Source organism: Micromonospora marincola (assembly GCF_056150385.1).
The window spans coordinates 1-114,576 of sequence record NZ_JAXCFT010000001.1 but is presented as its reverse complement, the minus strand read 5'-3'; the positions used below and the strand labels follow the sequence as shown (position 1 = coordinate 114,576).

Below are 114,576 nucleotides of genomic sequence, written 5' to 3'. Positions count from 1 at the left end.
GGGCACCGGCCGGTTCGCGGTCGCGCCGAAGCGGTCCGCCGACTACCGCCGGGGCTACCTCCACGCGCTGGTCCGCGACGCCGGCCGTCTCGACCGCCGGCGGTTCCCCCTCGACGACGCCGATGCCGCCGACCTGCGCCTCCGCTTCCGACTGGCCACCAACGAGCCGGAGGCGCTGGAGCGCGCCGAGCGCTTCCTCACCGATGCCGGCGTCACCGTCGAGTGGATGGCCGGCCGGATGACCCGCCGGTCCACCACGGCTCGCGCGACCGGGCCGGCCGCCGTCGAGGGCGTCGCCGTGCTGGCCCGCCCGCCGCACGAGCCGACCGACGACTGGCAACTCGGCTTCCTGGCCGGCATGTTCGACATGGCCGGCAGCTGCCGGCGGGGCGTGTTCCGGATCGGCGTCGCCGACGACGAGAGCCGGCGACGCGCCGCCGCCGCCCTCGACCGGTTCTCCTTCCGGTGGGCGCTCGACGAGCCGGGCAACCGCAACGGGGCACGCCAGCTCCGGCTGACCGGCGGCCTACCGGAGCGGCTGCGCTTCTTCCACCTGACCGATCCGGCCGTCACCGGCAGGCGCTCGATCCAGGGCACGGCGCTCAAGTGCGCGGCACGGCTCCAGGTGACCGCCGTCGAGGATCTCGGTCTGGAACTGCCGCTGTGGGACATCACCACCGGCACCGGCGACTTCATCGCCAACGGAGTGGTCAGCCACAACTGCTTCGCCCGCAACACCCACACCTACCTCGACCTCGACGCCGGGGCGGACTTCGACCGCAAGGTGATCGTCAAGGTCAACGCCGGCGAGCTGGTCCGGCGCGAGCTGGCCGCCCCCCGCTGGCGCGGCGCGCACGTCGCCATGGGCACCAACGTGGACTGCTACCAACGGGCCGAGGGGCGCTACCGCCTCATGCCGCCGATCCTCGCCGCGCTGCGCGACTTCGCCAACCCGTTCTCGATCCTCACCAAGGGCACCCTGCTGCTGCGTGACCTGCCGCTGCTGCGACAGGCCGCCGAGGTGACCCGGGTCGGGCTGTCCTACTCGGTCGGCTTCGTGGACGAGACGCTCTGGCGGCTGGCCGAGCCGGGCACACCGAGCCCGCGCCGCCGGCTCGACGCGGTTCGCCGGCTCACCGACGCCGGCTTCCCGGTCGGGGTGCTGATGGCCCCGGTCCTGCCCGGGCTCAGCGACGACGAGGAGTCGATCGACGCCACCGTGGGGGCGATCGCCGCCTCCGGGGCCACCCACGTCACCGCGTTGCCGCTGCACCTGCGCCCCGGCGCCCGGGAGTGGTATGCGCGCTGGCTGGCCCGCGAGTTTCCGCACCTGGTGCCCCGCTACCGACAGCTCTACCAGGCCGGTGCGTACGCGCCGCACGCCTACCAGCGGGAGGTGACCGCCCGGGTGCGGATGGCGGCGCGCCGGCACGGCCTGCACCGGGGCGAGGTCGGCGACAACCGCCGGCTGCCCGACACCTCGCCTGCCACCCCGGCCACCGAGCAGCTCTCCCTCCTATAGAGCCTGGGTCGGCGCGGTGCGCGTTAGGCTCGGGTGATGCGTTCCACCCAGCAGCTTCTCGCCGAGTCCGCCGTGATCGCCGTCGTCGGGGCCTCCCGTGACCCGGGCAAGGCCGCCCACCGCGTGCCGCTGGAGATGCAGCGACACGGGTGGCGGATCATCCCGGTGAACCCGACCGTGGACGAGCTTTTCGGCGAGAAGTCATACCCGACGCTCGCCGACATCCCGCACCCGGTCGACCTGGTGAACGTCTTCCGCCCGGCGCGGGACGCGGTCGAGGTGGTCCGGCAGGCGGTGGCGGTCGGCGCCCCGGCGGTCTGGTTGCAGCTCGGGATCGTCTCCGACGAGGCCCGCCGGATCGCCGAGGAGGCCGGCGTCGACTATGTCGAGGACCGGTGCCTCATCGTCGAGCGGGCCGCCGCCGGCCTGACCCGGCACGGCTGACCGCACTCTGCTGCGGCTCGGAGCCGAAGAGCAGGTCGAGCTGGCTGTCGAGCGCGGCCAGCGCGGTCTCCGGCGTGTAGTGCCCGCCGAGCAGGTGGATGGCGAGCCCTTCCATCACCGCGAGCAGACCGACCACGGCCCGTTCCGGGTCCACCCGCCCGTCGGTGGCGAGCGGTGATCCGGCGGCGATCTGGCCGGCCGCGAAGGCCCGCAAGGCGGCCGTGTCGTCGTGCAGCGCGGCGGCCATGTTCGGCCGGACCGCGGTGTACGCGAGGAAGGCCAGCGCCGCCGCGCTTGTCGCCGCGCGCCGGCGCCCTGCCGCCGACCGGCGTTCCGGGCGTTAAAAGGGGGCCCCGCCTATACCGGAAACGTTAAGAAGGGCCCCCGCCTTACAGCTTGTACTGCTTGAGAAGGCCGCGGGAGATGATCGTCTTCTGGATCTCCGAGGTGCCCTCGCCGATCAGCAGGAACGGCGCCTCGCGCATCAGGCGCTCGATCTCGTATTCCTTCGAGTAGCCGTAACCGCCGTGGATGCGGAACGCCTCCTGGACCACCTCGGCGCAGTATTCCGAGGCGAGCAGCTTGGCCATGCCGGCCTCGACGTCGTTGCGCTGGCCGGCGTCCTTGAGCCGGGCCGCGTTGACCATGAGGGAGTGCGCGGCCTCGATCTTCGTGCCCATCTCGGCGAGCTTGAACGCGATCGCCTGGTGCCGGGCCAGCGGCTGGCCGAACGTCTTACGCTGCTGGGCGTACGCGACGGCCAGCTCGAACGCCCGGATCGAGATGCCGCAGGCGCGGGCCGCGACGTTGACGCGGCCCACCTCGATGCCGTCCATCATCTGGTAGAAGCCGCGGCCGACCTTGTGCTCGCCGCCGAGCACCGCGGTGGCGGGGACGGTGACGCCGTCGAGCACCATCTCGGTGGTCTCGACGCCCTTGTAGCCCATCTTGTCGATCTTGCCGGGGATGGTCAGCCCGGGCGCGGTCTCGCCGAAGCCGGGCTCCTTCTCCAGCAGGAACGTGCTCATGTTGCCGTAGACCGAGTCGGCCCCGGTGTCGGTCCTGACCAGGGTGGCCACCACCGAGGAGTACGCCCCGTTGGTAAGCCACATCTTCTGGCCGTCGAGGACGTAGTTGTCGCCCTGACGGACGGCCCTGGACTTGATCGCCGACACGTCGGATCCGCACTCCGGTTCCGACATGGAGAACGCGCCGCGCACCTCGCCGGTGGCCATCCGGGGCAGCAGCCGGGCCTTCTGCTCGGCGGAGCCGTGCTGCGAGATCAGGTACGCCACGATGAAGTGCGTGTTGACGATGCCGGAGATCGACATCCAGCCGCGGGACAGCTCCTCGACCACGAGCGCGTAGGTGAGCAGCGACTCGCCCAGGCCGCCGTGTTCCTCGTCGATGGTGAGGCCGAACAGCCCCATCTCGCGCATCCCGTCGAGGATGTCGGTGGGGTACTCGTCGGCGTGCTCCAGCCGCTGGGCGTGCGGGATAATCTCCTTGTCGGCGAACTCCCGCACGGTCTCCAGAATCGACCGCTGCACGTCGGTCAGGCCGGGTGTCTGGGCGAGTCGGGCCATCTCAGCCTCCAGGTCGGCGCATTACTCGTGGGTAACTGAACGCTCGGTAAGTATCGGCCCCGGGGCCGGTCGCGCCAAGGTGACCAGTCCACACAACCGCTGTGAAAAGGTTCACCGCTGCCTGTAGCGTCCGCAAGAGAGAGGGCGGTTGACCTGCGATCGAGAGGGCGCGAGCGTGACCGACGAGCAGCCACCGTCGCCCTACGAGCCGCCATCACACGGCCAGCCGTACGGGCAACCGCAGTACGGGCAGCAGCACCCGCAGTGGGGCCAACAGCCGCCGTACGCCCCGCAGCCGCCCTACGGCCAGTACGGCCCGCCCGGCGAGGGGCCCCGACCGCGCGGCGGCCCGAACGTGCTCGCCATCCTGTCGCTCGTCTTCGCGTTCGTCTTCGCACCCGCCGGCATCGTCTGCGGCCACCTGGCCAAGCGGCAGATCCGGCAGACCGGCGAGGAGGGCGACCAGCTCGCCACCTGGGGTCTGATCCTCAGCTACGTCTTCACCGCGCTCGGCCTGCTGGTCTGCTGCGGCTGGATCGGCCTGGCGTTCTGGGCCAACGCGGACAACAACGGTTGGTGACCCTCAGCGGAACTGCGCCTCCCGCACGCTGTTCCCGCCGTCGACCACGAGCATCTGCCCGGTGATGTACGACGCGGCCGGCGAGCACAGGAACGCGATCGCGGCGGCCACCTCGTCCGGCGTGCCGGGGCGTCCCACGGGTGTGCCGAGGCCCTGCTTGATCTCGACCATGGTGGACGCCGCGGTGTGGATGATGCCCGGCGCCACCGCGTTCACGGTCACCCCGTCGGCGATCATCTCCATCGCCAGCGCCCGGGTCAGCCCGACCACGCCGGCCTTCGCCGCCGCGTAGGCGGCCTCGGTGGGCAGCGCGTTCACCGGCCCGGCGGTGGCGGCCAGGTTGACGATCCGCCCCCAGCCCCGCTCGGACATGCCGTTGATGAACGCACGGCTGGACAGGAACGCGGTGGTCAGGTTGCGGTCGATCTCGCCGCGCCACTCGTCGTACGTCAACTGGGCCACCGGCCGCAGCACCTCGGGGCTGGCGCGGCTGGCCAGGCCCGCGTTGTTGACAAGCACCTCGACGTCGCCGAGCTGCTCGGCCACCGCGTCGGCGAGCGCGCCCACCTCGGACTCGTCGGTGAGGTCGGCGACGAAGCCGGTCACCCCCAGCTCGCCGGCGCGGTCGTGGATCCGCCTGGTGGTCGACACGATCGCCACCCGGGCGCCCAGGTCGGCCAGCCGGCGCGCGGTCGCGTACCCGATGCCGTCCGCGCTGCCCGCGCCGGTGACCAGGGCGACCCGGCCGTCCAGCCGCATGGTGGCGGTCTCCGGGAGCGGTTCGGCCCGGTCCTGGTCGGCGGCGACCGCCGGCTCCCCGGCGCGCGGGCGGCGAACCGACCCCGGCCGGCTCGTGTCCCGTCGCGACCGACCCCCACGTGCGTCAAGTGCCATGCCGAGGATCCTGCCCGCTGTGGACCTTCCGGGCAATGCGGCACCCGGAACTCCGGTCCTCCGGGTTACGCGGCGATGGCTACCCTGACCGGACCACGCCTCTGGAGATGAATCTGATGACCTATCCCCCACCACCCGGTGGTTGGCAGGACCCCGCGGCGGCCGGCCCGCACTCGACCCCGCCGGCCGACCCCTACGCGCCACCGGACCCGTACGCGGTCGCGAATTCGCCCTACGCGCCGCCCGGATACCCGCCGCCCGGCGGCGACCCGTACGCGGCGCCGGCCGGATATCCGCCGCCGGGCGCGTACCCGCCGCCGTACCCCGGCTACGCGCCGCCGAGCCGGACGAACACGCTTGCCATCGTGGCTCTGGTGCTCTCGCTCGTCGGGTTGACCTCCTGCATCACCGCGCCGATCGGCGCGATCATGGGCCACGTCGCGCGCAGGCAGATCCGGGAGACCGGTGAGCAGGGCGAGGGCATGGCGACGGCGGCCATCATCGTGGGCTGGATCCTCACCGGCCTGCTGGTCGCCCTGATCATCTTCTACATCGTGATGATCGTGATCGCGGTCAACTCGGGCAGCTCCAGCAGCTACTGACGCGACCGGGCCGCCCCCGCGCGGGGGCGGCCCGGCGCACGGTCACCGCGCGGGCGGGGTGAACGAGGAGGTACGCGTCATCCCGGCCGCACGCCCCTTGGCCGCGATCACAAGCGCCATCTTGCGGGACGCCTCGTCGATCATCTCGTCGCCGAGCATCACCGCGCCGAGCTTCCCGCCCGCCTCCGACGTGGCGTGGTCGTACGCGTCGAGGATCAGCTCGGCGTGGTCGTAGTCGGCCTGCGCCGGCGAGTAGACCTCGTTCGCCGCGTCGATCTGGCCGGGGTGCAGCACCCACTTGCCGTCGAAGCCCAGCGCCGCCGAGCGCTTGGCCACCTCGCGGAACGCGTCGACGTCGCGGATCTGCAGGAACGGACCGTCGACGGCCTGCTTGTCGTGCATCCGGGCGGCCATCAGGATCCGCATCAGGATGTAGTGGTAGGGGTCGCCCGGGTAGTCCGGGATCAGCGCGCCGACCACGAGCGACCTCATGTTGATCGAGGCCATGAAGTCGGCCGGACCGAAGATGATCGTTTCGATCCGGGGCGAGGCGGCGGCGATGGCGTCCACGTTCACCAGCCCGGCGGCGTTCTCGATCTGCGCCTCGATGCCGATCCGGCCCACCTCCAGGCCCAGCGTCTTCTCGATCTGGGTGAGCAGCAGGTCCAGCCAGTGCACCTGCTCGGCGTTCTGCACCTTCGGCAGCATGATGCAGTCCAGGTTCGTCCCGGCGCCCTCGACCACCTCGATCACGTCCCGGTACGTCCACGGCGTGGTCAGGTCGTTCACCCGGACCACGCGGGTCTTGCCGGCCCAGTCCCCCTCGTTCAGCGCCGCCACGATGTTCTTGCGCGCGTCCGGCTTGGCCAGCGGGGCGACCGCGTCCTCCAGGTCCAGGAAGACCTGGTCGGCGGGGAGTCCCTGGGCCTTGCCGAGCATCTTGACGCTGGAGCCGGGTACCGCGAGGCAGGACCGGCGGGGACGACCGACAGCGGTCATGGATGCGCTCCTTCCCGCGTCCGGCGGCAACACGCCGACGCGGCGGTGGATGTCGAGAACTTAACGATCCCAAAGGACGGGGCTACGCCACGGTAACCTCGTGCCGTGACCGGGGTGAATGGACCTGTGGAAGATCTCACTGAGCGACGGATCGTGGTGCTCACCGGCGCCAGCTCGGGCATCGGGCTGGCCGCCGCGGTGGAGCTGGCACGCCGAGGTGACCAGGTGGTGCTGGTCGGCCGGGACCCGGCGCGGCTACGGGCCGCCGGGGAGAAGGTACGCGAGTCCTGCGGCGAGCAGCCGGAGTTGTTCCGGGCCGACTTCGCCGTCCTCGACGACGTACGCGGGCTCGCCGAACGACTGCGCGCCAGCTACGACCGGATCGACGTGCTCGCGAACAACGCCGGTGCGATCGTGCTCGAACCGATCACCACGGTCGACGGCTTCGAGCTGAGCATGCAGGCCAACCACCTCGCCCCGTTCCTGCTCAGCAACCTGCTGGCCGACCGGGTCCGCCGGATGGTGGTGACCGCCTCCGACGCGCACCGCAGCGGCGTGCTCGACCCGGCCGACCTGAACGCCTCGCTGCGCCGCTACCGGCCGTTCCGCGCCTACGGCACCAGCAAGCAGGCGAACATCCTGTTCGCCGCCGAGGCGGCCCGGCGCTGGCCGCGGGTGCCGGCGTACGCGTTCCACCCCGGCGTGGTGAGCACCCGGTTCGGCAACGAGAGCCACCTGGTGGCGCTCGGCATGCGGCTGCTGCCGTTCCGCACCCCGGAGAAGGGCGCCGAGACGCTTGTGTGGCTCGCCTGCCAGGACCCGTCCCGACTGGTCGACGGCGGCTACTACGCCGACCGCAAGCCGCACCGGCCGCGTCCCAGGGCGGCCGACCCGGCGCTCGCCGCCCGGCTCTGGACCGCGAGCGCGAAGGCCGTCGGCGTCGAGGGCTGAGGGGCACCACGACGGCCGGTCGGCTGGGACACTCGACGCCATGACGACGGGGAACGAGGTCCTGCTGGTCGCGCTTGTCGACCTGAGCGCCGACGCCGAGGCCGGCCGGCGGTACGAGGACGCCGTGCTGGCGCTGCTCGACCGGCACGGCGGGGGGCTGGAACGGCGGCTGCGGACCGGGGACGGGGAGACCGAGGTGCACGTGATCCGGTTCGCCGCGCGGGCCGGGCTCGACGGGTTCCTGGCCGACCCGGACCGCGCCGCGCTCCGCGCCGGCCTGGGCGACGCCGCGCCGACCACCCAAGTGCTCGAGGTCCACGACGTCTGACGTGTCACTGGGCGACGTGCACCGGGACGCTCGTGACCACCACGCCGGGCAACGCCCGCAACGCGGCCCGCAGCCGCTGCTCGGCGCGGCTGTGCAGCAGCCGGTGCCGACGCCGGCGCAGCACCACCTCCGGCACGATCACGGTGAGCGTCAACTCCGGACGGGCGGCGTGCAACGCCTCCAGATAGTGCGCCAGCGGCCCGATCACCGAGCGGTACGGCGACACGATCGTCTCCAGCCGCAGGTGGTCGCCCCAGGCCCGCCACTGCTCCCGGAACCGGTCCGCCTCGGCGTCCTCCGGCGCGATGTGCACGGCCAGTGCCGGCCGGCCCAGTGACGCGGCGTACGCCAGGGCGCGCAGCGAGGCCCGGTTGAGCCGGGCCACCGGCACGACCACCAGGTGGCGAACCTGCTGGGGCAGTTCCTCCCCCTCGGCGGGCCCGGCCGGGCCGGGTGCCGCGGCGGGCGGCGGCGGGTGCAGCGCGAGCGCGCGGTGCAGCCTGGCGTAGTGCCTGTGGATCCGCCGGAAGAGCAGCACCAGCAGCGGCACCGCGACCACCACCACCCAGGCGCCCTCGGTGAACTTGGCGACCGCGGCGGTCAGCAGCACCAACCCGGAGAGCGTCGCGCCTACCGCGTTCACCACGAGACGCCGGCGCCAGCCGCGCCCCCGCCGTCGTCGCCAGTGCACCACCATCCCGGTCTGCGACAACGTGAAGGCGAGGAAGACGCCTACCGCGTAGAGCGGGATCAGCCGCTGGGTGTACCCGCCGAAGGCGACGAAGACCACCGCGGCGGCGAGCGCCAGCGCGATCAGGCCGTTGCTGAACGCCAGCCGGTCACCCATGTGCAGGAAGCGGCGCGGCGCGTGGCCGTCCCGGGCCATGAAGAACAGCAGCCGGGGGAAGTCGTTGAACGCGGTGTTCGCCGCCAACAGCAGGATCAGCGCGGTGGTGGCCTGGAGGATCGCGTACCACGGGCCGGTCGGGAAGGTGACCCGGCCGAGCTGGGACAGCACGGTCTCGCCCGCCCGTGGCACCAGGCCGTCGAGGTGGATCAGCCCGACCAGGCCGGCGAAGAGCGTGACGAGCATGGCGACCATCCAGCCCAGCGTGGTGCGGGCGTTACGCCACTCCGTCGGGCGGAACGCCGGCACCGCGTTGGAGACCGCCTCGATGCCGGTCATCGACACCGCGCCGGAGGAGAACGCGCGCAGCACCAGCAGCAGGCCCAACCCCTCCGTGGCGGGCACCGCCGGCGGCGGCGTCGGCGCGAACCCCCGCGCCGCGGCCTTCGCGTAGCCGACCACAAGCACCGCGAGAACCACCGCCACGAAGGCGTACGTGGGCAGCACGAAGATGTTGCCGGCGGCGCGTACGCCACGCAGGTTGCCGGCGAGCAGCACGACGATCACCAGCACCCCGAGCGGCACGGCCCACCTGGTGAGCCCGGGCAGCGCCGAGGTGACCGCGTGCACTCCGGCGGCCACCGACACCGACACGGTTAGCACGTAGTCGAGCATCAGCCCGGCCGCGGCGGCCAGTCCCGGCGTACGCCCGAGGTTGTCCCCGGCGACGATGTACGACCCGGCGCCGTGCGGATAGGCCGGGATGGTCTGCCGGTAGGAGATCCCGACCGCGACCATCAGCACCGCCAGCAGGGCGGCCAGCGGCAGGGCGAGCCCGAGCGCGGCACCACCGGCCAGCACCAGCACGGCGAGCATCGCCTCCGGCCCGTACGCGACGGAGCTGAGCAGGTCCGACGAGAGCACCGGCAGCGCGACCAGCTTGCGCATCCGCTCGTAGAGGACGGAGCTGCTGGCGAGCGGCGGGCCGACAAGCGCCCGGCGCAGCCGGGTGACCATCCGGCCGGCCCGGCCGCCGGGCAGGTGCGCCGGCCCGGTGGCGACCAGTTCGTCCGGCTGCGCCACGGTGAACAGGTCGATCGGGGCGAGCCGGCCGAACCGGGTCGGCCGGGGGCGGTGGTCGTGTCGACCAAGCGTCGGGTCGACGGGCAGATCGTCCGGGCGGCGCGGGCCGCGCCAGCGTGCGCCGATCCGGCCGAGCGCGGCCCGCTCCGCGGCGTCAAGCGGCGGGAACTCGGCCGAGGGCGTGACGACGGTCCCCCGCTCCTCCGCGTCGTCCCGGCCTGCCTCCACCCTCCGCACTTTCGTGCAGACCGACCCGTCCGGTGAGCGGAATCAGCCGACGGTGACCGGATCGAGCAGGTCGAGCACACCGGTGAGTGAGGTGAGCACCGGCCCGTCCCATCCGTGGTCGGCGTTGAAGACCAGGTGATCGGCGAGGTCCGGCGCGGCCAGCCGGACGGCGCGCAGGCCCACCCGCTCCGCGCCGGTGAGTTCCTGGCTGCCGCCGTCCCCGACGTAGAGGCAGTCGGCCGGGGCGCGGCCGAGCCGCCGACAGGCGGTCAGGAAGAGCGCCGGATCCGGCTTGCAGCGGCCGACCCGCACCGAGAAGACCCGAGTGTCGAGCAGCGGCGCGACGGCGAGTTGGGGCAGGAACGCGGGCAACTCGTGCGTGCAGTCGCTTACCAGCCCGGTCCGTACGCCCCGGTGGCGCAGCGCGGCCAGCACGGGCACCGCTTCCGCGCGCAACCGGGTGTCGGCCCGCACCGCCCGGTGGCGGGAGGCGACGGCGGCACGCACCGCCGCGTCGGAGGGGCGTACGCCGATCTGGGCGCAGACCCACCGCATGGTCGACTCGGCGTCGCCGAAGAACCCGCTGGCACGTTCGTAGTAGCTGCGGTCGAGCACCTCGACAAGCGCCTCGGTCGAGCAGCCGAGCTGCTCCGCGATGGCGCGGTGGGCACCTCCGCGCCGGACGCCGTGGGTGAGCGTGCCGAAGAAGTCGAAAAGCACCGCGTGGAACCTGGGCATGGGGAGATGCCTCCGGTCGTCGGGCGGATCGCCGGAACGCGCATGATCGTAACGTGTCCATCACTCCCGGTCGCCCCCCGCGCGACGCGCTGACCCTCGGCGCGCTCGCGCTCGCGGTCGCCGCCGTCTCGTCCTCCGCGCCGCTCGTGGCGTTCGCCGCCGCACCGGCCCTGGCCATCGCCTTCTGGCGCAACGTGCTGTCGGTGGCGGTGCTCGGCCCGGTCGCGGTGACCCGCCGACGGGCCGAACTCCGCGCGCTCACCGTCGGGCCGGGTCGCCGGGAGGGGCTCTACTGCGTACTCTCCGGGGTCGCGCTTGCCGCCCACTTCGCCACGTGGATGCCGAGCGCGAAGCTCACCTCGGTCGCGGCGGCGACCGCGCTTGGCGCCACCCAGCCGGTGTGGCAGGGGCTGATCGCCCGCGGGCAGGGGCGGCGGCTGCCCGCCGCGGTCTGGGCCGGCATCGCGGTGGCGGTGCTCGGCGCGGCGCTCGCCACCGGCGCCGACGTCGCGGTCTCCGGCCGCGCGTTCACCGGCGACCTGCTGGCCGTGGCCGGCGGCATGTTCGCGGCCGTCTACACCGCGTTCGGCGAACGCGCCCGGGCCAGCGTCAGCACCGTCACCTACACCACCTTCTGCTACGGCGTCTGCGCGGTGATCCTGCTTGTGGTCTGCCTGGTCGGCGGGGTGCGGCTGCACGGTTACGACGGCGGGACGTGGCTGGCCATCCTCGGTCTGGTGGCGGGCGCCCAACTGCTCGGCCACTCGATGTTCAACTACGCCCTGCACCGGGTCTCCGCGACCACGGTCAGCGTGCTGATCCTGCTGGAGGCGCCGGGCGCAGCCCTGATCGGCTGGGCCTGGCTGGGCCAGTTGCCCCGGCCGCTCGCCCTGCCGGGGCTGGCGTTGCTGCTGGCCGGCGTCGCCGTGGTCGTGCTCGGCGGGGCGCGCGCCGGGCGCTGCCCCGAGCCGGCCGCCGTGCCCGCCGACGCCGCGCCGCCGCGCGGCTGACCGCCACGCCGTTGTGTGACTGACCGCCACGCCGTTGTGTGACTGACCGCCACGCCGTTGTGTGACCGGCCGCCGCGCCGCCGCGCGGGGTGGCCTCGCGGCGGTCAGCGGCGGCGGACCCGGTGCAGGCGGAACGGCTTGCGGACGGCCCGGACCACAGGCGCCGGCCGGGGCTGCTCGGCAAGCGCGCCGGCCGGCAGGTCCGCGCCGGTCACCGCCGTGCCGGCCGGGGTCAGCCGACTGAGCGCGCAACCCTCGGCCGCCCAGCGCGCCACCAGGTCGGTGGCGGAGCCGGAGGCGTTCAGCCGCTTCGCCGCGACAAGCGGCGCGGCGGTGTCCCACTCCTCGGTGCCGGGCCGCAGCCGGGTCACCCGGGCCGGCCAGGAGACGATCCGGCCGCCGTGGTCGCCGCGCAACGTCACCTCGGCCGCATCGCTGTCGGCCAGCCCGGGGGCGGCCTGTTCGCCGGGGCCGGTCACCACAAGCAGCGCGCCGTCCAGCGGCAGGCACCACAGCGCGTACGCCGGGCCGCCGCCGACGCTGACCCAGCACACGGCGGCCTTCTTCACCGCCTCGTCCACGAGCGGCGGCGTCACCCGCTCGTCCACCTCGTCACTCACCCGCCCATCCTCCCGCATCCCCCGCCTGTTCGACCGCCGGACGGACCGCCGTTCGGTTCGCCGTTCTGCGGCCTCCGGACCGCCGGCCTGACCGGGCTGGCCCGGCTCGCCCGGCTGGCCCGGCTGGCCCGGCTGGCCCGGCTGGCCCGGCTGCGGGAGGCTCCGCTTCGGAGGCTAGGAACTTGATGACGTCGACGAGTCACCGCCCGGGCTCCCGGAGCGACGCCGGCGCGTGACATGTCGGCGCGCGGAACAGCGGCCCGGCGACTCATTCTCGTCATCAGGTTTCTAGATCCTGTGACAAGGGGGCGTCGAGCCGAGGCGGAGGCCGGACGGCGATCCGGCAAGGCGCAGTGACGGCAGGTACCGGTTGGGCGGGTACCGGTGTCGTGTCCGGGCGGAACCGCAACGCCGCCGGTCGTCGTCCGGGCCCCGCAGGCCGGCCAACGCGCTGAGGACAGCCAGCGCACGGGGAGCAACCAGGCGACTGGCGGGAGCGGCGGCTCAGCCGACGAAGGGTGGGACGGCGATCTCGCCGCGGGCGACCGGCATCACCTGCCCGGCGACGGTCGCGCCGACCGCCGAACCGCCCGCCGCGGTCACGGTGCAGAACAGCGACGACGGCCGGTTGATCTCGATGCCCTGGCGCACCGCGTACGGCGTCCGCCCCTCGCCGGGCAGCAGCCCGCTTGCGACCAACCAGACCCCCAGGCCCAGGGCGGCCGAGCCGGTGGCCGGGTCCTCCGGCACACCCAACCCGGGCACGAAGACCCGGGCGTGCGCGGTTTGCGAGTCGGCGTCCCAGGAGAAGAGGCTGACGTGCTCCACGCCGTACCGCTCCGCCGCCACCGTGTTCAGCCTGGCCCGGGCCACCGCGTCCGGGCGTACCGGAAGGTAGGGGAACTCCAGGCCGCAACCGGCCACCCGCGGCGGCGGGCCGGCGTGGTCGGCCGCGGTGAGGCCGGCGATCTCCAGCAGCGGCTCCGGGTCGAGTTCCGGGCCGAGAGTCGGCGAGCCCCCGGTCAGCGTCGCGCTGGTCGCGGTCACCTCGATGGGCAGTACGCCGGCGCCGCACTCCTGGGTGACCCTGCCCACACCGAACACGCCGCGCCTGCTCGCGGTGACCGCGGCGCCGACGCTCGGATGCCCGGCGAACGGCAGCTCGGCGGCCGGAGTGAAGATCCGGGCCCGGTAGGTCGCGCCGGCCTGCGTGGGCGTCAGCACGAAAACCGTCTCGGACAGGTTGAACTCCAGCGCGAGCGCCTGCATCTGCTCGGTGGCCAGCCCTTCCGCGCCGAACACCACGGCCAGCGGGTTGCCGGTGAACGGGCGGTCGGTGAAGACGTCCACGATCTCGTAGGCCAAGGTCGACATGTTGTTAGAGAGTAGGCCCTTAGGCTGGTGCCCGTGAGCACGCCGAACCGGGTCTACATCGCTCGACTCGCCGGAGTCGCCGTCTTCGACCCGAACGGCGACCAGGTCGGCCGGGTCCGGGACGCGGTCGCCCGGATGCGCGCGACCCAGCGACCGCCGGAGGTGGTGGGGCTGGTCGCCGAGATGCCGATGCGGCGACGCATCTTCCTCTCCATCAACCGGATCACCTCGATCGACCCGGACGCCGTCGTGCTCGGCAGTGGCACCCTCAACCTGCGCCGCTTCTCCAAGCGGCCGAATGAGCTGCTGGTCCTCCAGGAACTGCTCGACCGGCGGGTCCAGCTCGACACCGGGCCGGCCGGCTCCGTGGTGGACGTGGCCATGGAGTGCAGCCGCGGCCGTGAGTGGGCGTTGACCCGGGTCGCCGTCCGCGAGCAGACCAACCGACTCACCCGCCGCGGCCACCTGCACCAGGTCGAGTGGGACCGGGTCCGCGGTCTCGGCACGGTCGGCGACAACCGGGGTACGGCGAACCTGCTCGCCGTGCTGGAGGACATGCGCCCGGCCGACCTGGCCAACGCCCTCCAGGACCTGCCGGACGCCCGGCGCAACGAGATGGCCGCCGCGCTCGACGACGAGCGCCTGGCCGACGTGCTAAGTGAGCTGCCCGAACGCGACCAGGTGGAGATCCTGGCCGCGCTGGACCGGGAACGGGCCGCCGACGTGCTGGAGGAGATGGACCCGGACGACGCCGCCGACCTGCTCAACGAGCTGCCCCCACCCGAGCAGGACGTGCTGCTCGACCTGATGGAGCCGGACGAGGCCGACCCGGTACGCCAACTGCTGCGCTACGCCTCGGGCACCGCCGGCAGCGTGATGACCTCCGAGCCGGTGATCCTGCCGCCGGACGCCACCGTGGCCGAGGCCCTGGCCCGGATCCGGGAGCCGCAGCTCCCGCCCGCCGTGGCCGCGCAGGTCTTCGTGACCCGCGCCCCGCTGACCACGCCGACCGGGCGCTACCTGGGTATGGTGCACTTCCAGCGGTTGCTCCGCGAGCCGCCCGCCGACCTGCTCGGCGGGATCGTGCTCAACGACATCGACCCGCTCCGCACGTCGACCCCGCTGACCGAGATCACCCGCCGGATGGCCACCTACGACATGGTGGGCATGCCCGTGGTGGACCGGAACAACCGGCTGGTCGGCGCGGTGACCGTGGACGACGTGCTTGACCATTCCCTGCCGCGCGACTGGCGGGACCGGGACGCGGCACCGACCCCGTCCGCCACCGACGACGGGACCGTGGACGATGAGTGAGCAGCGACGCGGCGAGCGGCTGGACCAGCCGCGCGCCCCCCGGGGCCTGCACCTGCCCCGGATCGACGCGGATTCGTTCGGCCGCTGGGCCGAGGGCATCGCCCGGGGCATGGGCACGGCGAACTTCCTCGTCTACATGACCCTGATCCTCGCCGCCTGGTTCCTGTGGAACACGCTGGCCCCGGCGCACCTGCGGTTCGACCCGTACACCTTCACGTTCCTGACGCTTGTGCTCTCCCTCCAGGCTTCCTACGCGGCCCCGCTGATCCTGCTCGCGCAGAACCGGCAGGCGGACCGGGACCGGGTCTCGCTCGACGAGGACCGGCGGCGGGCCACCATGCAGAAGGCGGACACGGAATACCTGGCCCGGGAGATCGCGGCGCTGCGGATCGCGATGGGGGACGTGGCGACACGTGACTTCCTCCGCTCCGAGCTGGCCCGGCTGGCCGAGGAACTGGACGAGGCGGCCGAGCGGCGGCGCAAGCTGGAGCGGCGCCAGCAGGAGCGGGAGACCCGGCGACCGGCCGGCGGCGACCGGCTCGACGAGCCCCGCGACGAGCTCGACGGTGACTACGCCCACGAGGGCCGCTACGAGAGCTGACCATCGACGCGACGTAGCATTGCGGACATGTCAGCACCCGTCAGCACCATCTCCGACGCGATCCAGGCCGCGCTGGCCACCGTCAACGACCCGGAGATCCGTCGTCCGATCACCGAGCTCGGCATGGTCCGCTCCGCCGAGCGGGACGACGACGGCTTGGTCCGGGTGGAGCTGCTGCTCACCGTGGCCGGCTGCCCGCTGAAGGACAAGCTGCGCAACGACATCACCGCCGCCGTCGGCGCGGTGCCCGGGGTCAGCCGCGTCGAGATCATCTTCGACGTGATGAGCCCGGAGCAGCGCCAGGAGTTGCAGTCGAAGCTGCGCGGTGGCGGCACCGCCGAGCCGGTGATCCCGTTCGCCCAGCCCGGCTCCCGGACCCGCGTCTACGCGGTCGCCAGCGGCAAGGGCGGCGTCGGCAAGTCGAGCGTCACGGTCAACCTGGCCGCCGCGCTGGCCGACCGCGGCCTGTCGGTCGGCGTGGTGGACGCCGACATCTACGGCCACTCGGTGCCCCGGATGCTCGGCGCCGAGGGCGCGCCGACCCGCGTCGAAGACATGATCATGCCGCCGCAGTCGCACGGTGTGAAGGTCATCTCGATCGGCATGTTCACCCCCGGCAACGCGGCGGTCGTATGGCGCGGCCCGATGCTGCACCGGGCGTTGCAGCAGTTCCTGGCCGACGTCTACTGGGGCGACCTGGACGTCCTCCTGCTCGACCTGCCCCCGGGCACCGGCGACATCGCGATCTCGGTGGCCCAACTGCTGCCGAACGCGGAGATCCTGGTCGTCACCACCCCGCAGACGGCCGCCGCCGAGGTGGCCGAGCGGGCCGGCGCCATCTCGCTGCAGACCCACCAGCGGGTGGTCGGTGTGATCGAGAACATGTCCTGGCTGGAGCTGCCGGACGGCTCCCGGATGGAGGTCTTCGGCGCCGGCGGCGGTGCGGCGGTGGCCGAGTCACTGACCCGGACCATCGGCGCGCAGGTGCCGGTGTTGGGGCAGATCCCGATGGACACCCGGGTCCGTGAGGGCGGCGACGCGGGCCGGCCGATCGTGCTGGCCCAGCCGGACGCGCCGGCCGCGAAGGCGATGGTCGAGATCGCCGACCGGCTCGCGGTGCGCCGGGAGTCGCTGCTCGGCAAGCCGCTCGGCCTCAAGCCCGCCGGCCGCTGACCCACCCCGCTCCCCCTCCCCGTCCCGCTGTGGGGTGGGTCAGGTGGCGTCGTCGTAGGACGGGCGGGGGGCGGGCGGGGTGTGGGTGGGGGCGGCGGGGGTCGCCACCGCCGGGCGAGGGGCGGGGGTCCGCAGGTCGGCCGCCTTGGCCACGTCCTTCAGCTCGTCGTGCACGCCTGCGACGTCGGAGCGCAGGTTGTCGTACATGCTCTGGAGTGGCTTCCGGATCGCCTGCTCGTCGTCCTCGCTGAGCAGGTGCTTGCGGATGAACGCTTTGGGATGCAGGTCCTCCAACTGGATGTCGGTGCCCAGCTCACGACTCAGGTCGCCGGTGGCGTTGCGCGCCATGTTCCGCAGGTTGCGGACCATCCGGAGGCCGTCGCTGATCACGTTGGGTAGCCGGTCCCCGAAGATCAGCAACGCCAGGAGCAGCAGGACGCCGACCTCCCACATGTTCAGGTTCTCGAACACTCCGGCCTCCTCGTCCGTGTCAGGGCAAGACTACGCACGTGAGGTGGCCCTCGGGGAGGGGGTGACCGGTCCTCACTTCGCGTCCGCGGCGAGCGTCACCGACGCGTTCTGCCGGGACGACCCGCGCCGGTACTCCACCGTCACCACCGCGCCCGGCGCGTACTTGCGCACCAGCGCCACCAGGTCGGTCGGGTCGGTCATCGGGTGGCCGTCCAGCCGGAGCACCACGTCCCCGGTCCGCATCCCCGCCGCCGCCGCCGGCCCGGCCGGCTCGACGGCGTTGAGGCGGACCCCGCCGCCGGTGGCGCCGGTGCCGCCGACCGAGGCGCCGATCACGGTACGCCGGGCCTTGCCGGTGCCGATGATCTCCTCGGTGACCCGTTTCGCCTGGTTGATCGGGATGGCGAAGGCGAGCCCGATGTTGCCGGCCTCCTGCCCGTCGGCCACAAGCGACTTGATTGTCGAGTTCACGCCGACCACCCGGCCGGCGCCGTCCACGAGCGGGCCGCCGGAGTTGCCGTGGTTGACCGCGGCGTCGGTCTGGATGGCCGCGTAGTAACGGGTCGGCCCGCCCGGCTCGCCTGCCTGCATGGTGCGGTCAAGCGCGCTGACGATGCCCGCGGTGACGGTGTTGGCGAGCGACAGCGGGGAGCCCATGGCGAGCACCGGATCGCCCACCGCGAGCGCGTCCGAGTCGCCGAACTGCACAGGCGTCAGCCCGCTGCGGGTCACCTTGATGACCGCGATGTCCGACTCCGGGTCCTGCCCGACCACGGTGCCGGCGGCGGTGCTGCCGTCGTTGAACAGCACGGTGGCCTTGCCCGGGCCGTCCGCGACCACGTGGTCGTTGGTGATGATGTGCCCGTCGGTGCTCACCACGAAGCCGGAGCCCTCGCTGGTCCCGCCGAAGCTTGCCACCCGGATGGTGACCACGCTGGGCAGCACCCGCTCGGCGACCCCGGCCAGTGACTCGGGCTTGCGCTGGGCGAGCGCCGGCGCCTGGCCGGCCTGCGCGCCGAGCGTCGGCACGTCCCCGCCGCGCAGGAGCGCGTAGGTCAGGGCGCTGCCGAGCGAACCGGCAAGCAGCGCGGTGAGCAACGAGATCAGCACCACCTGGCGCAGCCCCGGCCGGGTCGGCTGATTCGGGTCGGTGACCGGCTCCGGCTCACCGGACCCGGCGGGCGCGGCGGCCGGCACCACCACGGCTGCGGGCGCGTACGGATCCCGCCACGGGTCGGCAAGCGCGTCGGACCACCAGGGCGACGTCGTTCCACCCCCGGCGCTCTGCGGCGGCTGCCCGGGCGACGGGCCTCCCCCCGGCGCCCCGGCCCCGCCGGGCTGGCGCCAGTCCCAGCCGTCGGTCACGTCCGTGCCTCCCACTTTCGTCCCGCACGCCCCGCGCCGGGCGCCGGCGGAGCCGGACGACCGAGACGCGCGGGACCCATCCAGGATTGCACGAATGCCCCGGGTGCAGTCAGGGGTTGCCGCCCGTGATCGTCCGACGGCCGACTCGCGGCTGCGCGGCTACCGGCCCGGCTCTACGCTCACAGTGCCCACCCGACCCCTCGCACCAGCCCCGCACCCGGAGGTGTCCCATCGCCACGGTCGCCGGTCACGGCAGTTCGACGGCCCAGGCGCTGCAGTTCGCCGAGTCGTACGTCACCGAGGACATCGTGCTGCGCACGGCCCGCGCCCTCGCCCACGAGGTGGGCGTGGAGGCGGTGACGCCCGGCGCCGGCGCCGCGCTGCGGCTGCTCGCCGCCGCCGGCAACGCCCGGGCGGTGGTCGAGATCGGCACCGGCACCGGGGTCAGCGGCGTCTGGTTGCTGCGGGGCATGCGCCCCGACGGCGTGCTCACCACGATCGACGTGGAGGTCGAATACCAGCGCATCGCCAGGCGGCTGTTCCAGGAGGCGGGCTTCCCGTCGGGGCGTACCCGGATCATCACGGGCCGGGCGCTCGACGTGCTGCCGCGCCTCGCGGACGGCGTCTACGACCTGGTCTTCGCGGACGCGGCGGCGACCGGCTTCGCGGCATACGTGGACGCCGCCCTGCGGCTGCTGCGCCCCGGCGGGGTGCTCGCGCTCAACGGCGCGCTTGCCGCCGGCCGGATCGGCGATCCGGCCGCCCGGGACGTGGCGACGGTCACCGTGCGGGAGACCATCAAGGCGATCCGCGAGTCGGAGCACTGGGTGCCCGCGCTGCTGCCGGTCGGCCAGGGCCTGCTCGCCGCCGTGAAGAGCTGAGTCAGGCCAGCGTCGCCAGCCAGCGCAGCAACCCGCGTACGCCCCAGCCGGTGGCGCCCTTGACCAGTTCCTCGTGCGCGTCGTCGGACCACGAGGGGGCCGACATGTCCAGGTGCGCCCAGCGGTCCCGCAGGTCGCCGGTGAACTCGCGGAGGAAGAGCGCCGCCACCACCGAGCCGGCGCCCTGGGCCGGGGAGCTGTGCAGGTCGGCCACGTCGCTGGCGAGATATTCCAGGTAGTCGTCGGTGAGCGGCATCCGCCAGGCGCCCTCGCCGGCCGCGGTGATCGCGGCCAACAGGTCGGTCGCCAGGTCGTCGTTGTCGCTGTAGAGCGCCGCGTGCCGCTTTCCCAGGGCAACCGCGTTCGCCCCGGTAAGCGTGGCCAGGTCGACGAGCAGGTCGGGCTTCAGCTCCCGGACCGCGTACGCCAGCGCGTCGGCGAGCACCAGCCGGCCCTCGGCGTCGGAGTTGGTGCTCTCGCTCGTCACCCCGCCGTAGTGCCGGATGACGTCGCCCGGTCGGAACGCGGAGCCGCTGACCATGTTCTCGGCGAGCGGGGCCAGCGTGGTGACCCGTACCGGCAGGCGCAGCTCGGCCGCGCCGAGCGTCGCGGCGACCACCGCGGCGGCGCCGGCCATGTCCTTGCGCATCAGCTTCATCGCCGGCACCGGCTTGATCGAGATCCCGCCGGTGTCGAACGTGATGCCCTTGCCCACGAGCACCACGTGGGTGCGCGCGTCGGCCGGTCGCCAGTCCAGCTCGACCAGGCGCGGGCTCCGGGCGGACCCGGCCCCGACGGCCAGGACGCCACCGAAGCCCTCCGCCGCCAGTTCCTCCGGGCCGCGGACCCGCAGGTGCAGGTCGGGCCGGCCGGACGCGGCGGCGGCCACCTGGTCGGCGAACCACTCCGGGTGCTTCGTCGACGACGGGGTGTTGGTGAGGTCGCGGGCCAGCCGGGTCATCGCGGCGGTGGCCCGGGCGGCGGCGAGCGTGCCGGCGAGCGCTTCCGGGTCGGCCACCAGCACGTCGACCCGTGCCAGGGCGGCGGGCCGGGCGCCGGCCTCGGTGAGGCGGAAGCGGTAGGAGCCCAGCAGCAGCCCTTCGGCCAGGCCGCGCAGCGCCTCCTCGGGCTGCGCCGCCTCGGCCCGGCCGGGCAGCGCGATGGTGATCTGCGTCTCACCCTTGGCCGCGCGGGCCAGCGCGGCGCCCGCGGACCGCCAGGCCCGCTCGTCGCCGTCGCCGACGCCGAGCAGCCAGAGGCGGCCCGGTGTGCCGCCGGGACGCAGGTGCTCGCGTACCTCACCGGCGGCGCCGGTGTGGCGGGCGACGGGCAGCAGCGCGGCCACCTCGGACCGGATGTCCTCGCCGGGCGTGACGGCGGTCGGCACCACCTCGGGCGGGGCGTCCGGCACGCCGGGACGAACGGGCAGGACGAGGGCGTCGGGTCCCGTGGACCCGCTCACCAGACGAATGGCCAGCACGCTGGACCGTACCTCCGCAAATGCTCTAAGCCGGACAGATTGCCGCTCACCGGCCGATGAAGGCCCTGAGCCACCGGCCAAGCCGGTGGCTCAGGGTAGGACGAACCGCCCGCACGACTGGACGTCGTGCGGGCCGCTCCTCGCATCAGCCGGCAGCCGCCTTCAGCGCGTCACCGAGCGCGGTGGCCTCGTCGGGAGTCATCTCGACGACGAGCCGGCCACCACCCTCCAGCGGGACCCGCATGACGATGCCCCGGCCCTCCTTGGTGACTTCCAGCGGACCGTCGCCCGTCCGCGGCTTCATCGCCGCCATGTTGTCTCCCCTCAGACCTACACCAGGGTCGGTGGGTTGCCCCACAGCCACATTCGCCATCGCCAGCCGCAACGGTCGCGGAGGCGTCAACAAACGATTTTCCCTGATGAACACCGCCGGACCCAAACCGAAGCAGCATTGATGTAACAGCACCTAGCTTATCTTGGATAGGCCTGTCACAATGTGCGGTCATGCAGGCACGGTCGGCACTCTTCGACCTCTACGGCGACCACCTCCGCGCCAGGGGTGGCCGCGCGCCCGTTGCTGCCCTGGTCAAGCTGCTGGCGCCGCTCGGGATAGCCCCACCGGCCGTGCGCACCGCGGTCTCCCGGATGGTGCGTCAGGGCTGGCTGGAACCGCTCCGGCTCGCCTCCGGACCCGGATATTCGATCACCCCGAAAGCCGGCCGTCGACTGGACGAGGCCGCCTCCCGGATCTACCGGACGGGTCGACACAGTTGGGACGGACGGTTCGATCTTCTCGTCCTCACCGCGCCCGCGTCGCGCCGGGACCGGCAGCGACTCGCCGCCAACCTCAGCTTCCTCGGGTACGGCACCCTCGACGACTGCACCTGGGTGGCCACCCGTCCGGGTGAGGACGTCGACCTGCTGCTCGCCGAGGCGGGTGTGCGCTTCGAGCGGTTCACCGCCGCCCACGCCGCCGGCACCCCCGGCGCCATGGGCGTGGTCCGTCGGGCCTGGGACCTGGCCGAGATCGGCCGGGCGTACGAGCGCTTCGTCGCCGAACAGAAACCGCTGCTGCACGGCGTCACGGTACGCAGCAGCGACGAGGAGGCGTACGCGGCCCGGTTCCGGCTCGTGCACGCGTGGCGTACCTTCCTGTTCCGGGACCCGCAGCTCCCTCCGGCGCTGCTCCCCGAGCGCTGGCCGGGCACCAGCGCCGCCGGGTTCTTCGACCGGCACGCGGCCCGGCTCCGGCCCGCCGCCGACCGGTACGTCGAGCAGTGCCTCGACGCCGGCAACCGCCTCGCCCGACAGAAGGGTCGTTAGAAACGTGACCGAGCCGTTGCTCGTCGACCGCACCGACGCCGTCGTCACCCTGACGCTGAACCGCCCGACGGCGATGAACTCGCTCGACGTGGCGCTCAAGGAGGCGCTCCGGGACACCCTGGCCGAGCTGGAGAGCGACCGCTCCTGCCGGGCGGTGGTGCTGGCCGGCGCGGGCGGGTCGTTCAGCGCCGGGCAGGACCTGCGGGAGCACGTGCAGACGCTGGAGTCGGCGGGCACCGACCCGCTCAGCACCGTGCGGGCGCACTACAACCCGATCGCCGCCAGGCTGGCCAACCTGCCCAAGCCGGTGGTCGCGGCGGTACGCGGAATGGCCGCCGGCGCGGGCGCGTCCCTGGCGTTCCTGGCCGACTTCCGCATCGGCGGCCCGAAGACCCGGTTCCTGATGGCGTTCGCCGGCGTCGGGCTCGCCGCGGACACCGGCGCCTCCTGGACGCTGCCCCGCCTCGTCGGCCACGCCAAGGCGGTCGAACTGCTCATGCTCGCCGAACCGGTCGGCGCCGAGGACGCCTGCCGGCTGGGCCTGCTCACCCGGCTGGTGGACGACGACGAGCAGGTGCTCCCGTCCGCGCAGGAACTGGCCGCCCGGCTCGCCGCCGGCCCGACCGTCGCCTACGGGGCGATCAAGCGTCAGCTCTCCATCGCCGACGCGGGCACTCTGGCCGACGCGCTGGCCGCCGAGGCGCAGGCACAGGCGATCTGCGGGGCCACCGCCGACCACCGCGCCGCCACGATGGCCTTCGTCAACAAGCGGAAGCCGGTCTTCGAGGGCCGCTGAGGCGCGTCAGTCGTCCTCCTCCGGGTCCTGGTTGGCCTCGGCGCCGAGCACGAACGCCTGCATGGCCAACTCGTCGCCGGAGGGCGAGACGAACGCGGGCAGCTCGCGCGGCCCCAACTCCTGCACGTACGACCAGAAGATCCGGACCGCCTCCGCCCGCGAGGCCGCCTCGATCGGCAGGTCCAGGCTTACCAACCAGGTGCGCCGGGCCGGCGGCGGACCGATCCGGTCGGCGAACGCCCGCCATCGCGCCGGGTCGAGCGCGGCCACCGGCCCGTCGGGGGCCGGGCCGTCGACCGCCACCGGCTCGTCGAGCGACCGTCGGGTGTACGTCACCACGAACGCCCCGCCCGTCGCGTCGGACTGCGGGTCGTCCGGATCCTCCCGGCCCCCGGCGCCGGCACGCGCGACCCGGCCGAGCGCCACCAGCCGCAGCGGCTCCTCGACGAGCACCGCCACCTGGTCACCGGGGCGGGGCCGGCCCGCCCCCGGCAATCCGGTCAGCTCCAGCACGTCGTGGTGCACCAGCCGTTCGGCCTGGTAGCGCTCGGCGGGCAGCAGCACCGCCCAGGCGCCGGGCGTGGTGTCACCGTCGGTCGTCCCGCTCGTCCGCGGCTCGGTGTCGGTCATGCCCCAATCCCATCACGCCGCGTCGTCACACCCCGGCCCGGTCACCGCTGGAGTGGCAGCCGGCGAGGTGATCGTCCACCATGCCGGTGGCCTGCATCAGCGCGTACGCCGTGGTCGGGCCGACGAAGCGGAAGCCCCGCTTCTTGAGCGCCTTGGCCATCGCGGTGGACTCCGGGGTGATCGCCGGCACTTCGGCGAAGGATCGGGGTCGCGCCGCCCGGGGCGCGGGCGCGTGGGACCACAGCAGCGCGGAGAGGCCCTCGGGCAACTCCAGCGCGGCGCGGGCGTTGACGATGGCCGCCTCGACCTTGGCCCGGTTACGGACGATCCCGACGTCGGCAAGCAGCCGCGCCACCTCGGCCTCGCCGTAGCCGGCCACCTTCTCGATCCGGAACCCGTCGAACGCGAGCCGGAACGCCTGCCGCTTGCGCAGGATGGTCAGCCAGGACAGGCCGGACTGGAACGCCTCAAGCGTCAGCCGCTCGTAGAGCGCGTCGTCGCCGCGCAGCGGCCGGCCCCACTCCTCGTCGTGATAGACGGCATAGTCGGTGGTGCTCGCTCCCCAGGCGCAGCGGGGCAAGCCGTCGGCGCCGGTCACCAGGTCAGTCACGCCCTACACGGTAGGCCCGCCCACCGACAGGCGAGCCCGGGGCCGACGCCGGTCAGGGCAGGCGGCCCTGCTCGACCAACCGGGCGAACCGCTTCAACGCCTGGGTCAGGCTGACCTTCGGGCCGGGCCAGAGCAACGGCCAGGCGACCCGGCCGGCCGCGCCGGCCGGCAGGTGGAACCACTCGTGCCACACCACCTGGGTCCGACCCCGGTCCATCGGGGTGCACCGCAGCACCCCCGGCCCGCGCAGCAGTTTGCCGCAGTGGACCACCCCGACCTCGTACGGCGCGTCGACCCGGACCACTCGCATCTCGTCGCGCAGCGCGGCCGGACCGAGTGCGGTGACCGCCTCGATCAGGCTCCCCTCGCCGCCGTCCCCCTCGACCACCCGGACCGTGGTGAAGGGGATCCAGTCCGACTGCCGTTCCCACGCCGTCAGGGCGGCGAAGACCCGCTCGGCCGGCGCGTCGACGATCACCGTGGCGGTGACCTCGGCGGCACCCGGCTGGGCCGCCTCGGTGAAGCCGGCGGAGCCCTCCGCGCCTGTCACGCCGACTCCGAGCGGAGCGGCACCCCGCGTTCCCGGTCGTCGGCCTCGGTCGTCGGCGCGCTCTCGCCGGCCGACGCCGCTGCGGCCCCGCCCGCGGGAGAGGTGGTGTCCTCCACCGCGGCGGCGGCCGGCGCCTCCGCCACGCCCGCCTCAGCGGTGGCGGGCGACTCGGGCGCCGACAGGTCGATGACCACCGGCTCCGTGCTCGACGGGTCGGCGTCCGACGGGTCGGCTCCGAGGCTCGTCGCGGCGGCCTCCTCGCGGGCCCGGCGCAGCGCGTCGGCGTCCTCGGTCCGCCCCTCCCGCAGCGCGGTGTTCTCGGCCTCCAGCACGCCGATCAGCTCGGACTTGTAGCCGATGTCGTAGGCGGCCCGCCGAAGCGCCGCGTCGACCTGGGTCATCCGGTATCCGCGCAGCGCGGTGTCGAACCGGACCCCGGTCACGTCCGACTCGTCGAGCGGGCGCGCGCCCGGCAGCGGCACCGACCGCCCGTCCGGCTCGGCCGGCACCAAGCCCGGATCCCGTCCGGAGACCAGCACCGTCACTCCGAACACCACAGCCGCGACGGTAAGCGCGACGACCAAGAGGAGCAGAACCTGACCCATGCAGAGATCGTGGCATGCGGGCCGGGATCGGGCGAGCCCTCCCGAGCCTCCGGTCTGGAACGAAGTGGCGAGAAACGCGAATATCTTGGTACGAAAGCGCCCCTGGGCGGGCCGTTTCGTACCAAGATCTCGGAGCAACGCCGGGTTGCGGGCGCGTGGACATGAGGGAGCGGCGGGTATGGCGGGGAGCTTGCGGCTCGGTGGACGGACCTTCGCCCCGGGCGAGCTGACGGTGATGGCGATCGTGAACCGCACGCCGGACTCGTTCTTCGACCGGGGCGCCACCTTCGCGCGGGACAACGCGCTGCGGGCTGTCGAACGGGCGGTGACCGAGGGCGCGGAGATCATCGACATCGGCGGGGTGAAGGCGGGGCCCGGCGACGAGGTCGACGTGTCCGAGGAGATCCGCCGGACGGTCGACACCATCGCCGCGGTCCGGTCCGCCTTTCCGGACGTGGTCGTCTCGATCGACACCTGGCGGGCGGAGGTGGCGGTGGAGGCGGTCGCGGCCGGCGCGGACCTGCTCAACGACACCTGGTCGGGGGCCGACCCGGCGCTTGCCGAGGTCGCCGCGGCGACCGGCGCCGGGCTGGTCTGCTCGCACGCCGGCGGGCTGGCGCCGCGTACCCGGCCGCACCGGGCCGCCTTCGACGACGTGGTGGCCGACGTGGTCACCACCGTCACCGGGCTGGCGGAACGCGCGGCCGGGCTGGGGGTACGCCGGGACGGCATCCTGATCGACCCGGCGCACGACTTCGGCAAGAACACCAGGCATTCGCTGGAGATCACCCGGCGGCTGGCCGAGCTGGCCGACACCGGCTGGCCGCTGCTTGTGGCGCTGTCGAACAAGGACTTCATCGGCGAGACGCTGGACCTGCCGGTCGCCGAGCGGCTGGAGGGGACGCTCGCCGCCACCGCGGTCTCGGCCTGGCTCGGCGCCCGGGTGTTCCGCGCCCACCAGGTCCGCGAGACCCGACGGGTGCTCGACATGGTGGCGTCGATCCGGGGTGACCGGCCGCCGGCGGCGACCCGTCGCGGGTTGGCCTAGCTAGGTCTCAGGTCCAGCGCAGGACGCCACGCCGCCAGGCGTAGAGGATGCCGAGCGCGACGATCGCCACGAAGACACCCATCTCCGCCACCGTGGTCGCGCCGAACCCGGGCCGGTCGAAGACAAGCGCCCACGGGAAGAGGAAGACCGCCTCCACCGCGAACAGGACGTAGAGGTAGGCGTAGACGTAGTAGCGGATCTGCATCTGGGCCCAGTCGCCGCCGACCGGGTCGAGCCCGCACTCGTACGAGGCCCGCTTGCCCCACGGCTCGGCCGGACGGGCCGGACGTAACACCCGGTTCGCCGAGAACGCCGTGACGAAGAAGAGCACGGCGGCGAGCAGCAGCAGACCGAGCGTGGCGTACGAGCCGAGATATCCGGTCACGACCGGAGCGTACCGGTCCCGTCGAGACGTCTCGAACACGTTACGAATTCGTTTCCTGGCGGGACTAGTGCCGGATGGCAACCGTCACCGAATAATGAGACCTCTTGACCGTCCCGGAGGACAGATGATCCGCCCCCGCGCGTCCCGCCGTACCCTCACGCTGTTCGCGCCCGCGCTCATCGCCGCGGCCACGGCGGTCGTCGCGGTGGCACCGGGATGGGCGGTCGCCACCCCCGCGCTCCCGGCCGGGGTGGTCCGGGCGGCCGGGCCGGGCGCGCCCGGCGACCCGGGCGGCGATCCCGGCGGCGAGCCGACGCCCACCGAGGAGACGACGACCACCACGGCGCCGGCGCCGCCGACTGAGGACGCCCCGGCACCCACCACGCCGGCGGTGCCGGCCGCCACCACGGCGGCGCCGCCGACCACGGCACCGGCGCTGCCGTCGCCGACCACCGCCGCGCCGACCACCACCGCCCCGGCGCAGCCGCCTGTCGCGCCACCCGTGCAGCCCCCGCCACCGCCCCGGACCCAGCCGGCCGGCGGGCCGCTCGGCGTGCAGGTCAGCACGGACGACGTGGTGCTGACGCCCGGCTACTGGAACGACGACAGCACGGTGACCACGCTGCGGGTGACGGTGGCCAACACCGGCGGGCGGGAGGCGCAGGTCAGCCTCGGCTACACGCTCCCGGCGGGGCTGGCCGACGCCGGCACCCCGGGCTGCGTCGACGCCGGCGGCGGCAACCACCGCTGCGGCGGGTGGACCGCCTCGCCCGGCGCCCGGTTCACCACCACCATCCGGGTCCGGGTCGCCGGCGACGCCTGGCGCACCATGCCGCTGAGCGGTTCGGTCCAGGTCACCGCCGTCGCGCCCGGCGTCGACGGCGCCGCGTACGACGACGAGGGCTTTGCGGTGCTCTTCCCGCCCGGCCCGCCCGTGCCAGGCATCTCACTGCGCACCGAGGAGGTGCTCTTCGACATCAGCGGCGCGCCGAGCACGCTCACCGTACGGCTGGGCAACACCGGCGAGGTCGACGCCGCGGGCCGGGTGGACGTGCTCCTCCCCGCCGGGGTCACCGTGAGCGGCGACGTGAGCGGCTGCGCACCGACGGCCCCGGGCCGCACCCGGTGTGGGCTCGGCACGCTTCCGGCCGGCCGGGCCGCGACCCTGCGACTGCCGGTGACCGCCTCGGCGGAGGCACAGCGCATGGCCCCGCTCGCCGGCGCGGTGATCGGCCGGCTGGACCCGCGCAGCGGGCGGGACCGGCAGGTGCAGATGAGCTTCCGGATCAGCGCGGCGGCGGCGCAGGCCACCCCGACGGTGGGGGAGCCCGCCCCGACCGGGTCGCAGGGCGTGCTCGCCGCGGCGGGCCGGGCCGGCGGCCACGACACGCCGGCGCGCCGGATCGCGATCGTCCTGATCGTCATGTCGGGACTGCTCGTGGTCTTCGCGCTGGCACTTGCCACCCGATCGCTGCGACGCCGCAGCGACATCACCGTGGCGGACCCCACCCCGGACCGCTGACACCCCCTAAATCTTGGTGAGTTGGATTACGGGGTGGGGTACTAAAGCCCGCAAAGCGGGGCATACACCTGCGCAAACGAGTCCCACACGTCGGACCTCCACCAAGGCGGCCCTAACCGTCCGACGTAGGCTCTGACGTGAGAAACGGAGCGGGCCGTGCCGGCGTGGGCGACGGCGCTCAGCGAAGCGAGGTGCGGGAGTGACCAAGCAGATCCGTCAGCTGGACCGGGTGGTCATCCGGTTCGCCGGTGACTCCGGCGACGGCATGCAGCTCACCGGCGACCGGTTCACCTCGGAGACGGCGCAGTTGGGCAACGACATCTCCACGTTGCCCAACTTCCCGGCCGAGATCCGCGCCCCCGCCGGCACGCTGCCCGGCGTGTCGAGCTTCCAGGTGCACTTCGCCGACTACGACATCCTGACCCCGGGCGACGCCCCGAACGTGCTGGTGGCGATGAACCCGGCCGCGCTCAAGGCCAACCTGGCCGACCTGCCGCGCGGGGCGGACATCATCGTCAACACCGACGAGTTCACCCGGCGCAACCTGGCCAAGGTCGGCTATGCGAGCAGCCCGCTCGACGACGACTCGCTCGCCGGCTACGCGGTGCACCCGGTCGCGCTCACCTCGATGACGATCGGCGCGCTTGCCGAGCACGACGTGTCCAAGAAGGATGCCGAGCGGGCCAAGAACATGTTCGCGCTCGGGCTGTTGAGCTGGATGTACTCCCGCCCGTACGCCTCGACGCTGCGCTTCCTGGAACGCAAGTTCGCCGCCCGGCCGGAGCTGGTGGCGGCGAACGTGGCCGCGTTCCGGGCCGGCTGGAACTTCGGCGAGACCACCGAGGACTTCTCCGTCCGGTACGAGGTCAAGCCGGCGAAGATGCTGCCCGGCACCTACCGCAACATCACCGGCAACGCGGCGCTGTCGCTCGGCCTGGTGGCCGCCGGCGTGCGCTCCGGGCTGCCGGTGTTCCTCGGCGCCTACCCGATCACCCCGGCCTCGGACATCCTGCACGAGCTGAGCCGGCACAAGAAGCTCGGCGTGGTCACCATGCAGGCCGAGGACGAGATCGCGGCGGTCGGCGCGGCGCTCGGCGCGTCGTACGGCGGCTCGCTCGGCGTCACCACCACGAGCGGTCCGGGCGTGGCGCTGAAGAGCGAGACGATCTCCCTGGCGGTGGCGCTGGAACTGCCGCTTGTCATCGTCGACGTGCAGCGCGCCGGGCCGTCCACAGGCATGCCCACGAAGACCGAGCAGGCCGACCTGAACATGGCCCTGTACGGCCGGCACGGCGAGGCGCCGGTCGCGGTGATCGCGCCGAAATCCCCGTCGGACTGCTTCCACGCGGCGCTGGAGGCGGCCCGGATCGCGCTCACCTACCGCACCCCGGTCATCCTGCTCTCCGACAACTACGTGGCGAACGGCTCCGAGCCGTGGCTGCTGCCCGACGTGGAGTCGCTGCCCGACCTGCGGGTCGAGTTCGCCACCCGCCCCAACGACGAGGACGGCGTCACGTTCCTGCCCTACCTGCGCGACCCGCAGACCCTGGCCCGCCCGTGGGCGGTGCCGGGCACCCCCGGGCTGGAGCACCGCATCGGCGGCCTGGAGAAGGCGGACAAGACCGGCGACATCTCGTACGACCCGACGAACCACGACTTCATGGTGCGGACCCGGGCGGCCCGGATCGAGACCATTCCGGTGCCGGACGTCGAGGTCGAGGACCCGGACGGCGACGCCCGGGTGCTGGTGCTCGGCTGGGGCTCGACGTACGGCCCGATCGGCGCCGCCTGCCGGGGCCTGCGCCAGCGGGGGTTCCCGGTGGCGCAGGCGCACCTGCGCCATCTGGCCCCGATGCCGGCAAACCTCGGTGAGGTGCTGCGACGGTACGACAAGGTGGTCGTTCCCGAGATGAACCTCGGCCAGCTCGCCCACGTGATCCGGGGGCGGTACCTGGTCGACGCGATCGGCTACAACCAGGTCCGCGGCCTGCCGTTCACCGCCGCCGAGCTGGAGACGATGCTGGAAGAGGTCTTGAAGAATGTCTGAGCCCGTCGCCCTGAAGCTCACCGCGAAGGACTTCAAGTCGGACCAGGAGGTGCGCTGGTGCCCCGGGTGCGGCGACTACGCCATCCTGGCGGCCGTGCAGGGCTTCATGCCGGAGCTGAACATCCCCCGGGAGAACACCGTCTTCATCTCGGGCATCGGCTGCTCGTCCCGCTTCCCGTACTACATGAACACGTACGGCATGCACTCGATCCACGGCCGCGCTCCGGCGATCGCCACCGGCTTGTCGGTGTCCCGGCCGGACCTGTCGGTCTGGGTGGTCACCGGTGACGGCGACGCGCTCTCGATCGGCGGCAACCATCTGATCCACGCGCTGCGCCGCAACGTCAACCTGAAGATCCTGCTGTTCAACAACCGGATCTACGGGCTGACCAAGGGCCAGTACTCACCGACGTCCGAGGTCGGCAAGATCACCAAGTCGACGCCGTTGGGCTCGGCGGACGCGCCGTTCAACCCACTGTCGCTGGCGCTCGGCGCCGAGGCCACGTTCGTGGCCCGGACCCTCGACTCGGACCGCAAGCACCTCCAGTCGGTGCTGCGGGCCGCCGCCGAGCACAAGGGCTCGGCGTTCGTGGAGATCTACCAGAACTGCAACATCTTCAACGACGGCGCGTTCGACCCGCTGAAGGAGCCGGCCACCCGGGACGACTTCCTGATCCGGTTGGAGCACGGGAAGCCGATCACGTTCGGCGCGGACGGGCAGTTCTGCGTCGTCCACCCGCCGGGCGGCTTCGGGCTGGAGGTCCGGGAGACCGCGGTCACCCCGGCGGAGGAGATCGTCGTGCACGACGCCACGGTCGCCGACCCGGCGTACGCGTTCGCGCTGTCCCGGCTGCCCGGGCTCGACCTGCGCAACACCCCGATGGGGGTGTTCCGCTCGGTGAGCCGCCCCTCCTACGACACAGTGGTGCAGGAGCAGGTCGCCTCGGCGCGGGCCGGCGTCGACCAGGCCCCGGAGCAGCAGCTCTCGGCGCTGCTGGCCGGCGGCGACACCTGGACGATCCTCTGAGCCACCGCTGATCCGCACGCAAGGGCGGGCCGTTCCCCTCGGAACGGCCCGCCCTTCCTCGGTGCCGGCACCGCTCAGGCGACCGCCGCGGCCGGCACCCACAGCTCGTCGATGGCCCGCTCGGCGGCGGCGAGACTCGCCTCGTGCAGCGGGATCAGCTCGGCCATCGCCGGGTTGACCGGGGCGAGGGTCAGCTCGGCCGAGATGAAGCGCGGCTCGAGGCCGGTGCGCGACAGTCCGTGCGGGAGCCAGGGCTCGGAGTGGTCCCAGCCCGCGCGCGGGGTGCCCGCGCCGTAGCCGCCGCCCCGGCTGCCCAGCACCACGAACTCGCGACCGCCGAGCAGTCCGGCCCCGGTGGCCGGGTCGAACGCGAGGCCGGGCGCGATCAGGTGGTCCACCCACGTCTTGACGCTGCTCGGCGCCCCGTAGTTGTAGAGCGGGAGCCCGAGCACGATGGCGTCGGCCCCCGCCACCTCGGCGACCAGTTCCTCGGTCAGCCGCCAGGACGCGCGCTGCTCCGGAGTGTGCTGATCGGGCGGCACCACCCGGGCGAGGCCGCCTGCGGTGTCGAGGTGCGGCAGCGGGTCCCGGCCGAGGTCGCGGTAGGTGACAGTGCCGCCCGGGTGGGCCGCGCGCCAGGCGTCCGCCGCGCGTGCGGTGAGGCGGCGGCTGACCGACCGCTCCCCGGTGATGCTCGAGTCGATGTGCAACAGGTGTGCCATTGCTGCTCCTCCGCCTATCGTTTGTGTAGCGCCAACTATTTATAGCAGAACGATGTTCCCTGGTCCGCGTAGACTGGGTCACATGTCAGCCGGGCCCACCCACGAGTCGGAGCGCCGCTCCGGGCCACTGCTCCAGCACCTGGCCCGGCGGATGCTGCTGCGCTCGGAGTCGGTGCTGACGCCACTCGGCCTGCGCCCCCGGCACCTCGTCGCGCTCACCGTGCTGCGCGACTCGGGCGGCATCAGCCAGCAGGGCCTCGCCGCCACGTTGCAACTCGACGGCACAAACGTGGTCGGGCTGCTCAACGACCTGGAAACGGCCGGCCTGGTCGAGCGACGCCGCTCCCCGGAGGACCGCCGCCGGCACGTCGTGAGCCTCACCGACACCGGCACGACGCGGCTCCGCGAGGCCGAGTGCGGGCTCGCGGGCGCGGAGGACGACGTTCTCGGCGCGCTGGCCCCCGACGAGCGAACCCTGCTCTACGACCTGCTGAAGCGGGCCAGCCAGGGCTGCGCACCCACCTGCTTAGAGTGAAAGGAGGGGCCCCCGCTTAACGCCTGCGGTAGAGGAGGGGCCCCCGCTTAACAGCTCGTCGCGGGTCGGTCAGGCCGGGGTGGTCGCCTGCGGGCGGTCGTCGCGGACGTGGACCAGCATATCGCCGGTCTCGATCACCGAACCGGCGCGGTCGCTCAGCGTGATCACCTTGCCCCGGCGGACCAGCGCGATCACGAGCGAATCCAGCTCACGCGGTGAGCGCCCCACCTCGCTCCGCTCGGCCGAACGCATCGCCAGCGCCATGCCCTGGCCCGGCGTGAGCAGGTCCTCCACCACGTCGATAAGCGGCGGAGCCGAGGTGGAGAGGCCGAGCAGCCGGCCCGCGGTCGCGGACGAGACGATCACGTGGTGCGCCCCGCTCTGCTTCAGCAGCGGCGCGTTCTCCGCCTCCCGGACCGCCGCGATGATCCGGACCTGACCGGCGGTGAGCTGCCGGACGGTCAACGCCACGAGCACCGAGGCGTCGTCGCTGTCGGTCGCGATGATGACCGCCTTCGCGGTGCGGACGTGCGCCTCCTCCAGCACCGAGGAGCGGGTCGCCGAGCCCTCGATCGTCACCAGCCCGTTCGAGGTGGCCTGACGCAGCGCCGCAGCGCTCCGCTCGACCACCACGATCCTCGACTTGTCCGCCCCGTTCTCCAGCAGCGCGGAGACCGCACTACGCCCCTTGGTGCCGTAGCCGCAGATGATGACGTGGTCCTTCACGGTTCTCCTCCACCGCGACAGGCGACGGCCGGTCCGGTACTGCTCGGTCAGGACTTCCAGGGTGGTGCCGACCAGGATGATCAGGAAGAGCACCCGGGCGGGGGTGACGAACAGGACGTTGACCAGGCGCGCCGAGGGGCTGGCCGGGGCGATGTCGCCGTACCCGGTGGTGGAGAGCGAGACCACCACGTAGTAGAAGCAGTCGAGCAGGGTGAGCCCGTCGCCGTTGGTGTCGCGGTAGCCGTCGCGGTCCAACCAGACCACGAAGACCGTGGCGAGGACCAGCCCGAGAGCGGCGAGCAGGCGCAGGCTCAGCGCGCTCAGCGGCCCCCGCCGTTGCGCGGGAAAATGGATCACCGTCGGTTCCGCTCCGCCGCCGTCGCCTGCACGCCCTCAAGATAGCGGGTACGCCCCGTGCCGGCCGGGCGGGCCGCGAACCGGTCCCGCTCCACGAGCGGTGCGGATCTCGACGTCCTGCCGGTAGGCCCTACTGCGCCGCACGGTCGGTGCCACGGTGGCCGGCCGGGCCGGTCCGCGTCGCCGGGACCGGGCATGATGGGTGGCGTCGGCGAACGGCGACCGCGAGGAGGCCGGCATGTCGTTGCTGCGACGGGTGATCGGTGGGGTGCTGCGGCGGATCCGCCTGCGGCAGGGCCGCACGCTGCGCGAGGTGGCGCAGGCGGCAGGTGTCTCCCTGCCCTATCTCTCCGAGGTCGAGCGTGGCCGCAAGGAGGCCTCCTCCGAGGTGCTGGCCGCGATCTGCCGGGCGCTCGGCATCCACCTCGCGGACCTGCTCGAGGAGGCGCGTGACGAGCTGCGCCGGGAGCGGCCCGCGCCGGTCGGCTCCGGCGTCCCGCTGGCCCGGCTCGACCGGGTGCCCGCCGCCCGCAGCGGCCCGCAACTCCGGGTCGGCCCGCCCCGGCTACGCGCCACCCGCCGGCCGGCCGGCCCGAACCCGGCCCGCCCGCACATTCCGGTGCCGGCGTACGCCGCCCGCCCGGTCCACCCGACCCCGCTGCTCGGCGGCGCGCTGCGCCCGGTGGGTCCGCCCCCCATGCCGCTCGGCCACGGCACGCCGGAGCTGCTCGGCACCGGCACCCGGATCTGGCTGATCCCGACGCCGGCCGCCCGCCCGCGCCCGCGTACCTCATCTGCACTGGCCCGGCGACGGGCCCGGACGGCCCGACGGCGGCCCGTCAGGGCGTAGCCCTCGGCTCACGGCCCCCGGCGCTCGCGGCCCGGGCGGCCCGGCGACGCCGGTCCGGGCGCGGCGTCGACAGTCGCGTCACCGGTCCCGACGCGGGCCCTGCTTCTGCCGAGGGCGAATCTGCCCCGGGCAGAAAGTGTGGGCCGCGCGGGTGTGCCCGGCGGACGCTGGAGACCGCCGGATCGCCGGGCGGTCCCCCGCCCGCCGGCGCTACGGAGGTGGCGGTCATGGGTGGCATCTGGATGCGGGACGACGGGCAGCCGGCCTTCGGCGACCGGGTCTTCGAACGGCTGCTGAGGGAGCGGATCATCTTCCTCGGCACCGAGGTCACCGACGACTCGGCCAACCAGATCTGCGCGCAGATCCTGCTGCTCGCCGCCGAGGACCCGGAGCGGGACATCTTTCTCTACATCAACTCGCCAGGCGGTTCGGTGAGCGCCGGCATGGCCGTCTACGACACGATGCGCTACGTCCGGAACGACGTGGCGACGCTGGCGCTCGGGATGGCCGGCTCGATGGGGCAGTTCCTGCTCTGCGCCGGGGCGGCGGGCAAACGGTTCGCGCTGCCGCACGCGCGGATCATGATGCACCAGCCCTCCGGCGGGATGGGCGGCACGGCCGCCGACATCACCATCCAGGCCGAGAACATGCTGCACGTGAAGCGCACCATGCAGGAGCTGATCGCCGAGCACAGCGGGCGCACCCTGGCGGAGATCCAGCGCGACTGGGACCGGGACCGCTGGTTCACCGCCGAGGAGGCCCGCGAGTACGGCCTCGTCGACCAGGTGCTCTCCCGCGTCGACCAGCTCGCGGCCTGAGCGGGCACGGCCCGGCCGGCATACCGCCGGCCGGGCCGTCCGCGTCGGTCAGGGGTAGCTGACCACCGGGCTGGTGCCGTACGAGCCGACGACCGGGGTGCCGACCTCGTTGATCGTGCGCTCGATCCCGCCGCTGCCGTCCAGGAACACGGTGACCGCGTCGTGGAACCGCACCCCGGCCCGGCGCGGCGCCTCGATCGCCCGGTCGCAGCGGATGTCCACGCCCTGGTTGAAGTAGGCGTAGACGCCCAGACCCCACGCCTCGTGCGTGCGGACGTGCGGGGCCACCTTGTACGACGCCCAGCCGTTGCCGGTCGGGCTGCGCCACGCCGCCTGGCTCGGCGGGTCGTAGGGCAGCTCGCTCTGGTAGAAGACGGTCCGGCCGCGCTCGCCGTTCCAGATCGTCTGCCAACGCTGGTAGTGCTCGACGAAGAGCCCGTACGCGGTCACGTCGTCGCCGTTGACCACCACGCCGGTGGCGGCGGTGTTGACGGTCCACCCGATGGTGCCCGGGTTGCCGTGGTCGCCGCGCCACGCCCAGATGTTGTCGATGAGCGTGTGCCGGCTGTTGACCACCAGGCTGGTCACCGCCCGCCCGGCGTAGGGGCCGCCGATGCGGAAGAAGACGTCCTGCAGCGAGATCGGGTTGCCGGCGTGCGACTGGTGGCAGTGCCGCCCGCCTACCTCGACCAGCACGTCGGACTCGACCGGCCCGGCGTCGACGAGCACACCGGCGATCCGTACCCCGTCCACGTCCTCGATCCGCAGCGCCGCGTCACCTGCGGTCGGCGCGAGGCTCGGCATGCCGAGGCCGAGCACGACGGTGTTCGGGCGGCGGACCCGCAGCGCCCGGTCCAGCCGGTAGACGCCGGGGGTGAGCAGCAGGTGCCGGCCCCGGGCCAGCTCGGTGTTGATCCGCTTCGCCGAGTCGGTCGGCCGGGCGATGAAGAAGTCGGTGAGCGGCAGCGAGGGCGTCGGCGCGCCGCCGGCGGCCCAGCTCGTGCCCGCGGTGTCGCGGCGCAGGCGGGGCAACGCCACCCGCCAGCGGCCCGCGCCGTCGACGAAGAGGTACGGCTTCTCCCGGGTCACCGGGCTGGTCGGCAGCGTGGTGTACGGCGGGTCGGGGAAGCCCTGGGCGGGCGCGCCGACCACCCCGGAGAAGACCTGGTTCCACACGCCGTTGGTCCACTCGCCACCGAGTTCGCTGTCCCGGGTGAGCCACTGCTGCTGGGACCCGTTGATGGTGATGTCGTCCACCTTGGAGTCGGCGATGTAGCCGCCGCTGGAGTAGCCGCCGTTGCCGGGCTCCAGCCAGAGGACGCCCTTGACGTGGACCCGGCGCATCGGCGACGCCTGGGAGACGGCCCACTGGTTCGACCAGTCGGTCGGGGTGACGGCGAGGTTCTCCGCCGAGCGCCAGAAGTTGGTGAGGGCGGAGATTCCGGCCGGGGAGTTCGGGTCGGGCTGGCCGATCACCCGGACCGCGCCGTGAATCTCCACGTCGTCCGGGTGGGCGCCGAGACCTGCCACTGTCGTGTAGTAGCCGAGCCGGGCGTCCACCTCGTAGCGGCCGGGCTTGAACAGCACGGCGTACCGGTCGAGGCCCATCTCGTTGCGCTCCTGGGCGGCGAAGATCCGGTCCAGCGTGGACTGGATCTCCGCGACCGGCGTGCTCGGGTCGTACACGAAGACGTTCGGGCCGAAGTCGGGCTCATGGTTCGGTCGAGCGGGGCGCTCGGCGGGGGAGGCGACGGCGGCGCCGGCCGGGAGGCCGAGTGCGGTGAGGGAGGTGAGGGAGGCCGCGGAGGCGGTGAGTGTGAGAAAGCGGCGGCGGGAGGGGTCGGGTGATCGCATCTGCCTGCCTGTTCGGTGATGGGACGGAGAGCGCTCTCTCGCCGTTCCTACCTCATCACCGTCGATCCCGCCAGCCTTCCGGGTTCCGGAACCGGCAAGCCACGCGACCGCGACCGGGCCGCGCCTGGCCACCGCGACCGGCGGTCAGGCGCCGCGCTGCTTCACCAGGTCGTCGACCAGGGTCTCGACGTAGTCGGCGGTCTCCTCCCAGCGGGTGACCGCCACGCTGCGGATGCCCATCGCCTTGACTGGGTAGTCATTGCCACCCACGTCGAGCCGGTCCCCCACGAAGAGCACGTTGTCGATTTTCAGATCGAGGTGTTCCAGCAGCTTCCGCATGCCGTACGCCTTGTCCACGCCCTTTCGGGTCACGTCGATCGACGTCGAACCGCCGCCCCGGACCTCCAGGTCGGGCAGCTTCGCGGCGACCGCGTCGCGCAGCCGCTTCTTCTTGCTGCCGTCCGGATCCCAGCCGTACTTCTCGGCCGGCGGCGCGGACTGACCAAGCGCGGAGAACGTGATCTGGCTACCCCGGTCCTCGACGATGTCGCCCCAGGTCTTTGACTCCCACAGGCCGAGCGCCTGCGCCGACTCGGTGAGCGCGGCGATCACCCGGGCCTTGTCGGCCTCGCTCAGGTCCTCGGCGTAGACCAGCCGCCAGTCGCCGTCGGACCAGCGGTAGTAACGGGTGCCGCAGGTCGGCATCAGGTGCAGCCGGTCGCGCTGCTCCCCGGTCAGGTCGAGGTGGGCAAGCACCTGCGACTGGAACTGCTCGAACCGGCCGCCGGAGATGATCAGAACGTCCACCTCGGTGAGCAGGTGGCCGAGCAGCTCCGCCATCCGACGATCGATCTGGGACTTGGAGATCGCCAGCGTGTCGTCGAGGTCGAATGCCACCACTCGAAGATCGTTCACGAATACCTCATGTGTCGTCGCGGACGGGTCGGGTTAGCAGGGTACCGACAATGCCTGACGTCGCCCTGAGCGCCCGGGAACCCTCGTTGACGGAGAGTAACAATTCGTCCGCGTCGGGTCGTCGAAAAGCGGTCGACAGCAGCCGTGTCGACGGCGACTGTGGGAGCCATGCGCCAGGAGGAGATCTGGGACGACGAGGCCGCCCGAGGCTACGACACGCCGGGCAGCGGGATGTTCGCGCCGGAAGTGCTCGGGCCGACCGTCGACCGGCTCGCCGCGCTCGCCGAGGGCGGCCCGGCCCTGGAGTTCGCCATCGGCACCGGCCGGATCGCCGTACCACTCGTCGAACACGGCGTGCAGGTAAGCGGGATCGAACTCTCCGTACCGATGGTGGAGCGGCTGCGGACGAAGGCCGACGCGGCGACGATCCCGGTGGTGGTCGGCGACATGGCCGGTGCCACCGTGCCGGGCGAATTCAGCCTGGTCTACCTGGTCTACAACACCATCGCCAACCTGCTCACCCAGGCCGAGCAGGTGGCCTGCTTCCGGAACGCGGCCCGCCACCTCCGGCCGGGCGGGCGGTTCGTGATCGAGCTGTGGGTTCCGGAGCTGCGCAAACTCCCCCCGGGCCAGCAGGCGACCGTGTGGCACACCGAGGCCGGCTACATCGGCCTGGACACCTACGACGTGCTGCGGCAGCAGGTCGTGTCGCACCACTTCCGCTTCGGCGCCGGCCGGGAGGCGCGTGTCTTCCGCACCCCGCACCGCTACATCTGGCCCTCCGAGCTGGACCTGATGGGCGAGTTGGCCGGCTTCACCCTGGAGAGCCGGCACGCCGACTGGACCGGCGCGGAGTTCACCGACGAATGCCGTTCCCACGTGTCGGTCTACCGGCTCCCGCCGCTGCCCTGACCTGCCCGGACGGGCAGTGGTGCCAGTATCGACACGTGGACCTCGAACTCACCGGTAAGACGGCGCTCGTGATCGGCGGCTCCAGCGGCATCGGCGCGGACCTGGCCGAGGTGCTCGCCGCCGAAGGCTGCGACGTGGCCGTGACCTACCGCGACTCGGTGGCCGGCGCCGAGCAGGTGGCCACCCGGATACGCGACCTCGGCCGCCGGAGCTGGGCCCTGCCGCTGGACCTGGCGCGGCGTACGCAGGTGGCGGACGCGACGCGCCGCACGATGGACCAGACCGGACCACTCGACCTGGTCGTGCTCTGCGCCGGAAAGAACATCGTCACGCCGTTCGCCGACGTGACCGCCGTCGAGTGGGGCGAACTCGTCGAGGTGAACCTGACCGGGCCGTTCCTGGCCCTCCAGGCGCTCGCCCCGGCGATCCTTCCCGGCGGATCCATCACCACGGTGGCAAGCGTCGCCGCCCACACCGGCGCGCCACACCACCCGCACTACGCCGCCGCGAAGGCCGGACTGGTCAACCTGACCCGGTCGATGGCCCGCGAACTGGCCCCGGCGGTCCGGGTCAACTGCGTGGCACCAGGCATCACGATCACGCCGATGGGCCAGGACACGATCGACGCGCTGGCACCTGACTACGCCCAACGCAACCTGCTGCTCCAGGCGTACGCGACGAGCCGCCGGATCGCACAGGCCGTCGCGTTCGTGGCCAGCCCGGTCAACGAGTTCATGACCGGGACGGTGGTCGACGTGAACAGCGGGCGCTTCCTGCGGTAGGACGGCCGGATCGGTGCCCCCGGCAGGATTCGAACCTGCGACACACGGTTACCATCCGTCACCCTGCCGCGCTTGTCATCCCTGGTCATATTTTGGCATTGAGCTGCACAAACACCGCCCTGCATTTATCGCTGCTTGTCACTGATAGCCAGCTCTGGGGAGGGGTTTCCGGGGGGTAATCGGGGGCACCCTGCTCGGCACCACCGGTCAACGGATGATGGCGCAGGTTGGTGCCCTGGGGTGGAATGCATAGATCAAGGACCACCTCGTCGTGCGAATTCCGGTGGTGTCGGTGATCCGACAGACCAGGCACGATGGACACCTGCTCCGAGGGCAGTCGCGAGGCACCGGCCGACGTAGCCTGCCGCAGTGAGCGAGAACGACATTCGAGACCAGCTTGCGAAGCAGCTTCAGTTGATCGAGCCAGGGCTGACGTTTGTCGCGACAAACTATCCGCTTCCAAGCGACGTCGGGAGCCGTGGGATCATCGATATCTTGGCCCGGGATGCCACTGGCTGCTTCGTGATCATTGAGCTAAAGCGGAGCGACTCTACGGCACGAGAGGCCCTGCATGAGCTTGCCAAGTATGTCGAACTGTTCCAGCGGGCGAAGGGCCTCGGGCCTGCCGACGTGCGGACCGCGATCGTCTCCACCACGTGGCGCGAGCTACTCGCCCCGTTTAGTCAGGCCGCCCGAGAATGGTCCGTGAGCCTTCGTGGTTACCGCCTCGCCCTTGACTCCGACGGCATCACCCCAACTGCGGCGCAGGAATTACGCCCGCTTGAGGAGGCACTGCTAGTCGCGCCAACCCCCGTACAAGTGCTTATCCAAACCCGCAATGGGGACGTGGACGCGGCCTGGCGATGGGCAGCGGGCCGCCTTGCGGCCGTCGGCGTGGAGCACCTGGTCGGTTTCGACCTTCGGCACCGCACCTACGATCCTGGCGTGTACCTCGTTCTGGGTCGGATGAATCCCGAAAGCCCACAGGCAGCCGAACTGTCGCGTCTGGCGGAAGAGCACGGCTACGACCTGTCCGACGCCCCCGAGGGTTACAAACTCGAATACACCGCCCTCTACCACCTATGCCAGAAGTACGCAGGATTCACGCTCGAAGATGTCGCGCCGCACAGCCTCGCGACGATCCGGCAAGATCCGGCATGGCGGATCACCGCCGTAAGGCGGACGGGTGCCTTCACCGACGAACTGGTCTTCACCAACGAAGACCTGATCGGCGACAGCTCCACGACTGGAGGGCTGTCCGACGCGCACTTCCACGGCGCAGCGCGAACCGGCCACCACCAGCGGTGGAACCGCTTCATCAATCGCGTCCAACTCGCCCTCGCCGGGAACGAGTCTTGGTCGATCATCGTCACAGCCTGGCTGGAGGAGATCGCGTCGGACGGGCACGAGGTGGAGGTGTCCATTGACATCTTCAACCCCTGCGACCTCGTCTCGGCCTTCGCCTTCGGCTGGCCCGATCAGTTGGACGCTTACCTGCCGCGTCTTCAGGTGGTCGCCAATGCTCAAGGCAAGCGGCGGGCGCTTGAAGGTTGTCTCGTCTCCGCCCGTATCTTTCGGGGTGTCTTCCTCGCGTTCGATCTTGCCTACGGCGACCCGCAGACGTGGTGGATTGAATGCGCCTACGGCAAGGCATGGCGATCTGATCTTGACTTCATCGGTGAAATGGGTCTCCGCTACGCAGTATTTGAATGGAGCGAGGAGGACGAGAGTGTCGCCGTACTGGAATATGAAGACAACCAGCTCTTGCGTCGACCGGCGGAGAAATTTATCGGTGGCGCGCCGTTCTGGCACAACTGCGAGCCGTTACCCGAACTTCTAGCGAAGAATCAGCATGAATTCGAACAATTCGCGCTCATGCTTCAGCAGCGCATCCATAGAGCAGGCTAGTACTCAAGCGGCGTGGCGAGAGGCGAGCCGGCGTCTGGACGCAGAATCCAGCATGCCGCCAAGTAGGCACCGCACCTACTCCCGAGTGTTCCGATCCTGATGCTATTGCCTTGAGCTTCGGCGAGGGCGAGAGCGTTGGACTTGCAGGAGCACACCGCTCGCATTCAGGCGATATCTGGCCATTGGCACACTCACCTGATGCTTTGCTGCAATTAGATCGGGGGGTGACGCGGCATAAGCCTCTCTCAGCAGTAGCGACCTAGGTAGAAGTAGGCAGCCGGCAAGCCAGTTCGCTTCTTCTTCCTGTTCGAGGTTGCAGGTGAAGAAGGTGTGACCGGCGAGTCGCTGAATCTCTCGGACCTCATGGTTAAGAAGCACGTGGGAGATCTCGTGCGCGATGTCGCTGTTGGTCCGTCCGATTTCGCTGAGCGGGTTGCATACGACGACGGTCCGACCGCCGGGCAGGTGGAATGTCGCCGCCGAGAACGCGCCGTGCTGCAACTCGTCCAGTTCTTCAAGATCTGCACGATCGACAAGATGGTCGGCAGGATAGACCTCGATATCGAGGTGCGCGGCGAGGTCACGGATCGACATGTGGGCATGCGCCTCAAGCCCGAGATCAGCTCGGGTGCGGTCGGCTAGTCGTTCGGCTTCGGTCTTGAAACCTCGTCTCATTGGAAATGCCTGCCTCGTCCGCCTAGTGTCCCGCTCGCGGCATGGATTCCAGCTTCTGCTGCATCTGGTGAAGTAAGCTAGAGAGCTTACGCGAGGCTTCTGGCTTGAACGTTGCCGAGGCCCGAAGATGTACGCGTATCGGGCGCTCCGTACCGGCTAGGCTGGTGTATAGCTCACGGACGAGCCCGGCGATCTTCTCGGCGGCGGCGTCGGTCAGATTCGGGTCGCGGGCGAGGTGGTGGGCAATGAGTTCAGGAGTGTTCTCGGTTCTGATCCGGGGCGGCTGGAAGAACCGCTCGGGTGGCAGGCCGAGCCAGTGCACGATGCGTCGGAAGTTCGCGAGATCCGGGAGGTCGCCCTTCTCGACTCGCGCCAGCGTGTTGAACGGCACCTCGGCCTGCTCGGCTGCGGCGCGGAGGCTGAGCCGTCCCCGTTTTAGGCGCTCGGCGTGCACAAGGCGTCCCAGTAGCTCGATGTCGATCGGGTCGCTCACCTGCACCTCCATCGCCTGAGCTGGACTGACCGTCGAGATCAAACTATCTCTCCCGCGAACTTGCGCGTACGCGAGGGCGGGGACTGTCCGGCCCCCATCCGCCCTAGCTGTACCTTGATCGGTACATGCCGTACAGTCCTCGATGTCAAGCGTAGCGCGACGCGTCCGCGCGTCGGGCTACGTCCATGCGCGAGTCGACGCGGGAGGGGCGTCAGCTGGCGCTCGTTGCGGATTTTGGGGGGACCATGACGCGAGGTCTTCGCGGGTCTGAAGTCAGGCGGTTGCCGGACGATGCGGCGCCGGGGGTAGCCGACACGCGGCTGTTGCCGAACGACGACTTCGCTGCCGCGTGGTCGGCGATCGTGCTGCCGGACGACATGAAGCAGCGGTTGCTGCGGACGGCGGTCGCCGAAACCCATCTACGCGCGGCAGTGCCATTCGACGCGCTGCCGTTGCACGGGGTCGTTCTCCTGACGGGCAAGCCCGGCGTCGGCAAGACGACGGTGGCGCGCGGTCTGGCTAACCAGGTAGCCCGCACCATCACGAGCGCTGCTCAGTGGTTGTTCGTGGAGGTCGATCCGCACAGCCTGGCCAGCTCGTCGTTGGGACGCAGCCAGCGTGCGGTGGAACAGTTGTTCGGCACCCTGCTAAGCGAGCACGCCGCCGCCGGCCCGATGATCGTGTTGCTCGACGAGGTGGAGACCCTATTCACCGACCGGGCGGCCCTGTCGATGGAGGCCAACCCGGTCGACGTGCACCGGGCGGTGGACGCCGCGCTCGTCGGGCTCGATCGGCTCGCCCGTCGCCACCCGCAGATGCTGATCTTGGCGACGACCAACTTCAGTGACGCGCTCGATCCGGCGTTGGCTTCGCGCGCGGACTGGATCGTCGAGGTGCCGCTCCCGGATCGCGCCGCGCGTCGACAAATCCTTGAGCACGCCGCTGCGGCGGTCGCCGCCGCGTTCCCCGGAGCCCGTCGGCTGCTTGAACCAGCACTGCTGGACGCGGCGGCGGAGGAAGCGGTCGGCCTTGACGGCCGCCGGCTGCGCAAAGCCGTCGCTACCGCCTGCGCGTACCGGCCGGAAGCGCAGGGCGATCCCGAACGGGTGACTGGTCAGGATCTACTGGCGGTGCTGCGCGAGGAGGGCGACCACTGATGGGCGTCGTATCACGGCAGGTGCCGTCCGTGCCCGTACGCACGTCGGTCGCCACATGGAGCACGATCATCGACCTGCTCACCCCACCGGGTGCCAGCGCTCGCGCTGACTTGGAGGCGGTCACGAGCACGGTGGCCATGCTGATCGCCGAGGAGTACTCCCGCGAGACTCCGATCGTAGTGATGCCGGTCGCGGGAGATCGGGTGCGGATCTACACGATGCACGGCGCAGCCGCGATCGAGGGCGAGGACCCTGCGGTTCTGGCGACCTGGCCGTTGGCCGAGGCCGGCTGGCGGATCTCGCTGCCGTGCGGCGCGGCCGACCTGGATGATGTCCGTACAACGTTGGAGCCTCACCCGTACTTCGAGGTTCGTGATGTCACCGAGGGCATCGCCACGGCCAGCACGGCGCAGCAGCGGGGTGCGAGCGGTCGCGTGGTGATCGACTACGCGGAATTGGAGCGGTCGTGACCAGTACCGTCCGCGTCAACACCTACACTCACGCGACCACGCACGTCGCCACGAACATGCTGCGCGGGATGAAGCAGATTATCCGGCAGAGTGGCCTGAGCACGAGCCAGATCATGGGCGACTGGGCGGTGCTGGAGGCGGGCATCGCCGCGTGGCTCAACTCGGGGCACCTCAAGGGCCTGGTGCTGGAGATCTACGACCCGGGCAAGCGCGCTGGCGACGATCTGGTGGGTCGCTTCGACTTCACCATCGACTACACCTACTACGGCGATGGTGACGGCGAGTTGTGGCTGGACCCGGACACCGTCTCCTACACGGTCCTCAAGAACGGCTCGTATCCGTCGCGCTGCGGCTACCGGCTGATCGCCGATACCGCCCCCGGCTACCCGTCGGTGGACGGCTGGTCCACCACCACGTTCCGCTCGACCGCCGGCTTTACCCGGCACTCTGTGGGCACTGCGATCGGCGGCGGCAGTCTCGGTGCTGGCCTGCACTACTACACCCGGAGCAATGGATGATCAGCGTCAACGAGGCGTTCTACAAGTTCCGCAGCAACCTGGAGACCACCGACATCGAGGACGCGTCCGCGAGCGCCCGGCAGAAACGGATCCGGGAGCAGCTCGACGCCGACAACACTCTCGACATCACCAGGGACTTCCTCACCGGCGCCTACCGCCGGCACACGAAGACCAAGCCGCTGCGCGACGTCGACATCATGATCGTGCTAGGCAACATCGAGTATCTCGACCGGCACCCTCACGACATCCTCGAAGTCGTCCGGGCAGCGCTAGTCCCCTATTACGGCGAAGCCCGGGTGTGCTGCGACCGGCGCGCCGTCCGGGTGGACTTCGGGGTAAGGATCGTCGATGACGTCAGCGATGCCGACGAGGTCGTGTCCTTTGACGTCGTGCCCGCCTTCGTCAACGACGACCACTACCTGATCCCCGACGACGTCACCGGCGAGTGGGTACACACCAACCCCGAACTGCACTACGACGCGGCACGGAACGCCAACAAGGACTTCGCGGAACAGTGGAAACCACTCGTCAAGATGATCAAGAAATGGAACCAGGTCGCTGGCCACCCGGTCGAGCCGTCCTTCCTCATCGAGGTGATGGCCCTAGAGTTGATCACCGGCCCGTGGACCAACAGCCATCCCCGCGAGCTACGACAGTTCTTCGCCAGCGCCGCCAGCCGCATTGATGAGGGTTGGCCGGACCCGGCCAACATCGGACCTGACGTCTCCGACGTCGTGGACAATGACCCAGCGAAGATGGACACCGCCCGCAAGGCGCTCCGCGCGGCCGAGGCGGCCTGCACCGCAGCGATCAACCTCGACCGGACCGGACGCACCGGCGAAGCCCTGACCGCATGGCGCGCACTGTTCGGACCGCTGTTCCCGCTCTCATGACCAGCACCCATGCCGCCCGGCCAGTGCCCGAAGGAGCCACGGCCCGCATCACCCAGCGCCAAGACGAGCCACAGCACCTCAACCGGCTCCTTGCCTACAGCCGCGACTACCAGATCGCCCACCGTTGGCGGCGCGCCCGTGCTCTCGGCACGTTCGCGCTCGCCGCGGTCGGCCCGTTCATCTCCTTGTTCATCCCGGCCACCACGGACCTGGTCGCCGCCATCAGCGCCGGATGGCTCGTCCTCGGCCGCACCCTGCTAACCGGCATGGAACAGCGAGCCACCCAGCACGCCGCCCGAGTCCAGGAACTCTACGACACCAATCTGTTCCACATGCCGTGGAACACCGCCCTCGCCGGTCGCAAACCTGCACCCGAAGATGTGGCCGCCTCGGCACGCCACATCACCGACGACACCAAATACCGCAAGTGGTACAGCGTCGACCTTGGCGCCACACCCTGGCCCGCCGATGTGCTGCTCTGCCAACGTCAAAGCATGGTGTGGAGCCGCCAAGAACACCGCGCCTACAGCGGCACCATCCTGACCACCGGCGTGATCTGGTTCATCATCGGACTCGTCATCGCCCTCGTACGCGACCTGAGCCTCGCCGACTACCTGATCAAGATCTTCCTACCCAGCGCCCCAGCCTTCCTCGACACCATCGAACTCGCCCGACAGCACTGGCAACACGCCAATGCACGTCAACAGGCCGAGTACAAGATCGACGACCTGTGGCAGGCATACGCTACCCAGCCCGACACGCTCGCTATCGGCAGCTGTCGAGAGGTCCAGGACGCAGCTTTCCTGCTTCGCCGCGACGGGCCTCGTGTGCCAAACCTGTTCTACCAGCTCCGCAGAGCCAGATCAGAAGCCAACACCAGAGCCGGAACCGCATCGCTACTTTACGGGAGCAACGCAGGACAAGCACCCGAATGAGGCCACGTGCGAGAGCGCAACCTCCCGTAGACTCCACAGCTGATCGGATCGCAGCCGCGGCGGGTGCCGAAGCCAGCTCGCGTCGTGGATTCAAGTGCGGGGAGGCCGGGTGTCCCAAGGGTCGGGCCCGTCGCGGCAGATGAAGGTGATCTCCGACGCTCTCCGTCGGAGATTCGAAGATCATCTTGATCTGAGTGACATCACGAATCCAGACCCGGAGGAGCGCAGGCGCTGCCTTCTCACTCGAGCGCTCGCGGCAGCTATCGCTGCGAGCCGCTCAGGCTGTGACGATGTGCGGGCAGCATCGTTGGTGACTGACGGCGGGCAAGACTTCGGTGTAGATGCAGTGGCGTTTGGCGCTGGAGCGTCTCGTCTCTGGCTGATTCAAACCAAGTGGAGCGACAAGGCAGAGGCGCGCTTTGGCGAGAACGACGTCATATCCATGGCGGATGGGCTACGCAGAATCGACCATCGGCAGTTCGACCGCTTTAACGATAAGCTTCGCGCCTACACCAACCAGATATCGACGATTCTGGACGATTCCCGCGCGAGTATCACGCTGACAATCGGAATCATGCGTCACGCGGCGCTGCACGACAACGTGTTGCTACGCCTCAGGGAATTGCGGGACGAATACAACGCTCACGGCCAGTACCTCGACTTCGAAATCATAAGCATCGCGGACATCTGGGAGATGATCCGCCGAACTGCGCAGCCAGAGCCGATCGGACTGAACTTCGACCTCCAATCCTGGTATCCAGTGGTCACACCAATGCAGGCGTATGCCGGCCTTACCACAGCGGCTGCGGTTGCCTCCTGGTATGAGGCGCATGGCGATCAACTGTTCCGACGCAACATTCGAGAGTCACTCGGCGTCACCCAGGTCAATGCTGATATCGCTCAAAGTCTCGTTGACGAGCCCCACGAGTTCTGGTATCGGAACAACGGAGTCACGATCCTCTGTGATCACCTCGACATGACTCCGAAGAGCAAGAGCGCACCTCACGGTATCGCCAATATCGATGCAAAGAACGCCAGTGTCGTTAATGGCGCACAAACGGTTGCCGCAATAGCGGAAGCCGTTCGGCGCGACGCTGAACGCGTTGGCTCAGCGATCGTAGGAATCCGAATCATCAAGAGTGCCGACGAGGCCACCAGCGCCGAGATCACGAAGGCCACCAACACCCAGAACCGCATTGAGCGGCGAGACTTCGTAGCACTCGATGAGGTACAGCTTGCGATTAAGGAGGAGTTTGCCCTCACCCTCGACCTGACCTACGCTATCCGGCGAAGCGAGTTTGAGCCATCCCCAGAAAGCGGGTGCACGGTTCGCGAGGCTGCCATAGCGCTGACCTGCGCCCATCCCGATCCCCGCTTGGTGCAGCGGGTCCGCACCAATGAGGATTTACTTTGGGAGGAGGGGGCCCAGGGAACGTACTCCAGAATCTTTGGAGAGCCTCCGCCCGCAGTTCAGATCTGGCGGTCCGTGTTGCTACTCAGACGAGTGCGCGACTCCCTACATGCCGAACGGAGCCAGTGGGAGGGGCGCGCCGCCGCCGTAGCGGAGCAGGGAAGCCTTGTTATCGTGCACATCGTCTTTCAGCAGATCGGACGAGACGGCATCGACGATCCAGATTACGCTTGGGAGGCGGAGCTGGAGAAGGTGCCCGATCTCGTAGGCCAGGCGGTCCGTCGCCTAGTAGCAGAGATCGACGGCCAGTTTGGGCTAAACTCCTTTATCCAGCCGACGCTGTCCTCGGCAGACCGTGTTCTGTCGCTGGTGCGTGCGACGAGGCGAGCGTTCGAGGCGGGCGACGCCGTACCCGAACTGCGGCCTGACTACCGCCCCGCCCCGAGGCAACGGGCGCCTAGACGCCGAAACTCTGTGCATATCCTCGTCGATGCTGGCCGAATCAAGGACGGCAGTAGTCTTCAGTTCCACGTAGGCACCGAGGCAGAGCGGCAGGCACTTGCTAATTGGCTGGCCGAGGATAGCCGCAGGAGCGTAGCAACCTGGGTCAACGACCGAGCGCGGCCCCTGGTCTGGTCTGCGGACGGTAAACGCTACACACCAACCGGGTTGGCTAACCGAATCTGGATGCTTGCAGAGTGGAGTGGTGCACCGATCGCTGTGCAGGGGCCCGGTCGTTGGCACCTCGGCAGGGAGGGTTCCCTTGCTGCCCTCGCAGAAGAGGTTCAACGTACGTTGGAAGACCCCAGCCAATTTGAAGCCACGAGCCGTCAGCCGTGAGCTGCCGGGTAGACGCCCTGTCAAGCCCCGAGTTGGATGGAGAGTTGGTTAGCTGATTCTAAGCGGTCAGGTGAGCGGCTGGGTCACCGCGTATAGCGCCTCAGTAAGATCTGCCGAGGTCGGGCTGCTCGCATTCGGCCCGCTGGTCGATCGCCGCCTCGTAAAAGGCATCCGCGAGGGCCATGATGACGGCGTTGATGCCAGGGCCGTCGCTGAAGAAGTAGTCGGCCATGGTGTTGTGGGCGTCCTGGTTGTCGACGACCGCCTCGGTGACCGCCGCTTGGAAGTCCTGTGACTCCATAAACTGCTTCTTCGAGTTCACCTTGGCCTGGTTGACCAGGCCCGGGTAGGCGAGCAGCCGCTGTACTAGCCCCTGTACGAACTCGCGGACCTGAGACGCGGAGAACGACTCGGCGCCGAAGAGGTCGTTCATCTTGTCGATGACGACCTGGAGTGCGACGTACTTCGGCTCCTTCCGGGTGCCCGTGCCGGCGGCACCGATGCCCTTGAGCTGACCGTCACCGGTCAGCGAGATGTCGACCGCGTTCGCCTTGGTGTGCTTGACCCCGACCAGGACCACGTCGGAGAGGTCGACCTCTGCGGCCCAGGAGGAGTCTGCGATGACCTTCTCCAGAAGCCGGAGGAAGATCGAGAGCATCTCCATGTACGGGTCGCCGTAGTCGACGATCTGGCTCATGAAGTCGTAGAGCCGGACGTAGGTGGAGACGTCCTTGCGGAACAGGTCGAGGGTGTTGAGGGTGACCTTGTCGTCGGCCTCGACTGCCGTCGCGTAGCGGCGGGCGAAGTCGTTCTTGGCCGGGCTGATCGCTGCCGAGAGTGCGTTGTTGCCTTTGCGGGTGACCCACAGTTCGGCGACCTCGCGCACCTGCTCTGGCGTGTAGATCCCGGCCTGGGCGAGCTTGTTGGCGAGGTGGACAACGATGTACGGGTCGGTTTCGGTCTCCAGGGTGGCGTTGGTGAAGTACGGCTCGAACGCAGCCCGGATGTCCTCAGGCTTGTTCACGAAGTCGATGACGAACGTCTTGCGCTTCTGCTCCCCACCGGCAGTGCGGTGGGTGCGGTTGAGCCGGGACAGCGTCTGCACGGCGGTGACCCCGGAGAGCTTCTTGTCGACGTACATGGCCGAGAGCAGCGGCTGGTCGAACCCTGTCTGGAACTTGTTCGCGACCAGCATGATCTTGTACGTCGCGCCCTTGAAGGCGGCGGCCAGGTCCGCGCCGGCACCGGGGTTCAGCTTGGCCTCGGTGAACTCGTCGTCCTTGCTCGGCTGCGGCCCCCAGTCCGAAGCCCACTCCGCATCCTCGGCCATCGTCACGGAGTTGGAGAAGGCGACCAGGGTGCGGTAGTTGTAGGAGGCGTCCTTGGCGGCCCGCTTGGCGATGTAGGCGTCGATCGCCTTCTTGTACTTCACCGCGGCCTTGCGCGAGTCGGTCACGACCATCGCCTTCGCCTTGCCCTCCAGCAGGTGGGCGACGTTGGCGTGGAAGTGCTCGACGATGATCTGTACTTTCTGGCTGATGTTGGTCGGGTGGAGCGTCACCCACCGCATCAGCCCCTTACGCGCCGCGGCCTCCTCCACCACCTTGTCTCCGTCGCCGCTCGCGGCCCGGCCGGCGATCTTCAGTGCAGTGTCGTAGGACTGGTAGCCCCTGAGCACGTCGAGGATGTAGCCCTCCTCGATCGCCTGCCGCATCGAGTAGAGGTGGAACTCGACCGGCTTCCCGTCAGGACCCTTGCGGCCGAAGAGCTCCAGGGTCTTGTTCTTCGGCGTCGCCGTGAACGCGAACCAGGAGATGTTCTCCGACTCGGCCCGCTCGGTCATCTCCGAGGCAAGGATCGCCTCGACGTCGACCTCACCGCCCTCCTCGATCTCCTTGACCTCCTCCACGGTCAGCACAGCCTTGAGCTTGGAGGACATCTGGCCGGACTGCGACGAGTGCGCCTCGTCCGCGATCACCGCGAAACGACGCCCCTTCAGCGACGAGTCGACCCGGATCTCATCGAGCGCGAACTGGAAGGTCTGCACCGTCACCGCGATGATCAGCTCCCCGTTCTTCAAAGCGGTCGCCAGTAGCCCGGACTTCGACTTCGCCCCCGCCTTGCGGACGTCCTCCGGGCTGATCGTGGCCACGATCTTCCCCGACCCGTCGATCTGCCGGATCGCCTCCTGGAGCTGCCCGTCGAGCACGGTGCGGTCCACGACCACGATCACCGAGTCGAAGACCTTCTCGTCGTTCACGTGCAGCCGCGCCAGCCGGTGGGCAGTCCAGGCGATGGTGTTCGTCTTCCCCGACCCCGCCGAGTGCTCGATCAGGTAGCGATGCCCCACCCCCTCCTCGCGCACCGCTGCCACGAGGGTCGTCACGGCCTCCCACTGGTGGAATCGTGGAAAGAGCATGCTTCTACGCCGCACCGACGTCCCGGTCGCGACGTCCCACTCCTCCTTGGTTTCCACGATCATCAGCCGGCCGATGATGGTGAGCCAGGCGTCCTTTTCCCAGACCCGTTCCCATAGGTACGCCGTCGCCGACCGCCCGCCCTCACCCGGCGAATTCCCCGCGTCACTCTCGTGACCCATGTCGAACGGCAGAAACTGGGTATTCTCGCCCTCCAACTTGGTGGTCATCGCGGCCCGGTCGTTGGAGACCGCGAAGTGGACCAGCGCCCGATGCCCGAACGACAGCAGTGGCTCTGGCCGCCCGCTGGTCAGCGGATGCCTGTTCTTGCGGTACTGGTTGATCGCCTCATCGAGAGACTGCGTGAAGTCGGTCTTCAGCTCGACGGTGGCCACCGGGAGGCCGTTGACGAAGAAGACCAAGTCGATGCTGCGCTGATCGGCGGTGGAGAAGCGCACCTGCCGCATCACCCGCACCCGCATCGCCGCGTACTGCGCATTGGTGGTCGCGTTCAAACTGGTCTCGGGCCGGAACTGCGCCATCTTCAACCGGCCACCACCGATGTACTGCACCCCGTTACGCAGGATGTTCAGCGTCCCGCCACCATGTTCAAGAGGCTTGTCGAGCGCCGTGGTCAGCACATCGAGGAACTTCGCCTGGGACCCCGCCGCCTTCAAGGCCTTCGCGTACGCCGCCTGCTGGGTCTCCTCCAGCCAAGCGAAAAGGTCCACGGGGAAGAGCGCCCGCTCCCGGTCGTAGCCGGTGTCGTTCGCCGAGTAAAGCCACCCGTGGGACTCCAGGTACGCGCAGATCTCGGACTCGAAGACGACCTCGTTGTGATCGGCCATCACGCCATCTCCGGTACGTCGATCCGGCCCGTCACCGCCGCCGTGATCAGCGCCGCTCGCCGCTCGCGGGCGAGTTCGATGAACCGCTCCGTCTCGGCGATCAGCGCGTCGATCTTCGGCGTCTCCTCGTCCAGGTATTCAACAATCCGCCGCTGTTCGTCGAGAGGCGGGAGCGGGATGCGAAAAGCCTTGAGATCCCCCATGCCGATCGTGCGAATCGTCGATCCGTTCTGGAACGAATCGAAGAACGGTTGCATCGCATCCGCGAACAAGACCCAGAGGTACTCAGGATCAAGGAGCGGTCCACAAACCCACGCAGCGAAGTGCTGCGACGTCGCCATCGGAACCCCCATGACCGCTGTCCGTCCCACAGTCGCGTCCCGCGAGAGGACGACAGTGCGCGCAGGGAGCAGGCGCGCCGAACTGTTAGCGATTCCGGCATCGCTGATGCGCTGCGCCGTGTCTAGGAGGTACTTGGTGCGGCGCATCGTGCCGACGTCGTGGAGGCTCACCCACGGGATGTAGCAATCCGTCCACCAATCCTCTCGTGATCGGCTCGGCGTGTGACCGCTCTCGAGTTGAGCGACCGAGGTTAGCGGGACAACTCGCCAGCTCGCCGGGATCTTGCTTGCCCACGGCAAGGGGCTTTCAATCTCTGCCACCTGCATCGTTCCGTGCAGGGCTACGTGCACGCGGAGTGCATGCCGTCGTTCACGAAGCATCTTAATCAGGCACTGCTGCTCCTCGACGAGCCTGTCGATGCGGGAGGTCTCGCGGTCGAGGAAGTGCGCTATCGCCCGCTGTGCTCGACGGTCAGGTAGCGGGACTGAGTACGACCCGACAAACGAGTCAGGGACACGGCGGAGGCCACCCGACCCGGTCATATGAGATTCGCCCTGTTTCAGAAAGCGCGATGACCGAAGAATCCAACCGAGATAGTCCGCCTCGACCCTGTTTGACGGTCGCATGACTGTGACCTCGGTCGTCGCGAATGCCTGGCCATCCGGGAGATTCCGCGCAACAAATCCTTTACCGTTCTCGAAGCACGGGGTCACCTTGGCGAACGCAATATCACCGTCCGCCACGTAGGAGTATCCCTGACGGAGATCGCAGAAGGGGCGCCGACGGCTCGTATCTGCTGGACCAAACTCGGAGATCGCTTCCATCGGAAGGTAAACCGCATCACCTACGGAGTCCGATGTGGGACGTGGGTTAAACGACACGAGATACCGCAGGGGCACCATGGGCGCTGCTGATAGCTCTTCCCGGACACTCACCCCTCCACCTCCCGCAACAGCTCAAAGATCTTGGCAACCTGCTTCTCTAGGTCGGCGTCAATCTCGACGAGAGGGCGGGGTGGGACGTACTTGTAGAAATGTCGGGTGAAGGGGATCTCGTAACCGGTTTTGACCTTTGTCCAGTCAATCCAGGCGTCCGGGGCATGCGGCTTCACCTCGGCTTCGAAGTACGCCTGGATAACCTCGACCTTGCCGGTCACAACAGTGGTCGAGCGACTATAGGTGAACGGGACGTTCTCAGTGTCGCGCTTCCTCGGGTCCGGCTTGGGTTTGCCCTTGCGGTCGACGACGGGGTTGCCGAATTTGTCAAGGAGGGGGCGCTCAACGGTGATGGTCCAGTAACCGAACTCGTCGTTGCGCAAAACCTTGGAGCAGTCCGGGTTGGCGTCGGTGAAGTCAGCGTACAGCTGGACGACCTTGGCGCGGTTCTCCTCGCTGAGCTCGCGATTCTTGGCACCGAGGTTCTTGCGCATCTTGGTCCAGAACGACGTTCCGTCGATGAGCTGGACCAAGCCCTTGCGGTCTGGGTGTTTAGCGTTGTCGAGGATCCAGATGTAGGTGGCGATCCCGGTGTTAAAGAACATGTTCGTCGGCAGCGCGACGATGGCTTCGACCAGGTCGTTCTCCAGCAGCCACTTACGGATGTTGGAGGGGCCGGAGTCGGCGGCTCCATTGAAGAGTGGCGAGCCGTTCATCACGATGCCGGCCCGGCCGCCGCCGTCCTCCGGCGCCCGCATCTTGTGAACCAGGTGGAGCAGGAAGAGCATCTGCCCGTCCGAGGTCGCCGGTAGGCCGGCGGCGAACCGGCCGAAAGGGCCGGCTTCGTCGCGCTCCTTCGTGACCGCCTTGGCGTACTGCTTCCAGTCGACCCCATAGGGAGGGTTGGACATGCAGAAGTCGAACTGCCGGCCCTTGAACGCATCATCAAGCAGCGTGTTGCCGAAAGCGATGTTGGTCGCATCGTGGCCCCTGGCCAGCAGGTCGGACTTGCAGATCGCGTACGACTGCGGGTTGTACTCCTGACCGTACAGGCGCAGCTTCGCCGCGGGGTTCTGTGCAAGCAGGTGTTCTTCGGCCAGGGCGAGCATGCCGCCGGTGCCCGCGGTGGGATCGTACAGCGAGCGGACGATGTCGGCCTCGGTCAACTCAGTGTCCTTCTCGGCGAAGAGAAGGTCGACCAGCAGCCGGATCGCGTCCCGTGGGGTGTAGTGGTCGCCGGAGGTCTCGTTCGCGGCCTCGTTGAACTTACGGATGATGTACTCGAACGCATCGCCCATGTCGGCGTTGGAGACGACGTCTGGATGCAGGTCGACAGCCTTGAAGGACGTGATGACCTCGCGTAGCAGCCCGGCCTTCTCCAAGGCTAAGATCTCCTTCTTGAAGTCGAAGTATTCGAACACGTCGACATCGGGCGAGAAGCGGTCGATGTAGTCGGCCAGGTTGTCCGCCAGCCCGTCGGCATCAGCCAGCAGGTTGGCGAAGGAGTAGTTCGAGGTGTTGTAGAACGGCATACCGGTCGCCTTCTTAACCTCGATCTTGAGCCGGTTCGGGTTGTCATACTCTGCCGCCAGCGCGCGCACCGTGTCCCGATTGGGCTCAAGGATGCAGTCGAGGCGTCGCAGGATTGTGAGCGGGAGGATCACGTTGCCGTACTGGTTGGGACGGTAGGGACCCCGAAGCCGGTCCGCGATCGACCAGATGAAACTACCGAGCGCGCTCACAAGGCTCCTCACGAGGATCACCGACGACAGATGCTGGACGCTCAGCGTAAGCCCGCGCGTGCCGTCCGAGTAGGTGGCGGCCCGCCGTCTGCAGTAGCCGACGCGTCATAGAACATGATCGCGCATCACGACACCCGCCTGCCACGAGGCCGGTAGCAGCGACCGGCTGAGCGAATCCCCCGCAGGTCCGGCGCCTCGGCCAGTCCCCGCAAGTAGCCCGCATGCGGCGTCAGCTTGTACGAGGCGAATTCGTCGCCCAGCTCGTCCCCGCAGTGGGTGCACCAGTTCCCGATTCCATCCAGGTGGTCAGGGCTTCCAGTACGTCGTGGACGTCGCCGATGCCCATCTTGTATAGCACCGCCTTGCCGCCCTGCTCTACGAATGCGGCGCAGTTGTCGGCGCGGTCGTCGATCAGGGCAGCGTCGGCGAAGGTAAGGCCATGTTTCGCCAGCCAGGGCCCGAAGAAGCGTTGGGGGTCTTCGGCCTTCAATGCTGCGACTTCGCTGGAGCAAATGATGTCGTCGAGAATGACCGCCCAGTCGGCCAGCGTCTCGGACTGCGGGGTCGGCCGACGCCTCTTGGCACGCGCTCGGTCGAATGTCTGCAGGAAGCAGTCCATATTGTCAGTCGCCAAGACAACCAACAGGTGCGATTTGATCTTGCGAAGGGCTTCGAAAAGATCGGCGTTGACTCGCATTTTTGCGCAGTCGACGTATAGTCGTCGCGTGAGGAAGTCCTCGCGGAATCGACCATCTAGCTCGATATCCATAGACTTAATGATGTCTTCTGAGGAAAGCAGTCCTTTCATCCACTCGTTGGCCTTGTTCTTGAATACCTCGGCGAGGTTCGCTTCGAGTTGCGCTTTCAGTGGGTGAGTGGCGCTTTCGCGTATTGACATCCAGAAGGGGTCGCGTGACAGAACGCTGTGCCAGTCCACGAAGACGACCTTGCCGGCTAGCGGCACCTGTATCACGCGGGCGGCCCTCCTAGTTCGCAGCGGCTGTCGTCAGTAGGCCGCGGACCTGGGCTTGGGCGAGTTCGACCAACTCGCTGGGGTCGAGCGTCGCGTCAAGCCACATGATCTTCTGATCTCCGGTCATCTCGGTGTAGTACGACCGAATCCCTGAATTGAACTGCGCGTCGATGAAGATGCTGTCGTCGGGGAACTTCCCCCGGTTGCGCTCGTGCACCGTCGCCTGCGGCACGTCTAGGTATAGTACGAGATCGGGCCAGGATGGAAGGCGCGCCTCGGCCACGGCGCGCTGGGCGGGACCGAAGCATTGCAGCCCGGTGACCTGTTCGATGGCGTGGCGATGCGCGAGGAAGGTGTTCGGCCCCCGGTCTAGCAAGATCAGGTCGCTCGCGGCGTGCAACGCCGCCTCGGTTCGCGCCCGCTCGATGTGGATCAGCTCGCTGAGCCCGGCGGCGTCTTCGTCGAGGGTTTGGGGTACGGGGTTGGGAAGAAATCGGCCACCGCCGACAAAGTCGGCGTAGCACCGCACGTGTGCGATGGTCAGCTGCGACAGCGCTTTCAGCAACCCTCGGCTGAGGGTGGTCTTGCCAGCGCAGCATGGGCCCTCGACGGCAACGATCACAGTTTGTGAGTTCATGGTCTACCGGCGCTCGGTTTTCCCGATGCCGGAGCCTCCTTTCACAAGGTTGGTGGCGCCGATGAGTCCGCCGAGGCCGAACAGCACGGTGGCGAGGGGGCAGGTCAGGACGCGGATCACGCGCTGCCGCAGGTTGTCTGGCTCGCCTAGGGTGCGGTCGGTAGCGACGAGTTGGGCGAGGTAGATCACGGCGACCGCGGCAGCCACGAGCTGGATTGGCCCGGATGCGAGGCACAGCGTGGCGAGGATTGCCGGGGCCGCGATGGCGCAGCCGAGCCATTCGCCGGCCGCGCCGAGTGCGGAGGCTGCTTGGAGCTGTGCGCGTGCGCCGGGCTTGGTCGACGGTTGGCGGAGGTAGCGCAGGGCGCGGGCCGGTCCGAAGAACCAGCGCGATGCCTGTTCGACCTGGGCCGTGATGGTGTCGGGGACGGCAGCGTGGTCGAGGCCGGCGACTGGGACCATCTCGGTGTTGTGCGATCCCAGGTGGAAGCTGTACTGCATGTCCTCCATGGGCGAGCCGGCGGGCATTGGGTGGTCCAGCAGGAACGACAGCCGGACGCACAGTCCGTGTCCAGTGACGTGGGCGTAGACGTATGAGCAGGCGGCGCGCTTGAGCCGTCCTACGCTGCTGGATCGGTTGATCAATCGGGGAATCTCGAATCCGAGTACGAAGCGGTTGGCACGCAGCGCGCCGGCGTCGCACACCGCCCGAGTCAGGCCATGTAACGCTCCGGCCTCGCGGCGGATGGGCGCGCGTAGCTGGAACCGCGACGACTGGTGGAAGACGTGTGCGGTGGGATTGACGGCGATGGCGGCTTCGAAGCGGGTCAGCGCGTCGAGTGGTGGTCGTGAGTCGGCGTCGTAGCAGACAAGGTATGCGCCCGCAGGCGAGTCGTCTGCGGGCAGGGTTGACGCGCAGTGGTTTGCTGCGAAGTTCAGCTGATCGCCCTTGAGCCCGCCCGTGTTCGGATAGTGCAGGTGGGTGAACCTCCCGGAGGTGGCGAGTTCCTTCACTATCGTCGCGGTGTCGCCGTCCGGCGATGGCTCGATGGTTTCCCGGGCGGTGGTGACGATGATGACGTGTGCTCGGTGCCCTTCTGTGAGGCTCACTATGTGCTTGATCGTTTCGGCGATGATGGCGGCCTCTCGCAGAACCGGGACCACGACGAACAGCGCTGGCCTTTCCCCGGCCGCATCCACCGTCGCCGGACGCGGCGAGGCAGTCAGGAAAGCCCTGGACCGCACGATCGCGGTGAGTATGAACAGCTGCCGCACAAGGATCGTCAGCATCACGACCATGGCGATCATGGGCGGCTCGGGCGCTGCCGTTTGACACCGGCTCTGCCGTCATCGCCCACGGCGAGCCGGGTGGCGGCGAGCGCTTCTGCATCCGCTCCCCCGCTGTGCTCGCCTGAGCCCGTGTAGCGGATCTTGCGCTGCTGCTTGACGAAGTGTGTCGGGTCGTCGATCAGCGGCTTGTCGTAGGGGCGCGCCTCGTCTGCGCCCCATCGCGTTACGTACTGCGCGTGGAAGCCGTCGCAGACTTGGCGGAGCGCGCAGTCGCCACAGGCCGGGACGTGGACGTAGTTGTGGCGCTGCTGCTGCCTGCGTGAGGCGTCGAGGTACCACGCCGGATCTGGCTCGCCTTCGTGTCCGGTGTCGTACCAGGAGTTGTAGTCCCATTCGTGCGGGTCGTAGGGCAGTTGGTAGCCGGTGTAGACGTGTGCTTCGTGGCCGGGTAGCTGGCAGGGTGGCATGTATCGGACGTTTGCCTCCACGCCGAGCGCGGTGCAGCGGTCGATCGCGCGGGCCAGATGTGGGGCGATCTCGGAGTGCCGCGCCTGGAATGAGATCTCCGGGTCGGCGGTCCACTCGAAGTAGGGGTTGAAGGTCAGGAAGTTGACGACACGGGCGCCCGTCTGGCCGGCCAGGTCCGCGATGGCCTCTAGCTCAGTCAGGTTGTCCTTGATCATTGTGACGTTGAAACGGAACGGAATCCCCAGCTCGCGCAGGTTGTCCAGTGCCGCGATCTGCTTGGCGTAGTTGTCTCGGCCGCGGCCGTGGATCTCCCGTACGGTGTCGCCAATGCCGTGGATCGAGACGAGGAAGTCGTGGATACCGGCGTCGGCGAAGGCGCGTGCGTTGTCCATGTCGGCCAGGTGCATGCCGTGTGTGATCATCGTCGGGCGAAGGCCGATGTCAGCCGCGTGGCGGACGATCTCCAGCGCGTTGGGGTGCAGGGTTGGTTCGCCGCCCATGAAGTCGACAAATTCGTTGTGGTAGAAGTAGCGGAACTTGTCGATGGCGGCACGCGCCTCGGTGGGTGGTATCCATGCCTTCGCGTTCAGGGAGACCTTTTCGTCGTAGCAGAACTTGCACCGGACGTCGCAGGTGAGCCCGAGCCACAGCACACCTCGGCGGGTGATCTGCCGTTGCCTGGTCCAGTCGGTTGCCAGCGGTGCTGACCTCATGTGCTGTCTCCTCGTCTGCCGTCAGATTGGGGGTCTGGTCACAGGTAGAGCTGTCGGAATCGGATGGCCCCTTCGACCTCGCCCGTGAGCACTCCGGCGGCCTCGATGAGTTGGAGGACCATCCGCGAGGCGGGGCCGGCGTCCCCGTGCACGAGTCGGACTGCCGCGCGAGGGCTGTCGCGGATCGCTTGCGCGGCGCGCCGGAAGGGGTACGGGTCGAACACGAGCCGCTTGCCGGAGTGCTGCTTGTACTTGGCGAATAGGAGCACCTGGTAGATGGCGTAGAACCGGAACCGGCGGAAGTGCGCCCGCACCGTGGGTCGGTCTTCGTGCCATACCACCGCGTCGGGCACGATCTCGGCGCTGCTGCCCGTGAGGCCGAGCTTGTAGCAGATGTCCACGTCGTTGCCTGAGCGGAGGTCTTCGTCGAATCCACCGACCTCGCGCAGTCCGGCGGTCACGAAGCCCGCGTTGGCCCCCGCTACGTATGGCAGGTGCAGGGCCGGCAGGTAGTTGAGCCGGTCTTGGCCGTTGACGATCGTTATCGCGTGTCGCTGCGTCCAGGTCTTCGGCGCGTACGGGCGGATCACGCCACCGATCACCGATGCCGGCCCTTCCTTAAGTGCCGCCGTCATGCGCTCGATCCACGGCGGATCGGCCACGCAATCCGCGTCGGTGAGCAGCAGGTACCGGCCACGAGCCACGGCCAGGCCGGCGTTCCTCGCCGCCGCTGAGTTGGCATCCGGGAGATGCAGGTACCGGATCGCGTCGCTGGCGTCGGCTAGGTCACCGAATCGCTGGCTGCCGTTCTCTACGATGATGACCTCGTAGCGGTCGCGCGGCAGGGTTTGGTGCCGCAAGCTGTCGATGAGGCGGTAGACCCGCTCGTCGTCCTTGACTGGTACCACCACGGTGGCGAGGGGGTCCTCGGTCATGGGCGGAACTGCCGGCACATGTTGGGCACGAGGCCGAGGGTCATGTTCCGCGGTGACGAGCACCGCTGACAGAACGGGATGCGCTTCTCACGGAACTGCTCGAACGCTTCGCCGGTCCACACCTTGGCCAACGGCGTCTCCATGACGTTGCCGACGACGCCGACGTGCGAGATCTCTACCAGGCAGCAGGGCAGCGCGGAGCCGTCGGGCTCGATGAGGGTGTAGAGGTTCGGGACGCGGCAGGCCGCCTTGACCGACGCCGTATCTGGCCAGTAGATGCCCTGGGCGTAGTTCTCGTCCGAATTCTCCCGAGAGAAGAAGGTACCCATCACGTACTCGGCGTTGTCCTTGACGATCTCCGGTACGTCCTTGGCGCGCAGCACCGCGTGAATCGCGGGCACGACCTGGTCGCGGAACTCGTTGATCTCCGGCGCGGTCAGCAGCGATGCGCCGGTGTTGTCGCCGTAGACGTTCATGAAGTAGATCGATGCGATGCCGGAGTCCACGCAGTGGGCGACCAGTTCGGGGATTTCGCGGAAGTTGTGCCGGGTGATGACGCACATGTAGTTCATGCGGAATTCCGGGGCGTCCGAGCCTGCCTCACGCACTACGTCGATGGCCTTCATGATCGTGGGTAGGGCGTTACGGACGCCGCGAAGCTTCTCGTACCTCACCGGGTCCAGTGTGTCCACGGAAAAGTTCCACGCGCCGAGCCCGGCATCGATGATCTCCCGGGCTTTGTCCACTGTGACACCGGTGCCGACCGAGTTCATGAGAACGAACACGCCGGGATGTCTCTTCGCTGCTTTGATCACCTCGATGAGGTGCGGGTACAGCAGCGGGTCGCCGCCGCTGAGCTGTAGCTCTTCCATCCCCAGGGCGGCAGCTTCGTCAATCGTGCGCAATGCCATGTCCAGGGGCATGTGCCCTGGGTTGGGCATACGGACGCCGACCTGACGAGGTACGACCTGGAGAGCTTGCTTTCGCTCTGCGACCATCCCGGTGTAGAAATCCTGCCGAAGATCGCAGTATGGGCATTTGTGGTAACAGTAGACGGTGGGCTTTAGCACGAACTGCTTGAGCTGGCGAGCATGTGTCTGCATCGAGAACATCTCCCGTCGCTGGCGCTGGCATCGACCCTTATTTCTATGTACGACCAATCGTGACCACTGTTCCGGTGGTCTCGATGGCTCGATCAGCGGCGAGTAGCGCATCAGTCATCTGCGCTACTCGCTACTCCCTTCGGCGCGGATTGGTCAAACACCTTTCCGACTCGGAACGGACGGCCAGCATCGGCGTTGCAGCCCTGTTCCGTCGTCCTGGCCCGGGATGGCCGGCGGCAGCGGGGCGGGGGATGCCCGCTGCCGCCGGCCGGGGACCGGCCGCCGTCCGTTGCCGCGTCCTGCGGCCGGTCGAGTAGGCGCCGTACGGCGCCTACCGGATTCGGCTGCTGAGCTGGGTCTCCCAGCCGCCCAGTTTCAGGCAATCGCTCAAGACGTAGCTGCACTCGCGAGGACGGCCCGGCGGACGGCAGGCGCATCGCGCTCGACGCGCTGTCGGAGACGAGCTGGTCGACCCGGCGGAGCTGCTGTTGTGTAGAGCCTGAGGGTCAGGCCGGGTCGTTCGACGAAGTGGGGCAGGCGCTGGTGCTGCAGGTGGTGCCGCAGCCGTCACTCGTGCTGCATGCCATGATCACCAGCGGTGTCGTCGCTTCGATCACCCGCATGTCGAGCACGAAGTCGTCGTCGGTGACGACCTGGGCGTCGGTCGGCGGGGCGTCGAGGACCGTGGTCGGCGGAGCCATCGACATCACTCTCCTTCCCTGGAGGGGTTGTGGTGGTGCCACCTGGTCGTCAGGACCAGGAGATCGAGATGACGCCGTGGGTTTTGTCCATGACAGCGGCGTCGGAGGGGATGCGGGTGTGGTCGCTGTCGGTGGGCCAGTAGCCGAATCGGGGCTCCACGTCGCGTCCGGTGCGGTCCCAGGCCCGGATCTGTTCGACCATTGCGGCGGCGGCGCGTTCGCCGTCCGGTCCGAAGGCGCGGGCGCCGAACTCGAAGCCCTCCCCGTCGGGTGCAGGCTGCAACGCCAGGTAGGCGATGCCCGCGCCGTGGACGACGCCGTGCGGGAACCAGAGGCGCTCGGCGGCAAGGTCGGTTCCGTCGTCGGCGGCGACGCGGCAGAAGCCGGGCAGGAACCATGCGAGCCACAGATGCAGGTCCGCGAACGACACTCCGCTTGCGATCGTCACGTCGGACCACACTTCGGTGCGCTCTCCGGCGAGGACGCCGGCGAGACGGTCCAGGTGTTCGGGTACGTCGGAGTCGAACCGGAGCCGCACATACCTGCCGTTCGTATCGGGCAGGAGAAACACCCGATCGGAGTGCGCGCCGTCGCCCTGCATCGGCACGAACCCGGCGACCTCCACCGACCTGCTGACCAGGTGGTCGCCGTCGCGGCGGAAGCCGATCGTCCTCGTGACCGCGTTCATGATCAGTGGAAGGACGATCACTCCCCGCTCGCGTAGTTGGTCGCGCAGCGCGGGGGCGATGTCCCAGGCCCCGACGGTGACGATGATCGCGTCGAACGGACCCTCGTCGGGCACGCCGTGCTCCGCGTCGGCGACGAGAACCCGCACGCGGCTGCCGTAGCCGTTGGCTTCGAGTAGCGTCGCGGCCCGGTCGGTGACCTCCGGGTCGATGTCCACGCTCACGACCCGACCGGCGGGGCCGACGATCTCGGCGAGGTACGCGGCGTTCAGACCACCGGAGCCGACCTCCAGCACCGTCATGCCCGGCGCGAGTTCGGCCTGCTCCAGCATCCGCGCCTGGATATAGGCCGCGGACACCGACGAGATCGCCACGCCGTGCTCGTCGCGCTTGGTCACCACCGACTTGTCGACGCCGTAGGCGACGTTCAGGTCGGTGCCGGGAGGCATGAACAACTCGCGCGGCACACGGCGCACCGCCGCCTCCACCGCCTCCGAGGTGATGTTGCCTCGGGCCTGCAGGTCGCGCACGAGCGCGGCGCGCAGCTCGGCAGCGCGATCGGCGATGTCCGTGTCGGTCTGACTCATTCGCTGCTTCCTCTTCCTCGGGTCAGATCGTGGAGCACTGTTGCCGGTGGCAACGGCCGAGGCAGTGTCACTGGTACGGCCGGCCATGGCAGGCGTTCGCGGGGTGGGCCGGCGGCAGGGGTCGGGGGTACCCGCTGCCGCCGGCCCGGTGACCGGGCCGTCCGTGGCCGCCCCTGTCACGACGGTCCGGTCAGGTAGCCGCCTGACGGCGGCTACAGCGTGGGGTGGTGCAGTTCGGGTCTGCGCCGCCCCTGGTATCGGGCTGCGGTTTCAGTCTTGGGCGGCTCGTGTGGCTGGCCGGGCGGGCTGGTGTGGTGTGGCCGGTTTGCGGGCGTGCACGGTGCGGCGTTCGTAGGAGGCGAGGAGCACGGTGGGGTCGGCCATGAGGGTGATGAATCGGTCGAGGTCGCTGTGGGTGAGTTCGGGTTGGACCAGGTGGGGCCGGAGGTGTTCGGCGGTGCCGGCGAGGATCTGGCAGCCGGGGCCGCCGCCGGTCCAGGTCTCAACGCTGCGGTGAGTGCAGACCGGGTTGAGGCCGGCGGCGACGAGCGGCGCGGTGACATCGAGCGGCCAGGTGGGACGGCCGGTGCCGGTGATGAGGCTGTAGATCATCGTCGCGAGGTGTTGGATCAGGTCGGCGTCCTCGCCATGTGGGTGGAACACCCGGGCGGGGGTGAAGGGGAGGTCGGCGAGGATCAGCCAGCCGCCGGGCCGTAGCCGGTCGATGGCCTGTCGGATCACGGCGTCCGGGTCGGGCAGGGGGCCGTGGAACCAGCGTGCGACGGCGACGTCGACGGTGTCGGGTTCGCCGGGCAGGTCGCCGTCGGTGAGGGTGCGTTGGTAGACGTCGATGACGGCGGTCGGTGCGAGATAGCTGGTGTCGTTGTCGACCGCGGTGACCCTGCCGTTGGGCCCGACCCGGTGGGCCAGATGGGCGGTCAGCTCGCCGGTACCAGCGCCGATCTCCAGCACCCGGTGGCCGGGCTGGATCGGGATGCGGTGCAGGTCGTGACGGATGGCCGGGTCGAGTAGTTCGAGCAGCCGCGGCGGGCGCAGCCGTCCGATCCGGGTAGGTGTCATCATGACGCTCCTGTTCGCGGCGATTCGTTGGCGTAGGTCACGGCTCAGCTCGCCGGGCCGGACGTAGCGATGCGGACGGGCGATGGCCAGCGCGGGCAGTTCCCGCAGGGGCGTGGACGGCCCTTCCGCGGTAGCGGTGTCGCTCTTGCCACCCCAGGTCGCTGCAGTCGGTTCCGGTGAGTGGGGCGGCAGCCACTGCGCGACCTGGCCGGTGTCGAGGGCGCTGGCCAACGGCACCGTGACCATGGCGACGTCGCCGGGTGTCGCGGTGGGCATCGAGGTGTGTAGGGCAGGGCCCCGTCTGCTCGGCGGTCACGAATCGTCCGATTCCCTAGGCGAGGCAGGGAACGGCGCCTGCGACATTGCCTGCGGGTCGAGGTCGATCATGATCGGTAGGTGGTCTGACAGTGTGTGTGCTGCGGGGGTGTCGATCGGGTGGTAGCTGCGCAGCGCTGTCGGCCGGTTGGTCCAGAAGACGTCTTCGCGTCGTCTCCAGCCGCCGCCGTGACCGCCGGTGGCCTTCCACGCCGCGCCCAACTGGGGTGCGGCGTCCCGGAAACCGCTGCGCTGCATCAGCTGCGACGGGCGCCGATCGGCTACTGGAAGGGCGTCGGCGTCATCGTTCCACCGGACATGCCGGGCGATCCACTCCGGGGGAAGAGCCGACCATTCTGGCTCGCGGTCGTAGTCGGGGTCCGCGCCGAAGGAGTTCCAGTCGGCGGCCAGGATCGTCGCGTCCGACAGGGGAAGCTGCCCGGTCAGGGTGTACGTGTCGGCGAGTTGCTTGTCGGGGTTCCAGGGCGAAAGGTGGGTGACCGCCACCGTCAGCGGCACCGGCGCGCCGACGTCGAGCCGGACCACGCCCAGGCCGTGCCACATGAGCAGGTCGTACGACCGCTGCGACAACATGGTGTACTCCGGGCGCCACAGAATCGCCAGGTGGCAGTCGGAGTGTTTCGCGGGGATCGCGAAGGCGGCCATCCCCAGTGCCTCGGCTATCGCCTTCACGAGCCGGTCGAGTTTCTCCGGATCGCCGCCAGCGGCGTAGATCTCCTGCAGACACACGATGTCCGGGCGTAAGAAGCGCAGCAGCTCGTGTTGGCCCCGCCGGGTCGGCAGCCCCGACTTTCCGTACGACATCAGGTTCCAGCTCACGACACGCAGCGTTCGCTGCGACGGTGGTGAGAAATGGGGGGCCGCCTCTGGCGGCATTGGTGTGGTCGATGCCGGGACGCCGTGGTTCATGGCTGCTCCTGGGGAGACGGTGCGGGGTGTCCGGGTGGAGTGGTGACCTGTGCGTGGCGTCTGCGAGCGGTGGCTTGTTGGACGCCGGTCCAGCCGTTGGCGGGTTCCCAGGGCATCCCGATGGCGTCGAGTGCGGCGATCTGTTCGGCGGACAGGGTGCCGGCTCGCCGGGCGGCGCGCTGGGTGCTCAGCCACCTGGCGAGGTCGACGTTGCCTACCCGATGGCCTTTGCGGGGGTGCAGGTGACCTTCGCGCTGCTGGTACGCAGCGGCGGACGCGAGATGGCGTTGCCAGGTCTCGTCGCGGACGGACCACTGGATGCCGAGTGCTTCCAGCGCGCGGACCCGGTCGTCTTTGAGAAGGCCCTTGCGGTGGTCGACGCGCCGCGCGGATAGCCACCTGTACAGGTCGATGCCGTTGACCATGTGGTTGTAGGGCACGTCCAGGTGGCCGTGGTCGGCGTGAAACTGTTCGGCTGCGGCGTACCCGTCCTGCGTGGTAGCGCGCATGGTCCAGCTGATGCCGAGCGCGGTGAGAGCGGCGATCCGGTCCTCGGCGAGGGTACCGGCGCGATACGCGGTGCGTTGCTGCCACAACCAGTTGGACAGATCGACACCCTCGACGGTGAGGCCGTGTGGCACGCGCAGGTGGCCGTGCTCGGTGTGGAATCGCGTGGCCGCGGCGATACCGCGCTCCCAGGCCCGCACGCCGGGCCTCCAGTCGACCGACAGAGCTTCCAGATAGGCGATCCGGTCGTGGTCCAGCCGTCCGGCTCGGTACTCGGAGCGCTGCGATGCGAGCCACCGATCCAGCCGGCGGCCATGGCGGACATGCCCGCCCGGCACCCGGGTATGGCCGTGTTCGGCGTGGAACTCGACGAGAGCGCCGTAGGAGACCATCCAGTCCGGCGTCGTTTCCTCCAGCACTCGGACGGTCAGCTGCCGCAGCAGGTGCTCGGGCGCGTACCCCTCGGGTAGTCGGATCAACAGCCTCGGTGGTAGTTCGGCGGCGCCCGTGGAGATTTTGGCGCGCTGGTGGTCGAGGTCTGCGGCCAGGCCGCTGTCGTGGGCGCGCAGCGCCCGCAGCGTCTGGAGCAAGGTCGTCCACCGGGTCATGTCCCCCGCGGCGTCGAGGGCCGCGTCAGCGGGGTCGTCGGGCAACAGCACCGGCAGAAGGATGGTGGCGATGCCGGATCCGGCGGGGTTGCGGCGTAGCGCCCGGCCGACGGCCTGGATGACGTCGCTCTGGGACTCCTTCGGAGCCGTGAAGACGACCGCGTCGACGGCGGGCACGTCCACGCCCTCCCCCAGGCAGCGTGAATTGGAGACCACCACCCATCCGTCCTCCGGCGGATCCGCAAGATGCCCCAGGTGCAACTGCCGCTGCATCGTGGTTTGGGTGCCGTCGACGTGTCCCACCGTCAGCCGGCCCTTCGGACGGTCCTCCTCGGACAGGGCAGCCACGGCGGCCGGCAAGGTGGCGGCGAACTCCCTGCTGGCATGCACTCGGGGCGTGAACACGAGCACCCGACGCAGACCGAACTCGGCCGCGGCACGGGCCAGAGCGGTCTGCACCACGACGGTCCGCAACGGCGCGGCGCCGGCTCGGACAACCCCTGCGGGGTCGACCCGCCGGAGCATCTCCAGCGCCTGCGCGGAGGTCACTCCCACGGCAAGGATCCGGTAGTCGTCGAGCCAGCCATCGTCGATGGCTCGTGCGAAGGGATACGTGTAGCAGACCCTGCCGAACACTGACGCGTCGTCCATCGACAACATGTCACCGTCGTCGGTGCGCTTCTTGGTCAGCAGCCGAGGTGTGGCGGACATGTAGAGTCGCCGCCGCGCCGGCAGGTGCTCGTCACGGTGCATGAGAGCACCGTGCTTGCCCGCCCAACCGGCGGTGTGGTGGGCCTCGTCCACGATCAGCAGGTCGGCAGTGATACCGGCGGCCTCAAGGCCTCTGCCCACCATTCCGGCGGAGGCGTGCGTGACCAGCACCAGATCCAGACCCCGGCGAGTGGGCTGACGCACCCAATCGGCGATCGTTGCCGGGTCCGTGGTCACCGGGCACGACAGATCCGCCACTCGCACCGCATCGTCGGCGACGCCGGTGTCACTGCACGCGGCCAATACCCGAGTCGCGGCGTGAGCCCCCACCCACACATTCAGCGTCTGGGCCAGCAGCGTCAGTGACGGCACTGCCAGCACCACCAGCCCTGAGCGGCACAACCGCATTCCGGCGTGCACCCCGACGAGGGATTTCCCGCTTCCGCAGGCTGCCCGCACCTGGGCACGGCCACCGTCGCGCAGGGCCGCGACGACGCGGTCCACCGCCTCCTGCTGGTACGGCCTCAGTTCCGCAAAAATCCCCGTCGACGCCATCAGCGGTCACCCCGATCGGCAGGCCGCCAGAGGCGGGGGCCCAGGGGCCCTCGCGGGGACGCGGTTGGGTCGCTCGGGGCGGGCGGCTCCCACCAACGGTCGGCGGCGTGGGTGCGGGTGAGCAGGAGGACGTACACCTGCGCGCGCCACCCGCCCGGGGCGAGCGTCGATGACTCGTAGGCGAGGATCTGTCCGGTGTCGGGGTCGAGGATCAGCAGGCGCCGGGCTCGACCGTGCTCGCTGGTCGCGGCGAGCGCGACACCGAGGCGTCCGGCTCGGTCGGCCGTCGCCGGGTGGGCGGTCAGGGCATTGGCGTCTGCGAGGATCCGCACCGCGAGGCCCCGCTGCTGCCGGTCAGGGCTGTACCACAGCGCCAGCGTCGCGATGCCGTCCAGCAGCGCCGGGGTGTCGTCGCCCCACCCGTTGACGTGGGCGCTGCCGATCAGCCAGGCACTCGTCGCGTAGGCGTTGGTCAGATTCCGAGTACGGAGGCCACCTGGCCCCCACCAGTCTCGGGTCACCCGCCGGTCCGGGGAGCAGACGATCAGTTCTGCGCCGGAGCCGTCGGCGGCGTACCAGCGCACCGTTTGGGTTTCCGTCCTGCCGCCGGTGGCGGTGTAGGTCCACCGGTGGTGACGTACCACGTCGAACCGGCCGGTTACGGCATCGCAGGCGGTGGCGGTGATCCGCACGGCCAGGTCCAGCAGCACCGGACGGGCCGGGCCGCCGGGCCGTAGCCGCACCCCCGCCGACGAGGCTGCCGAGTCGAACTGTGATGTCAGGGTCGGCACGGCGCAGCCGCCCTCCACGGCCAGGCCAGCCACCGTCGCCGGCGTCGGTTGAGGCAGGACGCTCATCCCCGCCACCGCGACAAGGAGACTCGCGGTGGCGGCGGCGACCGTGCTCATGCTCATCACAGGGTCTGACCGCTTTCTCACGCGGAAGGGACCGTGGTCTGGATGCGGGGCAGGAGTTGCGCGGCCCCGCTGATGACGGCTTGCTGCGGAGGGGTGAGGGGTTCAGCGGCGTAGCCGGCGACGACGACGGCGAAGGGGTCGGTGACGTGGGTGGTGGTGCCGGCGAGTTCTTCGAGGAAGGCGAGGGCGCAGTAGGGGGTGTAGAAGGGGCTGTAACCGCCTTCGTGGGCGGCGATGAGCCGGCCGTGGCAGAGCCGTTCGGCGGCGTCGACGAGCAGGCGAGTCATCTCGCGGAAGCTGGCGGCGGTGAGCATCTGCCGGGCGAGGGGGTCGAACACGCCCGCGTCGAAGCCGTTGGCGAGCAGGATCAGGTCGGGGGCGAAGCGGTCCAGCGCCGGCAGGACCACCTGGCGCATGGCGTGGAGGTATGCGGCGTGTCCGCTGCCCGGCGGTAAGGGCACGTTGAGGGCGTAGCCGGCGCCGTCGCCAGTGCCGTTCTCGTGGGTCCACCCCGAGTCGGGTGGGAAGCAGCCGGCTTGGTGCAGGCTGATGGTGAGCACGCTCGGGTCGTCGAAAAAAATCGCTTGGGTGCCGTTGCCGTGGTGGGCGTCCCAGTCCACGACCGCGACCCGGGCGAGCCCGAGTTCGGCCTGGGCGTGACGGGCGGCGACGGCGATCGAGTTGAACAGGCAGAAACCCATGCCCTGGTCGGCGGTGGCGTGGTGGCCGGGCGGGCGGATCAGCGCGTAGCCGTTGGTGATGTCGCCGTGGACGGCGGCGGTGACGAGTTCGATCAGCCCACCGGCGGCGAGGCGGGCGATGTCGTAGCTGCCGTGCCCGACCGGGGAGAATCCGTCTCCGGCGTCACCTCCGCCGCCCCGCAGGTCGCTTTGGGCTTTGATGTGGTGGACGTAGGCGGGGGTGTGTACCCGTGTCAGTTCCTCGACGGTGGCCCGTCGAGGTTCGATGACCGTCAGCTCGCCCAGCAGCCCGCAGGCGTGGATCAGTTCGTGGACGCGGCGTTTCGCCTCGGGGTTCTCGACGTGCACGGCGGGTTGGATACCGGCGGTTGGGTGGGCGCGCAGCAGGCCGGCGCTGGTGCCGGTGTCGTGCCACAGGTATTCGGGATGGAAGACGTAACCGGTGGTCATGAGGGTTGCCCTTCGTCCGTCGGGAAGCTGGTGCTGGCGTGGTTAGCGCGCGGCGGCGGTGGCCGGCGATTCCTGCGCGGGTCGAGGTCGCGGGATCGGTCGGGATCGCCGCCGGGTGGCGGCGGCGAGGTCCGCGACGAAGGCGTCGACCTGGCTCGGAGTGATGCCGGGCATGCAGATGAGGTGGCTCGTGTCGCCGTCGGTGGCGAGCAGCCACTTGGCGCGTACCGGTTCGGGTGGTGTGGGCAGGACGACGGTGAAGGCGTGTGGGTGTCGCCAGGCGGGCCAGCCGGCGGCGTTGAGGCGTTCGGTGGTGTAGGCGGCGAGCCGGCGGGCTTCGTGGGCCCGCCAGCGGTGCCCTTCCCGGCCGTGGGCGGCGATGGCGTGCCACAGCAGCGCGGCGGCGAGGCCGCATCGAGATCCGGTGATCGTGGTGTCCGCGGTGGCGGTGTAGGCGATGCGGCTGCCGGTGGCGCGTAGGTGATCGCGGAGGAGGACGATGCCGCACGGCGTTGGTGTGCCGAAGAACTTGTGCCCGCTGACCGCGACGCTGTTGATGCCGCTGGCGTCGTCGAGGCGCAGCCGACCGTCGAGGGCCAGAGGGACACCAGACAGCGCCGCGTCGACGTGCAAAAGTCCGCCTGCCTGATGGTCGTCGAGGGCCGCGCGGATGCGGCTGGTGTCGTCGACCGCTTCGGTCATGGTGGTGCCGGCGGTCGCGACGACGATGGCCGGGAAGCGGCGCCGCCGGTGGAGCTGCGCGGCGAGGTGCGCGTAGTCCATCTCCCCGTCGGGCTGCGCGTGCACGATGACGCCGTGGGCGCCGAGGAGACGCACCACCTTTGGCACCGAGTAGTGGGCGGCAGCCGAGTAGTAGATCCGCGCCGTCGGATGGCGGCGGTGCGCGGCGTGCAGGGCGGACAGGTTGCCTTCCGTGCCGCCCGTGGTGACGTAGCCCCACCGGTCGTCGGTGGGCATGGCGAGCAGGTCGGCTACCCAGGTGATGACCGCGCGTTCCAGCGCCCGGGTGTGCGCCACTCCGCCGGTGTCGGCGGGGTCGCCGATGTTGTTCCACAGCCTGCCGCCGAGGCGGGTCATGACCTGGGTGTGGTCGAGGTCGACGGCGCCGGGGAACCCGATGCTCGTGCCGGCTGCGGCGCCGGCTGCGCGGACGAGGTGATCCAGGACGGCCGTGACGTCGATCGGCGTGCGGCTCAGGTCCGCGGCGTCGGCGAGGTTCAGGGTGTCGGTCACGCCGGCCGCCCGTACAGGTGTGCGGTGAGGGTGTGGTGCAGGACGCCGAGGTTGCGCCACACCGCCCGGGTGGCGTCGTCGCCGTCCTCGGTCAGGTGCTCGTGCCGGTTGTGGTAGGTGACGCGGTCGGGGTCGAGGGTGCGGTTGCAGCTGATGCCGTCCACGCCCAGGCGCCCGTGCGGGTCGCGGTCGATGTGCATGGCGGTGCCGTCGGTCAGCAGCACGTACGCCTGGCCTTTGAGGTCGAAGACCGACAGGCGGCGCCCGGTGGCGGGCAGGTCCCGAAGAGTGTGGGCGAGCTGGTACCAGCGGCCCTGCTCGGAGTCGAGGGTGCTGACACCGACGCCGACGTAGGTCGACCCGCTGGGCAGACTCATGTCACCGCCGTTGACCATCGACCCGTCCGGGCCCAGAGGGTGCCAGCGGCGCCGCAGGGCGGCAGCGCGGGTGATGTTGTCTCGGGCCACGGCGTCGAGGTCGGCAAGCAGCTGGGGCAGGTCGTCGGCGTCCGGGGACGCCAACCACAGCCGGTAGGCGGTGTGCAGCCGGTAGCCGTGCGGCTCGGCCGGCGCGTCGGAGACGAAGAACACCATCAACCCGTGCGGGCCGAGCGCGTCGCGTCCGCCGAACCGCTGATCGGCCTCGACCATGTGGCCGGCGTTGATCCGCTTGGATCGGTACGCGACCTGCTTACGCAGGTCGGCCCACCGGCGGACTTCCAACGGCACCGTGTCATCGCCGAGTCGGTGTTCGTATGCCGAGGCGGGCGCTGGCGGCGGCCCCGAATAGGCAGTGGGTGCCGAGGTCGTCGTGGTGTCCGGCTGCCGGGGGTAGTCGGCCGGCGTGTGGGCCGACCCGTAGCGCGGCCCCGGCCCGTGGGCGGCAGGCCCCGGCCCGTCGTCCGGATGCCCGTGCCCGAGGGCGGGCGGGACCGTAGACGGGTGATCCGGTCGCCATCCGACCGCGGCCGGACCAGCGCTGAAGTGCCTACCTGCCCGCGGTGGCGGTGGCGTGGGCGTATGGGTCATCATCGTCGCTCCCTGGTCAGATCGAGACGTGGATCGCGTCGGGAACGGCGTGCGTCGTCGGGGTGCCCCGGCCGATGCCGGCGTAGACCTCCGGACGGGACCGCCGCAGATGCCCGGCCCCCAGCCCGCCGAGAACCGCGAACGCGGCGAGGATCGCCGGCAACAGCAACGGATACAGCGACCCCGCAGCGGCGCCCAACAGCGCACCGGCGTTACCGACCATCACGCCCAGCAACACCAGCCCACCCACCACGCCCAGCGCGGGAGCCAGTCGCCACTCCCACATCCCCGGCCTCGGGCCGCGCACGCTCGCCGGTGCGGTCATCGCCGCCACAGACGCTGCCAGCAGCAGACACAGCAAACCCAGCGCGCCCAGCGTCGACAGCCAGGTGAACATCACGGCGATCGGGTCGGCCCCGCCGAGGGCGAACCCGCCCACCACCACCGAGGCGATCACCGTCTGGGTCAACGAGCCGCCGCGCGGCGCGCTGACCCGGGTCGCACTGCCCGTACGCGCCAACCCCGGAGGCAAAACTCCTTCGCGCGCCATGGCGAACACATACCGGGCCACGACACTGTGAAAAACAAGCTTCGAGGTGACGATCGCCAGCACCAGAACCAACTCCGCAAGCGGAACCCACCACCCACCGAGACGGTCCAGAACCGAGAAAGGCAAACCGCCCGCCGGATCAGCAGCCACCTCACCGACCGCTTCGGGGCCGACCGCCACGCCCATCGCCCACGCCACGACGGCGTACACGCCGCCGAGGACGACCACCGCGCCGATCGTGGCCCGGCCGACCGACCGGCGGTCCACGGCTTCCTCCACCATCGAGCCCGGAACGTCAACGCCCATCAACGCCGCCACCACGAACGCCGCCGCGCCGCCGACGCCCCCCACCGCGAGCCCCCTGGCGTCGAAGCCCGCCCACGACAACTCCCCGCCCGCCGGCTGACCCACGCCGGCGAGAACGAAGGCCGCGACGATCAGCAGCGACACCACCAGCACGCACGCCAGAACCCGGGTGGACAGCACAATCGCCCGCACACCGAACGTCCCCACCACCGCTACGGCGAGGCCCGCCCACACCCACCACACCCCGCCGAGCTGGGCCGCCAACGTCGCCCCGAACAACCCGTACAAACTGATCTGGATCGAGTTGTAGGCAGCCAGAGCGACCAGGCCAGCGGCAACACCCCAACCACGTCCGAGGCTGTTGGCGAGGATGCCGTAGTAGGCCGCCGGGTGCCCCACCTGCCGGGCCATCGCCGCGTACCCCACCGCCAGCAACGCCACCACCCCAGCGACGAGCACGAACACCAACGGCAGCGCCGACACCCGAGTAGTCGCGTAGGTAGCGACGACGCCTCCGGCCAGCACCACCATCGGCGCCGACGCCGCCGCCCCGAACACCCACAACCCCGTCGGAGTCACCGTCCGGCGCGCCAACGCCACCTGCACATGCGTCGCCCTCACCGCCGCCCCCGATCCGGCGAGTCCGGACAACCCGAACGGTCGCAGCCGCCCTTCGGATGCCGGCCCACCTCGACCGCGTTCGCCGCGACGAGATACACCGCCACCGGCCGCACCGGGCCGAGCCGCCAAAAGGCGACCTCACGATCGAGCTGCCCCTTCGCCGTCTCCGCGTCGGCCGTGAAACCGAACAGGTCATGCAGGCCGTTGGCCCACTCACGACGCACCGCGTACCCCCACGCGACCTCACCCGACGCCACAGCTCCCGCGCCCGTGACGGTGGCCTCGGCGCGCGGCAGCCGTGACAGCCGTCCCACCTTCACCACACGTGGTGGCACCAAAGCTCGTATTCGTTTCAAAATGGGCACCATGAGGGTGACTCCTTCGGTAGCAGGGTGCGAAAGGCCGGCCCGCTACGTCGCAGCGAGCAGGATGATCAAGACGGGAATTCTCGGGAGGGTCGCTACGGAGATCGAGGTAATGCCACCGGCGCCCCGCTGAAGGGCATCGGCGTCGCAAGGCGGTGTGTGCGGACCCGGCACGGCAACCCATCGGCGCGCCGGCCCCCACACCCAGGTCGCCACATCCGCCACACCGCCGGGCCGCCGGGCTCCAACAAGATCGGCGACCGCACCTCATACCCCAGCCGAGCGAACACGCTCTCGCGCGGCTGAGTGCCGCTGACCTCGGCGTACGCCGGCAACCCGGCCACATTCAACCGGTGGTGATAGGCGGTCAGCAGCGCTCGCGCGGCACCTCGTTGCTCGGGGCGGACCGCGAGGTGAGCGAGGTAGTGGTGCGGCGTATGCGGCACCAACGCATCGACGTAGGCGTGCAGCAACGCGAACCGGGACGCATACCGACCGAGGACCTTCTCCAGGTCATACCCCCAGGAGTCAGCCGCCACCGGCGGCTCCACCCGCGGATACCAGACCGCCACCGCCTCGCCGCCGTCCAGCGTGTCCACCTGGCCATCCACCATCGCCCGCACAAGAACCAGACGTGCATAGCGGCGCAGCACCGCAGGACGCGCAGCTCCGTCCGGAACCAGCCAGCAAGCCGTCGGTTGCACCAGCAATCCGTACGCCATGATCTCGGACAGCGCGTCAATGTCCTCGCTGGTCGCGCCGCGGACCGCCATCCCCGCGCGTGCGATCGTCCGCGCGGGCGTCATGATGCGTCTCCGGCCGCGCCGCTGTCGGCAGTCCCGTCCTCCAGCGAGCCGGTCGCGAGCGCCGCACGGCGGCGCTCCAGCCACCGGGCCGTTTCCAGCGCGTGATCGAAAGTCATCGCGAGGTGCAATTTGTCTGACGCCACCCCCGCCAGGGGCAGCCACTGCCGCGCCGTTTCCATCAACCGCGGTACACCACAGACGTAGACCGCCTGCCCCCGCCGATGGTGATACATCGCAACGCTGAGCAGATTTCCCTGCGCGGCCGGCTCCACATCCGGGTCGTCGGAGAACGCCAACACCACCGTCAACCAGTCACCATGCGCCTGCTGCAACTTGTCCAACGCCACCGCGTCATACAAATCGAGCAACGTTCGGGAGCCGACCACCAATGTCACCCGACGTCGGACCGGCGAGCTAGCCACCTGCTCCACCAACGCCCGCAACGGCGCGAGACCCGTACCGCCCGCCGCCAACAACAAGTCAGCGTCACCGGCCCGCTCCAGCGACAGCCCCACGTCCAACCCCGGCCCCAGCCACAGCGACTCCCCCGGCGCCACCTGCTCGACCAGTGCCGATGAAACCGCACCGCCCGCAACCGCACGAACGTGAAACTCCACCGTCCCATCAGCGCGAGGAGCGTTCGCCGGCGATAACCATCTCCACTGCCCGGCAAGGCGAGGCGTGCATACCGGAACCGCCTGACCAGGCTGAAAGCCAAGGACGGGCACCGGCTTGACCGTCAACACCGCGACACCGTCGGACACGACTTCATGGGCGACCACTTCGGCCACCAGCACGTCAGGGCCATCACCCGATGCCTTCGCCGCCCGCTCGGCCAGACCAAGCGCCCGACGACAGCACTGCTCCCACCCGCCAACACGCGCCGGCTCCCAGTTCGTACCCGCGAACCGCCGCACGGTATCCACCATGGCGGCAGCGATCACCGTGCTGTGATACGGATGGAGGCCGAGGCACCGAAACATTTGGCCCACCACCGATAATGTGGCATGCCGAGCAGCTGGATCTCCTCGATCAACCACTAGGTGACCGAGCGTCGAGAAGAGGATCGGCGCACTTTGCTGCGGCAGGAATCGCAGGCTACGTTCTTGCATGTAAGACCAGAAATACTCTGCGGCGCGGTCATGCGCAACCAGCGCCAGATCCAGCGGTGTCTCCGAATCAGCCATTACGAAGATCGTTTCTGCGCATTCGCCCGCCCTCTCTACGATCACTTACTGCACCCGGAGTCACGGCCCGTCATCGGTCCAATCGGGCGCCAGTCACTGCTTGGCGGCCTATCACCGTCGTGCCGGATCTGTTCGTGGACGTAGCGTCGCCTATAAGCTGTGCCAGCAGCAGGCGTGCACCGTGTGCACACGCATCTGCACACACCGCTTGGGGGTTACATGGAGTCTTTCGGGCAGATACTCAGGCAGCACCGCACCGCAGCGGGCCTGTCGCTACGAGATCTCGCAGCGCTTGTAAAGTTTCAGTACAGCCACATCTCACAAGTGGAACGCGGGGAACGTCGTCCCACTCAGGCAATGGCAGACGCCTGCGAGCGGGCTCTGGCGGCCGGAGGCGTGCTGGCGGAGGCATACCTACGTGAGCAGGCAGGTGACACGGACGTGCGTAGACGCTCGATTCTGCAAGCCATGGGCGCACTCGCTGCCGCACCCGCTGCAGATCGCGCTGTCGGCTTGGAAGCGTTACGACATGGCCTCAGCGCCGCCGTCAACGTGGAGTACGACGAGTGGACCGACATCGTCGCTGCCTACGGCCGAAGCTACTACCAGCAACCGCAGGACCAAGTGATGGAGCAACTGGGCCGCGATATGGCCGTGTTGCAACATCAGATTGCCGTCGACCGTGGTGACCGCCGACTCTTGCTGCTCCGGGCTGCCGGCCGACTGTCAGTCATCATTGCCCTCGGGCTGGTGGCGTCTGGTCAGATGATGGCGGCGCGGCGCTGGTGGCAGACCGCGCAGCGCGTCGCCGACGGATCCGGTGATCCGGAGACGCAGGTACTGGTGCGAGCGTGGGACGTCGTGAATGGCTGTTACGACGGCCGGCCCGCTGAACATGTTGTATCGCTGTCGAGCGAGGTGATGCCGCTACTCGGAGGGCAGGCCACCGATGCGACATGCGGTTTGCTTGCCGGACGGGCACAGTCACTCGCTTTGGCTGGCAGGCACGGGGAGGCGATCAGCACCGTGGAGCAGCTCGACAGCATGTTTGAGCGACTCCCGGCGAGGACAGTCGCCGACGTAGAAAGTTTATGGGGCTGGCCAGAGCATCGGCTTCGACACACCGAGTCGTGGGTTTACACACACGCGGGTGACTACCGAAAGGCCCAGCTCGCGCAAGACCGCGCCCTGGTGCTATATCCAGCGTCGCAGACGCGGCTACGCACTCAGGTTCAGTTACATCAGGCGACGGCGCTCATTCGCAGCGGGTGCGTGTCGGATGGATTGCGTCTCGCTGTTGATCTTCTGGACAAGCTGCCGACCGAACAGCACAACGAGATCGTTCGCAGCGTAGCCCGACAGGTCGCCTCCGCCGTACCCGAGACCGAACGGCACCGGCCCCTGTATGATGATTTACTCGGCTGGATGAAAATCTGACCCGTCGAACGAGTACGGCGCGAGCGCTGCCGTAACGCAAAGCCAGGCCCGTACCATCCGGTCATGCTCAGCTACACCGCCCTCACTGGCCACGCTGCCCGCCCCTTCTTTGGCCCGGCAGGAAACCTGTATGCCCTCGTGTACGCGGAGCCGCCCTATAACGAGGGGCCGGAGCAGGTTGCCAGATTTCGCGAGAGCCTACCGGAGGAAGCCTCTCGCCCGGGGTTCTCGTTGATTGCCGCCGAGGAAGGCGAGGAGCTAATCGGCGCAGCGTACGGCTGGACGATGCCGGCTGGCACCTGGTGGTCACGCGCCGAACAGGATCCTCCACGCGAGATGCTCGACGCGGACAAGTTCGCGGTAATGGAGTGGATCGTGCATCCCGCGCGTCGAGGTGAGGGTATTGGGTCGGAGTTGATGCGGCGGTTGCTTGCGGACCGGCCGGAGCGGTGGGCAACCCTCGCGTCTGATCCCCGATCTGCCGCCCGAGCCATGTACGAACGGGCTGGATGGAGGCAGGTAGCGACGTCCGTACTGCCATGGGGACCGCCGATGGATCTTCTGGTGCTACCGCTGCCGGCCCTCCACGCCTGAAGCGTTTGCCGAACCCATCAGGCTGCTGAAGCCCGTTCAGCCAACTGTCTCGATTCCGATGCGGGCCATCCCGCGCGGTCAGCTGACGTTCCGGTGAGTGACTGCTACGTGACGTGAATGTGATCCTCATGTTTGACTACAGGCATGGGGGCCAGCGGAGTCCGGCTGTCGATTGACTGCGGAGGCGCGAGTACCGCAGCCGTGCTGGCCTGGCCTGATGGCAGATCCTCGGTGGTGATGTTCGACGGTTTGCCGTTCCTGCCGAGCGTCGGCTACGTGAGCCCCGACGGCGGGGTCTGGATGGGCCAGCAGGCTTGGCAGGCCGCCGGTGAGCAGCCGAGCCGGTTGATTCCGATCCCGCGTCGGCCCGCTGACGGCGACCTGGTGGTCGACGGTACGGAAGTCGAAGCGGTGGAGCTGGCTGCGGCGCCGCTGCGTCGGGTGGCTGCTGAGGCCGAGTTGGTTGCGGGTGGTCCGGTGGCGGATGTGCGGTTGGTGGTGCCGGCGGGGTGGGGGCCGCGTCGGCGTACGTGGATGCGGCAGGTCGCCCACCGGGCAGGGCTTCCCCAGCCGCGTCTGGTGGAGGCTCCGGTGGCGGTGGCGCAGCTGCTGGTCGCTACCGGTACGCAGATTCCGGTGGGGTCCTTCGTTGTGGTGTGCGATGTCGGCGCGGGTGCGGAGGTCACGGTGCTGCGCCGGGGTTCTTCGGGCTTCGAGGTTCTCGCGACGCTTGCCGACTCTGGCGCTGGTGGCTCGGCCGTTGACGGGGCGTTGGCGGGTGTGTTGACGCATGGTCAGGAGGTGCCGGCCGGCGTCGCAGGTCAATGGGCGGTGGCCGAGAGCGTGCGCGTCGCGAAGGAAGCTTTGGTTTCTCACCCCGCGGTGACGGTGCCGATGATGGGCCAGGCCCCGGTGATCGCGAATCGAGCGATGCTCGAAGAGGCAACTACGCCCGTCGTACGCCGTGTCGCCGACTTGGCTCAGCAGACCGTGGCCGCCGCCGAGCTGACCGGTGACGACCTGGCGGGAATCTACTGCGTCGGTGGCAGCGCTCATCTTCCGCACCTTGCCACCGCGATTGCCGAGCGGACCCGGGTCACTCCGACCTTTGTGGTCGACCCGCAGTTGGCGGCGGCTCGGGGCGCCGCCGAAGCCGGGGCGGTGATCTCCGGGCCCGCCCAGGTCGAGGTGGTGGTACCACCGGTGCGGCGGGCCGTGGCGATTGCGGTGCCGGGTTTCGCGTCGCTGTGCTTGTTCTGGCAGTGCATCGTGACGGCCGAGAAGAACAACACCTTGAGCGTGCACTACTGGGTCGACTTCAACTGGGGCGGACTGACCATGGCAGCCGTGTCCGCCCTGTTGGCCTGCTTGGCGGCGGGCACCGTCCTCGGGTCGCTGATTGCTGCTCGCAGCCCAACCCCTGACCTGCGGACCGAAGGCGGGAAAGTCGGTGTCGGCATCCTCGCCGCGCTCTGCCTCGGGACGGCCATCGCTGGCCTGTATGCGGTCGTCGCCGCTCAGTATTTCGGCCTGCCGGTCGGTGGCAGCTTCCTTCGCTGGGCGCTGTGGCCAATCGTCCCGCTTGTGGTGATCGCGGTGGTGATGGCCGTGATCGCCGCCCGGCAATCGCGTACGCCGCACGGTGGCTGGTCGGCTCTGCTGGCCGCGCCGACTGGTTCGGTCGTGGCCGCCGCACTGGGCATGGGGTTGATCCAGTACTCGTTGACCGCCGATCGGTGGCCGCACCTGGTGGTGTGGATCGACCTCGCCGGCCGCCTCGGTGGCCTGCTCTTGGGCGTTGCGGTGGTGATGGCGCTGGTGAGGCCGCTGATGTTCCGGCTGATCGTGTCCGCTCCGGTAGCGGTCATCGGCGCGGCGATCGTGAACAGGCAAGCCACCGGGATCCTCGCAGTCGGCTACGCGGTGGCGGTGGCGGTGTGGTGGGCCGCGCGAGTGTGGACGCGCATCATCCGTCCCGCCGCCACGGGACCGGCGGTGTTTGGCGGCTCTCCCGCTGGAGGTGGGTGAGGTGCGCTGGCCGCGGCAGCTGATGTTGCTGCTGGTCGTCCTCGTCCTGTTGGTCGGCCCTCCGGCGGTGTTGCTGGCCGTTGTCGGTCCGCCTGTCTCTGGATGGCCGACCTCGGGGCAGGTGCGGGCATGGGTGCAGCAGCCGTTGACCGAGCAGACGCTCACCGCTGCGCTCACCATCGGCGCCTGGCTGATCTGGCTTATGCTCGCCTACACCGTCGCCCTTCGACTGCTGGCCCGTCTCCGCGCAACGTCGGCGTTGCTGCGGCGGCTGCCGCTGCCCACGCCGTTGCAGGCCACGGCCAGCGGAATGGCCGGCGTGGCGGTACTCGGCATCACCACCAACACGGCTGCCCCGGAGCACCCACCGCATCCGGCAACCGCCGGCACGACCACCCTGCATGACGGAGCCCGCCCGGACGGCACAGACAACCGCACGATCGCGGACGCGGCCGGGATCAGCGTGGCCGGTGGTTGGCTACCTCGTGAGGTCGCCATGCAGGTGTCCGCTGCCGCCTCGCTGGTCTGGCTGCGCCGCCGCCGCGACTACCAACCCGGTCTCGCCTCGAACAACCAGCCGGATTCCGAACTCGCCCCACTGCCCCGCACCGTCTCCAGCGTGCAGACGGCACTCGCTGACACCCCCGCACCACCCACCCAGCCACCGTCGTACGCCATCACCGGGCTTCACGACATCCTCCCCCGTGGGGGGATCGGCCTGATCGGGGAGGGCGCTCTCTCCGTCGGTCGAGGATTGCTCGTCACCGCCCTCCTGGCGAGGCAGCACCGCCCCGCGGCATCACTGATCGTCAGCAGCGCGGCGCTGGCCTCCGTCCTCGGACCAGCAGCGCAGAGCCTCATCAAACGGCTGCCGCTCACGATCGCCGAGAGCCCCGATGAGGCAGCCCGCCTCGTCCGAGCGGCCGAGCGCCGTGAGCACACGAGCATCCCCCGGCAGACCCAGGGCACCCCGAGCATCAGCGGCCATCCCGCCGTCGTGATCCTCGACGGCAAGGACTGCGCCGCAGGCGACCCGAAACACCTCGCCGCTGTCAGCATCGAGACCGCCGCTACCCTCATCGTCCTGGGACAATGGCCTGCCGGCCCAACCTGGCATGCCGACAGCGCAGGCCATCTGTACGACCCGCACGACCCCGCCATGCCGAGGCTACGGGTGTGCGTCCTCGATCACGTGGCCGCCACCGACCTCCTCGCCGTCATCGCCCCGGTCGAGCTGACCGCCGGCGCGACGGCCGTACCTGTCGCGGCGCCCGAGCCGATGCGGCCCAATCCACGGCTGCCACGCCAGAGATCACACCTCGCAGCTGCTGACACACCTCTCCAGCGGCTGCACGTACGAGTCCTCGGGGACCCTCAACTGCTCATCGACGGTGAACCCCTGCCCGTCCGCCGCAGCGCCGCCCTTCAGATCCTCGTCTACCTCGCCACCGTCCACCCCACCGGAGCGGACGCCGCGCAACTCACCGATGCCATCTGGCCCGGACTGCCACACCATGCCCTCACCGGACGCCTCTATACCGCGCTCAGCGACCTACGCACCTCGATCCGGGATGCCTGCGGACTACACGTCATCGACCACGCCGACGACCGCTACCGTCTCAACCCCGCGCACCTCGACGTCGACCTCTGGAACCTGAACGCGGCCCTACGCCACGCCACCACCACCATCACACCCAGCACCGAGGCGTGGCAGGCCGTCGTCGACGCCTACCCCGCCGACCTCGCCGAAGGACGTGCCTGGCCCTGGCTCGACCCCATCCGCGAGACGATCCGCCGACGCATCATCGACGTCTGCGCCGCCTCTGCCGCTGCCGAACCTGCCCCGGACCGCGCTCTCGACCTCCTGCAAGCCGGTATCCGCATCGACCCCTACAACGCCGCCCTGCAGGAACGCGCCAAGCACCTTCGGCAAGGCCTCGGCGACGACAACGCCGAAACCGGGATAGGCAGCACCAGCCATCGCTAACGCGCCACGGCACCCAGGGGATATCGCCTCAGGCGTTCCCTAGCGACTTCGTAAGTCCCGACGCTCTCGCGCGCCGACTACGCCGTCACCTGCGGTTGTGAGGTCACGTGAGGAAGTGTGAGGTGCTGTCAGGTTCTCCTCCGACGTAGCCCACCTATCCCGCTCTTACGGTCTTTCTCAGCAGCCGCCACAGCACGCCGCTGAGGAGACAGACCATGACGAAGGAGCCCGCAACCAGAGCCGTACGCATCCTCACCGTGGCTCTCGCCCTGGCGCCGCCCGTCCTGCTCTACCGGACCGGCTGGCTCACCCTGCACGGTCTGTCCGCAACCCAGATGCGGGAATGGCTACACGAGCCGCTGACCGCAGGCTTCCTCGCGGTCCTCGGGCAAACCGGCCTATGGCTGCTCTGGATCTTCCTCATCGCCGCCGTCACCGATCACTCCTACCGACGTCTTGCCGTGCGGATGCGCTGGCGGTGCGACCTGCGCCTGCCCCGCCCTGTCCAAGCTTTCGCCGCCGCGATGCTGGGCTCGACCGCCGCGACCTCCGTCGCCCTTCCCGCACTCGCCCAGGTACACCCGGCGTCGGACTCTGACTCCGTACCAGCGACACCCCGCGAGGGCGGCGACCCCGCCCTCACCCACGACGCTCCCAGTCCGGCCCCACCGATGGTGTACGCAGCCACGACAGCACCGCCGGATGCCACCATCTCCCCCCAACCCGCCACTCCCCCAGCCGAGCCCCGCAAGAACACCGGGGACATCGCCGCCGCTCGCACCAGCCCTCACGAGTCCGTCCGCGTCGTCGCCGGAGACACCCTGTGGGATCTCGCCGCGCGGCACCTCGGCGGCGGAAACCGCTGGCCGGAGATCTACAAGCTCAACCGGAGACATCAGCAAGCCGATGGGCGTACTCTCACCGACCCGAACGTGATCCGTGTCGGATGGAAGCTCTCCCTGCCCACCCGTCGTGCAGCTGCGCCGCCCACCCCGCACAAGGACCACCACCCCGACCCGGGCACCTCAGAAGCCGCCGGGCCCGAGGCGAGGCCGCCTGCCGCAACGCTTAAGCCATCCCCGTCGCCGTCGGAAACGACAGCACCGAACGCACCCCGCGAGTCGGCCGAAGCGGCGTCCCCCGGGTCTGGACCAGCCCGCAGACAGTCGGACCGTCCTGGCGGCATTGCGCTGCCCACGCAGGGTTGGATCAGCCTCGGCCTAGCCGCCGCCATCGCCTCCACAGCCGCCCTGGCCAGCCTGCAGCGGCGCCGCCACGCCAGGCTCACCTTCCCACTATCAGGAACCGCCGCGCAGCCGATGCCGGCGCTCCTGCGCCGCATCAGCGCCGCCGCCAACCAGACCGAGCGCACCGACCGCACCTCGCCCGCCGTTGGCGTCGACGCGAGCGCCGCAGAAGTCAGCCTGTTCGACCTGCCCGGTCCCGGCCTCGCTTTGCACGGCGACGGAACCATCGCGGCGGCCCGCGCCATCCTCGCCGCCACGCTGACCGCCGGCACGACCGACACCGCCGCGACCCGCCCCGTCGTGGTCACGACCGCCGACCTGCTCGCCCGGCTGCTGCCCGACGGTGCGCCATCGGTCGGCCTGGACCCCGACGGCACCGCCTACGACGGAGAACGCCTCGTCGTTCTCGCCGACACCGCTGCGGCCATCACCCATGCCGAGGAGGAGATGATCGGCCGTCGCCGGTTGCTCGACACCTTCGACGCCGAGACGATCACCGACCTGAACGGCCGCACCGACCACGCCGAGACCCAGCCGCCATACGTGCTGCTCATCGACTCGGGCCCCCGGCACGCCGCCCGAGTCCAAGCCGTCGCTAACCACCGCGCCGCCCTGAATCTGCACCCCGTCATCCTCGGTCCGCACGACGGCATCCCCACCGTCGAGATCAGCGCCGAGGGCACTGCCACCAGCGACAGCTCGCACCCAGTGACCCGACTGTCCACCCTCGGCGCGGAAGACCTCGCCGCCATCCTCTCCATGCTCACCGACGCGATGGCCCGGCCCGAGGCCGGCGCTGACGTTAACGACCCGCCCACCGAGACCTCGCCGGCCGCGGTGACCGTCGAGCCGAACGAGACCGTGCCGGTCCAGCCTGACGACGCGGCGGTCCTGGTCCGCCTCCGGGTACTCGGCCCGGTCACCGTCACCACCGAAGCCGGTCCGATCGCCACCGGCATGCGCAGTGGTTCCTACGCCACGCTCGCAGTCCTCGCCGCCCACCCGGCCGGCCGAACCCTCGACCAACTCGCCACCAACCTGCACCCCAACGCCGACCCGGCCGCCGCCGTCAAACGCGTACGCACCGACATCACCTCCGCCCGGCGGGTGTTGCGCACCGCCACCGGCCACGAAGAACCCATGTTCATCATCTACAACCCCGCCACCGGCCGATACCAGCTCGACCCGCAGACCGTCACCGTGGACCTGTGGCAGATGCTCACCGCCATCGACAAGGCCACCACCACCGACGACGACGCGGCGATACTCACCGCGCTACGCCGGGCCACCGAGCTGTATCGAGGTGACTTCGCCGAAGGCCACGACCACCCATGGGCCACCGACTACGCCACCAGCTACCGCCATCAAATCCTCACCGCCTACGCCCGCATCGCCGAAATCCTCGAACCGGACCACTCCGACCAGGCGGTTGCCGCCCTCGAACACGCCGCTGACCTCGACCCCGTCAACGAAGAGCTGTACCAGCGGATCATGCGCATCCACGGCCGGCAGCAGCGACCCGACGCCGTCCGCCGCACCCTGCGCCGCCTGGAGGAACGCCTCGCCGACCTCGGCGACGCCGAACCATCGCAGGCCACCCGCCGCGTCGCTGAACGTCAGCTCCAACCCGCCGCCGGCGCCGTGCCCGGAGGACGGCCATGACCGACAGCCGGCTCCAGCGGATGCAGTGGGCCGTGCGAGCGACACTGGCGCTCGGCGTGGCCGCCTCGGTCACCGCGAACATCCTGCACGCGCAAGCGAACCCGATCGCCCAGGCCATCGCGGCATGGCCACCCCTCGCGCTGCTGATCACCGTCGAACTGGTCACCCGCGTCCCCGTGCACCGACGTGCACTCGGCGTCATCCGAGTCGTCGCCGCCTCGGCCATCGCCGGCATCGCCGCGTGGATCAGCTACCACCACATGGTCGGCGTCGTCGCCCGCTACGGCGAAACCGGCACCGTGCCGTACCTCCTGCCCCTCTCGGTGGACGGGCTGATCATCGTCGCGTCGGTCTCCCTGGTGGAACTGGCCGCCCGCCGACGCGAAGCCGAACCTCAACCGCACACCGTGCCAGCTGAGGCATCAACGACACCACCTCCAGTGCAGCCCACCGCATCGGCGCCCGCCGAGCCCACCCGGAAGACCAGCGACACCAGGGCACCCCGCCCGAGTCCACTGCCCGAACCACCTGCCCGTGATGTCGACACCGACGAGCCGACCCAGGGCTGGTCACCTGACATTGCCGACTCCCGGGACGACGATCAGGAGGCGGACAGCAGCGGGACTGATGCTGACCTCGGCGCGGAACCTGACGACGACGATCGACCCGGCGATACCAACGTCGACCTCGCTCCGGACCTGGTGCCGCTCCTGCCCGCCGCCCGCGTAGCCCGTGACGAACTGACACGCGAAGGTCACACTGTCAGCCGGGATGCGCTTGCCCGACGGCTACGCCAGAACGGCTACTCGATCCGTAACAGCGGCGTCTCACCCCTGCTCACCGCGCTGCGCCAGGAGGCACAGCCGGCCAACGGCCCCCGGCCCACGGCATCGGTTTGACGTGCCGACGTCGGCTGACCACAGGATCAGACACGCGACAGCGGCCTCGAACAGAGCCGTCAGTCATAACCCCGGACCGGCGCCGGCGGGGATCTTGATCGCGCCGTCGAGGTCAGCGTGGATAGGCACGGCTGCCCGCACGGGCACCCCACCGAACGCTGCCAGGAGGGACCACCGATGACCGACACAACCCCCGGCGTCCGCACCCTCGTACTCACGGACGAGGTGCACGACGTGCTCCGCCGCACCGCCGACAGCCGAGTCACCGACATCAATGGCGCCCTGCGTCAGATGATGCGCGGATGACCGAAGCTCCCGAAAGGTTCACCTACCGCCTGCGAAGGAGTGCGACGTCGAGCCGCTCCCGCATGGCCGACCTGTGAGCGTCCTCCGCAGCGACGCCGCGGTTCCGCTCTGACGGAAGCTTGACCGGAAGGACCCGCAGTAACTGATGGCTCGCCTCGCGCTTCGGGCGGCGTCTACAGGGGACCTCGGAGAGGGGCGGCACATGAGCGCTGAGCGCCCATCTACGCTGATGCTTCGCGCTGCAGGAGTCTCCTGGGCGGGAGGCATTCAACGTGAGGCGAGGAGTTCGGCGATGATGCAGCCCCGAGAGGACGCCCCACCATTGATGCGGTGGACTGTCCCTAGCCAGGACGGCACTAATTACCTTGGCTTGTCGGTGCACGCGGGCGAGACCTTGGTCTTCGTCGGCCCCAACGGGGCTGGGAAGTCGGCTCTCAGCTTCTGGCTGAGTGTCAACAAAGGAGCCTCGCCTGCACCGATAGTCAGGGTCATCGCGCACCGCCGAATCTGGCTGTCCTCTGCTGGCGTTGAGATGACGACTAGCCAGCGGACGCAGAACGAGGCCCATTTCAGAAATTGGGACTCGCTGCCCAACTCTCGCACCACCGTCGTGGCGGAGGAGCAGCGTTCGGCGAAAGTGCTGTACGACCTGCTCGCGAAGGTCAACCTGCGGAATGCCCTTGCCGCCGATCGATACGACCGCGGCGAGGTAGCCGCTGCTGACGATGGCGTGGAAGAAAGCATGCTACACAAGCTCGAACGTGTCTTCGCGGCTGCAGGCATGGCACTACGCTTTCGCGTTACGGACATGGGTGGATTCGACGCCGTCACCGAGGCCGGTACCGCATACCCGATCTCTCAGATGTCAGACGGCGAGAAGGGAGCGTTCCTGCTGGCGTCAGAGGCGCTGCTCGCCCCACCTGGCAGCGTGTTGCTGGTCGACGAGCCCGAACGACACTTACATCGATCGATCTCGTCGGATTTCATCGTCGCCCTCACGCTAGAGCGGCCTGACGCCGGTTTCGTTCTATTTACGCATGACCTCGATCTGTTGAGCAAATTGGACGCGGCGTCTACCACCGTTTGCACTGTGAGTGCGGTCAGTTGGAACGGACCAAACCCATCGGGTTGGACCGTCCAAATAGAGCAAGGCAAGTTGGACGTACCCGACTCCGTCCGGCAGGCTATTTTGGGGGGCCGATCAAAACTGTTGTTCGTGGAAGGCGAGGTCTCAAGCCTCGACTTTGCGCTGTATCGCCTCCTCTTCCCTGACAGGTCAGTCGTGCCGTGCGGGGGCGGTGAGGGAGTCAAGCGAGCCGTCGCCGGACTTGATGAGTCAGAGTCTTTCCACTGGGTTGATGGACGTGGCGTGCTCGACGGGGACGCCCGCAGTGCGAATGAAGTCGCCGCGATGGCAGCGAAAAAGATCTTGGTGCTGCCGGTCAACGAAGTCGAGAACCTGTACTACCTCTCTTGGATCGTCGACGCCGTCGCCGAGCATCAAGGTTTAACGCTCGGGGAGGATGGGGCTTCGATGGCGGCCGACGCGCGAGGCGCAGCACTGACCTCGCTCAGCGACCAGAACATCAAGCATCTGGCATCCGAGAATGCGATCAAGGTTCTTCGTCAGCAGGCGTTGGCACACCTCCCTGAAGCCAATGAACTCATGCAGGCTGGGACGACGGTGACCATTAACCTCGAATCGACATATCAGGCCCAAGAGGCGGACCTGCGAGGCTGCATCGACGGCGCCGATTACGCCGGCGTACTTGAGCGCTTCTCTGTACGGAGCAGCGGGTTCCTGACCGCGATAGCCAAGCGTCTTCGTTTTGTGAATCGCGACGACTACGAGAAGGCTGTCCGAGCCCGCCTACGTAGCACTCCAGAGCTCCTCGACAGGCTCCGCACTGCCGTGGGGGAACTACCCTAGTCGCCACCCTCTCAGCATTGATCTTTATCAGTCGCGGATAAGCAAGAGAGGAATCAGAACCTCTGCCACGATCAACCATTCGACTTGGCGCGAGCGTGCGGAGTGCGCTTCTCGGCAGATCCGGACGCCGCCGGGTCGGCCACCGCGACTGACTGTAGTCACTGTTAGGGAGCAAGTTCGGCCCCGAGCCGAAGCTGCACTCGCAGGCGTCGATAGTTGCCGTGTCCTCGATGGCGTACACGGCTATGCATTCGGAGCCGTTCGCCGGCAGCTTGCCGTGTAAGCGGCGGCGAGTAGCCGTTGCGCCGTACGTTCGGTGACGTCGAGCTGCTGCGCCAGGGCGTTACCGAGGCCCCGTCGGTCACGGCCGGCGCGGTCGGCCTCGGTCAGGAGTGCGATGGCGGTGGGAAGCCGAGGATCGTCGGCGTAGGGGTGCGGTTTGCGGGCACCGGTGGTGCCGGGGGTGCGGCCGGTGGATTGGCGTCCCGTGCGGGCGTCAGCCACGGCCCACACGGTGCGCCGGAACCACAGACGACGTACCCGCCCGTCCGGGAGCGTCTCGACTCGGTCGGGGTGGTCGTACAGGGTGTCGGGCAGGTTGCGATACGAGGCGTAGCCGAGGACCCTCGCTGCGGCGCCCGAGCCGAGGAGGTCGTCGGAGTCGCCGCGGCGGTCGACCCGCGTCAGCTCGGCGCGCTTCGCCGTCTGGTGGGCGGCGTGGAATGCCTCGATGTCGTCGAGCCAGAACCAGTCGCCGCCCTCGTGCGGGAAGCCTTCGGGGAAGTCGAACCGGGCGCGATGGCGGTGCCAGTGGTTGACGGTGGAGTACGCCGCGCCGAGGTGCGCGGCGACCCCTGCCCGGTCCAGGGCGGTCCGTCCGCCGATCACGTGTCGCGCCACGCTGTCCATCCTCCCCTGGCTAGCCCCGAGCGGCGCCGAAGGTCGAGGCGGGTCCGTTGTTCGCCGTAGGATCGGCGGCACGCTCGGCGTGGGTGAAGGCGGCTGTTGTGGTCCGCCGGTCGGCCCGGGACGGGCGAGGTGGCCGGCGGGGTTGCGCGCACCCTCGGGTGCGCCCGCCGGCCACCGAACCGCCCGCCCTACACGTGCGGGCGGAGCAGCCGCCACGCCACCTGCGCCATCCGGTCGATGCGCAGCGCGGCCAGCTTGACCCGGGTGGCGGGTTTGAGGGCGTCGTAGACGGTCAGGATCGCGGCGGCGGTAGTCATGTCCACCAGGACCCCGTCGATCTTGCGGCAGTTGCCGCGCTTCGCCTCCCGCAAAAGCTCGATGACGCGGGGGTCGCCTGCGGTGGCGTCGTCGGGGAGCGCGTCGAACTCGACCATCCCTTCGCAGTCCGGGCAGGTGACGAGGTGCGGGTTCTCGGTGACGCGGCTTAATGGCACGTCGGCTGCACCGCACACCGGTCCGACACGGTGGTGGGCCTTGGCATGAGTGAGGGCGGGCCGGCCGCGCCGTTCAATGTTGCTCATGGCGTCTTTTCCGCGTGGCCGGGCCAGATGCCGAGAGGGTGGCCGGGCGCGATGCGGCCTCGGCCGGGGGCGAGGGTGTCGAACACGGCGGAGAACCTGTCGTGCAGTTGGCCTCGGGTCCGCATGAGGTGTTTGCCTCGGGTGAGCTTCGCGGGCATCGCGTCGGCCACACGACCGATCAGCCCGTACAGGTCGCGGGCCTCGATGAAGACGGCGCACCCGTCGCACGAGGTCCACCGCTCGCCCCACGCCTGGGTGAAGGCGTGCTCGGTGTCGGTGCGGCGTATCCGCGCGGCGTGGTGCCGAGACTGGTAGTCGCTGACGGCGAACACCTGCGCGGTGACGCGGCGGGCGTCGGTGACCTGGTTGGCGCACCGGTAGATCCACGCGGCGTCGGGTGCGGAGCAGAAGTCGCACTCGATGATCGGATCGGGGATCTCGGTGATGGGTGCGGGCTCGGGCCGGTGGTCGCTGCTTTGGCCGCGTTGCTCGGCCGCGTGCAGGTACCCCACGATGAAGCCCAGGTCGTTGAAACGGATGTTCAGTCCTCTGCGGCAGCGGCGGCAGTACAGCGACTCCGGCATCGCGGGAAGCGCTGCTACCTCCGAGGGGCGGGTGAATTCCTCGGGGTTCGGAAAGTCCGGCGGCATCACTGGTCGCCTCCATCCTGGTTGCGAGCGAGCGGCCAGTTGGGGTCGGCCGGGTCGAGGATCAGGCTGAGGCGCAGGCTGGCGAGATCGACCAGCCGCCGCAGCAGGCTCGCTGTTCCGTTGCTGAGGTCGGCGTCGTAGTCGTGGGCGATGCGGCAGGCGTCGCGTACGGCCACACAGGCGGTAGTGAAGGCGGCTTCCAGGGCGGCGCGGTCGTCGGCTCGGCTGGCTCGCCTCACGATGGCGGCCGGGTAGGTGCGCTCGTCTCCGTTGGGAAACCGGAGGGTGTAGTGACGGGCGTAGGTGGTTTGCGGGTTGGGGTAGTCGACGTCCGTGACGGTGCCGAGGCGGTATTCGATCGGGTCGGTTGGCTTGATCACGCGGGCGGTGTCGCCGTACTCCATGGACCGGTACATCACAACTCCGTTGAGGGTGAGGGTTAGCTGGTGGTGTGGTCGACTTCGCCGCCGCCGTTGATCTCGAAGGCGATGAGGCGGTCGCCGGTCTCGGTGGTGTCGGCGTGTAGGTACAGGTCGTCGGCGCGGCGTTGGACGCCGATGGAGACGCCGTGCACGTCGACGACGACGTACGCGGTGCGGTCTGCGGGCTCGCCCGGGTAGATCCGCAGGTTGAGGCGGGTCAGCAACTCGGCAGACGGGATCGGCGGTGCCGAGCAGGGCGAGCGCGGCGGCGAGCTGCCGGCCGTCGAGAGCGCGCTGACTCGCGCCGATGCCGCCGGCGTTGTCGAGGGGGTCGAGCGAGGTCGTCATGCCGGCGTCCCGTCCTGGCCGCTCGCCTGGGGCTCCGCGGTGAAGTGGGATGGAAAGGTGGTGAGAATGTCGCCGAGGACGCCGCCGCCGCGTTGGTCGGTCAGGGCAGCGAAGCCGATGAGCGCGGTGCCGAGGGCGACAGCCTGCGCCGGGGTGCAGCGCACTCGGATGCGGGAGCCTTCAACGGTGCAGGCGCGGATCTCGACGTGGCGCCGCTGCCAGAGCGCGGCAGGCAGCTCCGTGTCCGGCTCGGCGACGACAGGTCCGCGCAGGGCCTCGTGCAGCGAGGCGCGGAGGAACTCACGCCGCCGCGCGACAACCGCCTCGCAACGTGATGCCGTGTTCGCAAGAACGACGCGCTCGTCACCGGTGGCGCTGGTCGCGAGAGTGCGGGCGCGTTCGGCTCTGCCAGTCGCCTCCGCGAATTCGGCGGCGATGGAAAACAGGTGGTCGGGGTTCATGGGTGCTCCGTGATCAGGTAGGGGGACGCCGGGACCGTGCCGCACGGCTCGGGTAGGGCCGTGAGCCGCGCGGCACGTCGCGGCGGTCAGGGCTGCGGGATGTGCTGCCCGGGGGTGGGCCACGGCTCGGTAGTGGAGTCGGCGAGGGGCGGAGCGGCCTTGATGTGGGGTAGGCCGGGGTCGAGTTTCTGGCCGCTGCGGTCGAGGCTCAGCGCCCCGTAGGCGGTTAGGTGCGTGCCCACGGCGAGGGCTTGCGCACCGGTGAACAGCACGATCAGCCGGTGGGCGTCGGTGTCGTGCACGTGCAGCTCGACGTGGCCGTTGGTCAGCGGCCGGACCGGCAGGAACCGCTCGACCTGTGTCCCGTCCGGCACCGCCGCGCAGATCGCCGCACACAGGGTGGCCCACTGCTCGTTGACGAGGGCGTCCCAGTGCTCGGCGCGAGCGATCAGGTGCGCATGTTCGGCCTCGCTGCTCGCGTGCTCGGCCATCGCGCGGGCGACCTCGGCCGCCGCGAAGTTGGCGCAGACCCGGTTCGCCAAGGCGATCATCGCGGTGGAGGTGTGTCCCGGCTCGTGCACCGCCTCCACGGCGGGCAGGCCCGGTGCCGGGTGCACCGCGTCGGTGACGGTTTCGGTGGAGACTGCGGCGGTGTCGGCGGTGGGGTGCGCGCCGCTGCCGGGGCCGGGCTCGGTGGCCCGGCCTCCGTGCCGGGCCACGTCAGACCGCCAACAGCTCGAACGCGCGGGCCTTGATGTCCGCGCCGGCACCGGTCAGCGCCCGCGTCGCGCGGGCGAGGTCGGTCTTGGCGGGGGCGAAGTGGTCCACGTACTCGGTGATGGCCTGGTATCCGGCCCACCGGGTGCCCTTGATCGCCTTCTGCGTGTCCGCATCGCGGATGAGGTAGCGCAACGTGGCCGTCCGCTGCTTCGCGTTGTTCTTCGCCACGTCCGAGGCGTCGTCGGCGAGGGGCCAGACCTGGGTGACGATCTTCTCGAACTCACCCATGGTCAACGACTCGTTAATCATCTTCTCGGCTTCGGTCTCGAACTCGCCGAACGCCCTCCACATCAGGCCCAGGGCCTGCCGGGCCTCGGCGATCTTGCTGCTGACGTTCGAGGTGTGCCGGAAGGTGTACGAGCTGACCGACCGGGCGAAGGCGAGGTTCTGCGTGTTCTTGCAGACGATCCGCACCGGGGTCGCGTCGAGGCGTAGGGCGGCGGTGCCGTCGTGCGAGGTGGTCGCGGCGAGGTAAAGGTCCATGTCGTCCACCCCGGCGATCTGCATGGCCGTGGGCAGCTTCATGGTCACGAACACTGAGCGGCCCTTGCGCATCGAGCCGGCGGTCTCGAAGTGCGCGCCGGAGGCGTCGACGAGGAGGTTGAGGGTCTCGGCGACCTGCTCGTTCTGGACCACGCTGTAGTCCTCGCCGACCACACCGAGGTACTCGGTCTCGCCGGTGGCGGGGTTGGTCCGGACGGTCATGTACTTGTCGGGGCAGTCGACCTTCGTCACCCCGCGCTCGGTGACCTCGATGCCCTGGATGGCGATCTTGCGGACCTCCCAGCCACCCAGCCACGCCTTGCTCATGACCTCCTGCGCGGTCATGCAGGCGTCGGTGACAGTGCCAAGCTGGTGCCAGGCGGTCAGCCGCGCGGAGGCGAAGGCCGTCTGGCCGTTGGCGAGGGTTTCGAGTTCGTGTGCCACGGTGGCACCCCTTCCGGGTTGTGGGTGGTTCGGTCGGGCGTCGCGGCCGGGGGTTGCGTCCCCGGGCGCGACGCCGTCAACAACAATGTGTCCTGCCTCTACCGGTCGATCAAGCCGATCGTTTCGAGTCGATGAAGGTTTCTGCGGTGAATCTGACGCCCGCCGCCGGGCGTGGCCTACCGGGTGTCGGTAGCCAGGCGTAGCCGCCCGTCCGGGCCGTACGCGTACGTGTGGACGGTCTTGAACGGTGCTGGTAGGTAGCACGGTGAATCCGTGTTCGGGGATGAACCGCGTTCGGTACGCGCGGGTGATGCCCAACAGGTACCGGTCGGGCTTGTCGCTCACCGATCCCGGCGGGACGATGCCGGCCCCGGGCCGGTCCGCGCGGGCGCGGCGGTGCCGACCGATCGCGATATGCGGGCACAGCGACAGCGCGGCGGTCATGCACTCGGGGTGCCCCGGCGGGTCGGCGTAGCGCATCAGCTCGGCCGCGCGGGGCCGCCGAGGAACGCTACTGGGGGTAGGAAATATCAGCAGCGTGCGCTATTCGTGGCCGGTAGCCTGGCTCGGTGATCGACAGCGAGGGGATGTTCCTCGGCTCGGAGGCTGCGAGGCGGCTTGCTGAGCAACGCCGTGTCGAGTTGGAGCCTGGTTTGACGGCAGCGGAGTTTGACCGTGTCGAGGAGCGGTTTGGGTTCGAGTTCGCCGATGATAACCGGGCGTTTCTCTCGGCTGGACTGCCGGTGGGCCAGGGTTGGCCGGACTGGCGTGACGGCGAGGTCGAGCAGCTACGTGGTCGCCTCGCCTGGCCGGTAGAGGGCGTGCTGTTCGATGTCGAGCACAATTCTTTCTGGCACGACGAGTGGGGAGCGCGGCCAGCTGATCGTGGTGAGGCGCTCGCGGTGGCGGGCAAGCGGTTGGTCTCGGTGCCGCAGATGGTCCCGGTGTACTCGCACCGCTATGTGCCGGCCGGGCGCGGAACGTTCGGCCACCCGGTGTTGTCCATGTACCAGACGGACATCATCTTCTACGGCGTCGACCTGGTGGACTACGTCCATCAGGAGTTCGGCGCCGGCGACGGCCTCGATCGAAACGATCCGCGTTGGCAGCCACACGCGACGGTGGCGTTCTGGCGGGAGCTGGTCGGGTGATCGCCGGTGCCTGAGTACCGCGGCGACGCTGACGATCCTCGGTATGACGGGTGGTCGTACCTCGGCGACAGGTACCGCTGTCCGCTCGCTGACGCCGAATTGAGCTGTCATCACCGCGCGGGCCGGTTGCTGGCCGAGCAGCGAGACAGCGAGTTGCGGCAGATGGCGGCCGAGGGACACCGGTGTGCGTTCGTCCGGTTGATGGAGCTGCTGGTCGAGGCCGAGCGGGTGGAGGATCTGCGCGAGCTTGCGCTCAGTGGGGATGAGCGTGCCGCAGTGACGTTGGCGGAGTACTGGGTGCGCCGAGATGACGAGGCGGCGCTGCGCCGAGAGACAATTGTCCTGCCCCGCACCGGGTTGTGGCTGGCCAGCCTGCTGAAGGATCGCGACCGGAAGCGTGAGGCGGTGCAGGTGCTGACCGCGCTGGCCGCCGACGTCGGCACCGACGAGCGTCACCGCCAGGAGGCTCGGGGCATGCTCCAACGGTGGACGAGGCGGGATGCGTCGTGATGGCCGCGTCAGAGCTGGCCGACACCGTCCGCGCGGCGTGGCAGCAGCGGTGGCCGCAGTGTCCTGCGCTCGCGCACCAGCTGCGGGGGTGCTATCCCGAGCGATGGGTGCGCTTCCACAGCCTCCCCGGGTCGAAGCGATATGCCGACGACGCCAGCGAGTACGCGATCATCCTTGATCGCCACAACACGGTGCTGACCGAGCTGTCACCCGGCGTCTCGCTGATCGTCATCACCTGTGACTGGACCGGCCAGAACGGCCCTCCGCTGCAGCGTTCCCCGTTGCTGGCGCGACTCGACCCGGACGGCGTGTACTGGGCCACGGTCCAGCCAGATCCGGACGACGAACCCGACTTTCAGGTGTACTGGCATCTGTTCGCCAGCCGTCGAACGTGGCATCCGGGCGTCCTGGACGATCTGCTTCGCGCGGTAGCGGACGACGAACTGATTAATGTGATCATCGGCCCGTCGGACCTGCGGTGGCTCTATCACCCGTACGACGGCGGCGCCGACGTGATCCTTCCAAGCCCAGCTGACCGAGATGAGCTGCGGAATCGGCATCCGGAGTGGTTGTCTGGGCATCCGGCCGGACTGTGACGCCCGACCTTGCGGTTTGAGGAGTAACGGCTCAGGTCTGCCCTCAACCCGCCCACGGGTTGGGTCCCTGCCTGACCACCACGAAACCTGCTGGTTCGGGCGCTGGCCACATCTCCACGCAGTAGCGGAAATAATCACCGGGCTCGTCCGGATTCGGGCTACCACTCGGGCTGACGGCTACCGCCCGCGCCCGGAGAAACAGCACCCAACATTACGTTGCATCTGTTGCAACATCGCTCGGTTCACCCAGTAGCCCATCGGCTCCCCGCATAGCGAGCACCTCCGTTCGACCGCGAGGCGGGTCGAGGTGGTGGTGTTGATCGTGGTGAAGTCCACGTGTGACCCGTCGCCGGTCGGGTTGGGGTGGATGTTGACCGGCAGATGGGCAGGCCGCGCCGCGCGTCGTGAGGACGCGCGGCCAGCGCGGGCGGCAGCTCTGGCACGTCGCCGGGCGGGTACGTCATGACTTGCCGCCTACGGTGCCGGGACGGCTGTCCCTGATGGCGAGGCCCGGGTTGACCGCGCGCACGAGACGGGCCACCTCGTTCCACCCGGCCGCGTCGAACACGTGCACTTCGGCCGGCACCTGCGCGACCCGCAACAGCGTGAGAACGTCACCGGCGCTGTCCGCGTCGTCGAACACGATCAGGAGGTTCGTGCCGAGGATCGCGTACACCCGACCGTGATCGGGTGGCCAGGACAGCGAGGCGGCGCACCGGTGCGCGGCGAGCCACCGGCCGATGAGGTCGGCCGGGTCACCGTCCGGGGCGTCGGTGTCATACCCCTCGCCGTCGAGCCACGCCAGGTGATCAGTCACGGTCCAATCGGGGTGAGCGAGCCATGTCTGCCAGACGGCCTGCCGTAGGGTCAGCCGGGCCGGTACGCCCACCGGGTCGGCCGGTTGCGACCCGTGCGGGCCGGGCACCGGGCACAGCGGCGTGCCGTCGGTGTGTGACGCGGCCGGGCGCGCGGCGAACCCGTTCAGGGGCCAGTCACGCGGCGGCACCAGCAGAGCCGCTTGCTCGCATTCGGGGCAGCGCAGCGACCCCGGGCCGGTTGTCCGCCCGTGGTCGGGGTGATCGTGTGTGGTAGCCATCAGTCGTCGTCCCTTCCGGTTGTGGGTGGGCGTGCGGATGCCGGGGCCGGGCGTCGTGCCCGGCCCCGGCGGGGCGGTAGGTCAGGCAGCTACCGGCGCGGCGGCGGCCTCGTCGGTGCCGGCCTCGTCGCCGGTGGCGGTGTCGTCACCGGTGGGCGCGGCGGGAGTCTGCGGCCGGGTGAGGAACGCGCGCACCTCGGCGGTCGGGGCGGGCGCGTCGTCAGCGAGGGCGTAGGTTTCCGGGGCCTCGCGGGTCAGTACCAGCACCCCGGCCGTGGCCAGCTTCCGCATGCCGTTGCCGACCGCGCCGGGGCTGCGTCCGCCGATCTCACGGGCGACGGTGCCGGGGGTCACGTCGTGGCCGGGGCCGAGGTCGCGCATGAACGCCTCGACCCGGTTGCGCAACTCGTTCTTGCCCAACTTGACCGACCCGTCGCCGTTGATCTCCCCATTAGGGCGGCCGGTACCGGCAGCCCGGCGCACGGAGGGCCGGCGGATCTTGCGGGTGTGCCCGCACGTCGGGCACGTGGTGTGCGTCGGCGCGTTGGCCGGGTCCACCGTCGCGAGGTCACCGTCACCGATGATCCACAGCTCGTCCCCGTCCTCACCGACCGGCAGGCGACGCGCGGCACCGGCAACCTCCATCGCGGCGAGGACCGTGTCCCCCATCGCGACCGACAGGCCGCTCTCGTTGATCGCCGCATCGGCGGTGATCCCGTCCGCGTGCCCACCCAACACGCCCGCCATGATCAACACCTTCAGGTCGGGCTGACGCGGTCCGACCGGCGCACCCGACACCGGCGCACCCGACACCGGCGCACCCGACACGGGAACGGCGGACACCGGGGCCTCGGGCAGCGTCTGCGCCTCCGCCGCACCGTCGTCCGGCGTCACACTGTCGGCCGGGCTCGCCTCGTCGGCCGCATCCGGCGTCACGTCGTCAGCCGCGTCCGGCGTCACGCCGTCGGCCGAGGTCGCCTCGTCGGCCACGTCGGGCGTCACACTGTCGGCAGGGCTCGCGTCGTCGGTCGAGGTCGCCTCGTCGGCTACGTCCGGCGTCGCGTCGGTCAGAGTGGCGGGCTCCCACAGGTCGGCGCTCTTGCGGTTGCCGTTGGTTGGACCGGGGGTGCGGGTGGCCGTCCCCGTCGCTTCCATGTGCTTGAGGGCCTCGGTGACGACCGGCAGTGGCAGGTTTTCCTGTCCGGCGATCTTGCGGGCGGTCAGGCCGGGGTGGCGACCCAGCGCCTCGGCGACGGCAGCGCGGGCCTCGTCGGTACCGGCGGTCAAGTTGGCGTTTGCGGTCATGACAAAACCTCCACGAAAAGGGATGGCAGCGAATTCCGCATTGCGCGTCGTGCGCTTTCTTGCGGTTCCGCCAGGGCCGTTGTTTCGGTGCCCACGTCCATGGACCCTCTGCACGGGCCTTATGTCAACCCCGCTGTTCAAGACTCTTTCCGGGCAACTTTTTCGGATGCCGCGTTACACCTCCAACGCGGGGCATTAATCGACTACGAATAGCCATTGCGGGCGCTGTGAGCGCCCCTGCCGCACGTTGCCGCGCCCAGGGAACGGCGGTAGCGCGGTGGCGAGTAGCCGCCACAGCCCGACCGTGGCGGCGGGGGTGGCCGACACCGGCGGCACGATCTCCAACCAGCGGGCGCGGCGGGCGTGAGCCTGCCACACCCGCCGCCGCCACCACGCCCACCCGAGGCGGACGGCGGCGAGCGCGACGACGCCGGCGAGCAGCAGCGGCCAGTGCGCTCGGAGGAAGACCGCCATCGTTGCGGGCGTGTTGTCGGCCCAGGAGCCACACATGAGATCCCCGATGATGGAGCCCGGGACGCCGTCGCGGCTAGGAACGCAGGCCGCGGCGGGTGAGACCGGGTGGGGCGATGGTGTGGGCGGTGCGGCGATGAGCGACGGCAGTGGGGTGGACATGGCAGACTCCCGGCAGGTCAGTTGAACGTCAGCGGCGGCTGAGGGTGGGGCCGGTGACGACGAGCTGGTGCTCGACGTCGGAGGCAAGGCTGTGAAACGCGACCCGGCTGTTACCGCAGGCCAATAGGGCATCTCCGCGCGTCGCGGACAGCAGGAAGGCCCGCTCTCCGTCGGTGAGCCCGAACGCCTCGGTCACCGCGTCGATCGCCTGCGGGGCCTGGCGCAGCAGCACCTGCGTGGCAGCGTTGGAGACGACGGCGCGGCCGACCTCGGTGCCGAGCACGTCGGCGGCGTCCTGAGTGACCACGGTCAACCCGGCCCCGTACTTGCGCGCCGACTTGGCGAGGCGGAACAGGAACTTCGCGCCGAGCCCGGCGCGCAGCATCAGCCACGCCTCATCGACAAGCACCATGCGCCGCACGTCCGGCGATGAGGTGGAGACCGTGCGCCAGATCGCGTCCAGAGTGAGCAGCGTGCCGACCGGCTTCAGCTCGTCGGGTAGATCCTTGATCGCGTACACCACCAGGTGCCCCTGCGGGGCGGTGGTGGTGGGGCCGGCGAACAGGCCGGCGAACGACCCGGACACGTACGGGTGCAGCCGGGCGGCGAGGGACCGCCCGGCCTCGCCGATCTCGGTCAACGCCTGCGCCACGTCGGCGAGGAGCGGTGCGGGTCGCCGCCAGGTGCGCGGGTCGGTGGTGATGCCCTTCGCCCGATAGGCGGCCAGGACAGCGGCGTCGAGGACCGGCACGTCCTGCGGGTCGAGGGCCGCGGTGGTGTTGTCGCCTGCGGTGAGAACCGCGACGAACGTCTGCATGAACAGCGTCCGCCGGAACAGGGCATCGTCTCCGTCGGCGGCGGACAGATCGAGGGGGTTGATCCGCACGCCGGGCGCGCCCGGCCGGATAATCGTCCCGCCGACCGCCTCAGCCAGGCGGAGGTACTCGTCTTCGGGGTCGATGACGAACGCCTGCACCCCGAGGTAGAGGTTGCGCAGCAGGTCCAGCTTGGCGAGGTAGGACTTGCCTTCGCCGGAGCGGGCGAGGATGACGGCGTTGTAGTTCGACTGCGCCCACCGGTCCCACACCACCACCCCGGCCGAGGCGAGGTTCAGTCCGTAGAGCACCCCCATGCCGCTGTCACCGGCGGTGACCGGCAGGTCGGGGCTGGTGAACGGGAACGCGGCGGCGAGGGCGTCGGTGTCGAACACCCGCCGCATGCCGAGGGCGTCGACGGCCAGGGGCAGGCTGGTGACCCAACCCTGCAACTGCCGCCACGTCGCCGGGGCCACGTCGAACAGCAACGATGAGGCCAGGGCACGCACCTCGGCCACCCGGTCAGCGAGTTCTGCCTCGGTGTCCGCGTGCATAGTCAGGTACAGGCCGAGGCGAAACAGCCGGGCCTCACCTCGGGCGACCCGAGCGGCCAGCTCGGCAGCGTCCGCCGCGGCGGCGTCCAATTCCGGGTCGTCCAGGCGCCCCTTCCCGGCATCGGAGCGCCGCGATGACTCCAGCCGGCCGCGCTGCTTGCGCAGCCGGTCGGAGGCGATCATCGGGGCGACCGGTTCGATGTGCAGGGCGACGTCGACGCGGCCCGGGTAGCACAGGATCGGCTCCAACCAGCCCGCCCCGACCTCGGCCGGGTAGCCGATCACCGCCAGGGTTGCGCAATAGTCCTCGCCCACCCGCACGGACCGACCCCCGACGTCCACGGCGTCGGGACTGCCCGGCAGCAGGCTAGCGGCCTCCTCCGCACGGCGCCTACGAAGTGCATTGGGCAGCTTCACGCCTGCTCACCACCTTCCGGATCGTGCCGTCGGCCCGCATCGCCGGCAGCGACCCACGTCCCGGTGGGAGCCGCCGGGTCGAGGCACGCGGCGAGAGTCGTCTGGGTGTCGTAGCCGTCCAGAACCGTGGCAGCCACCTCGCACCCGGCCAGCGCGCGTACCGCCTCGTGGGCCTGGTGGGCGGTATGGCCGGGGCCGCGCCGCCCGCGCACGGCGACGGTGACCTGCCGGTGCAGCAGCTCGCGACCGGTGGCGAGATCGTCGAGGAACCCGACATGCGAGCGGGCCGCCTCCTCCAGGGCCGGGTGCGGCAACGCGGGGGCGTGGTGCTCGATGCAGTCGGCGACGTGCGTCAGGTTGACGCGCCGCGCGCGGACGAGGATCTGCGTCGGGGCATTGAGGCTGTTCAGCCAGCGGGCGAACCCGGCGACCAAGCCGTTCTGCTCACCGGGTGAGCGCAGCCCGAACGCGACCGTCGAAGCCGACACCAAGGCGGTGGTGCCGTCCGGGCCGAGGTCGATCAGCCCGTCGGCGGTGATGCCCTTCGCCGGCAGCCGCAGCGGCGCGGGCAGCGCCACCATGCCCCGCTTACTCGTAGTCGCCACCCAGGCGGGTGCCGGCTGGATGGGCGTATCGGTCGGCACGAGGTGATGCGGGGCGCGGCGGTGCCGGATCGCGGCCAGGAGCCAGCTGTCGAGGCTGATCCCGTCGCGGCGGGTGACCGCGAGGAAGAAGGCCGCTCCGGCGACCGGGATCGACCCGGCGATGAAGTACAGCGGGTTGACCACCGTTGCCAGGGCGGTCCAGACCGCGTAGAGGATCAGTGCGGTGACGGCCAGGATGACCACTTGGCGGAGGGCCAGGCCGAACACGATCCGATCGGGCCGTTCCACATCGGCCGGTACTCGAGCCCTCAGCGGCTCGTCGGGCGTGCGGCGGGACACCGGTGATCACTCCCCCTCGGGACGGCGACGGATCGGGCGCTGCGGCTGCGACGGCACGGACGGGCGCAGCGGACGGGTGGACGGCTTCACGCGCGGCGGCGCGGCGGGTGCCAGGTCGGGAGGCGGTGCGGACGCCGGCGCCGGAGCGGGGACGGGACGGCGAGCCGGCGATGGGGCTGCCGGACGCACCACTGGCCGCACGGACGGGGACGGCGGGTCAGACGCGGACGGGCGGACGGGCGGGGACGCAGCGGCCAGTGGATCCGTCCGCCAGGTCGAGGCGGGGCGTGCGGTCGGGGACGGAACTGCTGTCCGCACGGACGGGGAGGGGCGAGCCGCCGGAGCCGGCCGCGCCGCTGGGGTCGCCCGGACTGCTGGCGAGGGTCGGGCCGCTGGGGCCGGGCGGGCCGCCGGGTTGGCGGGCTGGTTGGAGCGCGGCGGGGTGGCGGGGTTGACACTGGCGGTTGAGGGCGGGCGGGCCGGCGTTGCCGGTGCTCGTCTCGCCGCCGTCGGGCGTGGCCGAGGCGGTGTCGCCGGCGCGGCCGAGAACGTCGGTGTGACGGGGGCCGGCGGCCGTTTCGGTGCGATCTGGGCTGGCGGTGCCGCCGAGAACACCACCGCTGGCGCCTTGGTGGAGGCCGGCCCGGAGCCGGTCGCGGTGCTACGTGTGACCGGGGTCGAGGTGACCGGTGGGTGGCTGAACGGGAGCGCAGTCAGCGGTGGCACCGAGGCGGGCGGCGCCGGCTGCGGACCCGGCGCGGCCGAGAAGACAGCGGGTGCAGCGGCACCGGTGGCGGGGGTTGTCACGGCGGGCGGCGTGGCGTGGCTGAAAGCCGCCGTGGTCGTCCCGGCGGGCTGCGCGAGGGGTGTGTGCGGGGACGGGGCGTGGCTGAACGCGGCGGGTCCGGCAGGCAGCGGGGACGGACGGGACGGTCCCGGTCGGGGCGAACGGGGCGTGCCGGGCCGGGGTGCGCGGACGGGTCCGGGACGGCCGGGACGGGGTGCCGTCCCGACCTGCCGGGCGGCCGTTCCCGCCGTCCGTCCGGCGGTGGCCTTCGACCCGCCCAGCACGCCGGCCGCCAGGCCGAGGGTCTTGAACGTCAGGTAGGTGGAGACGAGCTGGCCGAGCAGCCCTCGGCCGCGGGACTGGCCGAGAGGGCCGAGGATGAACTGCTTCATCCAGCCCGGCAGTTTGATCTGGACCCACAGCATGGTCAGGCAGACCCCGATGCCGAGGAACCCGTCAGCGGTGATCGGCAGGCCGAGGACCGCCGGTCCGGTCGGGGTCAGGAACACCCGAACGGTGGCCAGCATGATGAAGGCTTGGGCGAGTTGCATGCCCAGGCACGCCCCGAACGCCCGCCACCAGGTGTAGGCCAAGCCCTCGGTCTGCGGGGTGGCGTGGCACATCAGCGCGAGCGGCGCCACCCCGATCAGCAGGATCGTGGCCGCCACGCGCAGGATGAAGGTCAGCACGACCACGATGGCCATCACCAGCGCGGCGAGGACCATCAGCGTCAGCAGGAAGTTGTTGCCCTGCCCGGCGTTGGTCAGCGCTTGGGTGAGCGCGCTTGCGGCGGCCGGGCCATCGACTCCTTGGCCGGCAATCGCGGCGGTCACCGCGTTGGCGACGATGAGGATCTTCGCGCAGAGCAGCAGCGACAGGTTCGCGCCGACCCCGCCGATGACCAGGCGGGGCAGGATCTCCTTGAGTCCGTGCCGGCTCTGCAAGGTCTCGCGCGAGGTCACGACGAACCCGCCGACGATCACGAACAGCACGAAGACGGCGTTGGCGATGACCAGACTCGTCGTCCATATCGCTCTGACCTGCGAATTGGTCGTCAGGTCCGGGGTCGACAGCACCGTCTTGCCAAGGGTGTCCATGACCGGGGCCAGGCCGGTCTCGACCATCCAGACGAAGAAGTTGTTGATGCCCTTCCGGATCTGGCCGGAGATGTCGTACCAGGCCGGGTCGCCGTCGGTCGAGGTGGCCGGCGGCGGTGTCGGACTGGTTCCGGGCGACGGGTCGGGCGTCGGGGTGGGAGCGGGCGTCGGGGTGCCCGTCGGCAGCGGGCCGATGGGCCTCGGCGTGGGGACGGGGATCGGGCCGCTGGGTGACGGCGGGGTACCGGGGGTGGGCACACCCGGCGCGGGGGCGGGAATGGGGTTGGCCTGCGCGGGCGTGGCCGTGACGGCGATGCCGCCGGCGAGGCCCAGGCTGAGCAGCAGTGCCAGGGCCAGCCGTGCCTGGCGGGAGATGCGCTGTGCGGCGTGGGTCGGCAGCATGGCTACTTCACCCACTCGCCGACGATCCTGACGAACAGCGGCGCCAGCAGCGCGAGGGCGTAGCCGATCGCGGCGGACTTCATCGCGAGCTTGCCCTTCTCGGTCTCGCTGGGGTCACCGTTAGCGGCGAGGTAGCGCAGGCCGCCGACGGTCAGGAACAGCGTGGCGACGGCGACGAGGATGCCGACCAGCCAGACGCGGATGTTGTTGACCACCGCCTCGATCGAGTCGGCGGCCAGCGGCACCGACGCTCCGGCGTCGGCGGCGTAGGCGGCCGTGTCGCCCAGGACCGTGGCGGAGGTCAGGACGGCGGCCACGACGATCAGGGCCGGGATGAGGCGGGTGGCCTGGTAGAGCATCCAGTCGGAGGGGTGCAGTCGGGGCCGGCGGGGACGCAGGGACGGCTTGCGCCGCGCGACGGGCTCTCGGGTGGGCTTGCTGGTCATGGGTGGGACACCTCCGGGTCGGGCCGCAACCGGCCCCGGGGCGTGGCGGGGCTCGGTTGCGGCGCGGTGGGTGACAGAGGCGGGAGGCATCGACCCGCACACGGTGACCAGGGGTCCGACCGGCACGGAGGCCGTCCTCCTCACGAAGGTGTGGTGGGCCGGGCGAACGGGGTGTCAGCGCCGTCAGCGGGGCCGGTCGGGGAGGTCACCGGTGCGGGAAGTCCCGCACTAGGGGAATACAAAACCGAGGGCCGATTTGGAGAAGCGCAGCTCAGCGGGGGTGAGTCATGGACGGCGCACTGCCGCCTCCGTGGCGGTGGTGATGCCGGTGGCCTCGGCGATGACGTCAGCGGTCGGGTCACTCAGCGCTCCGGATCGGATCCCGGTGACGAGGCGCTGCACGGCGGCGCTGCGCCGCTTGTAGACACCCCAGCGGGGCAGACCGGTGCGCTCGGCGTACGCGGCGAGGCTGGTGTCCTCCAGGAACGTCCCGCCGATCAGGTCCGCCTCGGCGACGGTGATCACCCCGAGGCGCACCGCGCGGGCCAGCACCAGGTCCGGATGCCCGTACGGGGCGGACGGCAGCACCGAGCAGGGCGCGAAGTTCACCTCCCCCGACGCCGCCGGCTCCTGCCCGCGCAGCGCGGCGCGAGCGCCCGAGAACGCGGCGTTGAGCAGGGCGTTCACGATGCCCGGCTGGTCAAGCTCAACCGTGTTCAACGCCTTGAGGAACGCCTCGACCAGGGCGGCGTGCAGGTCGCCGGACGACAGCTTCGACAGCAGGTGCACCCGGTGCCGCAGACCAGGCAGGGCCACACCGACCGCGCCGACCACCCACCGGTCCTCGCCGGTGCGGGCTCGGGTAACCAGAAGCCTCCACACGGCATCCTGTGCCGCGGCGTTGCAGGAGGGGTGCATGAGAATCGCCGACAGCTCGGCCAGCGCGATCCGGCGACGCGGCAGGCCGTGACCGAGCTGCCGGCCATCGACGGCTTGCGGCTGCGGGCCTTCGCCGCACAGCCGGAACCGGTAGTCGATCGCGTCAAGCAGTGCCCCGCCGGACCGTGATCCCGCGTGACCGACGAGCGTCCCGGCGGAGGGGCGAATGTTCGCAGACATGGGCGTACTCCCTGGTGGTGTTTGTGATTGCCGGGCCGGCGATCGAAGGCCGGTCGGCGGTGCAGCACCCACGCCACCAGGGCGCTTGAACACAACTTGAACGCTGATGATCTTGTTCTAGGCTGAACTGAGCGTGATCAGCTGGAACGACGATGACAGCTCCCGACGCGATGCCTGGCAGTGGCTCCGCCGGACTCACGGCCGTGTGCAACCGACTCGCTGCCCGTTCAAGCCGCCGCCCGACGGGGACACCGGTCGCCTCGTCAAGGGCTCGGACAACCGCGTACGCACCCGAAGGCATCGACGCGAAAGGCCCGCCCCGAAGGGCTCGGGCCGGAGGTGTTCATGGTAGGTGGCAGTCCGCGAGCTACGACAGAGCGTGTTCACGGCATTCCGTTGCCGAGACGACCGTGTTCAAGGTGAGAGTTTGATCTTGTTCATGGCATCGCGAGAAGCGATAGGTCACCGCAGGGCGCTGCCGGCTCGGCCGTTACACCTCTCTATCTCGGTCGCAGCCTGTCAAACGCTGGTGTTCAACCCCTGACCTGCACGTTCAACCTCCTCACGATCTTGTTCATCCAGGTTGAACACGCCGAACGCATCAGGCTCAGCGGCCGGCGGTCGGGGCGCTGTCCTCCAAATCGAGGCCCTGATCTGTATTCCCTTAGTGTCAGCGCTTGTCGGCGAACGTGGCCCACCACCCATGCCGCAGACCCACTCGCACCACCCCGAACGCCCACCCGTCGGGCTGTTCCTCGTCCCCGCCCACCGCCGCGACGCGCCGCTAGCCGATCCGGCCGCCTGGCACGGACTCGACCCGCAACGCCTCGCCTGGCTGATCCGGCACTACACCCGCGACGGCGATCTCGTGGCCGACCTCGACAACCACCCCACCGTCGCCAGCGCCGCCCGGTACCTGCACCGCCACTCGGGCACCATCACTCCCGACGGTGGCGGCCTCCGAGTCACCGACGGACGGCCCGTCCGCGCCCGGCGCGTCGCCGAGGACGGCGTTGCGCTGTTGCTGGCTGGGCTCCCCCGCCCCGATCACGATGACCTCGGATTGCGCGACACCGCCGCAGCGATGCACCGGTGGCACCGGCTACTGCGCCCCGGCGGCTTCGTCCTCGTCGCGCTGCCCATCCACGGCATTGAGTCGGGTCAGATCTCGCGGCGCAGCATCGTCATCAGCGCCGCCCGCATCGCCGGGCTGAACTACCACCAGCACATCCCGGTGCTGGTGTTCCCCCTCCCGGGCCACGACCCGCGCACCGACGCGGCAACCGCCGCGAGCACCGTCCCCGCGCTGCTGCACGGGCGGCATGTGCGCACCCACATGGACGTCCTGGCGTTCACGGCGACCACCCTCGACCAGGAGGACACCGATGCGTGAGCCCATCCCCACCGCCGCCTCCACCACCGACCACGACGCCAGGGACGTCGGGCAGCTGTTCGCTCTCATCGCTGCCGGGACGCAGGGCTCGGTCCTCCTGACCGGACAGACCGCCTCCCGAGACCTACGGCGCGGCCGGTACACCCCGGCCTCCATGGAGCACCCGGGCAAGATGCTGCCCACCATCCCCCGCTACCTCACCGCCACTTACACCCGGCCCGGCGATCTGGTGGTCGACCCCATGGCCGGCATCGGCACCACCCTCGTGGAAGCCATGCACCTCGGCCGACACGGCATCGGCGTCGAGTACGAGAACCGCTGGGCACAACACGCCGCCGACAACATCCACCTCGCCACCAGCCAAGGCGCGACCGGCACCGGCGAGATCTACACCGGGGACGCCCGGCGGCTCCCCGCCCTGCTGCCGTCCGATGTCCACGGCCGGGTCTCGCTGGTCATCACCTCACCGCCGTACGGGCCGTCCACCCACGGCCACGTCCGCACCCCCGGCCCCCGCCGAGGCAAGGTCCGCAAGATCCACCACCGGTACGGTGCCGACGCCGGCAACCTCGCCTACACCGAACACGCGGAACTGGCCGAAGGATTCACCCAGATCCTCACCGGCTGCGCCGCCGTGCTGCGGCCCGGCGGGTACGTCGCCGTCACCGCCCGCCCCTACCGCCGACGCGGCGAACTCATCGACATCCCCGGCATGGTCGCCGCCGCCGGACTCGCCGCCGGACTGACCCTGGTCGAAGAACTCGTGGCGCTCATCGCCGGAGTCCGCGACGGCGTGCTGGTGCCGCGGGCCTCGTTCTTCCAGATGAAAAACGTCCGCGACGCCATCAACACCGGCGATCCGCAGTGGCTCATCCAGCACGAAGATCTTCTGCTGTTTCAGCTACACAGGTCGAACCACAACCCGCACACCTCCGCCGAGGACGGCGTCACCCTCGCCGCACCGCCCGCCGGCCGTGGGCTTGATGACTTCACGCCAACCGGCGTGGATCGACGGGCACACCCGGCGCACCCCGCCAACCCCGGCGGCAGCGTCACCCACACCCGGCCCCACCCGGGCCGGGACGCTGAAAGGACACCCGCACCGTGCCCGCCCCATCCACACAACACCCCCGGGCCCGACCGGGCCGTCACCATCGCCCACCATCCGCCCGCCGGCCCCAATGCGCTGTGCCAGCAGGCCGGGGCATGCGACACGGCAGACCGGCCGTGAGCGCCTCGACCGCCGGCGAGTGGCGGCCCGATCCTCTCCTGAGCATCGAGGATGTCTCTGGCTGGCTCGGCAAGCCGAAGAACACCCTCTACGCCTGGCATAGCCGAGGCAAAGGCCCACGCGCCATCCGCGTCGGCAACACGCTGCGCTACCGGCGCAGCGAAGTCGAACGCTGGCTCGACGCCCACACCGATCCGGAGCGCTGAGCCATGGCCCGACCTCCACTACCCATCGGAACCTGGGGCAACATTCGCACCGAGAAGCTCGGCCCCAACCGGTACTGCGCCCGAGCCCGCTTTCGCGACTACGACGGCAGCACCCGCGACGTCGAGGCCACCGACACCACCGGCCCCGCCGCCATCCGGGCACTCAAGGTCAAACTTCGTGACCGTGCCGCTCCCAACGACGATGAGATCACCCGGGAGACCCACATCAGCAGACTCGCCAGCCTTTGGCTCGACGAGATCACCGCAGAGGAGCGTCTCGCGCCGCAGACCATCTGCCAGTACGAAGTCAGCGTGCGCGTCTCGGTCGTGCCCGCCCTGGGTAATCTTCGTATCCGGGAGGCCACCGTCGGCCGCATCGACAAGTTCCTGCGCAAGGTCGCCGAGGACCGCCCGACAGCCGCCCGGCTCGCGAAGGTCGTCCTCACGCAGATGCTCGCCCTGGCCGTACGCCGTGGCGCACTGACGACCAACCCGGTCCGCGACACCGGCCGACTACGCAACCCGCGCCGCAAGGTCGTCGCCCTGGAAACGGAGCATCTGGAGGGCGTCCGTGCGGCGATCCAACGGTGGCAGCAGACCACCCCCGGCAAACCCGGGCCTCGGCACACCGGCGATCTGGGCGACATCGTCGACCTCATGCTCGCCACCGGCGCCCGCATCGGGGAGATCCTGGCAGCGCGCTGGGAAGACCTCGACCTAGCCGCCGAACGCCCGACGCTGACCATCTGCGGCACGATCGTCTACCTCAAGGGCAAGGGCTTCTTCCGGCAGGACTGGACGAAATCCGACGCCGGCTTCCGAACCGTTGTCCTTCCTCGCTTCGCAGTCGGCATGCTGATGGCCCGAAAGCTCAACGCCGCCGACAACCCCCACGACGCAATCTTCGCCTCACGGCGCGGCACCTGGCTGTCTCCGCAGAACGTGCGCCGCCAGTGGCGGCAAGCCCGCGCCGACGCTGGCCTCGAATGGGTCACGCCACACACCTTCCGCAAAACCGTCGCCACCCTGATCGATAAGGAGGCCGACGCCAAGCACGCCGCAGCCCAACTCGGGCACGCCACCGAGCAGGTCACCAACAGGCACTACATCGTCAAGCCCGCTCTCGCCCCGGACAGCTCCGACATCCTCGAACAACTTGGTGCTGGCCGGGCCACGACGGGGCACGAGCATCGCCCCCATGGCCCACGCCGGACGGGATAGACACACAGGGACCGTCCCTCGACATGCCCACCACCGACCCGCTAGAACCCGATCGGCCTACCCAGCGTTACTGAGGGTTTCAGGGTCCGCGGACCTAAAGCTTCTTGATGCGACATGCTTCCTGAGCTGGCATTTGATGATCTTCAGTAGGCCCCGTCCGGTCAGGGGGCGGAGGCGCCCCCTGACCGGACGCACCGCAGCCTTACTCCCTATCACCAGCCACGTACCGGTGCAGTGCGAGGAGGATGAGCACAGCGCCGCCGAACGCCCCACCACCATTGAGGACGGCCCTGGGCATGTTCGCGCCTCCGAAGTAGGACAGCAGAGTAGCCGCGACTCCAACGAACGTGGCCGCTATAAGAATCATGGCGACCCAGACCGAGCGTGGTACGTGCGAGGGGGGCGTAGGGGACAACGAGGGAGGACTTGAGGTCACGTTCACATTTCCTTCGTTAGGGCGATTACTGCTGCAGGACCGTCAGCCTGCCGTCTGCTGTCTGGCTAGCACATCTGGTCATGGATTTTGCCGACGAGCGAAAGGGTCCTTGTGCGCCGTTCACCGGTGGTGGCGCTGAGACGGGGCAGGGCTGATAGGCGCGGCCAATTTCAAGAGCTGAAGAACCTCAGGGCGTTGAGCGCGTCCGCGCTTGACCCTCCGGGTCGGCCGAGTCGCCGTCGCCGTCGCTGTCGTTGCCTTGCTTTGGCCATCCTTGGACGTCGTCCGACTGCCCTCTTTGGCTCGGAAGGCGGTCCGGGTCCGAACGCCGCGTCAAATTGACGCTGCGCGACGTCTGCGTCTTGCGCGGTGCCACGCGAGTCATTCCTTTCTTTGAGGGGCGTTCTGGCAGCGAATCTCGCTCTGAGACCCACTGCATAATAACCACGTACGGCATTTGTCACAGCGAGACGCGTACAAGCCTGTTTGGCGCTTCGTCTCGACGCTTGCGTCACACCAACGCTGTCCACGCAGCTACAGATCTTGAATGGTCAGGTTGTGTCAGGTTCGAGGGTCAGGCCGGTGTGGGCGAGGAACCCGTAGAGCAGGTCGGGGCGGTACTGGATGCTCTTGAGCCGGTTGCGGATGATCGCGAGGAGGTGATCGACGCCGGTGACGGTGAGGTTGCCGATGCTGCGTTTCAGGTGGGACCAGACGCCCTCGGTCGGGTTCAGGTCGGGGGCGTAGGCGGGTAGCCGGATGACGTGAAGCCAGTCCCGGGCGTCGATCATCTGCCGCATAGCGGCGGAGACGTGGGTGTTCAGGTTGTCCCAGACGCACACGATCGGGCCGCCGAGTTGTTGGTGGGCGGCGTCGAGCAGGGCGATGTAGTCACGTTCGCTGAAGCTGCGTCGTTCGTTCTTGCGGCCGCGGTGCACGATCGTGCGGTAGATCAGCCGGGACCGCTCGCCGGGCCGGTAACAGGTCAACCCGGCGATCGAGACCCGACCGGACCCCTTGCCGGACACCGGGACGACCGGGGTGCGGCCACGTCGGCCCCAGGTGCGGACCTTGGGTGGGCGCAGCGTCTGACCGGCCTCGTCCTCGAAGACCAGCCACGCCTGCCGCTGCGCCGCTACCGTTTTCCCGCAGGCCACGTCTCCTTACGCCACGTGGCGATCGCGGCCTCGTCACGCTCGACCGCACGGTGCTTGGGCACCTGCACCGACCAGCCCAGCCGGTACATCACATTCGCGGTGCCGCGCAGCGTGTAGCGGACGCGGAACATCCGAGTGACCAGGTCTGACACCCGCGCCAGGGTCCACCGCTGATCGGCACCGAACCCGTGCGCCGCCGGGCCGTCCTCCAAGGCATCGGCCAGGCGCTGCAACCGGGCCTCATCAAGGCGACAGCGAGACCCGCCAGGCCCCTTCGAGGCCAGAGCGTCCTCACCACCGGCCCGCCACCGCTTACGCCAGCCATACACCGCGGTCTGCGACACCCGCAGCCTGCGCGCGACCTCCGGCACCGACACGCCCTCAGCGAACCAACCGGCCGCCCGCCGCCGTACCGCCTCACGCTTCGCCCGCCCCCGCGCGGACAGCCCACCTCCGTCGGGATACCTCATTACCTCGGCCTACGTGGTCAATCCCCGAAGGTCATGTCGACACGCCGGACCCCCGTCAGAACGATGAGGCTCCGGCTACGAGCGCCCGCGCTATATCCGTCCACCAGTAGAGGACCTCCCGGCCCGACCGGCGCTTCTGGAGCAGGCCGGCCTCCGTCAGCACGCGCAGGTGACCACCGACCGTGCCGAGCGGCAGTCCGGTCGCGGCGACCACGGCCGTGGTGCTGACCGGCTCGGCCGCCTGCACCAGAACTATGCTCCTTGCGTTCCCGAGCAGGCGGCGCAGAGGATCCGGTGTGGTGGGAGCCTCCTCGGTGAAGATCCCCGTCACCGGATAGACGATCCCGAAGCGGTCGGGCAACCTCCAGGAAATCCAGCCTCCCCGGCAGTGAGCCGCGAAGAACGTCACCGTCCCGCCCCGCACGTCGTACGGTGGGTAAGGCCGCTCCTCGACCTGCAGCCGGCCGTCGCCGAGCCAGCGCATGCCCGGCCGCATGTCGTTGATGACCCCGGACCATCCGTCCCTGCCCAGGCGGGAGATCCGGGACACCACATCGGCGCGCAGCACCGATTGCCTGCGCGGCCAGTCCGCCTCAATCGTGTGGCACCAGACCCAGCGCAACAGAGCGGCCGTCCGGCTCACTAACCCTGTACCGCGTAATTCCGGGGCCAGCGGGGAACGTACGCGGGCCAGATCCTCACGGATTCGGTCGTCTGTCAGCGACTCCAGCTCCACGAGCTCGTCGTCCAGCGTCATGTCCGGACGGGCGGGCGGCACCGTCAGGAAGTCAGCCATCCAGGAGGACGAGATCGCGTGCGCCAGAATGGCCGCGGTCATCGGGTCGCCGTCGAGATAGCCATGGAAGGCATCGACATGCTGGTCCCGCCAGACCCGGTGCCACGGAAGCGGCTGACCCCGGCGCAGGATATTGAGCGCCCCCAACGTCTCGGTTAGCTGTGAACTGCCGAAACGCGCGCGCGCCATCACATCGCCGTCGACCAGGAACACTGCCACGTTTCGCCTCCAGTCGAAAAACTAGGGTGGCGGCGCGGGATACCGCAAGCTCCTGGCCATGCCAAGCGACACCCAGCCAAGCGACCCGACAACCGTGAGCGCGCGAAACTTCAGGGCTCTCTGGGCCGGCGCCGCGGTCACTAACCTGGCCGACGGTGTCGTCAAGCTGGCCCTGCCCCTGGTGGCCGTCTCGATGACGGACTCCCCGGCCCTGGTCGCCGGCATCACCTTGGCTAACACTCTGCCCTGGCTGTTGTTCTCGCTGCCCGCCGGCGCGCTCGCCGACCGGGTCGACCGCCGGAGCCTGATCATGACAATGGCCGCCGCGCGCGCCCTGGTCCTCGCCGTGCTCGTGGGTGCCATCCTCGCCGACATGCTGCCGCTGGCCGGCCTGTATGCGGGGGCGCTGCTCCTCGGCGCCGCCGAGGTGTTCGCCGACACAACCCGAATGTCGGTCGTGCCGATGATCGTGCCCCGCAATCGCATGGAATCCGCGTTCGCGAAGTTGACCGCGACCGAGACCGCGGCCAACGAGTTCATCGGGCCACCTCTGGGTGGCCTGCTGGCCGCCGCCGGACTGGCTGTTGCTCTCGGCGCCGGCGGCGTGGGCTATGCAGGCGCGCTGCTCGCCTTGGCAATCATGACCGGCCACTACCGCAGCAACGGTTACCCCAGACCGGCGACGAGCGCGTCCGGCCTCCGCGCCGACATCTGGGAGGGCATCCAATACGTGTGGCGGGAAAAAATCCTGCGAAACCTACTGCTGGTGGCCGGCGCGGCGAGCGGATGCTGGGCGGCCTGGATGGCGGTCATCGTCGTCTATGCGATCGCACCCGGACCGATGAACCTGAGCCACTCAGAATACGGACTGCTGATCGGCGCCCTGGGAGTGGGCGGCGTCGTGGGAGCCTCCGCCGCGACCGCCCTGGTTCGCCGGCTGGGACGGCAGGTCGTCCTCGCCACGTCGATGGCTAGCTTCGCCGTGCTGCTGGCAGCACCAGCGATCACCTCGTCCCCCCGGCTGATCGCCGTGACGACCGTCCTGGGCGGCGCCGGCTCCGGCGCATGGAACGTCACCTACAGTTCGCTGCGCGCACTCGTCGTGCCCGACGAGATGATGGGCCGCTACAGCGGAGTCAGCCGTCTGACCAGCTGGGGATCAATGCCGCTCGGGGCTCTGGTCGCCGGCTTCACAGCGGAACTGATCAGCGTAAGAGCGGTCTTCTTGGGCGGAGCAGCACTCTGCGCCCTCGTGCTCGCAGCGACGTTACGAACGGTCACATCATCCGAATTCGGACGGGTAGAAGCCCGCGCGACCGCCTTTCACGAACCTGCACCGGTCCAGCCGCACCGATCCTGACTTCCGGGTCACCCCGGCGAGGTTGACTCTCACTCGGACCCACCGCTCTGACCCTCGATCTCGAACCGCTAATCCTGACCTTTCAGCCTCTGTAGGTGACGGGTAAACGCACTATCGCCTGCCGTTGTCAGTACATCACGCACATCCGGTGCGCCTCGAAGCAGATTCCGACGACAGTCACGGCAGCGCAAAGGTGGAGGAAATAAGGCATAAGCCTTCTTCTACGTGGGACTCCGCCCAGGTCGCCACGTGCGCGGCCTGCTCTTAGGGCATTCCTAAAGGACGTCTCGTAACTCGGTAGCCGGTCCATGGTGGATCATGTCGGGGTGCAGGTGATCTCGGCGGCCCGCCAGGAGTGGATCTTACCGTTCACC

At 69.7% G+C, this 114,576-nt stretch carries 108 protein-coding genes, 1 tRNA gene and 2 pseudogenes (1 of these 111 only partly in view); 46 read left to right on the top strand and 65 right to left on the bottom strand.

Annotation, left to right across the window (positions count from 1 at the left end; all coding sequences use genetic code 11):
• Both SM450_RS00555 and SM450_RS00550 read left to right on the top strand, forming a co-directional pair.
• Window positions 1–1,522 carry the 3' portion of an intein-containing Rv2578c family radical SAM protein gene (locus tag SM450_RS00555; protein ID WP_474617658.1) on the top strand. Its footprint begins 647 nt before the window's first position, so only the last 1,522 of its 2,169 coding nucleotides appear in the window; its start codon lies off the left edge, out of view; it ends in the stop codon at window positions 1,520–1,522.
• Between the two features lie 36 nt (window positions 1,523–1,558).
• Window positions 1,559–1,966 carry a CoA-binding protein gene (locus tag SM450_RS00550; protein ID WP_474617657.1) on the top strand — a complete coding sequence of 136 codons (408 nt, stop codon included), beginning with the start codon at window positions 1,559–1,561 and terminating at the stop codon, window positions 1,964–1,966.
• Here the strand turns inward: SM450_RS00550 and SM450_RS00545 are convergent.
• Together SM450_RS00545 and SM450_RS00540 are read right to left on the bottom strand one after the other, a co-directional pair.
• A pseudogene (locus tag SM450_RS00545) lies at window positions 1,923–2,267 on the bottom strand (TetR family transcriptional regulator C-terminal domain-containing protein); the annotation flags it as partial. The gene SM450_RS00550 and the pseudogene SM450_RS00545 sit on opposite strands and share 44 nt — an antisense overlap.
• A gap of 88 nt (window positions 2,268–2,355) precedes the next feature.
• Complete coding sequence (locus SM450_RS00540; RefSeq protein WP_474617656.1) at window positions 2,356–3,552, bottom strand: acyl-CoA dehydrogenase family protein; 1,197 nt, start codon at window positions 3,550–3,552, stop codon at window positions 2,356–2,358.
• A 175-nt stretch (window positions 3,553–3,727) separates the two neighbouring features.
• On the opposite strand from SM450_RS00540, the gene SM450_RS00535 reads away from it, so the two are divergent.
• The gene (locus SM450_RS00535; protein WP_474617655.1) at window positions 3,728–4,132 is read left to right on the top strand and encodes a DUF4190 domain-containing protein; all 405 of its coding nucleotides are present in this window, start codon (window positions 3,728–3,730) and stop codon (window positions 4,130–4,132) included.
• 3 nt (window positions 4,133–4,135) lie between these two features.
• Here the strand turns inward: SM450_RS00535 and SM450_RS00530 are convergent, their stop codons facing one another.
• Window positions 4,136–5,026: an SDR family NAD(P)-dependent oxidoreductase gene (locus SM450_RS00530; protein WP_474617654.1), complete on the bottom strand. Its 891-nt coding sequence runs from the start codon at window positions 5,024–5,026 to the stop codon at window positions 4,136–4,138.
• 116 nt (window positions 5,027–5,142) lie between these two features.
• On the opposite strand from SM450_RS00530, the gene SM450_RS00525 reads away from it, so the two are divergent.
• The gene (locus SM450_RS00525; RefSeq protein WP_474617653.1) at window positions 5,143–5,628 is read left to right on the top strand and encodes a DUF4190 domain-containing protein; all 486 of its coding nucleotides are present in this window, start codon (window positions 5,143–5,145) and stop codon (window positions 5,626–5,628) included.
• A gap of 42 nt (window positions 5,629–5,670) precedes the next feature.
• Here SM450_RS00525 and SM450_RS00520 read toward each other — a convergent pair whose 3' ends face one another.
• Window positions 5,671–6,627 (bottom strand): HpcH/HpaI aldolase/citrate lyase family protein, encoded by a 957-nt coding sequence (locus SM450_RS00520; RefSeq protein ID WP_474617652.1) that lies wholly within the window; start codon window positions 6,625–6,627, stop codon window positions 5,671–5,673.
• A 126-nt stretch (window positions 6,628–6,753) separates the two neighbouring features.
• Between SM450_RS00520 and SM450_RS00515 the strand changes: the two genes are divergently transcribed.
• Both SM450_RS00515 and SM450_RS00510 read left to right on the top strand, forming a co-directional pair.
• Complete coding sequence (locus SM450_RS00515; RefSeq protein WP_474617651.1) at window positions 6,754–7,578, top strand: SDR family NAD(P)-dependent oxidoreductase; 825 nt, start codon at window positions 6,754–6,756, stop codon at window positions 7,576–7,578.
• A gap of 40 nt (window positions 7,579–7,618) precedes the next feature.
• Window positions 7,619–7,906, top strand: a complete 288-nt coding sequence (locus tag SM450_RS00510) for a hypothetical protein (RefSeq protein WP_474617650.1) — start codon at window positions 7,619–7,621, stop codon at window positions 7,904–7,906.
• 4 nt (window positions 7,907–7,910) lie between these two features.
• On the opposite strand, the gene SM450_RS00505 is transcribed toward SM450_RS00510, so the two are convergent.
• Both SM450_RS00505 and SM450_RS00500 read right to left on the bottom strand, forming a co-directional pair.
• Complete coding sequence (locus SM450_RS00505; protein ID WP_474617649.1) at window positions 7,911–10,064, bottom strand: APC family permease; 2,154 nt, start codon at window positions 10,062–10,064, stop codon at window positions 7,911–7,913.
• Window positions 10,065–10,106: 42 nt separating this feature from the next.
• Window positions 10,107–10,802 (bottom strand): HAD family hydrolase, encoded by a 696-nt coding sequence (locus tag SM450_RS00500; protein WP_474617648.1) that lies wholly within the window; start codon window positions 10,800–10,802, stop codon window positions 10,107–10,109.
• A 53-nt stretch (window positions 10,803–10,855) separates the two neighbouring features.
• Between SM450_RS00500 and SM450_RS00495 the strand changes: the two genes are divergently transcribed.
• Window positions 10,856–11,812, top strand: coding sequence for a DMT family transporter (locus SM450_RS00495; protein ID WP_474617647.1), 957 nt, complete (start codon window positions 10,856–10,858; stop codon window positions 11,810–11,812).
• A 104-nt stretch (window positions 11,813–11,916) separates the two neighbouring features.
• Here the strand turns inward: SM450_RS00495 and SM450_RS00490 are convergent, their stop codons facing one another.
• Together SM450_RS00490 and SM450_RS00485 are read right to left on the bottom strand one after the other, a co-directional pair.
• Window positions 11,917–12,450 (bottom strand): hypothetical protein, encoded by a 534-nt coding sequence (locus SM450_RS00490; RefSeq protein WP_474617646.1) that lies wholly within the window; start codon window positions 12,448–12,450, stop codon window positions 11,917–11,919.
• A 486-nt stretch (window positions 12,451–12,936) separates the two neighbouring features.
• Entirely contained in the window at window positions 12,937–13,806 is an 870-nt protein-coding gene (locus SM450_RS00485) for a PhzF family phenazine biosynthesis protein (protein ID WP_474617645.1), read from the bottom strand.
• A 33-nt stretch (window positions 13,807–13,839) separates the two neighbouring features.
• On the opposite strand from SM450_RS00485, the gene SM450_RS00480 reads away from it, so the two are divergent.
• Genes SM450_RS00480 through SM450_RS00470 form a run of 3 tightly spaced genes read left to right on the top strand, consistent with a single transcriptional unit; the run spans window position 13,840 to window position 16,894 of the window.
• Entirely contained in the window at window positions 13,840–15,120 is a 1,281-nt protein-coding gene (locus tag SM450_RS00480; RefSeq protein WP_474617644.1) for a magnesium transporter MgtE N-terminal domain-containing protein, read from the top strand.
• Window positions 15,113–15,721: a DUF1003 domain-containing protein gene (locus SM450_RS00475; protein ID WP_474617643.1), complete on the top strand. Its 609-nt coding sequence runs from the start codon at window positions 15,113–15,115 to the stop codon at window positions 15,719–15,721. The genes SM450_RS00480 and SM450_RS00475 overlap by 8 nt, the downstream gene beginning before the upstream one ends.
• Before the next feature lie 27 nt (window positions 15,722–15,748).
• Window positions 15,749–16,894, top strand: a complete 1,146-nt coding sequence (locus SM450_RS00470) for an Mrp/NBP35 family ATP-binding protein (protein WP_474617642.1) — start codon at window positions 15,749–15,751, stop codon at window positions 16,892–16,894.
• Between the two features lie 39 nt (window positions 16,895–16,933).
• Here the strand turns inward: SM450_RS00470 and SM450_RS00465 are convergent, their stop codons facing one another.
• Together SM450_RS00465 and SM450_RS00460 are read right to left on the bottom strand one after the other, a co-directional pair.
• Entirely contained in the window at window positions 16,934–17,365 is a 432-nt protein-coding gene (locus tag SM450_RS00465; protein WP_474617641.1) for a twin-arginine translocase TatA/TatE family subunit, read from the bottom strand.
• A gap of 72 nt (window positions 17,366–17,437) precedes the next feature.
• Window positions 17,438–18,745 carry a S1C family serine protease gene (locus tag SM450_RS00460; RefSeq protein WP_474617640.1) on the bottom strand — a complete coding sequence of 436 codons (1,308 nt, stop codon included), beginning with the start codon at window positions 18,743–18,745 and terminating at the stop codon, window positions 17,438–17,440.
• Between the two features lie 293 nt (window positions 18,746–19,038).
• Between SM450_RS00460 and SM450_RS00455 the strand changes: the two genes are divergently transcribed.
• Window positions 19,039–19,611 carry an O-methyltransferase gene (locus SM450_RS00455; protein WP_474617639.1) on the top strand — a complete coding sequence of 191 codons (573 nt, stop codon included), beginning with the start codon at window positions 19,039–19,041 and terminating at the stop codon, window positions 19,609–19,611.
• 1 nt (window position 19,612) lies between these two features.
• Here the strand turns inward: SM450_RS00455 and SM450_RS00450 are convergent, their stop codons facing one another.
• Together SM450_RS00450 and SM450_RS00445 are read right to left on the bottom strand one after the other, a co-directional pair.
• Window positions 19,613–21,091 carry a leucyl aminopeptidase family protein gene (locus SM450_RS00450; protein WP_474617638.1) on the bottom strand — a complete coding sequence of 493 codons (1,479 nt, stop codon included), beginning with the start codon at window positions 21,089–21,091 and terminating at the stop codon, window positions 19,613–19,615.
• Window positions 21,092–21,236: 145 nt separating this feature from the next.
• Window positions 21,237–21,404 (bottom strand): DUF3117 domain-containing protein, encoded by a 168-nt coding sequence (locus tag SM450_RS00445; protein ID WP_013283866.1) that lies wholly within the window; start codon window positions 21,402–21,404, stop codon window positions 21,237–21,239.
• A 191-nt stretch (window positions 21,405–21,595) separates the two neighbouring features.
• On the opposite strand from SM450_RS00445, the gene SM450_RS00440 reads away from it, so the two are divergent.
• Together SM450_RS00440 and SM450_RS00435 are read left to right on the top strand one after the other, a co-directional pair.
• Window positions 21,596–22,414 (top strand): PaaX family transcriptional regulator, encoded by an 819-nt coding sequence (locus tag SM450_RS00440; protein WP_474617637.1) that lies wholly within the window; start codon window positions 21,596–21,598, stop codon window positions 22,412–22,414.
• Window positions 22,415–22,418: 4 nt separating this feature from the next.
• Window positions 22,419–23,210, top strand: a complete 792-nt coding sequence (locus tag SM450_RS00435; RefSeq protein WP_474617636.1) for an enoyl-CoA hydratase-related protein — start codon at window positions 22,419–22,421, stop codon at window positions 23,208–23,210.
• A gap of 6 nt (window positions 23,211–23,216) precedes the next feature.
• Here SM450_RS00435 and SM450_RS00430 read toward each other — a convergent pair whose 3' ends face one another.
• From SM450_RS00430 to SM450_RS00415, 4 genes are read right to left on the bottom strand one after another with little or no spacing between them, the layout of a single operon-like run.
• Window positions 23,217–23,840 (bottom strand): hypothetical protein, encoded by a 624-nt coding sequence (locus SM450_RS00430; RefSeq protein ID WP_474617635.1) that lies wholly within the window; start codon window positions 23,838–23,840, stop codon window positions 23,217–23,219.
• Window positions 23,841–23,865: 25 nt separating this feature from the next.
• Window positions 23,866–24,450, bottom strand: a complete 585-nt coding sequence (locus SM450_RS00425; protein WP_474617634.1) for a DNA-3-methyladenine glycosylase I — start codon at window positions 24,448–24,450, stop codon at window positions 23,866–23,868.
• Between the two features lie 52 nt (window positions 24,451–24,502).
• Entirely contained in the window at window positions 24,503–25,000 is a 498-nt protein-coding gene (locus SM450_RS00420; RefSeq protein ID WP_474617633.1) for an SRPBCC family protein, read from the bottom strand.
• The gene (locus tag SM450_RS00415) at window positions 24,997–25,605 is read right to left on the bottom strand and encodes a DivIVA domain-containing protein (protein ID WP_474617632.1); all 609 of its coding nucleotides are present in this window, start codon (window positions 25,603–25,605) and stop codon (window positions 24,997–24,999) included. The genes SM450_RS00420 and SM450_RS00415 overlap by 4 nt, the downstream gene beginning before the upstream one ends.
• A 178-nt stretch (window positions 25,606–25,783) precedes the next feature.
• On the opposite strand from SM450_RS00415, the gene folP reads away from it, so the two are divergent.
• Window positions 25,784–26,653, top strand: coding sequence for a dihydropteroate synthase (gene folP, locus SM450_RS00410; protein ID WP_474617631.1), 870 nt, complete (start codon window positions 25,784–25,786; stop codon window positions 26,651–26,653).
• A 7-nt stretch (window positions 26,654–26,660) separates the two neighbouring features.
• Here folP and SM450_RS00405 read toward each other — a convergent pair whose 3' ends face one another.
• On the bottom strand, window positions 26,661–27,038 hold the full coding sequence (locus SM450_RS00405; RefSeq protein WP_474617630.1) for an NADH-quinone oxidoreductase subunit A: 378 nt from the start codon (window positions 27,036–27,038) through the stop codon (window positions 26,661–26,663).
• Between the two features lie 124 nt (window positions 27,039–27,162).
• Here SM450_RS00405 and SM450_RS00400 point away from each other — a divergent pair, with 124 nt between their 5' ends.
• The 3 genes from SM450_RS00400 to SM450_RS00390 all read left to right on the top strand — a co-directional run bounded on the left by SM450_RS00400 (window position 27,163) and on the right by SM450_RS00390 (window position 31,634).
• On the top strand, window positions 27,163–28,560 hold the full coding sequence (locus SM450_RS00400) for a hypothetical protein (RefSeq protein ID WP_474617629.1): 1,398 nt from the start codon (window positions 27,163–27,165) through the stop codon (window positions 28,558–28,560).
• Between the two features lie 199 nt (window positions 28,561–28,759).
• Window positions 28,760–30,607, top strand: coding sequence for a 2-oxoacid:acceptor oxidoreductase subunit alpha (locus tag SM450_RS00395; protein ID WP_474617628.1), 1,848 nt, complete (start codon window positions 28,760–28,762; stop codon window positions 30,605–30,607).
• Window positions 30,600–31,634 carry a 2-oxoacid:ferredoxin oxidoreductase subunit beta gene (locus SM450_RS00390; protein ID WP_474617627.1) on the top strand — a complete coding sequence of 345 codons (1,035 nt, stop codon included), beginning with the start codon at window positions 30,600–30,602 and terminating at the stop codon, window positions 31,632–31,634. Before SM450_RS00395 ends, SM450_RS00390 begins: the two co-directional genes overlap by 8 nt.
• A gap of 74 nt (window positions 31,635–31,708) precedes the next feature.
• On the opposite strand, the gene SM450_RS00385 is transcribed toward SM450_RS00390, so the two are convergent.
• Window positions 31,709–32,356, bottom strand: coding sequence for an FMN-dependent NADH-azoreductase (locus SM450_RS00385; RefSeq protein ID WP_474617626.1), 648 nt, complete (start codon window positions 32,354–32,356; stop codon window positions 31,709–31,711).
• Between the two features lie 82 nt (window positions 32,357–32,438).
• Between SM450_RS00385 and SM450_RS00380 the strand changes: the two genes are divergently transcribed.
• Window positions 32,439–32,891 carry a MarR family winged helix-turn-helix transcriptional regulator gene (locus SM450_RS00380; RefSeq protein WP_474617625.1) on the top strand — a complete coding sequence of 151 codons (453 nt, stop codon included), beginning with the start codon at window positions 32,439–32,441 and terminating at the stop codon, window positions 32,889–32,891.
• Between the two features lie 69 nt (window positions 32,892–32,960).
• Here the strand turns inward: SM450_RS00380 and SM450_RS00375 are convergent, their stop codons facing one another.
• A complete protein-coding gene (locus SM450_RS00375) occupies window positions 32,961–33,974 on the bottom strand; it encodes a potassium channel family protein (RefSeq protein WP_474617624.1) in 1,014 nt (337 codons plus the stop codon).
• Window positions 33,975–34,212: 238 nt separating this feature from the next.
• Here SM450_RS00375 and SM450_RS00370 point away from each other — a divergent pair, with 238 nt between their 5' ends.
• Window positions 34,213–34,824 carry a helix-turn-helix domain-containing protein gene (locus SM450_RS00370; RefSeq protein ID WP_474617623.1) on the top strand — a complete coding sequence of 204 codons (612 nt, stop codon included), beginning with the start codon at window positions 34,213–34,215 and terminating at the stop codon, window positions 34,822–34,824.
• A gap of 227 nt (window positions 34,825–35,051) precedes the next feature.
• A complete protein-coding gene (locus SM450_RS00365) occupies window positions 35,052–35,642 on the top strand; it encodes an ATP-dependent Clp protease proteolytic subunit (protein ID WP_474617622.1) in 591 nt (196 codons plus the stop codon).
• A 48-nt stretch (window positions 35,643–35,690) separates the two neighbouring features.
• On the opposite strand, the gene SM450_RS00360 is transcribed toward SM450_RS00365, so the two are convergent.
• Both SM450_RS00360 and SM450_RS00355 read right to left on the bottom strand, forming a co-directional pair.
• Window positions 35,691–37,496, bottom strand: a complete 1,806-nt coding sequence (locus tag SM450_RS00360) for an adenylyl cyclase (RefSeq protein WP_474617621.1) — start codon at window positions 37,494–37,496, stop codon at window positions 35,691–35,693.
• 144 nt (window positions 37,497–37,640) lie between these two features.
• Window positions 37,641–38,411: an HAD-IIB family hydrolase gene (locus SM450_RS00355; protein ID WP_474617620.1), complete on the bottom strand. Its 771-nt coding sequence runs from the start codon at window positions 38,409–38,411 to the stop codon at window positions 37,641–37,643.
• A gap of 168 nt (window positions 38,412–38,579) precedes the next feature.
• Between SM450_RS00355 and SM450_RS00350 the strand changes: the two genes are divergently transcribed.
• Window positions 38,580–39,323 carry a class I SAM-dependent methyltransferase gene (locus tag SM450_RS00350; RefSeq protein WP_474617619.1) on the top strand — a complete coding sequence of 248 codons (744 nt, stop codon included), beginning with the start codon at window positions 38,580–38,582 and terminating at the stop codon, window positions 39,321–39,323.
• Window positions 39,324–39,358: 35 nt separating this feature from the next.
• Window positions 39,359–40,105, top strand: coding sequence for an SDR family NAD(P)-dependent oxidoreductase (locus tag SM450_RS00345; RefSeq protein ID WP_474617618.1), 747 nt, complete (start codon window positions 39,359–39,361; stop codon window positions 40,103–40,105).
• 17 nt (window positions 40,106–40,122) lie between these two features.
• Here SM450_RS00345 and SM450_RS00340 read toward each other — a convergent pair.
• Window positions 40,123–40,210: transfer RNA gene (locus SM450_RS00340), tRNA-Thr, on the bottom strand.
• A 264-nt stretch (window positions 40,211–40,474) separates the two neighbouring features.
• Between SM450_RS00340 and SM450_RS00335 the strand changes: the two genes are divergently transcribed.
• Window positions 40,475–42,013 carry an endonuclease NucS domain-containing protein gene (locus SM450_RS00335; RefSeq protein WP_474617617.1) on the top strand — a complete coding sequence of 513 codons (1,539 nt, stop codon included), beginning with the start codon at window positions 40,475–40,477 and terminating at the stop codon, window positions 42,011–42,013.
• 102 nt (window positions 42,014–42,115) lie between these two features.
• On the opposite strand, the gene SM450_RS00330 is transcribed toward SM450_RS00335, so the two are convergent.
• Window positions 42,116–42,433, bottom strand: coding sequence for an ImmA/IrrE family metallo-endopeptidase (locus tag SM450_RS00330; RefSeq protein ID WP_474618331.1), 318 nt, complete (start codon window positions 42,431–42,433; stop codon window positions 42,116–42,118).
• Here SM450_RS00330 and SM450_RS00325 point away from each other — a divergent pair.
• Window positions 42,344–42,655, top strand: a complete 312-nt coding sequence (locus tag SM450_RS00325) for a hypothetical protein (RefSeq protein WP_474618372.1) — start codon at window positions 42,344–42,346, stop codon at window positions 42,653–42,655. The two genes, SM450_RS00330 and SM450_RS00325, sit on opposite strands and share 90 nt — an antisense overlap.
• Window positions 42,656–42,710: 55 nt before the next feature.
• Here the strand turns inward: SM450_RS00325 and SM450_RS00320 are convergent, their stop codons facing one another.
• Window positions 42,711–43,181: a hypothetical protein gene (locus tag SM450_RS00320; protein ID WP_474617616.1), complete on the bottom strand. Its 471-nt coding sequence runs from the start codon at window positions 43,179–43,181 to the stop codon at window positions 42,711–42,713.
• Between the two features lie 185 nt (window positions 43,182–43,366).
• Between SM450_RS00320 and SM450_RS00315 the strand changes: the two genes are divergently transcribed.
• The 6 genes from SM450_RS00315 to SM450_RS00290 all read left to right on the top strand — a co-directional run bounded on the left by SM450_RS00315 (window position 43,367) and on the right by SM450_RS00290 (window position 49,405).
• Window positions 43,367–44,338, top strand: a complete 972-nt coding sequence (locus SM450_RS00315; RefSeq protein WP_474617615.1) for an AAA family ATPase — start codon at window positions 43,367–43,369, stop codon at window positions 44,336–44,338.
• A gap of 29 nt (window positions 44,339–44,367) precedes the next feature.
• Entirely contained in the window at window positions 44,368–44,808 is a 441-nt protein-coding gene (locus SM450_RS00310) for a hypothetical protein (RefSeq protein WP_474617614.1), read from the top strand.
• Window positions 44,805–45,326, top strand: a complete 522-nt coding sequence (locus SM450_RS00305) for a hypothetical protein (protein WP_474617613.1) — start codon at window positions 44,805–44,807, stop codon at window positions 45,324–45,326. The genes SM450_RS00310 and SM450_RS00305 overlap by 4 nt, the downstream gene beginning before the upstream one ends.
• A complete protein-coding gene (locus SM450_RS00300) occupies window positions 45,323–46,219 on the top strand; it encodes a CBASS oligonucleotide cyclase (RefSeq protein ID WP_474617612.1) in 897 nt (298 codons plus the stop codon). Before SM450_RS00305 ends, SM450_RS00300 begins: the two co-directional genes overlap by 4 nt.
• Entirely contained in the window at window positions 46,216–47,154 is a 939-nt protein-coding gene (locus SM450_RS00295) for an S-4TM family putative pore-forming effector (RefSeq protein WP_474617611.1), read from the top strand. Before SM450_RS00300 ends, SM450_RS00295 begins: the two co-directional genes overlap by 4 nt.
• Window positions 47,155–47,464: 310 nt before the next feature.
• Entirely contained in the window at window positions 47,465–49,405 is a 1,941-nt protein-coding gene (locus SM450_RS00290; protein ID WP_474617610.1) for an AIPR family protein, read from the top strand.
• A 100-nt stretch (window positions 49,406–49,505) separates the two neighbouring features.
• Here SM450_RS00290 and SM450_RS00285 read toward each other — a convergent pair whose 3' ends face one another.
• From SM450_RS00285 to SM450_RS00180, 22 genes are all read right to left on the bottom strand, one after another.
• Window positions 49,506–52,670: a type I restriction endonuclease subunit R gene (locus SM450_RS00285; RefSeq protein ID WP_474617609.1), complete on the bottom strand. Its 3,165-nt coding sequence runs from the start codon at window positions 52,668–52,670 to the stop codon at window positions 49,506–49,508.
• On the bottom strand, window positions 52,670–53,947 hold the full coding sequence (locus SM450_RS00280) for a restriction endonuclease subunit S (RefSeq protein ID WP_474617608.1): 1,278 nt from the start codon (window positions 53,945–53,947) through the stop codon (window positions 52,670–52,672). The genes SM450_RS00285 and SM450_RS00280 overlap by 1 nt, the downstream gene beginning before the upstream one ends.
• Window positions 53,944–55,689 (bottom strand): type I restriction-modification system subunit M, encoded by a 1,746-nt coding sequence (locus SM450_RS00275; protein ID WP_474617607.1) that lies wholly within the window; start codon window positions 55,687–55,689, stop codon window positions 53,944–53,946. The genes SM450_RS00280 and SM450_RS00275 overlap by 4 nt, the downstream gene beginning before the upstream one ends.
• 229 nt (window positions 55,690–55,918) lie before the next feature.
• Entirely contained in the window at window positions 55,919–56,626 is a 708-nt protein-coding gene (locus SM450_RS00270; RefSeq protein ID WP_474617606.1) for an HAD family hydrolase, read from the bottom strand.
• A 49-nt stretch (window positions 56,627–56,675) separates the two neighbouring features.
• The gene (locus tag SM450_RS00265; protein ID WP_474617605.1) at window positions 56,676–57,284 is read right to left on the bottom strand and encodes a hypothetical protein; all 609 of its coding nucleotides are present in this window, start codon (window positions 57,282–57,284) and stop codon (window positions 56,676–56,678) included.
• An 18-nt stretch (window positions 57,285–57,302) separates the two neighbouring features.
• Window positions 57,303–58,607 (bottom strand): glycosyltransferase family 2 protein, encoded by a 1,305-nt coding sequence (locus SM450_RS00260; RefSeq protein ID WP_474617604.1) that lies wholly within the window; start codon window positions 58,605–58,607, stop codon window positions 57,303–57,305.
• Window positions 58,604–59,770, bottom strand: a complete 1,167-nt coding sequence (locus SM450_RS00255) for a radical SAM protein (RefSeq protein ID WP_474617603.1) — start codon at window positions 59,768–59,770, stop codon at window positions 58,604–58,606. The genes SM450_RS00260 and SM450_RS00255 overlap by 4 nt, the downstream gene beginning before the upstream one ends.
• A 38-nt stretch (window positions 59,771–59,808) precedes the next feature.
• Window positions 59,809–60,705 carry a glycosyltransferase gene (locus SM450_RS00250; protein WP_474617602.1) on the bottom strand — a complete coding sequence of 299 codons (897 nt, stop codon included), beginning with the start codon at window positions 60,703–60,705 and terminating at the stop codon, window positions 59,809–59,811.
• The gene (locus SM450_RS00245; protein WP_474617601.1) at window positions 60,702–61,817 is read right to left on the bottom strand and encodes a radical SAM protein; all 1,116 of its coding nucleotides are present in this window, start codon (window positions 61,815–61,817) and stop codon (window positions 60,702–60,704) included. The genes SM450_RS00250 and SM450_RS00245 overlap by 4 nt, the downstream gene beginning before the upstream one ends.
• 497 nt (window positions 61,818–62,314) lie before the next feature.
• Window positions 62,315–62,515, bottom strand: coding sequence for an FxLD family lanthipeptide (locus SM450_RS00240; RefSeq protein WP_474617600.1), 201 nt, complete (start codon window positions 62,513–62,515; stop codon window positions 62,315–62,317).
• 43 nt (window positions 62,516–62,558) lie between these two features.
• Entirely contained in the window at window positions 62,559–63,782 is a 1,224-nt protein-coding gene (fxlM, locus tag SM450_RS00235) for a methyltransferase, FxLD system (protein WP_474617599.1), read from the bottom strand.
• A 270-nt stretch (window positions 63,783–64,052) separates the two neighbouring features.
• Complete coding sequence (locus SM450_RS00230) at window positions 64,053–65,138, bottom strand: class I SAM-dependent methyltransferase (protein ID WP_474617598.1); 1,086 nt, start codon at window positions 65,136–65,138, stop codon at window positions 64,053–64,055.
• A gap of 36 nt (window positions 65,139–65,174) precedes the next feature.
• A complete protein-coding gene (locus SM450_RS00225; RefSeq protein ID WP_474617597.1) occupies window positions 65,175–66,017 on the bottom strand; it encodes an endonuclease/exonuclease/phosphatase family protein in 843 nt (280 codons plus the stop codon).
• Between the two features lie 86 nt (window positions 66,018–66,103).
• Entirely contained in the window at window positions 66,104–68,488 is a 2,385-nt protein-coding gene (locus SM450_RS00220) for a helicase associated domain-containing protein (protein ID WP_474617596.1), read from the bottom strand.
• Window positions 68,488–69,396 (bottom strand): hypothetical protein, encoded by a 909-nt coding sequence (locus tag SM450_RS00215; protein WP_474617595.1) that lies wholly within the window; start codon window positions 69,394–69,396, stop codon window positions 68,488–68,490. The genes SM450_RS00220 and SM450_RS00215 overlap by 1 nt, the downstream gene beginning before the upstream one ends.
• 26 nt (window positions 69,397–69,422) lie before the next feature.
• The gene (locus SM450_RS00210) at window positions 69,423–70,556 is read right to left on the bottom strand and encodes a class II histone deacetylase (RefSeq protein WP_474617594.1); all 1,134 of its coding nucleotides are present in this window, start codon (window positions 70,554–70,556) and stop codon (window positions 69,423–69,425) included.
• A gap of 42 nt (window positions 70,557–70,598) precedes the next feature.
• The gene (locus SM450_RS00205) at window positions 70,599–71,810 is read right to left on the bottom strand and encodes a histidine decarboxylase (RefSeq protein WP_474617593.1); all 1,212 of its coding nucleotides are present in this window, start codon (window positions 71,808–71,810) and stop codon (window positions 70,599–70,601) included.
• Window positions 71,807–72,538 (bottom strand): hypothetical protein, encoded by a 732-nt coding sequence (locus tag SM450_RS00200; protein WP_474617592.1) that lies wholly within the window; start codon window positions 72,536–72,538, stop codon window positions 71,807–71,809. Before SM450_RS00200 ends, SM450_RS00205 begins: the two co-directional genes overlap by 4 nt.
• Window positions 72,539–72,854: 316 nt before the next feature.
• Window positions 72,855–74,300: an APC family permease gene (locus tag SM450_RS00195; protein WP_474617591.1), complete on the bottom strand. Its 1,446-nt coding sequence runs from the start codon at window positions 74,298–74,300 to the stop codon at window positions 72,855–72,857.
• Window positions 74,301–74,311: 11 nt separating this feature from the next.
• Window positions 74,312–74,650 carry a hypothetical protein gene (locus tag SM450_RS00190; protein WP_474617590.1) on the bottom strand — a complete coding sequence of 113 codons (339 nt, stop codon included), beginning with the start codon at window positions 74,648–74,650 and terminating at the stop codon, window positions 74,312–74,314.
• Window positions 74,651–74,775: 125 nt separating this feature from the next.
• The gene (locus tag SM450_RS00185) at window positions 74,776–75,486 is read right to left on the bottom strand and encodes an N-acetyltransferase (protein WP_474617589.1); all 711 of its coding nucleotides are present in this window, start codon (window positions 75,484–75,486) and stop codon (window positions 74,776–74,778) included.
• Window positions 75,483–76,673, bottom strand: a complete 1,191-nt coding sequence (locus SM450_RS00180; RefSeq protein ID WP_474617588.1) for an FAD-binding oxidoreductase — start codon at window positions 76,671–76,673, stop codon at window positions 75,483–75,485. The genes SM450_RS00185 and SM450_RS00180 overlap by 4 nt, the downstream gene beginning before the upstream one ends.
• Window positions 76,674–76,892: 219 nt before the next feature.
• Between SM450_RS00180 and SM450_RS00175 the strand changes: the two genes are divergently transcribed.
• The 8 genes from SM450_RS00175 (at window position 76,893) to SM450_RS00140 (ending at window position 88,763) form a co-directional block, all read left to right on the top strand.
• Complete coding sequence (locus tag SM450_RS00175; RefSeq protein WP_474618330.1) at window positions 76,893–78,110, top strand: helix-turn-helix domain-containing protein; 1,218 nt, start codon at window positions 76,893–76,895, stop codon at window positions 78,108–78,110.
• A gap of 63 nt (window positions 78,111–78,173) precedes the next feature.
• On the top strand, window positions 78,174–78,704 hold the full coding sequence (locus tag SM450_RS00170) for a GNAT family N-acetyltransferase (RefSeq protein ID WP_474617587.1): 531 nt from the start codon (window positions 78,174–78,176) through the stop codon (window positions 78,702–78,704).
• Between the two features lie 237 nt (window positions 78,705–78,941).
• A complete protein-coding gene (locus SM450_RS00165) occupies window positions 78,942–80,732 on the top strand; it encodes an Hsp70 family protein (RefSeq protein ID WP_474618329.1) in 1,791 nt (596 codons plus the stop codon).
• 1 nt (window position 80,733) lies between these two features.
• On the top strand, window positions 80,734–82,719 hold the full coding sequence (locus tag SM450_RS00160) for an AfsR/SARP family transcriptional regulator (RefSeq protein ID WP_474617586.1): 1,986 nt from the start codon (window positions 80,734–80,736) through the stop codon (window positions 82,717–82,719).
• Window positions 82,720–82,934: 215 nt separating this feature from the next.
• Window positions 82,935–85,628 carry a BTAD domain-containing putative transcriptional regulator gene (locus SM450_RS00155; RefSeq protein ID WP_474617585.1) on the top strand — a complete coding sequence of 898 codons (2,694 nt, stop codon included), beginning with the start codon at window positions 82,935–82,937 and terminating at the stop codon, window positions 85,626–85,628.
• Complete coding sequence (locus tag SM450_RS00150; protein ID WP_474617584.1) at window positions 85,625–86,527, top strand: DUF2637 domain-containing protein; 903 nt, start codon at window positions 85,625–85,627, stop codon at window positions 86,525–86,527. Before SM450_RS00155 ends, SM450_RS00150 begins: the two co-directional genes overlap by 4 nt.
• A gap of 177 nt (window positions 86,528–86,704) precedes the next feature.
• Window positions 86,705–86,833 carry a hypothetical protein gene (locus SM450_RS00145; RefSeq protein ID WP_474617583.1) on the top strand — a complete coding sequence of 43 codons (129 nt, stop codon included), beginning with the start codon at window positions 86,705–86,707 and terminating at the stop codon, window positions 86,831–86,833.
• A gap of 145 nt (window positions 86,834–86,978) precedes the next feature.
• Window positions 86,979–88,763, top strand: coding sequence for an AAA family ATPase (locus SM450_RS00140; RefSeq protein ID WP_474617582.1), 1,785 nt, complete (start codon window positions 86,979–86,981; stop codon window positions 88,761–88,763).
• A 243-nt stretch (window positions 88,764–89,006) separates the two neighbouring features.
• Here the strand turns inward: SM450_RS00140 and SM450_RS00135 are convergent, their stop codons facing one another.
• The 8 genes and pseudogenes from SM450_RS00135 to SM450_RS00100 all read right to left on the bottom strand — a co-directional run bounded on the left by SM450_RS00135 (window position 89,007) and on the right by SM450_RS00100 (window position 93,841).
• Window positions 89,007–89,672: a hypothetical protein gene (locus tag SM450_RS00135; RefSeq protein WP_474617581.1), complete on the bottom strand. Its 666-nt coding sequence runs from the start codon at window positions 89,670–89,672 to the stop codon at window positions 89,007–89,009.
• Between the two features lie 188 nt (window positions 89,673–89,860).
• A complete protein-coding gene (locus SM450_RS00130; protein WP_474617580.1) occupies window positions 89,861–90,253 on the bottom strand; it encodes a hypothetical protein in 393 nt (130 codons plus the stop codon).
• Entirely contained in the window at window positions 90,250–90,837 is a 588-nt protein-coding gene (locus SM450_RS00125; RefSeq protein WP_474617579.1) for a hypothetical protein, read from the bottom strand. The genes SM450_RS00130 and SM450_RS00125 overlap by 4 nt, the downstream gene beginning before the upstream one ends.
• Before the next feature lie 65 nt (window positions 90,838–90,902).
• Complete coding sequence (locus SM450_RS00120; protein WP_474617578.1) at window positions 90,903–91,319, bottom strand: hypothetical protein; 417 nt, start codon at window positions 91,317–91,319, stop codon at window positions 90,903–90,905.
• A gap of 23 nt (window positions 91,320–91,342) precedes the next feature.
• Window positions 91,343–91,673: pseudogene (locus tag SM450_RS00115) on the bottom strand (hypothetical protein).
• Window positions 91,670–92,134, bottom strand: a complete 465-nt coding sequence (locus SM450_RS00110) for a hypothetical protein (RefSeq protein ID WP_474617577.1) — start codon at window positions 92,132–92,134, stop codon at window positions 91,670–91,672. Before SM450_RS00110 ends, SM450_RS00115 begins: the two are co-directional and overlap by 4 nt.
• A gap of 86 nt (window positions 92,135–92,220) precedes the next feature.
• A complete protein-coding gene (locus SM450_RS00105) occupies window positions 92,221–92,853 on the bottom strand; it encodes a hypothetical protein (protein ID WP_474617576.1) in 633 nt (210 codons plus the stop codon).
• Between the two features lies 1 nt (window position 92,854).
• On the bottom strand, window positions 92,855–93,841 hold the full coding sequence (locus SM450_RS00100; RefSeq protein WP_474617575.1) for a DUF932 domain-containing protein: 987 nt from the start codon (window positions 93,839–93,841) through the stop codon (window positions 92,855–92,857).
• A 569-nt stretch (window positions 93,842–94,410) separates the two neighbouring features.
• Here SM450_RS00100 and SM450_RS00095 point away from each other — a divergent pair.
• The 3 genes from SM450_RS00095 to SM450_RS00085 are packed head-to-tail and all read left to right on the top strand — an operon-like array spanning window position 94,411 to window position 96,098.
• Window positions 94,411–94,992: a hypothetical protein gene (locus SM450_RS00095; RefSeq protein WP_474617574.1), complete on the top strand. Its 582-nt coding sequence runs from the start codon at window positions 94,411–94,413 to the stop codon at window positions 94,990–94,992.
• Window positions 94,993–94,998: 6 nt separating this feature from the next.
• The gene (locus tag SM450_RS00090) at window positions 94,999–95,502 is read left to right on the top strand and encodes a hypothetical protein (protein WP_474617573.1); all 504 of its coding nucleotides are present in this window, start codon (window positions 94,999–95,001) and stop codon (window positions 95,500–95,502) included.
• Window positions 95,499–96,098 (top strand): DUF3885 domain-containing protein, encoded by a 600-nt coding sequence (locus SM450_RS00085; RefSeq protein WP_474618328.1) that lies wholly within the window; start codon window positions 95,499–95,501, stop codon window positions 96,096–96,098. Before SM450_RS00090 ends, SM450_RS00085 begins: the two co-directional genes overlap by 4 nt.
• A 460-nt stretch (window positions 96,099–96,558) precedes the next feature.
• On the opposite strand, the gene SM450_RS00080 is transcribed toward SM450_RS00085, so the two are convergent.
• The 8 genes from SM450_RS00080 to SM450_RS00045 form a co-directional block, all read right to left on the bottom strand.
• The gene (locus SM450_RS00080; RefSeq protein ID WP_474617572.1) at window positions 96,559–96,915 is read right to left on the bottom strand and encodes a hypothetical protein; all 357 of its coding nucleotides are present in this window, start codon (window positions 96,913–96,915) and stop codon (window positions 96,559–96,561) included.
• Between the two features lie 360 nt (window positions 96,916–97,275).
• Window positions 97,276–98,499: a hypothetical protein gene (locus tag SM450_RS00075; protein ID WP_474618327.1), complete on the bottom strand. Its 1,224-nt coding sequence runs from the start codon at window positions 98,497–98,499 to the stop codon at window positions 97,276–97,278.
• Window positions 98,500–98,694: 195 nt separating this feature from the next.
• Entirely contained in the window at window positions 98,695–99,009 is a 315-nt protein-coding gene (locus SM450_RS00070; RefSeq protein ID WP_474617571.1) for a hypothetical protein, read from the bottom strand.
• Between the two features lie 151 nt (window positions 99,010–99,160).
• The gene (locus tag SM450_RS00065; RefSeq protein WP_474617570.1) at window positions 99,161–100,918 is read right to left on the bottom strand and encodes a VirB4 family type IV secretion system protein; all 1,758 of its coding nucleotides are present in this window, start codon (window positions 100,916–100,918) and stop codon (window positions 99,161–99,163) included.
• A complete protein-coding gene (locus tag SM450_RS00060) occupies window positions 100,915–101,811 on the bottom strand; it encodes a PrgI family protein (RefSeq protein ID WP_474617569.1) in 897 nt (298 codons plus the stop codon). The genes SM450_RS00065 and SM450_RS00060 overlap by 4 nt, the downstream gene beginning before the upstream one ends.
• A 57-nt stretch (window positions 101,812–101,868) precedes the next feature.
• Window positions 101,869–104,163, bottom strand: a complete 2,295-nt coding sequence (locus tag SM450_RS00055; RefSeq protein ID WP_474617568.1) for a TrbL/VirB6 family protein — start codon at window positions 104,161–104,163, stop codon at window positions 101,869–101,871.
• On the bottom strand, window positions 104,151–104,507 hold the full coding sequence (locus tag SM450_RS00050) for a pilin (RefSeq protein WP_474618326.1): 357 nt from the start codon (window positions 104,505–104,507) through the stop codon (window positions 104,151–104,153). Before SM450_RS00050 ends, SM450_RS00055 begins: the two co-directional genes overlap by 13 nt.
• A gap of 372 nt (window positions 104,508–104,879) precedes the next feature.
• A complete protein-coding gene (locus SM450_RS00045; protein WP_474617567.1) occupies window positions 104,880–105,713 on the bottom strand; it encodes a hypothetical protein in 834 nt (277 codons plus the stop codon).
• A 703-nt stretch (window positions 105,714–106,416) separates the two neighbouring features.
• Between SM450_RS00045 and SM450_RS00040 the strand changes: the two genes are divergently transcribed.
• The 4 genes from SM450_RS00040 to SM450_RS00025 are packed head-to-tail and all read left to right on the top strand — an operon-like array spanning window position 106,417 to window position 109,764.
• On the top strand, window positions 106,417–107,106 hold the full coding sequence (locus SM450_RS00040; protein WP_474617566.1) for a hypothetical protein: 690 nt from the start codon (window positions 106,417–106,419) through the stop codon (window positions 107,104–107,106).
• A complete protein-coding gene (locus tag SM450_RS00035; protein ID WP_474617565.1) occupies window positions 107,099–108,337 on the top strand; it encodes a TRM11 family SAM-dependent methyltransferase in 1,239 nt (412 codons plus the stop codon). Before SM450_RS00040 ends, SM450_RS00035 begins: the two co-directional genes overlap by 8 nt.
• Window positions 108,334–108,543, top strand: coding sequence for a helix-turn-helix transcriptional regulator (locus SM450_RS00030; protein ID WP_474617564.1), 210 nt, complete (start codon window positions 108,334–108,336; stop codon window positions 108,541–108,543). The genes SM450_RS00035 and SM450_RS00030 overlap by 4 nt, the downstream gene beginning before the upstream one ends.
• A 3-nt stretch (window positions 108,544–108,546) precedes the next feature.
• Window positions 108,547–109,764, top strand: coding sequence for a tyrosine-type recombinase/integrase (locus tag SM450_RS00025; protein ID WP_474617563.1), 1,218 nt, complete (start codon window positions 108,547–108,549; stop codon window positions 109,762–109,764).
• Between the two features lie 987 nt (window positions 109,765–110,751).
• On the opposite strand, the gene SM450_RS00020 is transcribed toward SM450_RS00025, so the two are convergent.
• From SM450_RS00020 to SM450_RS00010, 3 genes are read right to left on the bottom strand one after another with little or no spacing between them, the layout of a single operon-like run.
• Entirely contained in the window at window positions 110,752–111,357 is a 606-nt protein-coding gene (locus SM450_RS00020; RefSeq protein ID WP_474617562.1) for a transposase, read from the bottom strand.
• Window positions 111,336–111,827, bottom strand: coding sequence for a winged helix-turn-helix domain-containing protein (locus tag SM450_RS00015; RefSeq protein WP_474617561.1), 492 nt, complete (start codon window positions 111,825–111,827; stop codon window positions 111,336–111,338). Before SM450_RS00015 ends, SM450_RS00020 begins: the two co-directional genes overlap by 22 nt.
• 55 nt (window positions 111,828–111,882) lie before the next feature.
• The gene (locus tag SM450_RS00010; RefSeq protein ID WP_474617560.1) at window positions 111,883–112,842 is read right to left on the bottom strand and encodes an ArsR/SmtB family transcription factor; all 960 of its coding nucleotides are present in this window, start codon (window positions 112,840–112,842) and stop codon (window positions 111,883–111,885) included.
• Between the two features lie 58 nt (window positions 112,843–112,900).
• Between SM450_RS00010 and SM450_RS00005 the strand changes: the two genes are divergently transcribed.
• Entirely contained in the window at window positions 112,901–114,202 is a 1,302-nt protein-coding gene (locus tag SM450_RS00005; RefSeq protein WP_474617559.1) for an MFS transporter, read from the top strand.
• Window positions 114,203–114,576 lie beyond the last annotated feature (374 nt).

Excerpts from the sequence above, each read along its gene's own strand:
- SM450_RS00135 (WP_474617581.1), bottom strand. The coding sequence starts at position 89,672 with ATGGACAGCGTGGCGCGACACGTGATCGGCGGACGGACCGCCCTGGAC.
- SM450_RS00475 (WP_474617643.1), top strand. The coding sequence starts at position 15,113 with ATGAGTGAGCAGCGACGCGGCGAGCGGCTGGACCAGCCGCGCGCCCCC.
- SM450_RS00075 (WP_474618327.1), bottom strand. The coding sequence starts at position 98,499 with ATGACCGCAAACGCCAACTTGACCGCCGGTACCGACGAGGCCCGCGCT.
- SM450_RS00215 (WP_474617595.1), bottom strand. The coding sequence starts at position 69,396 with ATGAGCACGGTCGCCGCCGCCACCGCGAGTCTCCTTGTCGCGGTGGCG.
- SM450_RS00510 (WP_474617650.1), top strand. The coding sequence starts at position 7,619 with ATGACGACGGGGAACGAGGTCCTGCTGGTCGCGCTTGTCGACCTGAGC.
- SM450_RS00045 (WP_474617567.1), bottom strand. The coding sequence starts at position 105,713 with ATGTCTGCGAACATTCGCCCCTCCGCCGGGACGCTCGTCGGTCACGCG.
- SM450_RS00110 (WP_474617577.1), bottom strand. The coding sequence starts at position 92,134 with ATGAACCCCGACCACCTGTTTTCCATCGCCGCCGAATTCGCGGAGGCG.
- SM450_RS00360 (WP_474617621.1), bottom strand. The coding sequence starts at position 37,496 with ATGCGATCACCCGACCCCTCCCGCCGCCGCTTTCTCACACTCACCGCC.
- SM450_RS00430 (WP_474617635.1), bottom strand. The coding sequence starts at position 23,840 with ATGACCGACACCGAGCCGCGGACGAGCGGGACGACCGACGGTGACACC.
- SM450_RS00040 (WP_474617566.1), top strand. The coding sequence starts at position 106,417 with ATGCCGCAGACCCACTCGCACCACCCCGAACGCCCACCCGTCGGGCTG.
- SM450_RS00295 (WP_474617611.1), top strand. The coding sequence starts at position 46,216 with ATGACCAGCACCCATGCCGCCCGGCCAGTGCCCGAAGGAGCCACGGCC.
- SM450_RS00525 (WP_474617653.1), top strand. The coding sequence starts at position 5,143 with ATGACCTATCCCCCACCACCCGGTGGTTGGCAGGACCCCGCGGCGGCC.
- SM450_RS00150 (WP_474617584.1), top strand. The coding sequence starts at position 85,625 with ATGACCGACAGCCGGCTCCAGCGGATGCAGTGGGCCGTGCGAGCGACA.
- SM450_RS00415 (WP_474617632.1), bottom strand. The coding sequence starts at position 25,605 with ATGGGTCAGGTTCTGCTCCTCTTGGTCGTCGCGCTTACCGTCGCGGCT.
- SM450_RS00400 (WP_474617629.1), top strand. The coding sequence starts at position 27,163 with ATGATCCGCCCCCGCGCGTCCCGCCGTACCCTCACGCTGTTCGCGCCC.
- SM450_RS00120 (WP_474617578.1), bottom strand. The coding sequence starts at position 91,319 with ATGTACCGGTCCATGGAGTACGGCGACACCGCCCGCGTGATCAAGCCA.
- SM450_RS00540 (WP_474617656.1), bottom strand. The coding sequence starts at position 3,552 with ATGGCCCGACTCGCCCAGACACCCGGCCTGACCGACGTGCAGCGGTCG.
- SM450_RS00490 (WP_474617646.1), bottom strand. The coding sequence starts at position 12,450 with ATGCGGGAGGATGGGCGGGTGAGTGACGAGGTGGACGAGCGGGTGACG.
- SM450_RS00350 (WP_474617619.1), top strand. The coding sequence starts at position 38,580 with ATGCGCCAGGAGGAGATCTGGGACGACGAGGCCGCCCGAGGCTACGAC.
- SM450_RS00050 (WP_474618326.1), bottom strand. The coding sequence starts at position 104,507 with ATGCTCTACCAGGCCACCCGCCTCATCCCGGCCCTGATCGTCGTGGCC.
- SM450_RS00500 (WP_474617648.1), bottom strand. The coding sequence starts at position 10,802 with ATGCCCAGGTTCCACGCGGTGCTTTTCGACTTCTTCGGCACGCTCACC.
- fxlM (WP_474617599.1), bottom strand. The coding sequence starts at position 63,782 with ATGAGTCAGACCGACACGGACATCGCCGATCGCGCTGCCGAGCTGCGC.
- SM450_RS00445 (WP_013283866.1), bottom strand. The coding sequence starts at position 21,404 with ATGGCGGCGATGAAGCCGCGGACGGGCGACGGTCCGCTGGAAGTCACC.
- SM450_RS00185 (WP_474617589.1), bottom strand. The coding sequence starts at position 75,486 with ATGACGCCCGCGCGGACGATCGCACGCGCGGGGATGGCGGTCCGCGGC.
- SM450_RS00180 (WP_474617588.1), bottom strand. The coding sequence starts at position 76,673 with ATGGCTGATTCGGAGACACCGCTGGATCTGGCGCTGGTTGCGCATGAC.
- SM450_RS00530 (WP_474617654.1), bottom strand. The coding sequence starts at position 5,026 with ATGGCACTTGACGCACGTGGGGGTCGGTCGCGACGGGACACGAGCCGG.
- SM450_RS00175 (WP_474618330.1), top strand. The coding sequence starts at position 76,893 with ATGGAGTCTTTCGGGCAGATACTCAGGCAGCACCGCACCGCAGCGGGC.
- SM450_RS00220 (WP_474617596.1), bottom strand. The coding sequence starts at position 68,488 with ATGGCGTCGACGGGGATTTTTGCGGAACTGAGGCCGTACCAGCAGGAG.
- SM450_RS00370 (WP_474617623.1), top strand. The coding sequence starts at position 34,213 with ATGTCGTTGCTGCGACGGGTGATCGGTGGGGTGCTGCGGCGGATCCGC.
- SM450_RS00285 (WP_474617609.1), bottom strand. The coding sequence starts at position 52,670 with ATGGCCGATCACAACGAGGTCGTCTTCGAGTCCGAGATCTGCGCGTAC.
- SM450_RS00025 (WP_474617563.1), top strand. The coding sequence starts at position 108,547 with ATGGCCCGACCTCCACTACCCATCGGAACCTGGGGCAACATTCGCACC.
- SM450_RS00165 (WP_474618329.1), top strand. The coding sequence starts at position 78,942 with ATGTTCGACGGTTTGCCGTTCCTGCCGAGCGTCGGCTACGTGAGCCCC.
- SM450_RS00035 (WP_474617565.1), top strand. The coding sequence starts at position 107,099 with ATGCGTGAGCCCATCCCCACCGCCGCCTCCACCACCGACCACGACGCC.
- SM450_RS00365 (WP_474617622.1), top strand. The coding sequence starts at position 35,052 with ATGGGTGGCATCTGGATGCGGGACGACGGGCAGCCGGCCTTCGGCGAC.
- SM450_RS00260 (WP_474617604.1), bottom strand. The coding sequence starts at position 58,607 with ATGATCGCCATGGTCGTGATGCTGACGATCCTTGTGCGGCAGCTGTTC.
- SM450_RS00485 (WP_474617645.1), bottom strand. The coding sequence starts at position 13,806 with ATGTCGACCTTGGCCTACGAGATCGTGGACGTCTTCACCGACCGCCCG.
- SM450_RS00385 (WP_474617626.1), bottom strand. The coding sequence starts at position 32,356 with ATGGCACACCTGTTGCACATCGACTCGAGCATCACCGGGGAGCGGTCG.
- SM450_RS00130 (WP_474617580.1), bottom strand. The coding sequence starts at position 90,253 with ATGAGCAACATTGAACGGCGCGGCCGGCCCGCCCTCACTCATGCCAAG.
- folP (WP_474617631.1), top strand. The coding sequence starts at position 25,784 with ATGGCGGGGAGCTTGCGGCTCGGTGGACGGACCTTCGCCCCGGGCGAG.
- SM450_RS00550 (WP_474617657.1), top strand. The coding sequence starts at position 1,559 with ATGCGTTCCACCCAGCAGCTTCTCGCCGAGTCCGCCGTGATCGCCGTC.
- SM450_RS00440 (WP_474617637.1), top strand. The coding sequence starts at position 21,596 with ATGCAGGCACGGTCGGCACTCTTCGACCTCTACGGCGACCACCTCCGC.
- SM450_RS00210 (WP_474617594.1), bottom strand. The coding sequence starts at position 70,556 with ATGACCACCGGTTACGTCTTCCATCCCGAATACCTGTGGCACGACACC.
- SM450_RS00380 (WP_474617625.1), top strand. The coding sequence starts at position 32,439 with ATGTCAGCCGGGCCCACCCACGAGTCGGAGCGCCGCTCCGGGCCACTG.
- SM450_RS00155 (WP_474617585.1), top strand. The coding sequence starts at position 82,935 with ATGACGAAGGAGCCCGCAACCAGAGCCGTACGCATCCTCACCGTGGCT.
- SM450_RS00145 (WP_474617583.1), top strand. The coding sequence starts at position 86,705 with ATGACCGACACAACCCCCGGCGTCCGCACCCTCGTACTCACGGACGAG.
- SM450_RS00520 (WP_474617652.1), bottom strand. The coding sequence starts at position 6,627 with ATGACCGCTGTCGGTCGTCCCCGCCGGTCCTGCCTCGCGGTACCCGGC.
- SM450_RS00390 (WP_474617627.1), top strand. The coding sequence starts at position 30,600 with ATGTCTGAGCCCGTCGCCCTGAAGCTCACCGCGAAGGACTTCAAGTCG.
- SM450_RS00250 (WP_474617602.1), bottom strand. The coding sequence starts at position 60,705 with ATGACCGAGGACCCCCTCGCCACCGTGGTGGTACCAGTCAAGGACGAC.
- SM450_RS00300 (WP_474617612.1), top strand. The coding sequence starts at position 45,323 with ATGATCAGCGTCAACGAGGCGTTCTACAAGTTCCGCAGCAACCTGGAG.
- SM450_RS00015 (WP_474617561.1), bottom strand. The coding sequence starts at position 111,827 with ATGAGGTATCCCGACGGAGGTGGGCTGTCCGCGCGGGGGCGGGCGAAG.
- SM450_RS00240 (WP_474617600.1), bottom strand. The coding sequence starts at position 62,515 with ATGTCGATGGCTCCGCCGACCACGGTCCTCGACGCCCCGCCGACCGAC.
- SM450_RS00470 (WP_474617642.1), top strand. The coding sequence starts at position 15,749 with ATGTCAGCACCCGTCAGCACCATCTCCGACGCGATCCAGGCCGCGCTG.
- SM450_RS00230 (WP_474617598.1), bottom strand. The coding sequence starts at position 65,138 with ATGCCCACCGCGACACCCGGCGACGTCGCCATGGTCACGGTGCCGTTG.
- SM450_RS00315 (WP_474617615.1), top strand. The coding sequence starts at position 43,367 with ATGCGCGAGTCGACGCGGGAGGGGCGTCAGCTGGCGCTCGTTGCGGAT.
- SM450_RS00245 (WP_474617601.1), bottom strand. The coding sequence starts at position 61,817 with ATGTTCTCGATGCAGACACATGCTCGCCAGCTCAAGCAGTTCGTGCTA.
- SM450_RS00170 (WP_474617587.1), top strand. The coding sequence starts at position 78,174 with ATGCTCAGCTACACCGCCCTCACTGGCCACGCTGCCCGCCCCTTCTTT.
- SM450_RS00070 (WP_474617571.1), bottom strand. The coding sequence starts at position 99,009 with ATGTGTGGCTCCTGGGCCGACAACACGCCCGCAACGATGGCGGTCTTC.
- SM450_RS00005 (WP_474617559.1), top strand. The coding sequence starts at position 112,901 with ATGCCAAGCGACACCCAGCCAAGCGACCCGACAACCGTGAGCGCGCGA.
- SM450_RS00255 (WP_474617603.1), bottom strand. The coding sequence starts at position 59,770 with ATGAGGTCAGCACCGCTGGCAACCGACTGGACCAGGCAACGGCAGATC.
- SM450_RS00140 (WP_474617582.1), top strand. The coding sequence starts at position 86,979 with ATGGCTCGCCTCGCGCTTCGGGCGGCGTCTACAGGGGACCTCGGAGAG.
- SM450_RS00125 (WP_474617579.1), bottom strand. The coding sequence starts at position 90,837 with ATGCCGGAGTCGCTGTACTGCCGCCGCTGCCGCAGAGGACTGAACATC.